Source organism: Micromonospora sp. CA-244673 (assembly GCF_050948395.1).
Taxonomy (GTDB): Bacteria; Actinomycetota; Actinomycetes; order Mycobacteriales; family Micromonosporaceae; genus Micromonospora.
In genome coordinates this window covers 5,044,156-5,157,982 of record NZ_CP192019.1, presented here as the reverse complement: position 1 = coordinate 5,157,982, position 113,827 = coordinate 5,044,156, and the positions used below count along the sequence as shown (strand labels likewise).

Sequence of the window (113,827 nt, the reverse complement as noted above, 5' to 3'; positions counted from 1 at the left end):
TGAGCGGCCCGGGGGAGCCCGCCGAGCATGAGTGGGTGGACGACCACGCGGGTCCGGTGGTGCGCCCGTACGCGGTGACGGGCGGCCGGGCACGCCCGGTGACCGGCACGTTCGACCTGATTTCCCTGGTCACGGCGACCCGGGCGGAGGTGGCGTCGGAATCCGGGCTCGGCCCGGAACACGTGGCGATCGTCGGTCTCTGCCAGCGGATCCAGTCCGTGGCCGAGATCGCCGCCCACCTCGACCTGCCGGTGGGCACCGTCCGGGTCCTCCTGGGTGACCTGGCGGCCCGCAGCCTGGTGCAGGTCCGTGAGCCGCGGGCGACCCCCGCCGGCCTTCCCGACGACAGTGTTTTCGAGGCGGTAATCAATGGACTACGGGCGCTCTGAGCGGCCGGCGGGAGCGGCGCCGCTGCCCACCGCGATCAAGATCCTGATCGCCGGCGGTTTCGGCGTCGGCAAGACCACCCTGGTCGGCACGGTCAGCGAGACCCGGCCGCTGCGGACGGAAGAGGTGCTGACCGAGACCGGGGTCGGCATCGACGACCTGTCCGGTGTGGAGGAGAAGACCACCACCACCGTGGCGATGGACTTCGGCCGGATCACCCTCAGCGACGACCTGGTGCTCTACCTGTTCGGCACCCCCGGGCAGGACCGGTTCTGGTTCGTCTGGGACGAGCTGGCGCTGGGTGCGATCGGGGCGGTGGTGCTCGCCGACACCCGGCGGCTGGCCGACTGCTTCCCGTCGATCGACTACTTCGAGGGGCGGGGCACGCCGTTCGTCGTGGCCGTGAACTGCTTCGAGGGCGCCAAGCAGTACCGGCTCGACGAGGTGCAGGGCGCGCTCGACCTGGACCCGGACGTGCCCGTGGTGCTCTGCGACGCGCGGGAGCGGGAGTCGGTCAAGGAGGTGCTGATCACGCTGCTGGAGTACGCCATGAAGCTGCGCGAGGAGCGCCGCCGCGCCGCCGCCGGCGACTGACTCCGGCGGCGGTCGCTGCCATGATGGGGCGATGTCCACCGAATCCCGGCACCTGAGCGTGCGCATCGACCGCCCGGTCGCCGAGGTCTACGCGTTCGCCTCCGACCCCGCCAACCTGCCCCGCTGGGCGCCCGGCCTGGGCGGCTCGGTGGTGCGCGAGGGCGGCCACTGGTACGTCGAGACGCCGGCGGGCCGGGCGCAGCTCACCTTCGCCCCGCGCAACGAGTACGGCGTGCTCGACCACGAGGTGGTGACGCCCTCCGGCGAGACGGTGTACGTGCCGCTGCGGGCCATCGCGGACGGCGACGGCTGCGAGGTGGTCTTCACGCTGCGCCGCTCGCCGGGCATGACCGACGCGGAGTTCGAGCGGGACGCCGGGCTCGTCAGCGCTGACCTCGCCCGGCTCAAGAAGGTGCTGGAAACGGCGTCGGCGTGAGGTGGCGTCGGTTCTGACGGGTCAGCACCAGATCACCGGGTTGCCGGTGGCCACCGACGCCGCGCAGAGCCGGCGAAGCGGCTCGACGATGTAGGCGAAGTCGCCGGCCGACCGACCCCGGGTCCGCACCGCGAGTCGCTCGGGCGGCGGCAAGCCGTGCTCGCCCACCGGCCTTATGGCCACGGTCGCCCGGGAGCCTTCGGCGACGAACTCCACCCGGCCGTCGGGCATCACCCGTTGGGTGAACCGGGTGGCCCGGAACAGGGTGACCGGTGGATCCACGTCGGCGCCGACGACGAAGAAACCGCCCGGGTCCACGCCGGCGTGCCAGCCCGGCCCGTACATGAACACCCCGCGATAGTCCTCGACGTGCTGCATCACCTCGCGGCCGGTCGCCTCGTCGACCAGCACGACCTCGTCAGCGATCCGGCTGTCCCGGAACGCGTCCAGCTCGGCCAGCGCCGCGGCCGCCTGCTCGGCCGGCAACGAGCCGCCGTTGTCGTCGGGCAGGCAGGTGGCCAGGATCGGGAACCGTGCCGTCCCGGCCGAGCGCAGCGCCTGCTGGAACAGTCGCACACCGGTCCAGTTCGCCACGGCCTCGCTCGACTGCTCCATGAGCGGATGCGGGCAGGCATCCCCGGACATCCAGGCGTCGAAGGTGTGGTGCGCCGCCGTGTTGCCCTCCCAGGGCTGCAGAAGGGCGAGGTGGCCGTCCTCGTCGAAACCCACCGGGCCGACCGGACACGGGGTGGCGAGGCCGTCCTGCCAGCAGCGGCAGTACACGAACGCGTCGAGGCCCACGCCGACACGCTACCGGCCGGTCAGACCAGCAGGCTCGGGCGGCACGGGCTCGCAGTACGACGAGCGTGTCGTCGCCAGTTGGCGAACGGCCATGACCGCGACGACGTCACATAAGATCTTGCGAACAAGCACCCCGGACAGGAGGAGCGGTGGTGATGTCGTCAACGGCGTTCCTGGGGGAACGTCTGCTCCGGGCCGGGATGCGGGATGTCGTCACGGTGGAGCCGGCGACGGGTGGGCTCGCGGCGCTCGCGGGCATCGCCACCCGACAGGACGCGCCGCCGGTGTTCGTCAAGGCCTTCACCGACGCGCCGGCCGACGACGTCTTCCTCGCGGAGGCCGAAGGGCTGGCCGCCCTGCGCGAGCTCGGCGGCGTGGCGACACCCGAGGTGATCCTGGCGGACCGGGAACTCATCGTGTTGTCGGTGCTGCGGCCCCGGCCGCGCAGCGAGGCCTTCTGCGAGCGGTTCGCGCACGCGCTCGCCCGCCTGCACACGACCACGACCCATTCCCGCTTCGGCTGGCACCGCGACAACTGGCTGGGCCGCCGCCGGCAGGTCAATGCCTGGGATGACGACGGCTTCGCCTTCTTCGCGCAGCACCGGCTGCTGCGGTGGCTCGGGGAGCCCCGCGTCGAGGCGGCACTCGACGCCGGGGACCGGGCGGCGCTGGAGCGGTTGTGCCACCGGCTGCCCGACCTGCTGCCGGACCGGCCGGCATGCCTGACGCACGGCGACCTGTGGGCGCAGAACGTCCTGGCCACCCCGGACGGGCTGCCCGCGCTGATCGACCCGGCCGTGTCCTACCTGTGGGCCGAGGTCGACCTCGCACACGTGTGGTCCACGTCGCCCCCGCCCGAGGCGCACCGGTTCTTCGAGGTCTACGCGGAGCTGACCGCCCTCGACGGCGACTGGCGGGCCCGCATGCCGATCGTCCAGTTGCGGCAACACCTCGCCGTGCTGGCCCAGTTCGACGACGACTGGGGCGCGGCCGACCAGATCCGCGCCACCCTCGCCCCGTTCCGGACGCGCACCTGACCGGTGGCCCGTCAGGCGGCGAAGTCGACGCCGGCGAGGGCGATTGTGCGGTAGGCGGCGAGGCGTTCGGCTTGGTCGACGATGCTGTCGCGCGTCGTGGCGGACAGTGTCCGCCACGGCTGTACGGCGACCTTCAGCGTCTTGCCGGCCTTGCGGGGACGCCAGGTGCCGACCAGTCGACCGTCGACCAGGACGGCACCGGGGCGGCCCAGCACCGGCCACAACTCCTTGGCGTGGGCCGCATCCGGCACCAGGGTCGCGCGGTCCTTGGCCTGGAGGAAGAGGTCGAACGGGCCCAGCAGGCGGGTGGCCGTGGTGTCGGCCGATTCCAGCGCCGGTTCGTCGGCGGCCAGGAGCGAGCGGGCCTCGCCGTCGACCAGCACCTCGATCACATCCTCGGGCCAGCGCGCCTTGACCTCCTTGACCGGGGCGTCGAGGTAGTCGGCCACGTGTCTGGGCGTGGCCGGGCCGAGCAGGCGAAGGTACGCGCGGATGAGGTCGAACCTGTCGCCCGCGGTGGCGGCCTTCCTGAACCCCGCGATGCGGTGCAGGACCGGCGGCGAGGTGTCGAGCCGCAACTCCAGCCCGGCCCGCACGGCGGCCAGCCGGAACGGCATCTCGTAGAGGTGGGTGGCGTCGCACGGCCGGCAGAACCGCAGATAGGGCTCCGGCATCACCTCGGCCAGGCGGCGGGAGGCCTCCCCCTTGACCGTCGGCCCGGTGACGATGGCGCGCAGCTGCGCGGCCACCTCGTCGAGGGCCGCCAGGTTGCCGATGCCGGCCGCCTTCAACGGCCTGGCGGCGTCGTAGATGCGCTTGCCCGCGTCAGCGTCGGAGAACGGCTCGACCGCGGCCGCCACCTTCCCCACGTCGGCACGGCGGTAGAGGTGGGGAGCACCTCGCACGGTCCACAGCAGGATCAGATCCTCCGCCGACAACGCGGGCACGTCGACACCGCGGACGGCCAGCGCCCACCGGCCCCCGTCCGTGCCGGTGTCCTGCACCCCGATATCCAGCACGGCGGTGTCGTCAAGCGTGCCCTCGGCCCGGTCGAGCTGCTGGGCCCGCACGCGGAAGCTCAGCACCTGGCGTTGATCAACCACCCCTGTACGCTACCCAGCGATCCTGACAAACGTCCCGTAGCAGCAGCCCATCCGTGCGGCGTCCGGCGCTGCCCCGGCCGGGTCATACCCGTTCAGCGGACCCGGGCGGCTCCGCGGCACACAGTGGCGGGCGAGGAACCGCCAATTGGCGAACGGCCATGACTGCGACGACGATCGAGACGGCGTACAGCACGAACAGAACCGCCACGAAGATCCCGGCCGACAGGCCCCACATGGCCACCAGCACGACACACGCGGCGGCGGTCACCGTGTTCACCGCGACGTAGAACCAGGCCAGCCACTGCCCCAGCCGGTACGCCCAGGCGCGGTCGCGGCGCAGTCCCACGCAGGCGACGCCCGTCGCGATGGCGAACAGGAACGACCCGACGGCGTCGCCAAGCCAGAATGCCGTGGCGGCGGTGTGTCCCGCTGTTTCGAGAACCAGCAGGTCGACGGACCCGAGGAGCGGCCCGACGCTGAAGAACGTGAGCAGCCACAGGATGCCCCGAAGGAGCACCGATCCGACCAGGCCGATCAGCAACCAGGTGCCGGCCCACGCGCTTTTGAACACGTTCAGAATTCTGCCCGATCCTCGCCCGGCCCGTCAGGCGCCGATCAGCCAGGATCGCGTCCGGATCGCGCTGTGCGCGTGGTCCTCACCGGAGACAGACCGAAGGCCCCCGGCGCGTCGCCGAGGGCCGTCAGAGGGGGTACGGGGTCAGCCGCGCTTGGTCATCGCCACGAAGCGCGTCCAGGCGGCCGGGTCGAAGGTGAGCACCGGGCCGGTCGGGTCCTTGGAGTCCCGCACACCGACGACGCCCGCCAGGTTGTCCGAGACCTCGACGCAGTCGCCGCCGTTGTTTCCGCTCTTCGTGCTCTTGCGCCACTGCGCGCCGGTCAAGTCCATGATGCCGCCGCTTCTCTGATGAGTTCCAAGGACTGCGCACGCGACAGGGCGAGGCCGCGAATGCGTTCCCATCGCCGATCCAGCGTAGCAACGTCGGCGGCCTGGTCGATGATCTGTGCCTGGGCCTGGCCGTCCACGTGGCCGACCCGCGCGCCCTCCGGCATCTCGGCGATCGTGAACGGTCCGCCCAGACCCGGATACATGCCCGCGTCGGCTGGCACGACGAAGAGGGAGACACTCGGCAGCGCGGCCTGCTCGGCAAGCCGCTCGCACTGCTCGCGCATCAGGTTCCGATCGCCATCCAGAGTGCGCCGCAGGACGTTCTCGTCGAGAACCGCCACGAGCAGCGGCGGGCGTTCCCGTAGCAGGATGGACTGCCGACTCAGTCGCGCCTCCGCGAGGCTGTCGGCCTCGGCCGCGGTCAACGCCTCACCGGCCAGCGTCGCGAGCGCGTAGGCCTTGGTCTGAAGTAGACCGGGTACCCACGCGAGCTGAAACGACCGCAGAGACAACGCCTCGCGCTCGATTTCCGCCCAGGGTCGGAACCATGCCGGCCCCCGGCGTTTCAGCGCGTCCGGCCAGAGCTCCTCAACGTTCCGGCCGAGGAGCTGAGCGACCCGTGCGCGATGGCGGGTCTGTGGTATCCGTCCCTTGCTGGCCCACTTCGCTGCCGTCTTCGGATCCACCCCTACCTGAGCTGCGAGGCTGTCCGCCGTGTAGCCGCTCTCCGCCATCGCCGACTGTACGGCTCGGTTCATCTCGGAGCCCTCTCAGAACGTTCCAGACGTCAGAGGGAAATACTTCTACGCGGTGTGATCGCTCCGCAACCCTCGGCAGGGTGCTGTGTAGACAGCGTCGAGGAGGGAGCGAACGATGCCCGAGGACAAGCCGAAGCCGGTTCCGAAGCCGAAGAGCGATCCGCCGCCGGCCCGGCCGATAGTGCCTGGCCCGATCGTGCCCGGCCCGATCGGGCCGCTCGTTCCTCCGTACCGTGGCCCGGGCCGGGTGATCAACGGCGTCCCCGAAACGCGCTGGCGGACCCGGGGCGGCCTGGCCGTCGCGCACACCGCCGCCGGCCCGTCCTGGCGGTGTGACGCCTGCGGCCGGGACTGGCCCTGCCCGGCACTGCGCGCGATCCCGACGGACGCCGCCCGGCGCGCGACCCTGATTCCCGAGTTCTCCCGGATCACCCGGCGCGCGATCCGCGACCTTCGCGGTCGCCCCGGCGGCCCTGACCCGGTCGCCATCGTGCGCCGCTTCCTCTGGTTCCTGCCCCTCACCGACGAGGAGGCGCGCGCCGTCGCGCTGAGGCTGCGATGAGCGGCGTTCGAGATCTTGGACAGTTTCCGTTCGAGAGGAACGGGAAGTCTCCAAGATCTGGCGGGGGAGCCACGCCATCCGCGAGTTGGCCCACGTCGTGCGTAAGGCGCGAGCACCGGGGCGGGAAACGCCGAAGGGCCGCTCCCCGCGAGTGCGGGAAGCGGCCCTTCTCAGCGTGACGACGTCAGCTGGCGATCATGCGACGCAGCACGTACTGGAGGATGCCGCCGTGCCGGTAGTAGTCGGCCTCACCGGGGGTGTCGATGCGGACCACGGCGTCGAACTCCACGCCGGTGTCCGTGGTGACCTTCACGGTGCGCGGGGTGTCGCCGTCGTTGAGGGCGGTGACGCCGCTGATCGAGAAGGTCTCCGTGCCGGTCAGGCCCAGCGACTCGGCGGTGGTGTCGACCGGGAACTGCAGCGGCAGGACGCCCATGCCGATGAGGTTCGAGCGGTGGATCCGCTCGTACGACTCGGCGATGACGGCCTTGACCCCGAGCAGCATGGTGCCCTTGGCCGCCCAGTCGCGGGACGAGCCGGAGCCGTACTCCTTGCCGGCCAGGATGACCAGCGGGACGCCCGCCTCCTGGTAGGCCATCGAGGCGTCGTAGATCGAGGTCTGCTCGCCGGTCAGGTGGTTGACCGTGAAGCCGCCCTCGACACCCGGCACGAGCTGGTTGCGCAGCCGGATGTTGGCGAAGGTGCCCCGGATCATCACCTCGTGGTTGCCGCGGCGAGAGCCGTACGAGTTGAACTCGTGCCGTGCCACACCGTGCTCGGCGAGGTACTTGCCGGCCGGGGAGTCCGCCTTGATCGAGCCGGCGGGGGAGATGTGGTCGGTGGTCACCGAGTCGCCCAGCTTGGCCAGCACCCGGGCCGCGCTGATGTCCTGCACCGGCTGCGGGTCCCGCTCCATGCCCTCGAAGTACGGGGGCTTGCGCACGTAGGTCGACTCGCCCGCCCAGGCGAAGGTGTCGCCGGTCGGGGTCGGCAGCGACTGCCAGCGCTCGTCACCGGCGAACACGTCCGCGTACGCGGAGCTGAAGCCGGTGGCGCCGATCGCCGAGGCGATGACGTCCTGGATCTCGGCGCTGTTCGGCCAGATCTCCCGCAGGAACACCGGGTTGCCCTGCGCGTCCTCGCCGATCGGCTCGTTCGCCAGGTCGATGTCCATGGTGCCGGCGAGCGCGTACGCGACCACCAGCGGCGGGGACGCCAGGTAGTTCATCTTGACGTCCGGGTTGATCCGGCCCTCGAAGTTCCGGTTGCCGGACAGCACCGAGACGACGGCCAGGTCGCCGTCGTTCACCGCGGCGGAGACCTCCTCCGGCAGCGGCCCGGAGTTGCCGATGCAGGTGGTGCAGCCGTAGCCGACCAGGTTGAAGCCGAGCTTCTCCAGGTAGGGCGTGAGGCCGGCGCGGTCGTAGTAGTCCATGACGACCTTGGAGCCCGGTGCCAGGGTGGTCTTCACCCACGGCTTGCGGGCCAGGCCCTTCTCCACGGCGTTCCGGGCCAGCAGCGCGGCGCCGATCATGACCTGCGGGTTCGACGTGTTGGTGCAGGAGGTGATGGCGGCGATCACCACGGCGCCGTGGTCCAACTCGTACTCGACGCCGTCCGCGCCGGTCACCCGGACCGGGTTGGTGGCGCGCCCACCGGCGCCGACCGCCGCGGTCTCCAGGTCCCGCGGGGCGTCGGCCGGGTCGTTGACGCCGTTGGCCGGGGAGTCGCTGGCCGGGAAGGACTCGGCGCTGGCCTCGTCGGCCGGGCCGTCGGTGCCGAACGGCTTCTCCAGCTGCGGCACGCCCGGCTTGCGGCCCGGGTCGCCCCCGGTCTCGTCGGCGGCCACGTAGTCGGCGAGCGCAGAGCGGAACAGCGTCTTGGCGGAGCCCAGCGGCACCCGGTCCTGCGGTCGCTTCGGGCCGGCCAGGGACGGCTCGATGGTGCCGAGGTCCAGCTCCAGCCGCTCGGAGTACTCCGGCTCGCGCTCCGGGTCGTGCCAGAGGCCCTGCTCCTTGGCGTACGCCTCGACCAGCGCGACCTGCTGCGGGTCGCGGCCGGTCAGCTCCAGGTAGCGGACGGTCTCGGCGTCGATCGGGAAGATCGCGACGGTGGAGCCGTACTCCGGGGACATGTTGCCGATGGTGGCCCGGTTGGCCAGCGGCACCGCGCTCACGCCCGGGCCGTAGAACTCGACGAACTTGCCGACCACGCCGTGCTTGCGCAGCATCTCGGTGATGGTGAGCACCAGGTCGGTGGCGGTGGTGCCGGCCGGCATCTCGCCGGAGAGCTTGAAGCCGACGACCCGCGGGATCAGCATGCTGACCGGCTGGCCGAGCATCGCGGCCTCGGCCTCGATGCCGCCGACGCCCCAGCCCAGCACGCCCAGGCCGTTGACCATGGTGGTGTGCGAGTCGGTGCCCACGACGGTGTCCGGGTACGCCTGGCCGTTGCGCTCCATGACCGTGCGGGCCAGGTACTCGATGTTCACCTGGTGCACGATGCCGGTGCCCGGCGGGACGACCTTGAACTCGTTGAAGGCGGTCTGGCCCCAGCGCAGGAACTGGTAGCGCTCCTTGTTGCGCTCGTACTCCAGCTCGACGTTGCGCTCGAAGGCGTCCTCGCGACCGAACAGGTCGGCGATGACCGAGTGGTCGATGACCAGCTCGGCGGGGGCGAGCGGGTTCACCTTGGTGGCGTCGCCGCCCAGGTCGCGCACGGCCTCGCGCATGGTGGCCAGGTCGACGACGCAGGGCACGCCGGTGAAGTCCTGCATCAGCACCCGGGCCGGGGTGAACTGGATCTCCACGCTCGGGTCGGCGGTGGGGTCCCACGCGCCGAGCTGCTGGATGTGGTCGGCGGTGATGTTCGCGCCGTCCTCGGTCCGCAGCAGGTTCTCCAGCAGGATCTTCAAGCTGTAGGGCAGCCGGTCGTGGCCCTCCACCTTGTCGATCCTGAAAATCTCGTAGCTCGCGTCTCCGACGCGTAGCTGGGTCTTCGCACCGAAGGTGTCGAGGCTCGCCACGTCGTACTCCTTCACACCAGCGACCGTGAGTAGTCCTGAGCAGTTTGTCGCACCGGCCGGGGTGCCGCCGTGCTTAGGCGACACTTACCTGCGCCGGTCTCAACAAAACCGTACGTCCGTCTTGCTATTCGCGCAACCTCGTGCCAGGGTTCGGGACGAGGAGGTGCCACCATGATCCATCACGTCCTGCTCGCCTGCCCACGCGGCTCCGAGGAAACCTCCCGGTCGTTCTACACCGGCCTGCTCGGCCTCGTCGAGAAGCCCAAACCGCCGGCCCTCGCCGCCCGCGGTGGCTGCTGGTTCACCGGGTACGGCGTGGAGCTGCACCTGGGCGTCGAGGACGACTTCCGTCCCGCCCGCAAGGCGCACCCGGCCCTGCTCCGCCCCGACCTGGACCGGCTCGCCGCCCGGCTCGACGCCGCCGGCCACCCCGTGACCTGGGGCGACGAGGAGATTCCCGGCATGCGGCGGTTCCACACGTACGACCCGCACGGCAACCGGCTGGAGTTCCTCGCACCCGCCGGCTGAGTTCGCGCGGGTAGGGTTCGGGGGTGGTCGACGTCCAGCACTGGCTCTCCGCGCTGCCCCCGGGCGTGCTCTACCTGATCGTCGCCGGGGTGATCGGCGTGGAGAGCATGGGCATCCCGCTGCCCGGCGAGATCGTGCTGGTCAGCTCCGCGCTGCTCGCCGCCGCCGGGGTGGTCGAGCCGGAGTGGGTGGCCACCGCCGCCGCGGCCGGCGCCATCGTGGGCGACTCGATCGGGTACGCCGTGGGCCGCCGCGGCGGGCGGCCGCTGCTCGCACGGCTGGGCCGGCGCTTCCCGAAACACCTCGGACCGGCGCAGCTCGCCCGCGCCGAGCAGAGCTTCGCCCGGCACGGTGTCTGGGCGGTCTTCTTCGGGCGGTTCGTCGCCCTGCTCCGCATCCTCGCCGGCCCCCTCGCTGGGGCACTGCACGTGCCGTACCGGCGGTTCCTGGTGGCCAACGCGGCCGGCGGCCTGGTCTGGGCGTTCGGCACCACGTACCTGCTCTTCTCCGTGGGCCGCGCGGCCGAGCACTGGCTCAAGGACATCTCCTGGGCCGGCCTGGTCCTCGCCGTGCTCGCCGGCCTGGCCAGCACCTGGTGGCTGCGCCGCCGCGCCCGGCACCTGGAGCAGGTGGAGGTGCCCGACGAGGCCGACGAGCCGGTGCACGCGGGAGACCGCTGACGAGACGCCAGAAAGGGCCCGACCCCTGGTGGGGTCGGGCCCTTTCTGGTTGGTGCTGGTGGATCAGGAGGCCGAGTAGCCGCGGGTGGCGATCCAGTCGGCGAGGTTGTCCACGCTCATGCGGTAGGAGGCCATGTTCGGGTCGGCCGAGTCCGCGATGGTCACGGTCTTCCCGCCGTCGCGGTAACCCACGACGCTGATGTAGTGGCCACCCTCGAAGGAGTGGGTGTTGCCGTCGATGTCGGTGGCGGTGCCGGCGATGTTGGCGACCACGGCGCGGCCGTCGTCGACGGTGCGCACGATGTCGGCGCGCAGGGTGTCGGTCTGCTTGTCGTCGGCCTTGCCGTCCTTGATCTCGACCGACCGGTAGCTCTTACCGGTCTCCTTGTTCAGCACGGGGGTGATGTCGTTGATGCTGTTGGTGCCGTTCTCGGTGGTGCCCATCTCCTTGGCCATGGCGTCGACGTCGATGTTCTTGCCGAGCACGCTGATGGCGTTACGGGTCGCGGCGGGGCCGCAGTAGTAGAAGTTCGGCTGCGCCTCGTAGCGGACGTCCAGCTCCCGCTCGCCGTGACCCTTACGGTCGGCGACGACCTGCGTCTTCTCAGCGGGGGCCGCATGGGCGGCGATGGCGGGGCCGGCGATCCCACCGGCGGTGGCGGCAAAGCCGGCAGCGGTCAGAACGGTGTTCCGCAGCATGGTGTTGGTACGCATGATGAGTCACGCCTTTCTGTCGGGGGTTCACAGCACACGCCGATAGGGGGTGCGGTGCTGCGTGGTGAAAGTCTGTGAAGGGGTGCCCAGCGATCAGGGGGGTGATCTGCTCGGGCGGCCGGGGGGTGTAACCATCGGCGGCGGGGAAGCGATTCCCACACACCTGATCCGATGTCCCGGGGGATGTAACGACCGGCGGCCGGGGGTCATTCCCTGGCTCTACCAGCTGTGTCCGGGGGATGTAACGACCGGGGCCAGCGGATGATTCCCTGACTCGACCGGCGCGGGCCGGTGGTGCGTGGCCCGGGGGATGTAACGACCGGGGGCGCGGGGTGATTCCCTGCGGCCGACCCGGTGTGGTGGACCGGTGGTGCGCGGCCCGCCATGTGTAACGACCGGCGGGGGCCGGTCATTCCGACCGGGCTGCCTCACCTCAAGGGGCGGGTGCTGCGCGGTCTGCCATGTACAACGACCCCGCCCCCGGCATGATTCCGCCCCGGCGGTGGCGCCGACCACCCCCACGACCCGCCGAAACCGGACACTACGGTCGCAATCAACGGCGCAAACCGGACAGGCGCCCCAGGGCGCGGCCGCCGGCGGCGCGGATCTTGGACAGTTGCTGTTCGCAGCGAACGACAACTGTCCAAGATCTCCAGGCACAGCGGGCGGGGCGAACCCGACGATGCCGCCGGTCCGGCCGCCAACCGGTCACCCGCGTTGATGCGAAGCGCGCACGGTGAACCCCGACGATGCCGCCGGTCCGGCCGCCAACCGGTCACCCGGGTTGATGCGAAGCGAGCACGGGTGAACCCGGCGAGCCGGCGGCCCGACCCGCCGACGACGGACGCACCGGCGTTGATCAGCGGGTCTGCGTCGCGTTCCAGCCGAATCCCGACGCAAGCCTTCTTGATCAACGTGGGCCGGGCTGAGCCCTCGCGCAGATCAAGGCGGGCGGGCCGAGGCCTCGCGCAGCGGACCCGACCAACCACTGGACGGCATAGCGGACATCTCGCCGGACCGCGTCCCGGCCGCCCGGATGTGGTCGCGGGGGTGCAACGGCTCGGAGGTCACGGGTGCGCGGATGCCGCCATGACGTTCCACTCGTGGCGAGGTCGACTCCGGGCGGCGTGACCTGCCGGGTTCCACAGTGGGCGTGCCACCATGTCGGGCATGGAGATCTGGAACAACCCGTCCTGCTCGAAGTGCGCCGCGGCCCGGGCGTCGCTCGACGAGGCACGGGTGCCCTACCGGCTGCGGGCGTACCTGACCGAGCCGCCGACCGCGGAGGAGGTGACCGAGGTGCTGCGCCGGCTGGACGCCCGGGCGTGGGACATCTGCCGCACCGGCGAGCCGGCCGCGACCGCGCTGGGCATGGCGGACTGGCCCCGCGACGACGCCGCGGAGCCGCGCTGGATCGCCGCGATGGTCGCCCACCCCGAACTGATCCAGCGCCCCATCCTGCTGCTGGACGACGGCAGCGCGCTGGTCGGACGTACCCCGGAGGCCCTGGACGAGGCGGTGCGCCGCAGCGACCGGTGAGCGCGCGGTGGGTCAGGAGGCCCGGTCGCCGGCCCTCGCGTGCCGCTCGCGCAGCCGATCCCGGATCTCCTCCGGGGTGTACGCCCGGCGCCGCCGTTCCGCCCGGGCCACGACCACACCGGTCGCCGCCACACCGGCGAGGCCGGCCAGGCCGAGCAGCTTCCACCACCGCATCCGTTGCCGCTTCGGCATAGGGTGATCCTCCATGAGCATCAGCCTGGACGAGGCGGTGGAGCTGACCCGCACCGGCGACCTGTGGGTCTTCCGCGGGCGCAGCGTGCCGGACCGCGCCATCCAGCTCACTACCAACAGCCCAGTCAACCACGTGGGCATGGCCGTGGTGCTGGACGACATGCCGCCGCTGATGTGGCACGCCGAGCTGGGCCGCTCGCTGCCGGACATGTGGACCGGCTCCCACCAGCGCGGCGTGCAGCTGCACGACCTGCGGGACGCGGTCTGCGTGTGGGCCAACCGGTACGGCCAGCGGGCCTGGCTGCGCCAGCTCGAACCGTCGGCGGACACCGCGATGGAGGAGGCGGTGCTGCGGACCGTGGCCCGCCTCGACGGCACGCCCTTCCCGTCCACCGCGCAGCTCGCCTGGCGCTGGGCCCGCGGCCGGGTGCCGAACCTGCGGCGCGGCCGACCCTCCATCGCCGACGGCGGCGGCGTGCCGGTCCGCGACCGGGCGCTGGAGACCGCGTACTGCGCGGAGGTGGTGGCCGTGACCTACGAGGCGATGGGTCTGCTGCCCGCCGGTCGCCGGCCCAACTGGTACGACCCGGGGCGGTTCTGGAGCGGCGACGACCTCGACCTCACGGGTGGCGCCCAGCTCGGTGCGGAGATCGAGGTACGCATCCCACCCCGCTGACCAGGTTTGCCGCACCCGCCGTCCGGCAATGGAGACGGGCGTGACGGCTTCCACGGACCTCGACACGCTCGCCGACTTCTTCGACCGGTACGGCGTGGCGCTGACCACCGCCGACGTGCCCGCCATCGCCGGCTGCTACGCGCTGCCGGGGCTGGTGGTCGCCGACACGTACAGCTTCTCGTTCACCTCGCCGGCCGCCGTGGCGCTCAGTTTCGTCGGCGCGGCCCCCGACTACCAGGAGCGGGAACTGGTCGCCGCCCACGCGCTCATCGAGGACGTGCAGCAGGTCTCCGCGCTGCTCACCGAGGTGGCGGTCCGCTGGGAGTTCCTGGACAGCCAGGGCCGGGCGGTGCCCGGCGAGCGCTACCGCTACCTGCTGCGGGCCACCGCCGACGGCCCGGCCATCTGCACCGTCATCCGCACCGCCTGACGGCGGCGGTCCCGCGGCCCGGTCGAGACGCGGACGGCTCAGCGCACCAGCTCCCGGCGGCGGGGCATCGTGTCGAGCCGCGCGCCACCGGCCGCCACGTCGGACACGAAGTCGTCGACGGCCTCGCGGGTGACGCCGGGCATGCAGACCAGGTGACTGCGGCCGGCGCTGCTCGCCAGCACCCACTTCGCCGTCACGGCCGGGGGAGGGGTGGGGAAGACGACCGTGAAGGCGTGCTCGTGCCGCCAGGCCGGCCAGCCCACCTCGTTGAGCCGCCGCACCGCGTACGCGGCCAGCTCGCGGGCCCGCTCGGCGCGCTCGCGCAGGCCGTCGTGGCCGAGGCTGCGGATCGCGTACCAGAGCAGCAGCGCCGCGTGGCCGCTGCGGGAACCGCTGATCGTGGTGTCCACCGTGCCGGTGTAGTTCGCGGAACGGGCGAGCTGCTGCTGGAGGGTGCGGCGGGTCAGCACCACCCCGCACGGCACCGGGGTGCCGAGGAACTTGTAGCCGGAGATGGCGATGCTGTCGACCGTCGCGTCCAGCCGCAGTGTGGCCCGCCCGTCGGCCAAGGCCAGCGGAACCCCGGCCAGCGCGCCGTCGACGTGCAGGTGGTGGCGGACGGGGGTGCGGGCGAGCAGCTGCCGGATCCGCGGCACGTCGTCGGCGGCCTCGGTCATCGTGGTGCCGCAGGTGGCCACCACGACGGCCGGCCGGTCGCGGTGCCGGTCGACCATCCGGGCCAGGTCGTCGTAGTCCATCTCGCCGCGCTCGTCGGAGCGCACCACCACCGAGTCCAGGCCGAGGATGTCGACGCACTTGGGCAGCGAGTAGTGGGCGTCGGCGGAGTGGTAGACCAGCGCCCTGGGCAGCCGCGCCCGGGCCAGGTAGAGGCCGTAGAGGTTGCCCTCGGTGCCGCCGGAGGTGAGGTAGCCCCAGCGGTCGTCGGCCGGGGCCTGGAACAGGTCGCCGAACCAGTCGAGCACCTCCCGCTCGTACCGCTTGGTGTGGTTCGTGCCGGCCGGGTCGGTCCACGGGTCGCCGATGTTGTTGAGCAACGAGCCGAACAGGGGCGCCAGCGGGCTGTAGTCGATGTCGGTGGCGACCGGGAAGCCGACGTGCGTCCGCCGCCCGGCGGTCGCGGCCGAGCGGACCGCGGTGAGCTCCGCGAGGAGCTCCTCGGGACGCGCGACGGAACCGTCACGGCCTGGGTCGGCTGGCAACACGGCGCTCCCTCGTCGTCCCGGTGGACAGCGCACAGAGTGGACCATGAGTCACGGAGAGCGGGCAAGCGTTACCAACTTGGCCACCAATTGTCCAAAATCGACGGGTGCGACCGCCGGTGACACCTCCGCTGACTGAGTGACCAGTCAGCGAGCGGGGCGCCGAAATGCTTGCGGACAGTTGATAACCCGTGCACTCAGTGAAATCATCGGCCGGGCGAATTCCCGCTATCCAGGAGCTGCCACGTGTCGCAGGATCACCGGTCCCCGCTGCCGCGCCCGTCTCATGAGGACAGCTGGAACGACGGCACGGCCGACCGGCCGGCGTACCCGCCGACACCGCCGGTCCGGCCGCCCGCACGGTGGGGCAGCCGCCGGCTCTCCGGTGGCGCGCCGGCGCCGGACTCGCCGGGCCATGGCCTGCCGACGACCCCTGCCCACGGTCGGCCCGCCTCGCCGCTGCGCGGCCACACCGCCCCCGACACCGGACACCCGTCGCCGGCGGGGCCGGGCCGATTCGGGCCGCCCCCGGCCCACAGCTACGGCGGCCCGACACCCGAGAGCTTCGGCGCCCCGACGCCCGAGAGCTTCGGCGCCCCGACACCCGAGAGCTTCGGCGGCCCAACGCCCGGGGGCTTCGGCGCTCCGCCCCCCGGGGGCCCCGGCGCCCCGACATCCGTGGGCTTCGGCGCTCCGCCGCCCGGGGGCTTCGGCGCTCCGCCGCCCGGGGGCCTCGGCGCTCCGGCGGCCGGTGGCCTCGGCGGCCCGGGGGGCGCCGGTCGGTTCGCTCCGCCGGAGGCCCCGGGTCGCGGCAGCGCGGCCCGGATCTCCGGGTTGGGCGCCACGGCGGCCCCGGTCCGTGGTGCCCCCGCACCGGCCTACCCGGCGACGTCGGGGGGCTACCGTGCGCCGGACACCGGGCGGTACGCCGCCGCCGGTCCGCCGCCGGCGAGCTGGTCGTCGGGCGCCACGGCCGAGCCGACCATCGACGGCCACGCGAACCAGGCGGTCCACCACCAGATCCGGCAGGCGGTGGTGCACCGCGTGCAGTACGCGAACGCCCTGCACGCCTCGCACTACTGGGACCTGCGCCGGACCAGCCCGGTCGGGCCGCACGCGCTCGTCTTCCTCTACGCCAGCCTGGATCCCCGGTTCGCCGACCCGCGGCGCCCCTACTACGAGATCAGGGCGGCCTCCCGCCTGTTCCGGGACGGCAGCGAGGTGCAGGACCTGCCGGCGCTGCTCGCCGAGCTGTGCGAGATCGCCGAGGGTTACCTGGCCGGGGGCGGTGTCTTCGACCCGGTGGCCCAGATGACCCAGGCCGGCGAGCCGATGCCCGCCGAGGCGCGCTACGTCGGGGTCTCGGTGTCGACCCTTCTTAGTAGCGGCAGCGGGGGCCCGGAGCTGCCGGGCGTCGGCGGGATGGGCATCCCCGGGCGGAACCTGGTGGTGATGTCCGACGACAACCTGCTGGTGGTGGAGCGCCCGGCGCGGGCGCACGAGCAGGTCGAGGTGAACTCCACCTGCCCGCACTTCAGCGGCGGGGGCGTGGAGGTCCGGAGCTGGCTCCCGCTCACCCCGGAGCAGCAGGTCGACCCGGCCTGGCGCGCGTTGCAGCACCTCAACCGGCTGGTGCTGGCCGGGCAGGAGCGCAAGGCCGCGACGGTCGCGTCCACGGGCGGCCGGCGCCGCCACTGAGCGGTCGTGCCCGGCGGCGGGCGTCACCGCTGAGACGCCGACGGCCCGCCCCCGGAGCTCGCGGGCGGGCCGTCGGCGCGTCCGGGTGTCCTACAGGGAACGGCCGACCAGATCCTGCTCGATCACCGCGAGCGGGCGGGGCTGGCCCTGCCCGACGTTCTCCAGCACCTCCGGGCGGGTGGCCTGGAGGACCGCCGCCCAGACCAGGCCCACCGCCACGGCGGCCGCCACCGCGCCGGGGACCAGCCACTTCGTGGTGGAGTCGGCGGGCGCCCCGAGCACGGCGGAGAGGTTGACCAGCGTGGTGAGCAGGGCCGCGCCGACCAGCGCGGCCCCGATGGCCGGCGCGACCGTACGCTGCCACGCGCTTTCGAGGCTGCCGCCGCCCCTGCGGAAGAAGGCGATCGTGGCGACCGAGGTGACCGCCATCATGAGCAGCACCGCGATGGCGGCGACGCCGGAGAGCCAGCTGAACATGATGGCGACCGGGTCGGCCCCGGTGAGCGCGAAGACCAGGACGGCCGGCAGGGCGATCGCCGACTGGAGCACCGACCCGGCGACCGGCGCGCCGCCCCGGCCGACCCGCTCGAACACCGCCGGCAGCACCCGCTCCCGGCCGAGGCTGAAGGCGTACCGGGCGATCGAGTTGTGGAAGCTCACCATCGCGGCGAACACGCTGGTCACCACCAGGATCGTCGCGACGCTGCCGAGCACGGGGCTGACGTGGGCCTCCAGGATGGAGAACGGCAGGCCGGAGCCCGGGTCACGGGACCGGTCGACGACCTGGTCCGGCCCGACGGCCACGGCCATGGCCCAGGCGGCGAGGGCGTAGAGGACGCCCAGCAGGATCAGCGCCGAGTAGGCCGCCCGGGACACCGCCTGCGGCGACCGGGCCTCCTCGGAGTAGACCGCGGCCGACTCGTAGCCCACGAACGAGGCCGCGCAGAAGGCGACGACACCGCCGATGCCGGGAACCAGCAGGTTGCCGGGGTCCAGCGGCGCGAGGCTCACCGACCCGCCGGCCGGGTGGGTGAACGAGGTGAGCACGAACAGCAGGATCACGGCGACCTCGACGGCCAGCACCGCGCCCAGCAGCCCGACGCTGATGCGCGCCTTCAGCACGCCGACCAGGGCGACCCCGGCCCAGGCAGCCAGGGCCCACGCCCACCAGGGGCCGCCGAGGCTGCCGCTGACGACGGCGCCGAGCAGCCCGTACAGGCAGATCTGGATGGCGTTGTAGCCGAGCAGCACGACGGGCGCGGCGACCACGCCCCAGAACCGTCCGAAGCCGGCGGCCAGGGCCGCGTAGAAGACGCCCGCGCTGGAGACGTAGCGGGCCATGGCCAGGTAGCCGACGGAGAAGAACAGCAACGCGGCGGCGATCACGAGGAAGCCGAGCGGTGTGCCGGTGACCCCGGTCGAGGCGTACGTGGCGACGATCGCGCCGGCGAGCACGGCCATCGGGGAGGAGGCGGTCGCGCTGAACACCAACAGGGCGCCGGTGCCGAGGGACTTGCGGATGAGCCCGGTTGGCGCGCTGGCAATCTGCATGGAGTTGCTCCGAGTGGGGGAGGAGGGGGTTGTCGGGGCGGGACGGAGCGGGCGGCGGCCGGGCGGCGGCCGGGGGTGGCGGGGCGGGGCGCCCGTCGAGTGGCGCTCCATGATGGACAGTGCGGGCGGATGTGCGCGACCTTGCCCGAATCTGCGCCGTTGCGGAGTCCCCGTCGCCGAGCCCGGACAGCGTAGCCGACGACGCGCTGCGACGCGCCGCATGCGGGCCGTGGCGGCGAGCCCGGCCGGCGGAGCCCGATCCGCCACAGGTGATCACCCGTTCCGGGCGTCGCGGGTGCCCGGACGGTCGGAACGCTCTGCGCGCGCTGCGCGTCCCGGCGCACCCTGGCTACGCTGGCGCGTCGGCGACCACGGAGAGGGGCATCGGATGAGCGGCGGGCCGGTCCGGCCGTCCGACGCACCGGCGGCGCCGCGGGTGCTCGCCACGGCGCCGTGGATCGTGGTGGTGCTCGGCGTCGGCCTGATCGCCGGCCTGCTGGTGGTCGTCCTGTTCTCCCTGCGCGGAGCCGAACGCGCGCCGATGCCGGCGCCCGCGCCGCCGATGTACCTGCCGACCCTCGGCGTGGAACGGACCTCCCCGACCGGCGGGGCCACCGTCGCGCCGACGGCGACGCCGTCGCCCACCGCGACCAGGTCGCCCACGACCACCTCGCCCGCGGCCGGCCCGTCCCGGTCGGCCACGCCCCGGCCCAGCGCCTCGGTCCGGGCGGTCGCTCCGGCCGCGGTCACCGCCCGCTACGAGGCCACCGGGAGCGACCGGGACGGGTTCGACGCCCGGCTGACCGTGGTCAACGGCTCGGGGGATGGCCGGGACTGGACGGTCGAGTTGTTCTTCACCGGGAACGTGAAGACCGTCCAGGCCTCGTCCACGTCGGGGCTGTCGGTCAGCACCCAGGGCAGCGGGGTGTTCGTGCTGCGCGGCACCGGGCCGCTGCCGGCCGGCGAGAGCGCCACGGTCCGCCTGAGCTTCGGGCGTACGGGCGCCGGTGACCGACCGGGCCGGTGCACGGTCAACGGCGCGGACTGCGCCATCGACTGAGGAGCGGCGGGCAGGGGTGGACCGGCCGCTTTCCGGTCGCCGTCCCCGATCGCTACGCTCCCGACGGGACCGACAGGGGAGGGGCCATGCCCGGCACGCGACGCGCACGCCCGTCACCCGGCGCCGCCGTGACCTCCTCGCCCTGGATCGTCGTCTCGATCGGCGTGGTCGTCATGGTGGTGCTGCTGGTCGTGGCGCTCGGCTCGGTGCGCGGGCGGCGGACGTTCGCCGAGCCCCCGCCGCCGGACCCGACGATGTCGCTGCCCCAGGTGCCGGTCACCACGCCCACCGCGCCGGGTGGGACGACCCGGCCGCCCGCGTCCGCCGCCGGGCCGGTGGTGCCCGGGCTGTCCCCCCGGTCCACCGTGCTTCCCGCCCGGCCGACGCCGCGCCCGTCGCCGAGCGCGGGCGGTCCCGGCAGCCGGCCGGCGGCCGCACCACCGCCCGCAGCACCGCCGGCGGTCACCGGCCGCTACGGCGTGGTGAGCAGCTTCGACGGTGGCTTCGTCGGTGAGGTGCGGCTGGTCAACACCACCGGCGCGGCGCGGGGTTGGACGGTGCGGCTGGCCGTCCCGCGGAGCCGTCTCGTGGCCGTCTGGGTGAGCGGCGCCGAGCAGGGCAGCGGGGGCTTCAACGACGGCGTGCTCACCTACCGCAGCGGGGTCGACCTGGCGCCCGGCGCGTCGGTGGCGCTGCAGTTCCACTTCGAGCAGAGGCGCGCCACGAGGCCGTCGAGCTGCACGGTCGACGGCGCGGCCTGCTCCGGTCTCTGATCCGCCCGCCGCGGTCGCCCGCTCGGCGACCCACGATCTGCCGTGTTTCGCAAGACTGCTGCTTTGTTGCGACTTGGTTTGCAAGGTATTGCAGAATGTTTCGGCGGGGGCTAGCGTGCGGGCGAATCAGCGACCAGAGAAAGGCCGTCGATGAAACCCCCGCCGATATCCCTCAAGGCACTGGCCGCCCTGGCCACCTCCCTCGTGCTCACCCTCGTCGGCGTGCCGGTGGCCCTCCACCAGCTGGGTGCCGACGGCAGCGGTCGACCCGCCACCCCCGACGTGCTGGGCGCCGCGGGCGCCCCGCAGTGGAGCCGGGAGCCGTCCGCCGAGACGCTGCTCAAGGCCGGCAGCAACGGCGCGAAGGCCGAGCAGTTCTACTTCGTCCTGCCGGACCGCTTCGCCAACGGCGACAAGCGCAACGACACCGGCGGGCTGACCGGCGACCGGCTCAGCACCGGCCTGGACCCGACGGACAAGGGCTTCTACCACGGCGGTGACCTCAAGGGGGTCATCGACCGGATGGACTACATCCAGGGCCTCGGCACCACGGCCATCTGGCTCGCCCCGATCTTCAAGAACCGGCCCGTGCAGGGCACCGGCGCGGACGCCTCCGCCGGCTACCACGGCTACTGGATCACCGACTTCACCCAGGTCGACCCGCACTTCGGGACCAACGCCGAGCTGACGAAGCTGGTCGGCCTCGCCCACCAGCGGGGGATCAAGGTCTACCTGGACATCATCGTCAACCACACCGCGGACGTCATCCGGTACGCGGAGGACAGGTACGGCTACGTCGACAAGAAGACGTCCCCCTACACCGACGCGCAGGGGCGGGCCTTCGAGGACCGCAACTACGCCGACGGCACCCGGGCGTTCCCGCGGGTCGACGGCACGTCGTTCCCGTACACCCCGACCTTCGCCACCCCGGCCGACGCCAAGGCCAAGGTGCCGGCCTGGCTGAACGACCCGACCATGTACCACAACCGGGGTGACTCCACATTCGCCGGTGAGAACAGCGAGTACGGCGACTTCTTCGGCCTCGACGACCTCTGGACCGAGCGTCCCGAGGTGGTGCGGGGCATGACCGACATCTACGCGCAGTGGATCGGCAGGGCGGGCGTCGACGGCTTCCGCCTCGACACGGTCAAGCACGCCAACCTCGACTTCTGGCCGCAGTTCACCCGAGGCATCGACGCCGCCGCCGCCAAGGCCGGCAAGCCGGACTTCTTCATGTTCGGCGAGGTCTACAGCGCCGACCAGGAGGTCGAGTCGACCTACGTGCGGCAGGGCGGCCTGCCGGCCACCCTCGACTTCTCCTTCCAGGAGGCCGCGCGGGGCTACGCCGCCGCGGACGGCTCCGCCAAGGCGCTGGCCGACGTGTACGCCAAGGACGACCTCTACGCCGCGCGGGACACCGACGCCAACCGGCTGACCACCTTCCTGGGCAACCACGACATGGGCCGGATCGGCTCGTTCGTCGCGGCCGGCGGCGGGGACGACGCCAGCCAGCTCCGCCGCGACCAGCTCGCCCACCAGCTGATGTTCCTCACCCGCGGCCAGCCGGTCGTCTACTCCGGCGACGAGCAGGGCTTCACCGGCCCCGGCGGGGACAAGGACGCCCGGCAGGACATGTTCGCCAGCAGGACGGCGGACTACCTCGACGACGACCTGATCGGCACCACCCGCACCCACGCCAGCGACCAGTACGACACCGCCCACCCGCTCTACCGGACCATCGCCGAGCTGGGCCGGCTGCGGCAGGCCCACCCCGCGCTGCGGGACGGCATCCAGGTCACCCGCTACGCGGCGGACGGCCCCGGCGTCTTCGCCTTCTCCCGCGTCCTCCCCAAGGACCGCACCGAGTACGTCGTGGCCGTGAACAACGCCCCGACGGCGCAGACTGTCACCGTGGACACCTGGTCGGCCGGCGCCACCTTCACGGGCGTCTACGGCGGCGCGGCCACCGCGACCGCCGGCGCCGACGGCAAGCTCGGCGTGACCGTGCCGGCCATGTCGGCCGTGGTGCTCAAGGCCGACCGGGCGATCCCCCGGGCCGGGGCGACCCCGACGATCACGCTCACCGAGCCGGGTGACGCCCCGGTCGCGACGAAGGCCACGGTCACCGCGCAGGTCACCGGCGACCCCCTCGCCACCGTCACCTTCGCGGCGCGGGTCCCCGGCGGCAAGTGGACGCTGCTGGGCAGCGCGCACCGGGCCCCGTACACCGTCCACCACGACCTGGCCGGCCTGGCCGGCGGGACGAAGGTCGAGTACAAGGCCGTGGTCCGCGACGGCAAGGGCCGCGTGGCCGCCGCGCGCACCACCGGCGTGGTCGGCACCCCGGCCCAGAGCGCATCCCGGGACTGGGCGGTCGTGCACTACCAGCGCCCCGCCGGAGGGTACGCCGACTGGGGCCTCTACGCCTGGGGCGACATCGACCCGGCGTACCAGACCGAGTGGCCCAAGGGGCAGCCGTTCGCGGGTGAGGACTCCTACGGCCGGTTCGCCTGGGTCAAGCTGAAGCCGGGCGCGAAATCCGTCGGGTTCCTCGTGGTCGACAAGGACGGGAACAAGGACGTCGCGAACGACCGCACCATCGACGTGACCCAGACCGGCGAGGTCTGGGTCAAGCAGGGCGACCCGGCCCTCTACCCGACGCGGCAGGCCGCCACCGGCGAGCCCGACCCACCGGTCGACCAGAACACCGCGGTCATCCACTGGCGCAAGGCCGACGGCAACTACGACGGCTGGGGCCTGCACCTCTGGGACGGCGCCGCCAACCCGACCGACTGGGGCGACCCGCTGAAGCCGGAAAAGATCGACGCGTACGGCGCGGTCTTCCGGGTGCCGCTCGCGGCGGGCGCCACCGGGCTGAACTACATCGTGCACTCCGGCGACGAGAAGGACCAGCCCGACGACCAGCGGCTGGACCTCACCACCACGGGGCACGAGATCTGGCTGCTGGCCGGGGTCAAGGGCCGGCTGCTGCCGCCCACCTCCTCCGGCGTGGCGAAGGATCTCGACATCACCAAGCAGAAGGCGCAGTGGATCGACCGGTCCACGGTGGCCTGGCAGACCGGGCCGACCGACGGCAAGCGGTACGCCCTGGTGGCCGCCCCGGCCGGCGGGCTCGCGGTCGCCGACGGCGAGCTGACCGGGACGTACACCACGCTGCCGCTGCGGGCGGCGCGCAACGGGCTGACCGAGGCCCAGCGGCAGGCGTACCCCCAGCTCTGGGCCTATCGCGCGTTCACGCTGGACCGCGCCGACCTGGCCAAGGTGCCCGCGGCGCTGCGCGGCCAGCTCGTGGTGACCGAGCGGGACGCGGAGGGCCACCTGCTCGGCGCCACCGGGGTGCAGATCCCGGGCGTCCTCGACGACGTCTACCGGGCCGCGACCGGCGCGAAGCTCGGCCCCACGTTCGCCGGCAAGGTGCCGACCCTGGCCGTCTGGGCACCGACCGCCCGGAAGGTCTCGCTCCAGCTCTTCGACTCGCCCACCGCCGAGCCGGCGACCGTGTCGATGCGCCGCGACGACACCACCGGCGTCTGGTCGGTGCGCGGCACGAAGGGCTGGACCGGGAAGTACTACCGGTACCAGGTCGAGGCGTGGCAGCCGGCCGCGCAGAAGATGGTCACCGCCGCGGTGACCGACCCGTACTCGCTGGCCCTCGCGCCGGACTCGACGCACAGCCAGATCGTCGACCTCGCCGACCCGGCCCTGGCCCCGAGCGGCTGGGCGAACCTGCGCAAGCCGGCGGCCGTGCCCTCGGCGAAGGCGCAGATCCAGGAGGTGTCGGTCCGCGACTTCTCCATCGCCGACAGCACCGTGCCGGCCGAGCGGCGGGGCACCTACCTCGCCTTCACCGACCCGGCCACGGCCGGGATGAAGCACCTGACGGCGCTCGGCGACGCCGGGGTCAACTACCTGCACCTGCTGCCGGCGTTCGACTTCGCCACCATTCCGGAGAAGCGGGCCGACCAGGCGCAGCCGGCCTGCGACCTGGCCGCGCTGCCACCGGACTCCGACGAACAGCAGAAGTGCGTCGCGGCGGTGGCCGACAAGGACGGCTACAACTGGGGGTACGACCCGCTGCACTACACCGTGCCGGAGGGCGGCTACGCCGTCGACCCGGCCGGGGCGAAGCGGACCACCGAGTTCCGGCAGATGGTCGCCGGGATCAACCAGGCGGGCCTGCGCGTGGTGATGGACGTCGTCTACAACCACACCTCGGCCGCCGGCACCGACCCGAAGTCGGTGCTCGACCAGGTGGTCCCGGGCTACTACCAGCGGCTGCTCGACGACGGCACGGTCGCCAACTCGACCTGCTGCGCCAACACCGCCCCGGAGCACGCCATGATGGGCAAGCTCGTGGTGGACTCGCTGGTCACCTGGGCGAAGGCCTACAAGGTGGACGGCTTCCGGTTCGACCTCATGGGCCACCACCCGAAGGCGAACATCCTGGCCGTCCGCGCCGCGCTGGACAAGCTGACCGTGGCCCGTGACGGCGTGGACGGGAAGAAGATCCTGCTCTACGGCGAGGGCTGGAACTTCGGCGAGGTCGCCGACGACGCCCGGTTCGTGCAGGCCACCCAGGCCAACATGGCCGGCACCGGCATCGGCACCTTCAACGACCGGCTCCGCGACGCGGTGCGCGGCGGCGGCCCGTTCGACGGCAACCCCCGGATCCAGGGCTTCGCGTCCGGGCTCCTCACCGACCCGAACGGGGACGACGTCAACGGCACGGCCGCCGAGCAGAAGGCGCGGCTGCTGCACCAGCAGGACCTCATCAAGGTGGGGCTGACCGGCAACCTGCGCGGCTACCGGTTCACCGACTCGTCCGGCCGGCCGGTCACCGGCGCGCAGGTGGACTACAACGGCTCGCCGGCCGGCTACACGGCCGCGCCGGGCGAGGCGGTCACCTACGTCGACGCGCACGACAACGAGATTCTCTACGACGCGCTGGCGTACAAGCTGCCGCAGGGGACCTCGGCGCAGGACCGGGCCCGGATGCAGGTGCTCGCCCTGAGCACCGTGGTGATGGGGCAGGGGAGCGGGTTCGTGACGGCCGGCTCGGAGCGGCTGCGCTCCAAGTCGCTGGACCGCAACTCCTTCAACTCCGGTGACTGGTTCAACCAGATCCGCTGGGACTGCGCCCAGGGCAACGGCTTCGGCGCCGGCCTGCCGCCCGAGCAGGACAACAAGGACAAGTGGCCGTACGCGAAGCCGCTGCTGGCCGACCCGAAGCTGGTGCCGGACTGCGCGGCCATCGACCTGGCCGACGCCCGGTACGCGGAACTGCTGACCATCCGGCGCTCCTCGCCGGTGTTCGGGCTGACCACCGCCGACCAGGTGCAGAAGCGGGTCGCCTTCCCGCTCTCCGGCGACCGGGAGACCCCCGGCGTCATCACCATGACCCTCGACGCCCGTGGGCTCGGCGGGAAGTGGAAGTCGGTCACCGTGGTGTTCAACGGCACCCCGGAGACGGCGACGCAGACCGTGACTGGCCTGCGCGGAGCGGACGTGGCGCTGCACCCCGTGCTGCGGAACTCCGCCGACCCGGTGCTCCGGACGGCGTCCTTCGACCGGGCCGGCGGCACGTTCACCGTGCCGGCGCGCAGCGTGGCGGTCTTCGTCCAGAACTGACACCCGACGACGGTCCGGCCCCCCGCCACGAAGTGGCGGGGGGCCGGACCCGTTGCGTCGATCCGTACGCCGACCGGTGCTCAGTTGAAGCAGTCTTCGACGGTGTTGGCGCAGTTGGTGGGGTCGTTGTTGGTGATGGTGGACTTGTCGTCGAGCTTGACCTTGCCCTCGTTGTTGAGGACGCCGCCGGCGACGCGGTGGAGCTTGGCGGTGTCGGTGGCGGTGTTCTTGGTGACGTGGGTCTTGGTCAGGGTGACCTTGCCCTTGTTGTTGAAGATGCCGCCGCCGTTGAGGGCGGTGTTCTTCTTGATTTCGGTGTCGCGCAGGGTGAGGGTGGCGTTGTCGTCCTTGTCCTTGCCGTTGCGCTCGGTGAAGCCGTCTTCGACCTTGACGAGCCATTCGCCGTTGAAGATGCCGCCGCCGAAGCGGTTGGCGGTGTTCTCGACGATGGTGCTGTCGGAGATGGTGGCGGTGGCGTCTTCCTTGTCGTTGGGGTAGCCCCAGTGCTTGCCGCCGGTGTTGACGATGCCGCCGCCGTTTCCGTCGGCGTGGTTCTTGGCGACGAGGACGTGGTCGAGCTTGAGGGCGGTGTTCTCGGCGTAGATGCCGCCGCCGTTCTCGCAGGCGGTGTTGCCGGTGATGGCGGTGAAGGTGATGGTGACGAAGCCGCCGGAGCTGAACAGGCCGCCGCCGTTCTTGCCGGCGCGGTTGTCCGACAGGGTGCTCTTGACGGCGTCCTTGCCGTGGTCGGAGCCGACGATTTCGACGGTGCCCTCGTCGTGCTTGTCCTTGTTCTTGTCGTAGCTGTTCTGCTCCATGCTGTTCGGGGCGTACGGGTCGTGCTTGGTGTTGTCGCCGTTGCCGTTGGCGATGCCGCCGCCGTTGCCGCCGGCGGTGTTGTCGTCGATGTGGGATTCGACGACCTTGAGTACGCCGCGGTTGAAGATGCCGCCGCCGTCTTCCTGGGCGTGGTTGTTGGTGACCTTGCTGTCTTCGAGGTGGACGCGGCCGAAGTTGGCGATGGCGCCGCCGTTCTTCTCGGCGTTGTTGTCGGTCAGCTTGACCTTGATCAGGTTGGCGCTGCCGCCACGCTCGACCAGCAGCGCGCCGCCGTCACCCTCGCCCTGCTTGTCCTTGTCCTTGTCCTTGTCCTTGTCCTTGTCGCTGTCCCACGACCCCGAACCCTGCTGACCGGAGTCCGACGACACCGGCGCGCCCTGGGCCAGCGGTGCACCCTGGGCCACCGGGGCGCCCTGGGCGACCGGCGCGGCCTGCACCGCGGTGGCGGTCTGGGCGCCCGCGACGGCCGGGGCGGCCGGGGCGGCCGGCGCCGTCTGGGCGGCGGGCGCCATCGGCGCGCCGTTGCCCGGAGCGCCACCCGGAGCGCCACCCGGGGCGCCACCTGGAGCGCCACCCGGAGCGCCGTTGCCCGAGGCGGAGGGGCCCTGCGGCCCGCCGGGGACCTGCGGTCCACCGCCGCCGCCGTACTTGAAGGCGGTGGCGTTGCCGCCCTTGACCGTGAGGTCCTTCAGGGTCAGGTCACCACCGTCGACGACCCGGAAGATCCGGAAGGTGTCCTCGGAGTCCCGCTTGATCGTCGAGCCGTTGCCCTTGATCGTGATGTCCTGCTTGATCTCCGGCAGGGCCGCGCCGAACTTGCGGTCCTTCTCGTTCAGCTCGTACGTGCAGTTCTCGGCCAGCTTCAGCGTGCCGCCGTGATCCCGGTTCGCCAGATCGAGCGCCTCGACCAGCTCGTCGTCGTCACACGGCACCTCCCGGACCTTGCCGTGATCCGCCCCGTCCGCGTCCCACTCACCACGGTTGCGGGCGTCCTCACCCTTGTCCTTGTCCTTGCCGTCCTTGCCGTCCTTGCCGTGCTCGTCGTCCCGGGCCTCCGAACCCTCGGCGTCGTCGCTGGTGAGCTGGGCGGTCGACCACTTCACGTCGGCGAGCCGGTGAGGGCCCGTGACTCCGGTGGTCGCGTAGGCCACGCCCGCGAGGCTGACCGCTCCCGTCAGGCCCACGACGCCGGTGGCGAGCCACAGCCGGCGGCGCCGGAGCGGGGAGGTCGTCTCACGGGAGGCGTCATCGTTATTGCGAAGGTAGTTGGACATCGGAGCTCTCTGCCCTCTCCTTGTACCCGACAAGGTCGCTTCGCCACAGCGAGGCGGCCTCCGCTACAAATCGGTTGTAGCTGCTGAAGACCAACGTATGAGAAGGTTCTTCACCTCGCGCCCATATACGAAAAATACCCGCAAACGGGGTGGGCCGGGCGGTGGGACGCAGAGGGCGCCACGGGGGCGGGAAGGCATCGCGTCGGCGAAGGGGGCTCGGCGGAGGTGTTAGGCCGCCGGACGCTACGGAGGGCCCGTAGCGGACCGGAGCACGACGAATCACCCGGTGGTGACGCGGGGGGGCAGGGAGTCCCTCCCCGCCGTGGCGCGGCGGAAAGGGACTCCCCGGGTTATGTGGTGGATCAGTTGAAGCAGTCCTTGACGGTGTTGGCGCAGTTGGTGGGGTCGTTGTTGGTGATGGTGGACTTGTCGTCGAGCTTGACCTTGCCCTCGTTGTTGAGGACGCCGCCGGCGACGCGGTGGAGCTTGGCGGTGTCGGTGGCGGTGTTCTTGGTGACGTGGGTCTTGGTCAGGGTGACCTTGCCCTTGTTGTTGAAGATGCCGCCGCCGTTGAGGGCGGTGTTCTTCTTGATTTCGGTGTCGCGCAGGGTGAGGGTGGCGTTGTCGTCCTCGCCGTCCTCGTGGTCGTCCTTGAAGCCGTCCTCGACCTTGACGTCGGTGTCGCCGTTGAAGATGCCGCCGCCGAAGCGGTTGGCGGTGTTCTCGACGATGGTGCTGTCGGAGACGGTGGCGGTGGCGTCCGACTCCTTGTTGTCGCGCTCCTTGTTGTCGCCGCCGTTGGAGGACCAGTCCTTCTTCTTGTCCTTGCCGCCGGTGTTGACGATGCCGCCGCCGTCCTTGTCGGCGTGGTTCTTGGCGACGAGGACCTTGTCGAGCTTGAGGTCGGTGTCGACCGCGTAGATGCCGCCGCCACTGTCGCAGGCGGTGTTGCTCTTGATCACGGTGAGGGTGATCGTGACGGTGCCGCCGGAGCTGAACAGACCACCGCCGTTCTTGCCGGCCTTGTTGTTCTCGATGGTGCTCTTGGTGCTGTCCTTGCCGTGGTCGGAGCCGGTGATCTCGACGGTGCCGGCCTCGTCGCGGTCCTTGCGGTCCTTGTCGTGGCCGTCCTTGTCGTAGCTGCTGTTGCCGTAGCTGCTGTTGCCGTAGCCGTTGTTCTCGTGGCCGTTCTTGTCGTGGTCGTCCTTCTTGCCCTTGCCGTTGGCGATGCCGCCGCCGTTGCCGCCAGCGGTGTTGTCGTCGACGTGGGAGTCCTTGATCTTGAGCACGCCCTCGTTGAAGATGCCGCCGCCGTCTTCGCGGGCGTGGTTGTTGGTGACCTTGCTGTCTTCGAGGCGGACGCGGCCGAAGTTGGCGATGGCGCCGCCGTTCTCCTCGGCGTTGTTGTCGGTCAGCTTCACCTTGATCAGGTTGGCGCTGCCGCCGCGCTCGACCAGCAGGGCGCCACCGTCACCCTCGCCCTGCTTGTCCTTGTCCTTGTCCTTGCCGTTGTCCCACGACCCCGAACCCTGCGAGCCCGAGTCCTGGCCGACCGGCGCACCCGGCGCGCCCATGACGACCGGCCCACCGGGGACCTGCGGTCCACCGCCGCCGCCGTACTTGAAGGCGGTGGCGTTGCCGCCCTTGACCGTGAGGTCCTTCAGGGTCAGCTCGCCACCGTCGGCGACCCGGAAGATCCGGAAGGTGTCCTCGGAGTCCCGCTTGATCGTCGAGCCGTTGCCCTTGATCGTGATGTCCTGCTTGATCTCCGGCAGGGCCGCGCCGAACTTGCGGTCCTTCTCGTTCAGCTCGTACGTGCAGTTCTCGGCCAGCTTCAGCGTGCCGCCGTGATCCCGGTTCGCCAGATCGAGCGCCTCGACCAGCTCGTCGTCGTCACACGGCACCTCCCGGACCTTGCCGTGATCCGCCCCGTCCGCGTCCCACTCACCACGGTTGCGGGCGTCCTCACCCTTGTCCTTGTCCTTGTCCTTGCCGTTCTCGTGGTCGCGCTTGTCGTCGCCGGCAGCGTTCTGCGGTGCGGCCACGCGGTTCTCGGCCACGCGCTCCGGGCTGCCGGACTTGTCGTTGTCCCGAGCCGCGAGGCCGCCGAGCGCCGCCAGCCCGACGACGCCGGTCAGGCCGGCCACGCCGGTGGCGACCAGGAGCGCCCGCCGCCTGCCTCCCGACGGGGTCATCGGGGCCCCGCCGTCGCTTTTCGTTACGTCGTTGGACATCAGAGCCTTCCGCCCTTTCGGTCTACCTAAAGGGGTCGCACCGCCCCAGGTCGAGCGACCAGCTACAAATCGGTTGCAGCCTCTGATCGCCACCGTATGAGAAGGATCCTCGCGACGCGGACGTATCCGAAGAAATCGCGCATTTGGCTCACGTTCGGCCCTGCGGCGTCAGCCGGGTCGTAGCGCGCACCGAGTGGCCGTGGGCAGCCATACGACGACGGGCCCGGCACCGGCGTCGTTACCGCGAGAAACCTCGCAGACGCCGGCGGCGGGCCCGCCGGGGGTGGTGCCGGTCGGTCAGCCGGGCAGGCGGGGGCCGGCCTCGCGCTGCTCGGCCAGCCAGGTCTCCACCTCGTCGGAGCGGCGCGGCAGGCCGGCCGAGAGGTTCACCGAACCGTCGGCGGTGACCAGGATGTCGTCCTCGATGCGGACGCCGATGCCGCGCAGCTCCTCGGGGACCAGCTCGTCCTCGGGCTGGAAGTAGAGCCCCGGCTCGACGGTGAGCACGTAGCCCTCGCCGAGCGGCCCGTCCCGGTAGGTCTCCTTGCGGGCGTTGGCGCAGTCGTGCACGTCGATGCCGAGCATGTGACTGGTGCCGTGCAGCGTCCAGCGGCGGTAGACCGTCGACGCCGGGTCCATCGCCTCGTCGACGCTCACCGGCAGCAGGCCGAGGTCCTTCAGCGCCTCGGCGAGCACCCGCATGGCGGTCAGGTGCACCTCGCGGAACGCCACGCCCGGCTTGATCACGTCGATGCCGGCCTGCTGGGCGGCGTAGACGGCGTCGTAGACCTGGCGCTGGAGCGGGGTGAACCGGCCGTCGACCGGGAGCACCCGGGTGACGTCGGCGGTGTAGAGGTTGCGGTTCTCCACGCCCATGTCCATGAGCAGCAGCTCGCCGGGGCGGGTCGCGCCGTGGTTGTGCACCCAGTGCAGGATCGTGGCGTGCTCGCCGGCGCCGACGATCGAGCCGTAGCCGACGTCGTTGCCGTCGTGCCGGGCGCGCAGCGCGAAGACGCCCTCCAGCAGCCGCTCGGAGACCGCCCGGTCGGCCGGGAGGGCCCGGGCCACGTCCTCGAAGCCGCGGACGGTGGCGTCGCACGCCTCCTGGAGCTGGGCGATCTCCCACTCGTCCTTGACCAGCTTCAGCTCCGAGATCGCGATGGCCAGCTCGCGGTCGCGGCCCGGCTGGCCCTCGGCCCGCGCCCCGTCGTAGGGCCGCACGGCGGCGTCCACCCGGGCGTCGAAGCCGCGCAGGACCCGGGTCCGGCCCGGCGCCAGCCCGGCCAGCGCCGCGTCCAGCTCGGTGAGGTCGGCGGTGGGCAGGCCCAGCTCGGTCGACTTCTCCTTCAGCGTCGGCCGCCGGCCCACCCACAGCTCGCCGTGGCGGCTGCGGAAGAACTCGTCGGTCGCGCGGGACGACCGGGGCCGCATGAACAGGGTGGCCTCGCCGCCCGGCCGGAGCACGAGCACGCTGTCCGGCTCCAGGTCGCCGGTCAGGTACGCGAAGTCGCTGCCCGGCCGGAACCGGTGGTCGGTGTCGTTGGCGCGTACCTTCTCGGTGCCGGTCGGGATGACCAGCGTCTCGCCCGGGAAGGCCTCGGCCAGCGCGGCCCGCCGCTTGGCGTGGTTGGGCACCTCCGGTCGGGGACCGACCGGCAGCTCCGTGTCCCGCCAGCCTTCCCGCATGAAGGACAGGAACGCCTCCGGGAAGTCCGGGTCGTGGGATTCGGTGCCGTCCGCCGGCTTGCCCTGCTGCTGTGCCCGCTCCTCGGCCATGCTGCCGCCTCCTTGCGCCTCGCCGCTGGTCCAGACGGTACCGCGCGGGCGGGAGCGGGGAGTGCCTGCGGTGCCGCGACGGCGGCTTCCGGCGCGTGGAAAGATGGCGACCATGTGCGGACTCCTGGCCTTTTTCAGCGCGCGCGGTGACGCCGCCGCTCACCGCGACCACATCGCCGGAGCACTGGAGTGCCTGCACCACCGCGGCCCGGACGAGACCGGGGTCGAGGTGGTCGGCGACGCCTCCGGCCGGTACGCGGACGGGGTGTTCGCGCACAAGCGGCTGGCGATCATCGACGTGGCGCTCAGCCACGAGCCGCTGCCCTACGCGAACGAGCGCTACCTGCTCACCTTCAACGGCGAGATCTACAACTACATCGAGCTGCGGGACGAGCTGATCCGCGACCACGGCGCCCAGTTCGCCACCAACGGCGACGGCGAGGTGATCGTCGCCGGCTACCACTACTGGGGTGAGCAGGTGCTCACCAAGCTGCGCGGCATGTTCGCCTTCGTGATCTGGGACCGGCAGGAGCGGCGGGCCTTCGGCGCGCGGGACTACTTCGGCATCAAGCCGCTGCACTACCTGGAGACCCAGGACGGGCTCTACCTCGCCTCCGAGAAGAAGGCGCTGCTGCCCTTCGCGCACTCGGCCTACCAGGGCGACGCGGGGATCGACGCCGCCAACCTGAGCCACTACCTGACCCTGCAGTACGTGCCGGAGCCGGGCACGTTGCACCGGGGGATCAGCCGGATCGGGTCGGGGGAGTACCTGACCTGGACGCCGGGCGGCCGGATCGAGGTGCGCCGCTGGTACCGGCCGGTGTTCCGGCCGGCCCCGGTCTCCGACGAGCAGAAGCTCTACCACGAGATCCGGGAGACGCTGCGGGAGAGCGTCCGGATGCACATGCGCTCGGACGTGCCGGTCGGCTCGTTCCTCTCCAGCGGCATCGATTCCACCGCGGTGGTGGCCCTGGCCCGGGAGTTCAACCCGAACATCCTCACCTTCACGGTCGGCTACGACGTGCCGGGCTACTCCGAGATCGACGTGGCGCAGGACTCGGCCCGGCACCTCGACGTGACCACGATCCCGACCAAGATCGGGCCGCAGGACATGATCGAGGCGCTGCCGAAGATCGTCTGGCACCTGGACGACCCGGTTGCCGACCCGGCCCTCGTGCCGCTCTACTTCGTGGCGAAGAAGGCCGCCGAGCACGTCACGGTGGTGCTCTCCGGCGAGGGTGCGGACGAGTTCTTCGGCGGCTACACGATCTACCGGGAGCCGCTCTCGCTCAACGCGGTGAACAACCTGCCGGGCGGGGTGCAGAAGGGCCTGCGGGCGGTCTCCAAGGCCATCCCGCAGGGCGTGAAGGGCAAGAGCTTCCTGGAGCGGGGCACCACCCCGATCGAGGAGCGCTACTACGGCAACGCCCGGATGTTCACCGAGGAGGAGAAGCAGCACCTGCTGCGCCGCTACGACCCCTCGGTCCGCTACACCGACGTCACGGCGCCCATCTACGCCGAGGCCACCGAGCTGGACGACGTCACCAAGATGCAGTACGTCGACCTCTACACCTGGCTGCGCGGCGACATCCTGGTCAAGGCCGACCGGATCTCGATGGCGCACTCGCTGGAGGTGCGGGTGCCCTTCCTCGACCGTGAGGTGTTCAACGTGGCGGCCGGCATCCCCGTCGACCTGAAGCTGCCGCCCCGCTCCGACGCCACCAAGTACGCGATGCGCCAGGCGTTGCAGGGCGTGGTGCCGCCGGCCATCGTCAACCGCAAGAAGCTGGGCTTCCCGACCCCGACCCGGGTCTGGCTGCGCGGTGAGATGTACGAGTGGGCCCGGCACGTGCTGGCGACCTCGGGCGCGGGCGACCTCATCGACCTGTCGTACGCCATGCGGCTGCTGGACGAGCACAAGCGGGAGGAGGCGGACCACTCCCGCAAGGTGTGGACCGTGCTGATCTTCTGCATCTGGCACGCCATCTTCGTGGCGAAGACGCTCGACCCGGGCATCCAGCGCAACCAGTCCGCCCTGCTCACCAAGCCGGTGGTCGGCAGCATGGTCCGCTGACGCGGGTGTGCGGCGGGGCCCCCGGGGACGTACCCCCGGGGGCCCCTTCTCACGTCGGGGTCACCGGCCCGTGCAGGTGACCGTGGGCAGTGTGTTCGTGCCGGAGAAGTTCGCGGTGAAGCCGAACGTGGTGGTGCCCTCCGGTGGGACGCTCCCGTTGTAGGCGGCGTTGGTGACCGTCACGGCGGCCCCGCTGGTGCTCACCGTGCCGTTCCAGAGCTGGGTGATGCTCTGGCCGCTGGGCCAGGTCCAGTTCGCCGTCCAGCCCGCGTAGGTCCGGGTGCTGTGGTTCATGATCATGATCTCGCCCTGGAAGCCGCCCTGCCAGGCGCTGACCACCTTGTACACCGCCATGCAGGCGCCCGACGGCATGGTCGGGGTCGGCGTCGGGCTCGGCGAGGTCGGGGTGGGCGTCGGGCTGGTCGGCGTCGGCGTCGGCGTGGTGGGGTTCGGCGACGGCGTGCCGCCGGAGCCGATCCCGGTCACCTCCCCGTTGCCGCCGTCGAAGGTCACGTCCGAGCAGCCGAAGAAGTTCTCCTGGCTGTCCGAGCGGACCCAGCGGGAGTAGATGATGTGCCGGCCGCTCTTGTTCGACGGCAGCGAACCGGTGAAGTAGTAGTGCCCGTCGTTGGTGCCCACCGAGCCGCGCTGCGGCGGGTTGGTCACCTGGAGGAACGGCTGCTCCTCCAGGTCGCTCCAGGCCAGCGGCCGGGTCGGGCTCCAGCTGTCCTTGGTCACGTAGAAGTAGAAGGTGCCCGGGTGGTGGGCCCAGTTGCTGTAGCGGAACTCCATCGACCGCCCGGCCGTCAGGTGGGTGACCGGCCAGTCGGTGCGGGCCAGGTCGTAGCCGCTGAAGTTCGCGTTGCCGCCGCTGCACAGCTTGCCGTCGGGGATGAACCCGACGGTCCGGCCGCCCGCGTCGGAGCGCAGCACGCTGAACCAGTTGTAGAGCGAGTTGGCGCCGCTCTGGGCGACCGCCGCCGAGCAGGCGGGGTTGTTCGGCCTGATCTCCCCGGTCGCGGTGAGACCGTCCTTCCAGCACAGGTAGGTCCGGGCGCCCGGCGTCATGGCCGCGCCATGCGCGGCGGCCGGGTCGGGGCCGGTGGCCAGGGCGAACGCGCCCAGGGCCAGGGTGGCGGCCGCGGTGAGCAGCGCGGCCGTACGGGATCGGTGCACGGGATCTCCTGACTCGCGGGGCGCGACCGCACCGGCCCGCCCCGCTGCGACGAGCGGATGCGACGATCGCGGTGCCACGCCCGGCGGTCGGAGTGCGGCCGGGGCCGTCGGGGGACGCGCACCGCCTGCGGTCCGTGCCACGGACCGGTGAGTGCCCTCGCGTCGGCTCGACCCGGCGGCCGGCGGCGCGGCAGCCCCCGCGCCCTCCCGGCACGCGCAATCCCATCACGTCCGGTCATCCCGCGCAATAGCCGCTTGTCGATGCGGGCGTCTCGTCGCGCCGGGCCCCCGCCATGCGCCAGGATCGGGGGTACGACGGCGGAGGGAGCCAGGATGGGTTACGCGGTGGTGCTCGGCGAGGCGCTGGTCGACCTGCTCGAGACCGAGCACGACGGGGAGCCCGTCTTCCGGCAGGCGATCGGCGGAGGGCCGCTGAACGTGGCCGTGGCGGTGGCCCGGCTCGGCGGCGACGTCCAGTTCGTCGGGTCGCTCGGCGACGACCCGCTCGCCACCCGGATCCGCGCCTTCCTGGGCGCCGCCGGCGTCGGCGTGGACGGTGCGGTCACCGTGCCGGCGCCGACCGCGCTGGCGGTGGCCACCTTCGCCGGCCCGGAACCGGACTTCCGCTTCTACGGCGAGCCCCGCTCATACGCGCTGCTCACCGCCAGCGACCTGGACGTGGCCCTGGTCGAGGGCGCGCAGGTGCTCTACTGCGGCTCGATCGTGCTGCTCGACCCGCCGGTGCTGGCCGCCGCCCGCCGGGCCTGGGCGATGGCCGGTGCGTTGCGGGTGTTCGACCCGAACGTGCGCCCGAGCCTGCTCACCGGCGCGGGCGCGCTGGACGACCTGCGCGCGGTGGTCGCCGAGTTCGCGGCGAGCGCCCACCTGGTCAAGCTGAGCGCCGCCGACGCGCGCCACCTCTACCCGCGCGAGCCGGTCGAGGGCGTCGCCGCGTACCTGCGGGAACTGGGCGCGGGGACCGTGGTGGTCACCCTTGGCGCGGACGGCGCGCTGGTCGCCGCCGCCGACGACGTGGTGCGCGTCCCCGCGCCGAAGGTCGACGCGGTGGACGCGACGGGAGCGGGCGACTCGGTGATGGGCGCGCTCATCGCCGACCTCCTGCACGCCGGTGAGCCGATGGACCCGATCGGCTGGCGGGACCGGGTGGCCTTCGCCCTGCGGGTGGCCGGCCTGGTCTGCGAGTCGCCCGGCGGGGCCACCGCCATGCCCACCCGGGAGGCGGTGGCCGACCGGTTCCGCTGACCCGCGCGGTCAGCGCGGTCGGGTGAGGGTGAGCACGGCGGTGAGGGAGAGCGCGGCGGCGGCGGCCAGCACGACGGCCATCGGCGTGGCGCTGCCCTCGCCGCCGAGACCGACCAGGGGCGCGGCGAGCGCGCCGACCACCGACTGGACCCCGCCCATCAGCGCGGCGGCGGTGCCCGCGTGCCGGGCGTGCGCGTCCAGCGCGAGCGCCGTGCTGTTCGGCATCACCATGCCCAGCGAGCCCACGAACGCGAACAGCGTCACCGCGACCACGGCGAGGCTGCCGGCGAGCGCGCCGGTGAGCACGCCGGCCGCCGCGACCACGCCCACCACGAGGGTGGTGACCAGCAGCCGGCGCGGGCTGAACCGGTCGAGCAGCCGCGCGTTCGCCTGCCCCATGGCCACCAGGGCGAGCGCGTTGAGCCCGAAGATCAGGCTGAACGCCGCCGCCGAGACGCCGAAGACGTCCTGGAACACGAACGACGACCCGGAGATGTACGCGAACAGCCCGGCGAAGGCGAAGCCCTGGGTCAGCGCGTACCCGAGGTAGACCCGGTCGGCGACCAGCGACCGCATGGTCCGGGCGGTGGCGGCCAGGCCGCCGGTGCTGCGGCGCTCGACCGGCAGCGTCTCCGGCAGGCGCAGGGCGACCGCCACGGAGAGCAGCAGCCCGATGGCGGCCAGGGTGAGGAAGACCGCCCGCCAGTCGCCGAACCGCAGCACCAGGCTGCCGACGCTCGGCGCGGCCACCGGCGCGACGCCGAAGACCAGGGTGAGCCGCGAGAAGTACTTCGCGGCCTCGCGGCCGGCGTAGAGGTCGCGGACCACCGCGCGGGCGACCACCACCCCCATGCCGCCGGCCAGGCCCTGGGCGAACCGCGCGGCGGCCAGCATGGGCGCGTTCGGCGCCACGGCGCAGACGAGCGCGAGCACGGTGTACGCGACGACGCCGATCAGCACCGGGCGGCGCCGCCCCCACCGGTCGCTGAGCGGGCCGGTGACGAACTGGCCGACCGCAAGGCCGATGAGGCAGGTGGTCAGCGAGAGTTGGATGCCGGCCTGGTCGGCGCCGAGTTCGCGGGTCATCGCCGGGAACGCCGGGAGGTACATGTCCAGCGAGAGCGGGCCGATCGCGGTGAGCGTGCCGAGCAGCACCAGCAGGGTCGCGCCGCCCCGTGCGGCTCGCGGGTCGATGGTCGGGCGCGCGGCGGTCCGCACGGTCTGGCTCACGAAGGTTCCCCCAGGAGGTCGACGAATCCGGGTAACCTTAGCTCTGTAGTCAGAACTGTTGCGATGTGAAGAAGGTGACTCCGTGCCGAGCGACGAGGCCACCGCGCGCTTCGGGGCCGTGCTGGGGGAGGTGCACCGGCTGCTCCGCCGCAAGGTCGTCGCCCGGGCCAATCGGGACGCCCTGCCCGAGGCGCAGGTGGAGGTGCTCCACCTGGTCCGGGCCGAGCCGGGGATCAGCGGCAAGGAGATCGCGCGGCGGCTGGGCACCGCGCCGAACACGGTCAGCACCCTGGTCCGCGACCTCACCGACGCCGGGCTGCTGGCGCGCGGCCGGGACCCGGAGGACCGCCGGGTGGTGCGGCTCGCCCTCACCGAGGCCGCCCGCGCCCGCATGGACGACTACGCGACCCACCGCAGCGCCCTGCTCACCGAGGCCCTGGCCACCCTCGACCCGCCGGCCCGCGACGCGATCCTCGCCGCCGCCCCGCACCTCGACGCCCTGCTCGGCGCCCTGCGCGCCCGCCCCTGACCCGCCGCGCGGTCAGGCGGCGCCGTCGAGCTCGGCGTAGCCGCGGCGGGCGGCGATGAGACCCGGGCGGGCGCCGAACGGCGACTCGGCGGCCACCCGCTCCGGCGGGGCGCTGCCCGTGTGGCCGGCCCGGATCAGCCAGGCCTGCTGGGCGAGCTGGGCGTGCTGGGCACGCACGAACTCCACGTCGACCGGCGCGCCGTGCCCCGGCACCACCACCGTGGCCGGCGTGGTCAGCCGGAGCAGCGCGGCCACCGCGTCCGGCCACTGCACCGGGTACGACTCCTCGAAGGCCGGCGGCCCGCTCTGCTCCACCAGGTCGCCGGCGACCAGCACGTCCGCGTCCGGCACGTGCACCACCAGGTCGGCGTCGGTGTGCCCGTGCCCGGGGTGGTGCAGCACCACCCGCCGGCCGCCCACGTCGAGCACCGCCTCGCCGTGCACCGGATGGGTCGGGGCCAGCAGCTCGGTGCGGGCCAGCTCCGCGGCGAGTTCCGGCTGCTCGGCGCGCATCTCCTCGGACGCGGCCCGGCGCAGCTCGTCCGGGTGGTCCCGGAGCACCGCGGTGGCCTGGGCGTGCGCGTAGACCGGGCGGGGCGGGTCGGCGGCCAGCGTGGCGTTGCCGAAGCAGTGGTCGAAGTGGTGGTGGGTGTTGACGATCGTCCACGGGTGCGGGGTGACCGCGCGGGCCGCCTCGGCCAGCTCCCGGGCCTGCCCGGCGGTGGAGAGGGTGTCCACCAGCAGCGCCGCGCCGTCGCCCACCACCAGCGTCACGTTGACGTGCAGCAGCGGGTCGCGCAGCACGTGCACGCGGTCGGCGACCTCGACGAACCGGGCGGTCATGACGCCCGCGCGGCGCGCTCGACGAAGCGCTGCCGGTCGACCAGGGCCCGCTCGACCCGCCCGGTGGCCACCACCTCGTTGCCGTCGGTGACGATCACCTCGAAGGCCAGCCGCCGGCCGTCGACCTTGACCAGCTCGGCCCGGGCGGCCACCGTCCGCCCGACCGGCGTGGCCGCGCGGTGTTCCAGCTCGACGCGGGTGCCGACCGTCGTCGAACCGGACGGCAGCCGGGTCGCGGTCGCCGCCACGGTGGCCGCCTCGGCCAGCGCCAGCACCCGGGGCGTGCCGAGCACCGGCACATCACCCGAGCCCACCGCCTGCGCGGTGTCCGTGTCGGTGACGGTCAGCTCGACCCAGGCGGTCAGGCCCGGGGCGAAGGGCGACTCCGGCTGCTCCTGCATGGGCCGAGCCTAGTGCAGCGGCCCCGGGCCCGGGCGGCGTCCGGACCCCCGCCCCCGGCCCCTCCCGACGGCCCGGACGGGGGCGACCGGCCCCGGCGGCGGGCGGTCGGCGTCGGCGCCCCCGTCGCACGCCGTTAACCTTGTCCGCGATGGCCGTGCTGACTGACTCCCCGCCCCCCGCCCCCGCCGGACCGACCGCGTCCCCCGACGGCGGGCGCCGTCGCGTGGTGGCGATGGCGATCTGGGGGATCGCCTTCGTGGCGGCCTGGTTCGCCATCGGCCTGCCGACCGACCCGGCGTACGCGTTCCTCTGGATCTGGGCGGGCACCATCGCGTGGCACTCGTCCCGCCCGTGGCGCAGCCACCTGCGCTTCGCCCGGGACTGGATCCCGGTGGTGCTGCTGCTGGCCGCGTACAACCTGTCCCGGGGGTTCGCCGACAACGGCGCGACGCCGCACGCCATGGAGCTGATCGTCGCCGACCGGTTCCTGACCGGGTGGGCCACCGGCGGGGAGGTGCCCACGATCTGGCTCCAGCAGCACCTCTACCGGCCCGACCAGGTGCACTGGTGGGACGTGGCGGTCAGCTGGATCTACTTCTCGCACTTCGTGGCGACGCTCGCCGCCGCCGCGGTGCTCTGGCTGCGCGACCGCGCGCGCTGGGGCGCGTACATGCGGCGGTGGGGCTTCCTCTGCGCGGCCGGGCTGGCCACCTACTTCCTCTACCCGGCCGCCCCGCCGTGGTGGGCGGCCCAGAACGGGCTGCTCTCCGACGTCGCGCGGATCTCCACCCGGGGGTGGAAGGAGATCGGCATGCACGGCGCGGGCAACCTGCTCAACGCCGGGCAGATCGCCTCCAACCCGGTGGCCGCCATGCCGTCGCTGCACACGGCGTTCGCCCTGTTCGTGGTCCTGTTCTTCCTGCGCGCGACCCGCAAGCGCTGGTGGCCGCTGCTGCTGGCGTACCCACTGGCCATGACCTTCACGCTGATCTACAGCGGCGAGCACTACCTGATCGACGTGCTGGTCGGCTGGGCGTACGTCGGCCTGACCTTCCTGGTGGTCGGGCTCGCCGAGCACTGGTGGGCGGCCCGCCGGGCCCGCCGCGCCGCGCTCGCCCTGGCCGGGGAGGCGACCGCAACCGCCGAGCCGACCCGGGCGGCCGACGTCACGCCCGCCGACGCGGCCACGCCCGCGGCGAACCCGGCCGGCCCCACGCCCACGGCCGATCCGGCCGGCCCCACGCCTGCCACCGACCCGGCCACCGTCCCGGCCGAGCGCTGACCGTCGGCCGGACGTCGGTACCGGCCGAGCGCTGACCGTCGGCCGGACGTCGGTACCGGCCGAGCGCTGACCGCCCGGTCGGCTCAGCCCGCGCGTCCCCGGTCGGTGCGGCGGGCGGCGTGCGCCCGTGCGGTCAGCTCCGCCGCCAGCTCCCACGCCTCGCCCAGGTCCCGGTCCAGCGCCGCCGCGCCCGAGCCACCGGCGGTGTCCGCGTGCACGGTGGCCAGCCGAAGCCGCCGCTGCGCCGGGCCCTGGGTCACCCGCACGCTCTGGATCCGGGCGTACGGCACCAGCGTCAACCGGCGGGTCAGCAGCCCGGACCGGGCCACGAAGACCTGCTCGTCGAGGCCGGCGCCGACCCTCGCCCGGCTCAGCGGGCGCAGCCAGCGGGCCCGCCGGGGCGGCAGCGTGGCGGGCAGCGCACCCAGCCGGACGCCGGGCAGCACCTCGGCGACCACCAGCTCGCCGGTGCGTGCGTCGCCGACCGGCAGCAGCCGGTCCGGGCGGTTGCGGTCGTCCGGCTCGGCGGCCGAGTAGCCGGCCACCTCCAGCCGCAGCCGCAGCCACCCCTTCATCCGCCAGAGCAGCGGCCAGGTCACCCCCACGGTCTGCACCCGGTGCAGCGGCACGGTCTGCACGCGGGTCTCCAGCAGCCCGTTGCGCACCCGCAGCGCGTCGCCGTCCCGGTCGAGCCGGAAGCGCCAGTCGTCGAGCACCCGGCGGACCGGTTGCAGCAACACGCCGGCCATCGCGGTCAGCGTGCTGGCCACCGCGATGAACGACCAGGACCCCTCGGAGACGAACTGCGCCGCCACGAACGCCAGGCCGAAGGGCAGCAGGAACGCCTGCGGGGTGAGCAGCTGGCTGACCAGCAGGTCCCGGTTGCGGACGTGGTGCAGGCGCCGCCCGGCCGGGGCGGGCGCGGGCGGCGCGCCGGCGGGGGCCTGCGGGGCGGCCTCGGGGGCGCGGCCGGCCACGGCGAGCAGCCGGTGCCGCAGCGCGGTCGCCTCGGCCACGCTCAGGTACGCCAGCGGCGCCTCGGTCTTGCCCCCGCCGACCACCTCCAGCCGCAGCTCGGCCAGCCCGGTGAGCTGCGCGAGCAGCGGCCGGACCACCTCCACCGCCTGCAGCCGCTCCAGCGGGATCGCCCGGGTACGCCGCCAGAGCAGCCCCTCGTGCACCCGCAGCTCGCGGCCCACCACGTGGTAGCCGGTGTTCCACCAGCTGATCACCGACAGCACGGTGGCCCCGAGGACGAAGATCGCGACCAGCAGGGCGAACCAGCCGAAGCCGACCCGGGACAGCGTCGACCAGGAGAGGCCGGCGATCACCACGACAAGTGACTTCGCGCCGTGCAGCGCCGGGCTCAGCGGGTGCAGCCGCTGCCGTGGCTCCTCACCGGCCGGCGGAGGCGCCCCCGGCCCCCACGGCCCGGCGCCAGGTGGCGCGGGCTGACCCGCCCCGGGCCAGGGCGGCACGGGCGGACCGTACCCCGGTTGCGGTGGCCACGGGTGGCCGTTGCGGGGCGGCTCGGCGGCGGCCGGCGGCGGTGCGGCGGGTGGCGGGTGCGGCGGCGGGGCGCCGGGCTCCGGCTCGGCCGGGCCGTCGCTCACAGCCCCTCCGCCCGGTCCTCGCCCAGCGCGGTGAGCCGGTCCCGCAGCCGGGACGCCTCCGCCGGACGCAGGCCCGGCACGCGGGCGTCGCTCGCCGCCGCGGCGGTGTGCAGCTGCACGGTGGCCAGGTCGAAGGCGCGCTCCAGCGGCCCCGCGCTCACGTCGACGAACTGCATCCGGGAGTACGGCACGATGGACAGCCGCCGCACCAGCAGGCCGTGCCGGACCAGCAGGTCGTCGGCCCGCTCGGCGTAGCCCCAGGCGCGCACCGCGCGGACGATGGTGACCGCCCGCCAGGCGGCCAGCAGCAGCGCCACGCCCAGGGCGGCGCCGAGCAGCCAGTGGCCGGCGACCGCCCAGGCCACGCCGAGCACCACCAGCGCCACGGCGAGACCGATGCCGAGCCGGATCAGCTCCACCCAGATCAGGTCGCGGGAGATCGGCTGCCACCGGACGGTGTCCGGCCAGGGCTCGAGGGGTCCGGTCGGGGCCGGCGGCCGGCCGGCGAGGTCGTCACCGTTCACCGGCTGATCCCGCTGCGCTCGCTCACGATTCGAGCGTAGGCGATCCGGGCACCGGTACGACCTCGCGCAGGAAGCCGCGCGCGTCGAGGAAGTCGCCCAGCGACCCGCGATGTGCGGGGCAGGCCAGCCAGGTCTTGCGCCGCTCGGGCGGGTGCAGGCGGGGATTGTTCCAGCGCAGCTCCCACACGGCGGGCGCGCGACATCCGCGCGCCGAGCAGACGAGCGCGTCGTCGGGGGGAGTGGGAGTGGTCACCGGGGCGAGTCTAGGGCCGCGCGCCGGGAGCTTTAGCGCCGGGCGGCCACGGGGGGAGCCGCCCGGCGACGGGGTGAATCGTACACACGCCGGACCCCTTGTTGTCCACCCGTGTTCAGGGTTTTCCGTGCCGGGGGACGGCACGGCGAAAATCGTCGCTCTCCCACCCTCGCCTCTCAGCAAGGCATGACAGTCTTGATACGCACCACGCCGACGACGACCATGCTGTGGAGGACCGGTGGCCCAGCCGACCACGCCCGACGCCCCGACACCGACCGAGGCCGCGCCGGACGCGCCGCCCCCGGCCGCAACCACCCCGGCGCAGGACGCCACGCTGCTGGAGCGGGCGCTGTTCGAGATCAAGCGGGTGATCGTCGGCCAGGACCGGATGGTCGAGCGGATGTTCGTGGCCCTGCTCGCCCGGGGCCACTGCCTGCTGGAGGGGGTGCCCGGCGTCGCCAAGACCCTCGCCGTGGAGACCCTGGCCAAGGTGGTCGGCGGGTCGTTCGCCCGGGTTCAGTTCACCCCCGACCTGGTGCCGGCCGACATCATGGGCACCCGGATCTACCGGCAGTCCAGCGAGAAGTTCGACGTCGAGCTGGGGCCGGTCTTCGTCAACTTCCTGCTCGCCGACGAGATCAACCGGGCTCCGGCCAAGGTGCAGTCGGCGCTGCTGGAGGTGATGAGCGAGCGGCAGGTGTCCATCGGTGGCGAGACCCACCGGGTGCCGGACCCGTTCCTGGTGATGGCCACCCAGAACCCGATCGAGCAGGAGGGCGTCTACCCGCTGCCGGAGGCACAGCGGGACCGGTTCCTCATGAAGATCGTGGTGGGCTACCCGACCGACGCCGAGGAACGGGAGATCGTCTACCGGATGGGCGTCGCGCCGCCCGAGCCGGCCCGGGTCTTCGACACCCCCGACCTGATCGCGCTCCAGCACAAGGCCGACCAGGTCTTCGTGCACAACGCGCTGGTCGACTACGCGGTCCGGCTGGTCCTCGCCACCCGGGCGCCCGCCGAGCACGGCATGCCCGACGTGGCCCAGCTCATCCAGTACGGCGCGAGCCCGCGCGCCTCGCTCGGCCTGGTCCGGGCCACCCGGGCGCTGGCCCTGCTGCGTGGCCGCGACTACGCCCTGCCGCAGGACGTGCAGGACATCGCCCCGGACATCCTGCGGCACCGGCTCGTGCTCAGCTACGACGCGCTCGCCGACGACGTGCCGGCCGACCACATCGTGCACCGGGTGATGTCCACCATCCCGCTGCCCGCGGTCGCGCCCCGCCAACAGGCCACGCCGCCCCCGCCGGCCGTCCCGCACGGCGGCTGGCCCGGGCAGCGGCCGTGACCCCACCCACCCGGCTGCCGGCCAGCGGCGAGCGCTCCGGCGCCGTCCTGGCCCGGCTGCAGCTCATGGTCACCCGCAAGCTCGACGGGCTGCTCCAGGGCGACTACGCCGGGCTGCTGCCCGGCCCGGGCAGCGAGGCCGGGGAGTCCCGCGAGTACCGCCCCGGCGACGACGTGCGCCGGATGGACTGGCCGGTCACGGCCCGCACCACCATGCCGCACGTCCGGCGTACGGTGGCCGACCGCGAGCTGGAGACCTGGCTGGCGGTCGACCTCTCGGCCAGCCTGGACTTCGGCACCGGGCAGTGGCTCAAGCGGGACGTCGTGGTCGCCGCGGCGGCCGCCCTGGCCCACCTGACCGTCCGGGGCGGCAACCGGATCGGCGCGGTGGTCGGCACGGGCGGGCCGGCGTCGGCGGGGCGCTGGCGGGGCGGCTCCCCGCCGGCCGGGCCGGGGGCGCTGCGGCGGCTGCCCGCCCGGGCCGGGCGCAAGGAGGCCCAGGGGCTGCTGCGGGCCATCGCCGACACGGAGATCCGGCCCGGCCGCAGTGACCTCGGTGTCCTCGTCGACATGCTCAACCGACCGCCGCGCCGGCGGGGCGTGGCGGTGGTGATCTCCGACTTCCTCGCGCCGCCGCAGCAGTGGGGCCGGCCGATCCGTAAGCTGCGGGTCCGGCACGACGTGCTGGCCGTCGAGGTGGTCGACCCGCGCGAGCTGGAACTGCCCGACGTGGGGGTGCTGCCGGTGGTCGACCCGGAGACGGGTGAGCTGCACGAGGTGCAGACCGCCGACCCGCGCCTGCGCCGCCGGTACGCCGAGTCGGCGGCCGCCCAGCGTGCGGCGATCGCCGCCGAGCTGCGCACCGCCGGCGCGGCCCACCTGCGACTGCGTACCGACCGAGACTGGCTGCTGGACATGGTGCGTTTCGTGGCCGCGCAGCGGCACGCCCGCACCCGAGGGACGACTCGATGATCCGTTTTCTGCAACCGTGGTGGCTGCTGGCGCTGCTGCCGGTGCTCGCCCTCGCCGCCGCGTACGTCTGGCGGCAGCTGCACCGCCGGCAGTACGCCATGCGGTTCACCAACGTGGACCTGCTGCGCACCCTGGCGCCGAAGGGGCTGGGCTGGCGGCGGCACGCGGCGGCCACCGCCTTCCTGCTCTGCCTGCTGGTGCTCGCCACCGGGCTGGCCCGGCCGGCGATCGACACCAAGGAGCCCCTCGAACGGGCGACGGTGATGCTCGCCATCGACGTGTCGCTGTCCATGCAGGCCGACGACGTGGCGCCGAACCGCCTCGAGGCGGCGCAGGAGGCGGCCAAGCAGTTCGTCGGCGAGCTGCCGGAGAGCTACAACCTCGGGCTGGTCTCGTTCGCCAAGTCGGCGAACGTGCTGGTGCCGCCCACGAAGGACCGGGGCGCGGTGACCACCGCCATCGACGGGCTGGTGCTGGCCGAGGCGACCGCCACGGGCGAGGCGGTCTTCACCTGCCTGGAGGCGATCCGCTCGGTGCCGGCGGACGGCGCGGCCGGCATCCCGCCGGCCCGGATCGTGCTGCTCTCCGACGGCTACCGCACCTCGGGTCGCTCGGTGGAGGAGGCGGCCGCGGCGGCCCAGGCGGCCAACGTGCCGGTCTCGACCATCGCGTTCGGCACCGACTCCGGGCAGGTGGACATCGGCGGCCAGCTCCAGCGGGTGCCGGTGGACCGGATGGCGCTGTCGCAGCTCGCGGAGACGACCCAGGGCTACTTCTACGAGGCCGCCTCGGTCAGCGAGCTGAAGCAGGTCTACCAGGACATGGGCAGCTCGATCGGTTTCCGGACCGAGCCGCGGGAGATCACCCAGTGGTACGCGGGTGTCGCGCTGCTCCTCGCGCTCTGCGCGGGAGGGCTGAGCCTGCTCTGGTCGTCCCGCCTGATCTGAGGCGGGACGGCCGGGGCCCGGCCGGTGGTGGTCAGTGACCGCCGCCGGCCAGGACGAAGAGGACGGCCACCCAGACGGCGGCGAGGGTGAAGCCCAGCGGGGCGACGTAACGGCTCATGGGACTGCTCCGTGGCGACGGACGGTCCGGCGGGACGGACCGCGGGGGTGGATCAGGGCGTACGCACACGAAGTCGTGACCGGGGTGCTTCCGCCGGGCCGCGCGGCACGGTCGCCCCGGCGGGCAGCCGGGGAGACGCGGGCGGTGCGGTGGGCGGGGGAGCGGGGTCAGCCGCGCCGACTGAGTCGTGGCTCAGCGGGGCTGACGGTCGGCCCGGCCACGACTGGGAGGATCGCTATCTCGCACAGCGATCACCTCCTGCGGTCGGCGGGGCTCGACGATGCGGGCGATCCACTGCCCGCAAACGTCGATCATCGTACACCCGGAGCGCCCGCGGCACGCACTCGGCCGACCGGTCCGCCGGGCCCGTCCGACCGGGTCGCCGGGCAGCCCGCCGACCTGGGACGGGTTAGCGCTTACCTACCGGTAACCCCTAGGCTCGCCACCGACCGAGAGATCAGCTGAGCAGAGGGGGAACCGTGGCCCGTACCGTGCTGGTGACCGGCGGAAACCGGGGGATCGGCCTGGCCATCGCGCAGGCCTTCGCCAAGCAGGGCGACCGGGTGGCGGTGACCTACCGCGGCGGCGAGGCGCCGGCGGGGCTGTTCGGCGTGAAGTGTGACGTGACCGACGCCGAGTCGGTGGACGCCGCGTTCACCGCGATCGAGGCCGAGTTGGGCCCGGTCGAGGTGCTCGTCGCCAACGCCGGCATCACCGACGACACCCTCATCATGCGGATGTCCGAGGAGCAGTTCACCCGGGTGCTCGACACCAACCTGACCGGCGCGTTCCGGGTCGCCAAGCGGGCCTCGACGAAGATGCTCCGCGCGAAGTGGGGCCGGATGGTCTTCATCTCCTCGGTGGTCGGCCTGGCCGGCGGCGCCGGCCAGGTCAACTACGCGGCCAGCAAGGCCGGCCTCGTCGGCGTGGCCCGCTCGATCACCCGTGAGCTGGGCAGCCGCAACATCACGGCCAACGTGGTGGCGCCCGGCTTCATCGACACCGACATGACCGCCGCGCTGTCCGAGGAGCGCCGGGCGGAGATCCGCAAGCAGATCCCGGCGGGCCGGATGGCCAGCCCGGAGGAGGTCGCCGCCGCGGTCACCTGGCTCGCCTCGGACGCGGCCGGCTACATCTCCGGCGCCGTCGTCCCGGTCGACGGCGGCCTGGGCATGGGCCACTGAGAAAAGTACGGAGGAGATTGCACAATGTCCGGACTCCTGGCCGGTAAGCGGCTGCTGGTCACCGGCGTCATCACCGACGCCTCGATCGCCTTCTCGGTGGCGAAGCTCGCCCAGGAGAACGGCGCGCAGGTCGTGCTCACCGGCTACGGCCGGCTCTCCCTGGTGGAGCGGATCGCCAAGCGGCTGCCCGAGCCGGCGCCGGTGATCGAGCTGGACGTCACCAACGCCGAGCACCTGGCCGGCCTGGCCGACAAGGTGCGCGAGCACGTCGACGGCCTCGACGGCGTGGTCCACTCGATCGGCTTCGCCCCGCAGAGCTGCCTCGGCGGCGGCTTCCTCGACGCGCCCTGGGAGGACGTGGCGACCGCGCTCCAGGTCTCCACCTACTCCTACAAGTCCCTGGCCATGGCGGCGCTGCCGCTCATGTCGGCGGGCGGCGCCGTGGTGGGCCTCACCTTCGACGCCACCAAGGCGTGGCCGGTCTACGACTGGATGGGCGTGGCCAAGGCCGGGCTGGAGTCCGCCTCCCGTTACCTGGCCCTGCACCTGGGCAAGCAGGGCATCCGCAGCAACCTGGTCGCCGCCGGGCCGCTGCGCACCATCGCCGCCAAGTCCATCCCCGGCTTCGACCAGTTCGAGGACGCCTGGACCGAGCGCGCCCCGCTGGGCTGGGACCTCACCGACCAGGAGCCGGCCGCCCGCGCCTGCCTGGCGCTGCTGTCCGACTGGTTCCCGGCCACCACCGGCGAGATCGTCCACGTCGACGGCGGCTACCACGCGATCGGCGCCTGAGACCCGGACCGCACGTCCCGGGGTAGCCGCCGGACCGTCCCGGCCGTCGGGGGAGAATGCCACCATGGCGTACGACGCGTTGGTGCTGGTCTCCTTCGGCGGCCCGGAGCGGCCCGAGGACGTGCTGCCCTTCCTGCAGAACGTGACCCGGGGGCGGGGCGTGCCGCCGGAGCGGCTCGCCGAGGTGGCCGAGCACTACCTGCACTTCGGCGGGGTGTCCCCGATCAACCAGCAGTGCCGCGACCTGCTCGCGGCGATCCGCGAGGACTTCGCCGCCAACGGCGTCGACCTGCCGGTCTACTGGGGCAACCGCAACTGGGACCCGATGCTCGCCGACACGGTGGCGCAGATGCGCGACGACGGCGTCCAGCGGGCCCTGGCCTTCGTCACGAGCGCCTACGGCGGCTACTCGTCCTGCCGGCAGTACCAGGAGGACATCGCCGCGGCCCGCGCCGCAGTCGGCCCGGACGCGCCGCTGATCGAGAAGCTGCGCCAGTTCTGGGACCACCCGGGTTTCGTCGAGCCGCACGCCGACGCCGTCCGGGCCGCGCTCGCGCAGCTCGACCCGGCCCGGCGGGACAGCACCCGGCTCGTGTTCACGGCGCACTCCGTCCCGGTGTCGGCGGCCGCCAGCGCCGGCCCGCACGGCGGCCGGTACACCGCCCAGCTCGCCGAGACCGCCCGGCTGGTGCACGCCGCCGCGGCGCCCGACCTGCCGTACGACCTGGTCTGGCAGAGCCGCTCCGGGCCGCCGCAGGTGCCGTGGCTGGAGCCGGACATCAACGACCACCTGGCCGCGCTCGCCGGCGAGGGCGTGACCGGAGTGGTGGTCAGCCCGATCGGGTTCGTCTCCGACCACCTCGAGGTGGTCTGGGACCTGGACACCGAGGCCCTCGACACGGCCAAGCAGCACGGCCTGGACTTCGTCCGCGCGGGCACGCCCGGCACCGACCCGCGGTTCGTGGCGATGGTCCGCGAGCTGGTGCTGGAACGGAACGCCCCGGACGGCGAGCGGTACTTCCGCCGCCTCGGCGAGCTGCCCACCTGGGACACCTGCCCGGCGCTGTGCTGCGTGCCCCCCTCCCGCCGGCCCTGAGCCCGGCCACCTCCGACACCCAGTGGGGACGACACATGCATGACCGCAAGCCGGTGCAGAGCTGGCTCACCGACATGGACGGCGTGCTGGTGCACGAGGGCCAGCCGGTGCCCGGCGCACCCGAGTTCGTCAAGAAGCTGCGCGCCTCCGGCAAGCCCTTCCTGGTGCTCACCAACAACTCGATCTACACGCCGCGGGACCTGCGGGCCCGGCTGGCCCGGATGGGGCTGGACGTGCCGGAGGAGGCGATCTGGTCGTCCGCGCTGGCCACCGCCCAGTTCCTGGCCGACCAGCGGCCGGGCGGCACCGCGTACGTGATCGGCGAGGCCGGTCTCACCACGGCGCTGCACGCGGTGGGCTACGTGCTCAGCGACTTCGCCCCCGACTACGTGGTGCTGGGGGAGACCCGCACCTACAGCTTCGAGGCGATCACCAAGGCGATCCGGCTGATCAACGACGGGGCCCGGTTCATCTGCACCAACCCCGACGCGACGGGCCCGTCGGTGGAGGGCGCGTTGCCGGCCGCCGGTTCGGTGGCCGCCATGATCTCCAAGGCGACCGGGGTGGAGCCGTACTTCGTTGGCAAGCCCAACCCGATGATGATGCGCTCGGCGTTGAACACCATCGACGCGCACTCCGAGTCGACCGCGATGATCGGCGACCGGATGGACACCGACATCCTCTGCGGCCTGGAGGCCGGGCTGGAAACGATCCTGGTGCTCACCGGGATCAGCAGCCGGGCCGAGACCGAGCGCTACCCCTACCGGCCGTCCCGGATCGTCAACTCCGTGGCCGACCTGATCGACGAGGTCTGAGCAGGGGCCCAGGACCTCAGGGGCGCAGCGGGGCGTTGCAGGCGGCCACCAGGGCCTGCCGGCAGGCGGTGGTCAACGGCCGCAACGCCGCGTCCCGCTGCTGCGCCTCGAAGGTGTTCACCGCCCCGCCCGGTGCGCTCTCCCCGGCAAGGGCGAGCACCCGGTCCAGCACGGCCGCGCGGGCGAACAGCCGGCGGGACCGCGGGTCGAAGCCGGGCGGCAGGTCGGTCCCGCCGTCCGGCCGGCGCAGCGCGGCGAGCGCGCCGGCCAGCTCCGGCCGCCACTGGGCCACGTCGAGCCGGGTCAGCGCGGCGGTCGTCTCGGCCAGCGCCGCGGCCAGCTCGGCCTCCGCCTCGGCGGCGCCGGGCGCGATCAGCGACGCCTTCGGCGCGTCGGCCGGCAGCGGGTAGACCCGCCAGAGCACGGTTTCCCAGGTCATTCCCGAGCCCGAGGTGTGCGTGCGCACCTCGGGCACGAACCCGAGCCCGCTGGCCACCACGGCCTCGCCGGCCAGCAGCGCCGCCCCCGCGAAGTCGCCGGGACCGGGCAGCCCGCGCGGGTCGCCCGGTGCGGGCAGCACCAGCCGGATCTCGTCCGGGGAGAGCTTGGCCAGGCTGGGCAGCGCGTCCCGCAGGGACACGTCGGTCCAGGTGCCGGGGGCGTCGGCGACCAGGTGCTCCTCGTCGCCGGCGATCTCGTCGGCGACCTCGTCGAAGGGCACCAGGCCGGCGCGCCAGGCGCGTACCCAGGCGACGAACCGGCTCGACCGGCGCGGAGCCAGCGTGGCCGCGCCCGTTGCGGGGGAGGACATGCCGAAAGGGTACGTGCTCGCCGCCGTCGCTGTCTCGGCTGCCGCTCCGGCGGCGTGACCTGCCCCCAACTACCCCCTTCGCCCCTTTCTGTGCCGGCGGTGGGGCACCTGGTCGGCGCGTCGTCGGGCGACGCGCCGGGCCGGTGGCTAGCGTGATCCACATGGCGGGGCGATACGACGGCGACGTGCTGGCGGGCGACTGGCGGCGGCGGAAGGTGATCCCGGAGGTCGACGCCGAACCGGACCTGGTGGTCGAGGACGCCGACTCCGGCTTCTGCGGCGCGGTGGTCGGGTTCGAGTCCGGCGCGGTGGTGCTGGAGGACCGGCACGGCAAACGGCGGAACTTCCCGCTGCTGCCCGCCGCGTTCCTGCTCGACGGCCAGCCGGTCACCCTGCGCCGCCCGGCCCGCGCCCCGGTGCCCGCCGCCCGGCGGCGCACCGCCTCCGGCTCGATCGCGGTCGACAACGTCCGGGCGCAGGTCGCCAAGGCCAGCCGGATCTGGGTCGAGGGTGTGCACGACGCGGCGCTGGTCGAGCGGATCTGGGGCGACGACCTGCGGATCGAGGGCGTGGTGGTGGAACCCCTCGACGGCATCGACGAACTCGCCGCCGAGGTGCGCGCCTTCGCCCCCGGCCCGGGCCGCCGGCTCGGCGTGCTGGTCGACCACCTGGTGCCCGGCTCGAAGGAGAGCCGGATCGTGGCACGGGTCACCTCGCCGCACGTGCTGGTCACCGGGCACCCGTACGTCGACGTGTGGCAGGCGGTGAAGCCCCGGGCGCTGGGCATCCCGGCCTGGCCCGTGGTGCCGCCGGGGCGGCCCTGGAAGGAAGGCGTCTGCGCGGCACTCGGGGTGGCCGAGCCGGCGGACATGTGGCGGCACATCCTGTCCCGGGTGGACAGTTTCGCCGACGTGGAGACGCCGTTGATCAACGCCATGGAGCGGTTGATCGATTTCGTGACTTCGCCTTGAGTCGTGGTTGCGGTTCAGGCCGGGGGCGACCGTGCCCGGCGCCGGGCGGTCAGGCTTGATCCCTCCGCCGGGCACGGTCGCCCCCGGCCCGTCGTGTGCCGGGTGCGCGGTGCGGCTCCGGCAGCGAGGGTGGGGATGACCTCGCGGCTGCTACGAACTTGATGACGCGGACGGATCGCCGGGTGAGTCCTCCGTGTCACCACGTTTGTAGCGACTGGAGCGGGTCCGGTCGTCCGCGCGGGCCGGTCAGGGTTCCTGTTCGGGGGTTCTCGTGAAGACGAACGTGGCGATGTCGAGGGCGACGGGGTGGCCCGCCTCGTCGCGGATGACGGTGAGGAGTTCGCCGTCCTGGGAGCCGGAGCGGCCGCGCCAGCGGTCGGGGGCCTCCGGGGTGAAGCGGAGCTGCGGGTTACCCACGAGGCCGCCCACCAGGTCGCCGGCCGGGTCGATGCGGAACTCGTACTCGTTGCCCATCCACCACCAGCGGCCGGTCAGCTCGGCCAGGTCGGCGGGCGGCGCCTCGGCCGGGCGCCACGGGGCGGGCGTGGCCGGCTCGGCGTCGAGCACCAGGGTCAGCACCTCGCGGGCCAGGCCGACGACGTGGTGGCCGCGCAGCCCGTACGAGTTGGCGTAGTCGACCACGGCGGTGCGGGTCGGGCGGTGCACGGCCAGGCCGGCGACGTAGCCGGGCATCGAGCCGCCGTGGCCCACGTACACGCGGTCGCCGACCCGGTAGAGCTCCACGCCGAGGCCGTGCCCGCCGGTCCAGGCGTCCAGGTCGCTGATCACCACGGGCGCGCACATCTCGGTGAGCGTCGCGGGGGCGAGCAGGTCCGGGGCCGGGTCGGCCAGGAAGGCCGCCCAGCGGGCCAGGTCCTCGACGGTCGACCAGAGCTGGCCGGCCGGGGCCATCGCCCCGGTGTCGGTGCGCGGCTCCTCCCGCAGGGTGTCGTGCCAGGGGTGCACCACGTAGCCGCGGGCGTACGGCTCGGTGGGGTGGTAGGTGGTGCGGCGCATGCCCAGCGGTTCGAGCAGCCGCTCGCGCAGCAGGTCGGCCCAGGGCGTGCCGGTGATCCGTTCCAGCACACCGCCGAGCAGCCCGTACGCCAGGTTCGAGTAGTGGTAGACGTGGTGCGGCGGGTGGGCGATCTTCGCCGGGGTGAGCCCGGCGAGCAGGGTCGCCAGGTCGGCGCCCGCGGCCCGCTCCCACCACTGCCCGTCCGGCTCCCGTTGCAGGCCGCTGGCGTGCCCGAGCAGCTGGCGCAGGGTGAGCGCGCCGACCGGGGTGCCGGGCAGGTGCTTGTCCAGCGGGTCGTCCAGGTCCAACCGGCCGGCGTCGCGCTGCTGCATCACCAGCACGGCGGTCATGGTCTTGCTGATCGAGCCGATCCGGTACTGGAGGTCCGCGTCGGGGCGGGGCTGCTCGCCGGCGAACGCGACGTGCGCCAGGCCGCCGTCCCGGACCACGCCGAGGGCGAGCGACGGGCCGCGTCCCTCCGCCTGGGCCCGGGCGACCAGCAGGTCCACCTGTCGGGCGGTCTCGGGCAGCAGGGCCATGGGGTCCTCCTCGGCGGTCGTCGGCGCGCTGCCGAGCTTAGGTGATCATTTCGGGTCGTCGCTGCGTGCGTCGGCGTGTCACGATCTAAGGGTGGACGCCGTGTTCTGGATCGTGCTGGGTGTGCTGCTGGCGGTCGCCGAGATCTTCACGACGACGCTCTTCCTGATCATGTTCGCGGCGGGGGCCTTCGCCGCCGCCGGGGCCGCCGCGCTGGGTGCCCCGGTCGCGCTCCAGGCGCTGGTCTTCGCGGTGGTCTCCGCGCTGTCGGTGGCCCTGGTCCGGCCGGTCATCAAGCGGCACGCCATGCCGGCGCTGCAGAGCGGCGACCAGCCGTTCGGGGTCGAGGCGATCGAGGGGTCCAGCGCGGTGGTGCTGGAGCCGGTCGACGCCGAGCGGGGCCTCGTCAAGATCGACGGTGAGCTGTGGACGGCCCGGTCGTACGACGCGACGCGCAGCTACGCGGCGGGCGAGCGGGTGCAGGTGATAAAGGTCCGGGGCGCGACCGCCCTGGTCTGGCAGGACGAGATTTCCACACCGGGCGGAATGCCCGAAGGAAAAAGGTGAAGATATGGAGTTTGCAGCGATCCTGTTGATCGCCGTCGCCGTGATCGTCGTGGTGACGCTGGTGAAGGCGGTGCGGATCGTGCCGCAGCAGCGCCAGGACGTGGTGGAGCGGCTGGGCAAGTACAAGCGGACCTTGAACCCGGGGCTGAACCTGCTGGTGCCGTACATCGACGCGGTGCGGACCAAGGTCGACATGCGCGAGCAGGTGGTCAGCTTCCCGCCGCAGCCGGTGATCACCTCGGACAACCTCGTCGTCTCGATCGACACGGTGCTGTACTTCAAGGTGGTCGACTCGGTCCGCGCCACCTACGAGATCTCCAACTTCCTCCAGGCCATCGAGCAGCTCACCGTCACCACGCTGCGCAACGTGATCGGCTCGCTGGACCTGGAGCGCGCGCTGACCAGCCGCGAGGAGATCAACCGGCACCTCTCCGGTGTGCTCGACGAGACCACCGGCCGGTGGGGCATCAAGGTGACCCGGGTCGAGATCAAGGCCATCGAGCCGCCGCCGAGCATCCGCGACTCGATGGAGAAGCAGATGCGCGCCGAGCGGGACCGCCGTGCCGCCATCCTCAACGCCGAGGGGCACAAGCAGTCGCAGATCCTCACGGCCGAGGGTGAGAAGCAGGCCGCCGTGCTGCGCGCCGACGGTGACCGGCAGGCCCGCATCCTCCAGGCGGAGGGCCAGGCCAAGGCGATCCGGACGGTCTTCGACGCGATCCACCAGGCCAACCCGAGCCAGAAGGTGCTCGCCTACCAGTACCTCCAGGCCCTGCCGCAGATCGCCAACGGCACCGCCAACAAGGTCTGGATCGTGCCGACCGAGCTGACCAAGGCCCTGGAGGGCATGGGTGGCGCGCTGGGCGGGCTGGCCAACATGGTCGGTGACGTCCCGTCGCCCGAGGCCACCAAGAGCGCCGGCGAGGTGGAGCGCGAGGCCGCCGAGGCCGCGCACGCCGCCGCCACCGCGGCCCAGGAGATCCACGACGAGGTACGCGTCGCCGAGGCCCAGGCCACCGGCGGCGACGCCCCGCAGGGGCTCCCGGCGCCCGAGCCGGTCTCCCCGCAGAGCCTGCTCAACGACCCGTCGGACCAGCGCGAACGGGGCTGATCGGAGCCCCGCCGGCAAATCCGAGAATCACTCATACGGCGCCCCGGCGCCTGCCACCATCGGTCTGAGGACGGGTGGTGACCAGGGCCGGGGCGCCGTTGCGCGTCCCCCCGCCGCCCGCGTGTGAGCGAGGTGACGCATGAAGGATCCGGCGAACCGGCTTTTCTCCAGGACTCCGGTCCCGGGCGCGCACGACCCGGCCGGGCCGCTCGGCACCCGGCGTACCGGCGGCGGGTTCGGGGTGCTCCCGTTCGTCTCCGAGCCCGGGCCGGCCGCCCCGGCCACCGACGCGAGCTGGGCCTGGTCGATCCGCCGGTTCGCCCGCGCGGCGGTCTGGCTGCTGCCCGCGTACGCGGTCCTCTACGGCCTGGTGGCGATGGCCAGCGACGGCGGGGTGGGCAACGACCCCTACCCGGCCGACGGCCAGCCGGTCTACCTCGTCGGCTGGGTGGCCTCGGTCTGGCTCGGGCTGCTCGCCCTGCTGGCGCTCGCCGGCCTGCTCGCCGCCACCCGGTGCCGGCGGATCGCCCTCGTCGGGCTGCTGGCCAGCATCGGTGGGATGGTGCTCATGCTGCCCTTCGCCGGGCTGGCCGAGCAGGCGCCGGTCTTCGGCACCACCGCGCGCAGCATCGTCCTGGTCGGCGCCACCTTCTACAGCCTGGGCTGGTTCCTCACCGGCTGGTCGGTCGCCCGGTCCGGGATGTTCTCCTACGGCGACGGGGTCATGCTGATGATCGCCGCCCCGCTGCTGGGCCTGGGTGGCGCGCTCATCGGCTCGCTGCAGACCTTCGGCGCGATCTTCGTGCTGGTCGCCGGCATCGGCATCGGCTACCGCTCCGGCCGCCTCGTCCCGGCGGTGATCGCCCAGGACGCCCTGGCCGCCAGCATGACGGCCACCCCCGCCCCACCCCCCACCGGCCCCCGCCCCACCTGACCCGCCCGCCCCGGCCTTGTCGCGTTGATCATGAAGTTGGCGGCAGTCACGGAGATCCACATCGCTGGCAACTTCATGATCGACGGGGTCGGGAGGGGCACCGCCGGAGCTGGGAGGTCGCCGTGAGGTTACTGACAGTTGCCTGACGGGGTGGCCGAATCGCCGTATTCGCGGTAATCCTGGGGTCCATGCCGTCTCCCCGGTCGCCGCTGTCGCGGCTCTTCACCGTGCTCCTCGCCGGCGTCCTCGCCGGGCTCGTCCTCGCGCTCGCCGCGCTCCCCAGCGGCCTGCTCGGCGGGCTCGCGGCCCAGGCCGGCCTCGGCGCGTACGCGGAGCTGCCCGACGCCCTGCGCACCCCCGCGCAGCCGCAGCGCTCGTACCTCTACGCGAACGACGGCAAGACCCTGATCACCACGTTCTACGACGTCAACCGCACCGACGTCCCCCTCGCCGAGATCGCCCCCGTGATGCGGCAGGCGATCATCGCGGCCGAGGACCGCCGCTTCTACTCGCACGGCGGCGCCGACCTGCGCGGCATCGCCCGCGCCCTGGTCGCCAACGTCAAGGGCGGCGGCACCGAGCAGGGCGGCTCCACGCTGACCATGCAGTACGTCCGGAACGTGCTCAAGACCGACCCGACCCGCACCGCCGAGGAGCGGCAGGCCGCCACCGAGCAGACCGTGGGGCGCAAGCTCCAGGAGATCCGGTACGCGAACGCGCTGGAGGAGACGCTCAGCAAGGACGAGATCCTCAACCGCTACCTGAACATCGCGTACTTCGGCTCCGGCGCGTACGGCGTCGCGGCGGCCAGCCAGCGCTACTTCGGCAAGGCCCCGGCCGACCTGACCCTGGGCGAGGCGGCGCTGCTCGCCGGCCTGGTCCAGTCGCCCGACGAGTACAGCCCGATCGACGGCGACAAGGACCAGGCGCTCGCCCGCCGGGGCTACGTGCTCGACTCGATGGCCGAGACCGGCGCGATCACCGCGCAGCAGGCCGCCGCGGCCCGGGCCGAGCCGCTCACCCTGCACCCGACCGCCCAGCCCAACGGCTGCACCGCGGTCGCCCAGGGCCACGACGACTGGGGCTTCTTCTGCGACTACCTGCGCCAGTGGTGGCTCGCCCAGCCGGCCTTCGGCAACACGGTGAAGGAGCGCGAGCAGGCGCTGCGCCGGGGCGGCTACAGCGTGGTCACCACGCTCGACCCGAAGATCCAGCAGACCGCCCAGAAGCAGGCCACCGCCGTCTACGGCTACGGCAACAAGCGCGCCCTGCCGATCGCCGCCGTCGAGCCGGGCACCGGCCGGGTGCTGGCCATGGCGGTCAACCGGCACTACAGCCTCGCCGACAACCCGGCCGGGCAGGCCAACCACCCGAACACCGTCAACCCGCTGATCTCCGGGGGCGCGAGCGTCGACGGCTACCAGGCCGGCTCGACGTTCAAGATGTTCACCATGCTCGCCGCGCTGGAGGCCGGCAAGCCCCTCGCCACCGGCTTCGACGCCCCGGCCAAGCTGCCCACCCGGTACGGCTCCGACGCCGAGGGCAACTGCGACGGCAAGTGGTGCCCGGCCAACGCCAACCCGGAGTGGATGGACGGCTACCGGATGATGTGGGACGGCTTCGGCCGCTCCGTGAACACCTACTTCGTCTGGCTTGCCGAGCAGGTCGGCGAGGACAAGGTGGTGGAGATGGCGCAGCGGCTCGGCATCAGGTTCCGGGCCGACTCCGACGCCGCCTTCGCGCGCGACGACGCGCAGAACTGGGGCGCGTTCACGCTCGGCGTCGCGGCCACCACCCCGCTCGACCTGGCCAACGCGTACGCCACCGTGGCCGCCGAGGGGACGTACTGCACGCCGCTGCCGGTGGTCTCGGTGACCGCGGCCAACGGCGAGAAGGTCGACGTCGGCCAGCCCTCCTGCAAGCGGGTGCTCGACGCCGACGTGGCCCGGGCGGCCACCGACGCGGCCCGCTGCCCCGTCGGCCAGCAGTCGGCGTACGGGCAGTGCAACGGCGGCACCGCCACCTCGGTGAACGGGATCGTCGACCGCCCGGTGGCCGGCAAGACCGGTAGCTCCGAGCAGAACGCCACCGAGACCTTCGTGGGGTTCACCCCGCAGGTGGCGGTGGCCGGCATCGCGGCCAACCCCGACGACTCGACCGACCTGGTCGGCTCGGCCGTGCAGGCCCGGGTGATCGACGCGGTCGCCCGGGTGATCAAGACGGCGGTGGACGGCAAGCCGGTGAAGGACTTCACGGCGCCCAGCCGCGAGCTGGCCGGCGACCCGCAGCGCCCGAAGCCGCGCCCCACCCCGCAGCCTCAGGAGGAGCGCCGGCAGGACCGGAACAACCTCCCCTCGGACCTGCTCCGCTGGCTCCAGGGCCGCGACCGCGGCTGACCGCCAATCCGCGGTGTCACCCGCCACCAGGGGGTGACACCGCGCGAGGGCGGCGGTCCGGAAAAAAATCCGCGCCGGCTGTCGGATCCGGTCGGCAGGCTCCGACCCACCGGTGAGCGCGCCCGCCGGGGGCGCCGCCGGAAGCGGAGGACACCATGCGCAAGCTCGTCTACTGGGTGCACCAGTCGGTCGACGGCTTCATCGAGGGGCCGAACGGGGAGTTCGACTGGGCGGCCATGGGGCCGGAGCTGTCCGAGTACTCCCTCGAGGCGACCGACCGGGCCGACGCCTTCCTCTACGGGCGCAAGGTGTGGGAGTTGATGTCCTGGTACTGGCCGCGGGCGGAGCAGATGTCCCAGGACCCGCACGACCTGCGCTTCGCCCCGGTCTGGGCCCGTACCCCGAAGATCGTCATCTCCCGCACGCTGGAGAGCGCCGAGTACGGCGCCCGGGTGATCGGCCGTGACCTGGCCGCGGAGGTCGCCGAGCTGAAGGCGCAGCCGGGTGGGGACCTGCTGCTCACCGGCGGCTCCGGCGCGGCGGCGGCGCTGGCCGAGCTGGGGCTGGTCGACGAGTACCAGGTGGTGGTGCACCCGGTCGTGCTGGGCGGCGGCACCCCGGTCTTCCCCGGCAAGGAGCGCCTCGACCTGCGGCTGACCGGGACGCGGGGCTTCGACGGCCGGTCGGTGCTGCTGCGCTACGAGCGGGCGTGACAGCTCACCGCCCCCGGCGGCGGGGACGGTAGGTGGCGAGCACCGAGGGCAGCCCCCGCCGGAGGATCTCCGTCCGGTCGCTGTCCCCGCGCAGCACCGCGGCTGCCGTCTTGCGGGCCTGCTCGGCGGTGAAGTGCGGGGGCAGCATCAGCTCCGCCGGGTCGACGACCGCGTTCACCACCACGGGCCGGTCGGCGCTCAGCGCCCGCTGCCACAGGTCGGGCACCTGGTCGGGGGAGTCGACCAGCACGCCGTCGAGCCCCAGCACCTCCGCCCACCTGTGGTACGCCACGTCCGGCAGGTCCTGGCTCGCCGGGAACATCGGCGTCCCCTCGCCGGAGCGCTGCTCCCAGCTCACGAAGGACAGGTCGCGGTTGTTGAGCACCAGCACCACGAACCGCGGGTCCGCCCACTGCCGCCAGTACTTGGCCACGGTGATCAGCTCGTTGACCCCGTTCATCTGCATCGCGCCGTCGCCGATCAGCGCGACCAGCGGGCGGTCCGGGTGTGCGAACTTCGCGGCGATGGCGTACGGCATGGCCCCGCCCATGGAGAGCAGGGTGCCGGAGAGGCTGGCCAGCATGCCGGGGCGGACCCGGATGTGGCGGGCGTACCAGGCGGTGGCCGTGCCACAGTCCACGGCCAGCATGGCGTCGTCCGGCAGGGCGTCGTCGAGGGTCGCGAAGAGCAGCTGCGGGTTCACCGGATTGGCCGGCTGCTCGGCCACCTCCCGCTGGGACTGCCGCCACTTCGCCGTCGCGCCGGCCAGGGTGGCCCGCCAGGCGGTCGGCACCGGCCCGGTGCCCAGCTCCCGCAGCAGCGCCCGCAGGGTCGGCGCGGCGTCCCCGGTCAGGTTCACCTCGGTCGGGTAGCGCAGCCCCATCCGGCTGCCGTCCAGGTCGATCTGCACGGCCCGGGCGGTGCCCTGCGGCGGATAGAACTCCGAGTACGGCATGTTGCTGCCCACGATCAGCAGCCGGTCGCACTCCTGCATGAGCTGCCAGCTCGGGCGGCTGCCCAGCAGGCCGATGGCGCCGGTCACCCAGGGCTCCCGGTGGTCGACGGCGGCGAAGCCGAGCAGGGCGGTCGCCACCCCGGCGCCGAGCCGGTCGGCGACCCGGCGGACCTCGTCCTCCGCGCCGAGGGCGCCCTGCCCGACCAGCATGGCGACCTTCTCGCCGCCGCGCAGCACCTCGGCCGCCCGGCGCACCTCCTCCTCCGGCGGCACGGTCGGCATGCTGCTCGGCACCGCGCTCGTGTGGTAGTAGCCGTGCGCGTGCGGCGGCTCCGGCACCGCCGGCTCGTCCTGCACGTCGGAGGGGAGCACCAGGGCGGTGACCGTGCGCCGGGCCAGGGCGGTCCGGCAGGCCCGGTCGACCAGGTGCCGCGCCTGCGACGGGTCGTCGAGCTGGGCCAGGAAGGCCGACGCCACGTCCTTGTAGAGGGCGAGCAGGTCGACCTCCTGGTAGTAGCCGCCGCCCTCGGCGGGCAGCGCCGTGTGCCCGAGCAGGGCCACCACCGGCTGGTGGTCGAGCTTGGCGTCGTAGAGGCCGTTGAGCACGTGGATCGCGCCGGGGCCGCTGGTCACCACCACACAGCCGAGCGGGCCGCCGCCGTACTTGACGTGGGCGCTGGCCGCGAAACCGGCCGTCTCCTCGTGCCGGACCTGGATGAACTCGGCCCGGCCGGCGGTGCGTTGCAGTGCCGACGTCATGCCGTTGATGCCGTCGCCGGGGTAGCCGTAGTAGCGGTGCACGCCCCACTCGGCCAGTCGGGCCACGATGTAGTCGGCGACCGTGGCATGCCGCGGCAGCTGGCCGTCGCCGGTGGGGTCCGCGCTCATCGTGGTGATCCCTTCGTCGCTGTCCGCTTTCCCCGGGCTCCGTTCCCCGCCCGGGGCGGCGGAAACCCGGGCCGCGCCGGACCGGCCGGGCGGACCAGGCAGAATCGTCCGGTGCCCGTCCACGAGATCACCGACCCCGACGACGACCGGATCGCCGACTACCGCGCGCTGACCGACGTGGAGCTGCGCACCCGCTGGGAGCCCCCGCACGGGCTGTTCATCGCCGAGGGGGAGCTGGTGCTGCGGCGGGCGCTGCGGGCCGGCTACCCGGCCCGGTCGTACCTGGTCGACGCCAAGCGGGTGGACCAGCTCGCCGACCTCGACACGGGGGAGACCCCCGTCTACGCGGCCACCCAGGCGGTGCTCCAGCGGGCCACCGGCTTCCACGTGCACCGGGGCGTGCTCGCCTCGTTCCGCCGCAAGCCGCTGCCGACCGCCGCCGAGGTGCTGGCCGGCGCCCGCCGGGTGGTGATCCTGGAGGACGTCAACAACCACACCAACCTGGGCGCGATCTTCCGGGCCGTGGCGGCGCTGGGGGTGGACGCCGTGCTGCTCTCGCCGACCTGCGCCGACCCGCTCTACCGGCGCAGCGTCCGGGTCAGCATGGGCGAGGTCTTCGCCATCCCGTACGCGAAACTGGAGCCCTGGCCGGACGCGCTCGGCCAGGTCCGGGCGGCGGGTTTCACGGTGCTGGCCATGACGCCCGCGCCGGACGCCGTGCCGATCCAGCGGCTGGGCGCCGGGCAGCGGGCCCGCGCGGCCCTGCTCATGGGGGCCGAGGGCGCCGGCCTGACCGGGGCCGCGATGGCCGCCAGCGACGTCCGGGTGGTGATCCCCATGCGGCGCGGGGTGGACTCGCTCAACGTCGCCGCCGCCACCGCGGTGGCCTGCTGGGAGCTGGGCCGCGACGACCCGCTGTGACGCCGGGGGCGGCGCGGCCCGCCCCCGGCGCCGCGCGGTCAGGCGAAGTACTTCGACCAGAGGTTGTGCGTCGGCCAGCTGGTCACCGCCCGGGAGGCGGTCCACAGCGCCGAGTCGATCGGGGCGTAGCTCAGCCCGGACTCGTCGTCGCGCTGGTTGAACACCGCCGCCCAGCTCATCCCCTGGTAGGTGCGCACCAGGATGCTGTACGTGCCGGCGAAGCTGCCGGTGTGCCAGGTGTTGCGGCCGGTGCCGCCGGTGACCGGGCGGACCGCCCAGCCGAGGCCGTAGTACCAGCCGTCGCCGTTGACCCCGGTCGGGCTGGGGACCGCGAAGACCCGGCCGGTCGAGGTGCTGTTCAGCACGGGGCTGCCGCTGTCGAACGCGGTCGCCCAGCGGACCAGGTCGACCGCCGAGGCCAGCCAGCCGCCGTTGGCGTCGTGGACGCGCATGCTGAACGTGCCGTACGGGGCGTCGACCACGGTGCCGGAGTTGTCCAGCACGGTCGGGCCCGTGTACTGCGAGCGGTAGCCGACCTCGCCGGGGTGCCGGCTGACCGTCTCGCCCAGCCCCATCCGGGTGATGCCGAGGGGTGCGAGCAGCTTCTGCTTCACGTACGTCTCGTAGGGCAGGCCGCTGACCTTCTCGACGATCCGGCCCGCGAGCAGGTAGCCGTAATTGCTGTAGGAGACCGTCGAGCCGGGGTCGTGCATCAGCGGCTGGCCGGACATGAAGCGGATGACGTCGGCGTGGGTCAGCTCCATCGGCACGCCCAACGCGTTGGCGATGATCCGGTCCTTGAACACCGGGTCGAACGCGGTGAGGTCCCGGTCCCAGCCGCCGGTGTGCTGGAGCAGCCGCCAGAGCGTCACCTTGGCGAGGCGGGGGTCGGCGCTCTGCCCGGCCGGCGGGGTCAGGTCGAGGAATTTGGTGATCGGGTCACCGAGGCTGAGCTTGCCGTCCTGGGCGAGCCGGACCATCGCCGCCGCGGTCAGCGACTTGGAGAGGCTGGCCACCCGGAACAGCGAGGTGGGCTGGATGAGCATCGGGGAGTTGTTGCCGTAGCCCCGGGCCAGCACCAGCCGGCCCTTGTAGGTGACCGCGAGCTGGCCGGCGTCGATGTGCCGGGCCTGCATGAAGCTCTTCATCGTGTCGTCGAACGCGCTCAGCGCGCTCACCGCCGTGCCGGTGGTCGTCCACGTTTGCGGCGCGGCCTGCGCCGGCGCCGCAGACACCGCGCCCGCGCCGAGCGCCCCCGCCCCCGCGGCGGTGACCAGCTTCGCGAACGCCCGCCGGCTGACCGTCGTCCCGTCCATGCCTCCCCTTCCGATTGATCACGATCACCGGCACGCTACTGGAGGTGATCGGCCGGCGGGGGGCCGCCCGGCACGCTCGGAATCGGCGGTGACGCAGGGTAGCGTGTCGCCCGTGTTCCCTACCGTCCGTGAGGTGCTCGCCCTGGTGCCGGTGCGCCACGGCGCGCCGCGCCTGGTCGCCGGGGACGCGGGCCTGGACCGGCCGGTGCGCTGGGTGCACGTGGCCGAGGTGCCGGACATCGCCACCCTGCTCGGCGGCGGCGAGCTGGTGCTCACCACCGGGATCGGGCTGCCCGCCGACGACGCCGGCCTGCGCGCGTTCATCGGCGACCTGGCCGACGTCGGGGTCTCCGGGCTGGTCGTGGAGCTGGGCCGGCGCTACGTGAGCGGGGTGCCCCGGGTGATGGCGGCCGCCGCCGAGCGGCGCGGGCTGCCCCTGGTCGAGCTGCGCCGGGCCACCCCGTTCGTGCGGATCACCGAGGCGGTGCACGCGCTGATCGTGGACGCCCAGCTCACCGAGCTGCGCGCCACCGAGGAGATCCACCAGCGGTTCACCGAACTGTCCGTGGAGGGCGCCGAGCCGGCCGAGGTGGTCCGGCAGGCCGCCGAGCTGGCCGGCTGCCCGGTGGTGCTGGAGAACCTGTCCCGGCAGGTGCTCGCGTACGACCCGGCGGGGGAGAGCGCCGAGTTGCTGCTGGACGGCTGGGAGCAGCACTCCCGGCGGATCCGGCCGGCCGGGCGGACCGCGTACGACCGGGACAGCGGATGGCTGGTCACCACCGTCGGCGCCCGGGGCCAGGACTGGGGGCGGCTGCTGCTGCGCTGGCCGGCCGGTGCCGAGCTGACCACGCGCGACCCCGAACGGACGCCGGCCTCCTTCGAGGACCGACCGCGGTCCGGCGAGGCGTGGCCGGCCAGCGCGACCGGAGAACCGGCCGGCGGACCCGACGCCGGGGCGGGGGGTGCCGACGGCGGGGCGGGGGGCGCCGACGGCGGGGCGGGGGGTGCCGACGGCGGCCGGCCGAGCACGAGCGCCGGGCCGGCCGACGCCGCGCCGGTCGAGGGCTGGACGCCACCGCACCCGCGCCGGGATGCCGGCGCCGGCGGGGGAGCCGCCGCCACCCCGCCCACCCGGCTCACCATCCTGATCGAGCGGGCCGCCTCCACCCTCGCCCTGGGCCGGCTGATCCGCCGTGACGCCGAGGGGCTGGAACGGCAGATCCACCGCACCCTGCTCACCGCCCTGATCGACCATTCCCGCCCGGTGGACGAGGTGGCGCTGCGGGCCAAGGCGCTCGGCGTGACCCTGGACCGTCGCCACCTGGTCGGCGTCGTGGTCCGCCACCGGGCCGACGACCCGGGCGAGGGCGGCGGGCCGGGCCCCGACGCCGGCCCCGAGGCCGGTCCGGCCCGGCTGCGCGACCTCGCCGAGGCGGTCGGCCAGGCCCTGCGCGAGGCCAAGCTCACGGCCCTGACCAGCGCCGTCGACGACCAGGCGGTGGGCGCGCTGCTGGCGCTGCCCGACCCGGCCACCGAGGAGAAGGCGCTCGCCGCGTTCGCCGCCGCGCTGCGCCGGGTACGCCTCGACGCCGACCCGGCCCGCCCGCCGGCGCCCCGGTCCGCCCGCCCCGCCGACCCGCCCGCCCGGACCGTGGCGGTCGGCGCCCTGCGCGCCGCGGATCCGGCGTCCCGCCCGCGCCCGGCCGGCCCGGCCGTGATCGTGGCGGCCGGTTCCGGGGTGGGCAGCCTGCGGGAGGCGCGCCGCTCGCTGGTGGAGGCCCGGCAGATCGCCGAGGCGGCCCGCCGGGACCGGCGCGACCTGCCCTACTTCCGGCTGCCGCACGTCGGGCTCGCCGGCCTGCTGCACCTGCTCCGCGACGAGCCGCGCCTGCAGACCTTCGTCGAGCGCGAGCTGGGTGGGCTGCTGGCGTACGACGCCCAGCACCCGAGGGAGCAACTGCTCGGCACCCTCCGGGCGTACCTGGAGCAGGGCCGCAACAAGTCCGCGGCGGCCGCCGCCGCCCACCTGTCCCGGCCCGCCTTCTACGAACGCCTGGCCCGCATCGGCCGCATCCTGGACGTCGACCTCGACTCGGTGGAGCAGTGCCTGTCGCTCCACGTGGCCCTGCTGGCCCTGGACGCCGTCCGCACCCCCTGACCCCGACCCTGGTCGTGACCCCGACCCTGGTCGATCATGAAGTTATCGCCCCGACACGCCGCTGTCAGGCGCAACAACTTCATGATCAACGTCGTGATGCGGGTCAGGTCAGGGCGGTGAGGGCCTTGGCGTAGGGGGCGGGGACGTAGGTCGGGCCGCCGGGGGTGAAGACGTCGGAGGTGGCGGCGGTCGACCAGGCCGTGGGGGGCACCGCGTCGACCAGGGCGCGGACCACCGGAGCGTCGCGCCACTGCTCCTGCTCGGCGAGCAGGCTCAGCGCGACCACCGACTCCTCCACCTCGCCGACGCACTCGAAGGGCTTGTGCCCGTCGACGCCGAGCAGTTCCCGGTAGCCGGGGATCTGCGACTCGTCGGCCAGCAGGTCGCCGCCGAAGATCGTGGTGATCCGTTCGCGGGACATGAACGGGGCCATGGCCAGGAAGACGAACCGGCACTTCGGGCAGTCGCGGCACCAGCGCTCGCTCGCGTCGCGCAGCTTGAACGCGGCGTTGCAGCTGGTCACCACCGCGTCGTACCGGTCGGTCTCGGCGAAGAGCCGCGCGATGTGCAGCTCGGACAGCGACCGCAGGAGGGAGAAGTACGGCTCGGTGAGGCCGGCGTGCTCGGCCAGGGCGGCACGGAGCAGCCCCTCCGCCTCGACGCCCTTGGACCACTGGTGGTTGATCTCGTGGCCGTGCCAGACCAGGTTCGGGTCGGACGCCGAACGCTCGTTGGACATGACCACCGGCCCGAGCCCGTGCAGCACGGCCGTGGCGACCGCGATCAGCGAGTTGATCGCGGTGACCGGGATGTGCCCGTTCAACGCGCCGGCCGCGTTGAGGTCGAACAGCACCGGGTCGATCCGCCGGCGCGCGGCCAGCGGCACCAGGTCGGACGCCTCGTTGACCGAGACGATGACGTGGTTCGGGTTGACCGAGAAGGGCACCGGGTCGAAGCCGGCCCGGCGCAGCGCCTCCAGCGTGACGATCGAGTCCTTGCCGCCGCCGACGGCCGACAGCGGCCGGCGGTCCGAGTCGTCGTACACCCGGGGCGGGGCGACCTCGCCGGCCGGCACCTCCGGGCGCAGCTCCAGCACGTGCGGCAGCTGGTTGCGGTACGCGTACTCGGCGAGGCCCTTCGCGTAGACGGCGGTGACGAGGTCGGCGGCGGCCGCGCCCAGCGGCGCCGGCAGCACCAGCCGGGACGGCGCGGCGGTCTTGTAGTAGCTGACCCCGGCGACGACGTGCAGCAGTTCGAGGACCCGGGCGAGGGTGGCCGCCGTCTCGTCGGACACCGCCTCCGCCGGCAGGGGAAGGGCGACCACCTCGGTGAACCGCTGCTCGCCGTCGGGGCCGGTCAGGGCGTAGTCGAACAACACCTCGCCGGTGGCGAAGTCGATCGAGTAGGACGGGAAGGTGAAGGCGTCCATCCGCCGCAGCTGCTCGTTGGGCACACGCCATACTAGGCCCTGGTCTGTCCTGCCGTGTCCGGCTGTGCCGGACCGCACCCGACGACCCGCCGACCCGACCTCCGAGGAGAGCCCGTGCGCCTGTCTGATCTGCGCGGACGTCATGTCGCCGTCTGGGGCGCCGGCCGGGAGGGCCGGGCCGCGGTGATCGCGATCGCCGCGCACGGCCCGGCCGACCTGGTGGCCGTGGACGACAGCGCGAACTTCCTCACCCTGCCCTGGGAGGGCCCGCTCGCCGCGGCCGCGCCGCTGGTCACCGGTGAGGACGGCTTCGCCCGGCTGGCCGCCGCCGACATCGTGGTGCGGTCGCCGGGGGTGCCGAACACCCACCCGTGGATGGTGGAGCTGCGCCGGCGGGCCGTCCCGGTGACCCAGGGCAGCGCGCTCTGGATGGCCGACCACGCGGACCGGACCGTCGGGGTGACCGGCAGCAAGGGCAAGAGCACCACCTCCAGCCTGATCAGCCACCTGCTCACCGCCATGGACCGGCCGAACGTGTTCGGCGGCAACATCGGGGTGCCGCTGCTCGATCTGCCCGAGGCGGAGCTGTACGTGCTGGAGCTCTCCAGCTACCAGTGCGCCGACCTGACCGACTCGCCCCGGGTCGCCGTGGTGACCGCGCTGTTCCCCGAGCACCTCGACGCGCACGGCGGCGAGCGGGAGTACTACCGGGACAAGCTCAACCTGCTGGCGCACGGCCCGCACACCGTGGTGGTCAACGGCGCCGACCCGCGCCTGGCGCTCGAACTGGGGGACCGGGCGGCGGTGCGGGCCGGCTCGCCGGACACCACCCACGTGGCCAGCGGCCCGGACGGCGCCCCCTGGTTCCACCTGCGGGACACCCCGCTCTTCCCGCGCGCCGTGCTGCCCCTGGTCGGCCGGCACAACGAGGGCAACCTCTGCGTCGCCCTCGCCGTGCTCGACGCGCTCGGAGTCGACGTCGTGGCGCGCAAGGACAGCCTCGCCATCGCGGTCGCCGAGTTCCAGGGCCTCGCCCACCGGCTCACCGAGATCCCCGACCCGTCCGGGCTCACCTTCGTCGACGACACCCTGGCCACCAGCCCGTACGCGGCCATGCACGCGATCGACGCGTACGAGGGGCGCCCGCTGACCGTCATCGTCGGCGGGACGGACCGGGGCCTGGACTACACGCCGCTGCGCGACCACCTGGCCGAGCGGGACATCACCGTGATCGGCATCCCGGACAGCGGCCCCCGGATCGTGGAGGCCCTGGCCGGGCTGCCCGCGGTGCGCACCGAGATCGCCGAGGACCTGGTGGCCGCGGTGGGGCTGGCCCGCAAGCTCACACCGGCCGGCGGGGTGGTGCTGCTCTCGCCGGCCGCGCCGAGCTACGGCCGGTTCCGCAACTTCGAGCACCGCTCCGAGGTGTTCGCGCAGGCGGTCGCCGACACCGCCCGCTGAGGCGGGGCCGCTCGGCAGTGGCCGGCGGCGGGTCCGCCGGACTACCGTCCTGATCGTGGCGGTGACGGTGGACGTGGACCCGGAGCGGCTGGTGGTCCGGCTCAGCGGGGCCGACCGGTTCTGGGCGCTGGCGCTGGGCGTCGAGGTGCCCACCGAGGCGGTCACCTCGGTCCGCCCGGTCTCCCGCGCCGAGGCGTACTCCCGGGGCTCCGGCTTCCGGTTGCCGGGCAGCTACTGGCCCGGGTTGATCATGGCGGGCAGCTACGTCTCCCGGTCCACCGGGCGGTCGTTCTGGTGTGTCCACCGCGCCGACGAGGTGCTGCTGGTGGAGCTGGAGGGGCAGCGGTACGACCGGCTCATCCTGGAGGTGGACGAGCCGGCGGAGGTCTCCCGGGCGATCGCCCGGGCCCGTTTCCGCTGACTCAGCGCCGATCGCCCGGCGCCGCCTCCGGCGTGCCCACCCGGGCCTCCGCCTGCGCCGGGCCGGTCTGTGCCGGGAGGCCCGCAACCGGGTCGGGCTCCGCGACCGCGCCCGCCGGCGTCTGCTCGTCACGCCGCGCTGGCGCCGAGCGGGCGCTCCGGGGCTGCTTGGCCGGTGTCCAGGCGAAGGCGAGCGCACCGCCGACCAGGGCCAGCAGCATCCCGACCAGGAAGCCGCCCAGGTTCGAGGTCAGCCAGGAGACCAGGCCGAGCATCAGGGTGAGCAGCGCGTAGAAGACCCGCTGCTGCGGGGTGGCGATCAGCAGCACGCCGCAGAGCACCAGGACGACCGGCACCAGGTACGCGGCCAGGCCCTGCGGCCCGATGTGCAGCAGCACGCCGAGCGGGGCCCGCAGCGTCACGAGCATCTCGGCGCCGCCGAGCGCGACCAGCACCCCGGCGGTGAACGGGCGACCCCGCCGCCAGCGACGCCAGCGGCGGACGGCCGGCGCCGCCTCCGCCGCCTCGTGTCGTCCGGCGGTCAGGTCAGCACCCGTCGGCGCTGAACGGCCGGCGGCCGCCGCCGCCTCGTGTCGTCCGGCGGTCATGTCAGCACCCGTCGGAGCTGAACGCCATGTGCAGGTTGGGCAGGGTGAAGACGGCTGCCGTGGTGGCGTAGTTGTTCTGCCGCAGGTTGGTGATGGTCACCGTGTCGGCCTGCTGGGCGAAGACGCCCGGGTTGCCGCGTACGCCGGGCACCTGGTCGACGGTGCTGGCGTCCTGCCCGACGTTGATGTTCTTGAACGACGCGTTGCCGGCGACCTCGTCGCCGTCGACGACAAGGGTCCGGGCGGTGACCGGCTTGCCGGCGCCGCCGGCGGTGATCCGCAGGTTGATGCCGCCCAGGCTGATGCTCTGGCAGAGGTTGGTCAGCTCGGCCTTGTCGATCGCCGAGACGATCACCACGACCTGTCCGCCGGTGTCGCCCTGGTTGGGGCTGTCGGGAATCATCTGGTCGAGCGTGGCGAACTGCTCGAACCCGGTGCCGGTGAGTTTGTCGGCGGTGACGGTGAACGGCATGCCCGAGATGGCGAACTGCGCGCCGAGCACGCCCTGCGCGGTCAGCACGACCATGCCGGCCGCGCCCGCCACGACGGTGCCCATCGTGACGGCGAACCGGCGCCAGCGCACGCCGCTGCGCGGCGGCTCGGGCTCGTGGGGTGCGGTCTGCTCCGACATGGCGGCTCCTTTTCGAGATCAATTCATCGACGACGATGCGGGATGAGATCTGAATTGGTTCGCAGGATTTCTCGCGCCGGGGGCGCAGGGCCGAAGTTACCGCTGGGTAAAGGGTGGGTCAACAGCGTGTAGCAGTTCGTTGGGCGGCATGTGCGAATTGCGGCCAAAGTGAAAAACCGCTGCGGTTTCCGACCGCGTACGCGCTCAGGTGTGGACGGTCGGCGCGCACGGGGCGGCCGCGCTGGGTCCGTCGTCCGGGCGTACCGGCCGGGTGGCCCGGGCCGCGCCGTCCGTGCCGAGGAACGGGGCGACGGCCGCGTAGGTGAGCACCGGCAGCAGCAGGGGAAGGTCCTCCGCGCGGCCCTGCGCGACCCGCGCGCGGATGGTCGCGTGGATGCCGCCGACCACCGTGGACACCAGCGCGTCCCGGTCCACGCCGGCGTCGACCGGCCCGGGGCCGGCGTCGGCGAAGAAGCGGCGGAAGCTGCCCAGCAGCGCGTCCCGCTCCCGGCGGGCGTCCGGGCCGGCCGCGTCCACCTCGACGAGCGCCATCCGGGCGAACGCCGGCACGCTGGCGAGCACCTCCAGCAGGGTGCGCAGCGCGGCGCGGGCGGCGTCCGGCCAGGCCGGTCCCGCCTCGCGGTAGGCGCTCTCCATCAGCTCCGACACCACCGCGATGCCGTGCCGGTAGGCGGCGAGGAACGCGTCCTCCTTGCCGGTGAACAGGGCGTAGAAGGCCGGCCGGGTCACCCCGGCGGCGTGGCAGATGTCGCTGACGCGGGCGTTGTCGTAGCCCCTCGTCGCCACCTCCTGCACCAACCCGTCGAAGAGGCGGTCGCGCTGGGTGGCCGCCACCACCTCGGCGGAGACCTGGCGTGGGCCGCGCTTGATGGCGCGCTCCGGATCGCGGCCGGGGCGCGCGCCGGGCAGCGGGACCGGCACCGGTTGCGGGCGGTGCTGCGTGGTCAATTTATCGACCTCCCTGGATGCATTGACTTTACGACCCTCCGGGGTTTACAACTATCTGCACCCTGAGTTGACGCACCCGTCACCGTTGGTGACCTCCCCGGGTGGTCACCCCGGCACGTCGAAGGAGGGCTCGATGGCTGCCATTATCACCGAGCGCGAGTGCCCTCCCAAGACCGGAAAGGCGCAGGTGACGCGGCTCCGCCGCAGTGCACCACGCCGGCCCCGCCGCTGACGTCGCGGCAGCTCCCCCCACCGCCCGGCGACCCTCGACGGGTCGCCCGGCGCAATCCACCCCGTCCGTCCAGCCCGGACGGCCGCGCCCACCGCCCGGCCCGCCACGCCGGGCGGGGACCGCCTGTGCGGTCCGACCCGTCCCCGTCCCACCGCCGGAAGGAAGAACCATGCCCAGGTACGGACGAATCGGCGCGGGCCTCGTCGCCCTGGCGCTGCTGACCGGAGTCGTCGGCGCCGCCCCCGCCGTCGCCGCCCCCACGTCGTCGCTCGCCAGCGCCGTGCTCACCTACCCGACCCCCGCCGGCACCGCCGTCGGCGTCAACGACGTCATCCAGGCCAGCCTGAAGACCGGCACGAACGCCACCTTCTACTCCTCGGCCACCGGCACCACCGGCGTGAAGTGCGCGGCGTCCAGCTTCAGCGCCAAGGTGCTGACCAACCCGACCGCCCCGGGCACCGCCACCGAGAGCCTCACGGCGCAGAGCTTCACGAGCTGCACCACCAACGTGTTCGGCACAACCGGGGTCCAGAGCGTGACCGTCAACAACCTGCCGTACGCCACCAAGGTCACCAGTGTCGGCGGCGTGGTCACCATCTCCGGCACGGCGACCGCGCCGATCCAGAGCACCGTCGTGCTGAACAGCCTGCTCGGCCCCATCACCTGCGTCTACCGGACCGGGGCCAACAGCCTCACCGGCACGGCGGCCAACGCCACCAACTCGATCACCTTCACCAACCAGATGCTGACCAAGTTCTCCGGACCGAGCCTCTGCTTCGGCACCGCGTACTTCTCCGCGACGTACTCGCCCGTGCGGGACACCAGCCGGACCGGCAGCCCCGGGGTCTACGTCAACTGACCACCGTCCACGGCCGGTGCGCGGCGATCCGCCGTGCGCCGGCCCCGCCGTGCGCCCGTCAGCCGGCCGCCAGCGCCGCGTGCAGGGCGCGCATCGACCGGATCGCCGAGCGGATCTCCTGGAGGTAGCGCCCCGGGGTGAGGGTGGGCTCCGGCACCGGGACCGGCGCGGCCAGCGCCGGGTCCACCCCGACCGTGTCGATCCCGCAGCCGAACGGCACGGCGAGGGTGCGCAGCGCGTCGCAGTGCTGGAACGGCACGTAGATCGGGGCGGTCACCACGAGCACCGGATCGCCGACGCGCAGCCGGACGTGCCCGGCCCAGAACCGCTGCGTGTCGGCGGTGTGCGCCCGGCGGCGGTCCGGCTCGCCGGAGGGGGCGGCGAGCACCCGGACCGGGGGCAGCCCGGCCGGCCGGTAGGTGCGCGAGGACCAGGCCCGGTGCGGGTGGTCCGCCGCCTCCCCGATCTCCTCGACCGGCGCGTCCACCCCGAACGCCAGGCGCACCCCCGCGTCCAGGGCGTCGACCTCGGTGGCGCAGCCGTGCACCCCCGCGTCGGCGAGCAGCCGCAACTCGACCGGGGAGAGGGGCCGGAAGCTGCCCAGCACCGCCACCTCGCCGGCCACCCCGGCACCCGACCGGGCCAGGTGCGCGGCGTACGCGGTGCGCCGCAGGCAGGCGTGCGCCAGGCCGCCGAGGACCAGCAGGTGCGCGTACCGGGGCAGGGTGGGTGGGACGGGCCGGACCAGGCCCAGCGCGGTCGCCGTGTCGTGCACCAGCCCGACCGTGGCCGGGTCGAACGCCGGCTCCCGGGCGTCGGGGCGTTCCCGCCCGTCGCGGAAGTCCCAGTGCCGGGCGGAGAAGTCGTCCAGCCCGGCCAGCACCGCGCTCAGCTCACCCGCCGGCCAGTCGCCGCCGAAGTGCCCGACCAGGGCCCGCATCGGGGGTGAGCCCACCCAGGCGCCGATCCCCGCCGCGAGTTCCGCCCGGGTCGTCCCCGCCGCGCCGGCCGGCAGCGCCACCTCCGTCGTCCGCACCCGGCGGATGCTACCGGCGGCGGGCGCGCGTCGACCCACCGTTGTGGATCGTGGCTACCCTGAGCGCACCGAGTGACCGGGGGTGGCCGATGGCGGGTGAGGCGGTGCGGCGACGGGCGCGCGGCGGGGCCGGCTCGGCGGAGAACCTGGTGCGGCTGGTCACGCACGCCGACCCGGTGGCCCTGGTCGGCATCGCACTCTCCATCCTGCTCTCCGTGACGCTCGACCTGACCAACGCGGCCACCGGGGTCGAGTCGCTGCTGGCCGGGCTCATGGGCATCACCATCTCGCTGGTGCTCGACTCGCTGGCGCGCGCCGAGCGCCGGTTCCACCTGCGGACGCTGCTGGACGGGCCGTCCTGGCTGGTCGGCGCCACCCCGCAGCTCGCCGGCGCGCTACGCGAGGCGGCCGAGCGGCACGCCGGGACGCGGGTGGCGGCCGAGGCGCAGCGCCGCTTCGAGGAGTTCCGCCGGGAGGCCGAGCAGCTCGCCGCGGGCCGGATCGTGCGGCCCGGCGACGACGCCGAGGACCTGCTCGGCGCCACCCGGGACTGCACCCGGGAACTGGTCGCGCTGACCAACGTGATGCCCCGGGTCAGCGGCGAGCTGAGCTGGTGGCGCGGGGACGTCGGCCGGCGCTACTGGGAGGCGAACCTGGCGGCCCTCGCCCGGGGCGTACGGATCACCCGGATCTTCACGTACGCTGCCCTCACCCCCGAGCTGTCCGAGCTGATCGAGACGCAACGGCGGGCCGGCGTGCGGGTGGGCCTGCTGCCGCTCGGCGGAGTCAGCCCCCACCTGCACGTCAACCTGGTCGTCTGGGACGGGTCGAGCTGCTGGCAGGGGAAGATGACCGCGCACGGCGAGATCAGCGAGCACGAGTTCTCCGTCCACCCGGCCGACGTGGAGCGGCTGACCCGGGTCTTCCGGCTCTGCGCCGACACCGCCGCCTTCCCGGGCTGACCGTCATGACGTGGGCCGCGGTGCTGCTGGTGACCGCTGTGGTCTGGGCGGTCAGCGTGATCCGCTCGGTGCGGATGCGGGCCTTCGTCTACAGCCTGCCGCTGCCGATGACCCTGGCCCTGGTAACGACCGGGCACCGGGTGGACGGGCCGCAGGTGCTCGGCGTGGTCGGCCTCAACCTCTTCTTCGTCACGGTGGCGGTCACCCACCGCCGGCTGCGCTGGCCGATCCTGCTGGCCGACCTGGCGGGCGTGGCGGTCTACGTGGCGCTCAGCGCCGGCGTCCTGGCGGTGCCGGTGCCGTTCGAGGCGGCGCTGGCCGGCACGGTGGCGCTCTGGGCGCTGACCATGCCGCTGCTGCGCCGCCGGGCCGCGGTCGCGCCGCCGCCCGAGCCGGCGGACGCCCGGCGCGACGGTCTCGCCGCGCCGGTCAAGCTGGTGGTGATCTTCGTGGGTGCGCTGCTCACCGGGCTGCTCGGCGAGCTGCTGCGGGGGATGGTGGTCACCTTCCCGTACTCCGGGGTGCTGGTCGCCGTCGAGGCCCGCCGCCAACTCGCCGAGTTCAGCCGGCACTTCGCCCGCAACAGCCTGGCCCTGGTCGGCTTCCTCACCGGTTACCACTACCTCCAGGACACCTCACCGGCCCTCGGTCTGGCCGCCGGCTGGGCCGCCTTCGCGCTCGTCGCCGCCGCGCTGCACCTGCCCCGCCCCGGTGCGCTGCTGCGGATCGAGTGGCCCAAGAGCCGTCTGGCCAGCGGAAGGGTGGGCACGGGCCGGATTTCGCTCCGGAAACCGCAGCGGGACGGTTGACGTGGTGTCAGGCGGGTGACCCCGCTGCGCTACACAGTGACAGTTGTCCCTGCCTCACCGGTGATGAGAGCGTGCGGGGACCAACCGCCGCTGAAGGGTGCGCCGATGACCTCCGACGACCTGCTGGCCCGGCACCGGGCCGTGCTCCCGTCCTGGATGCCGCTCTACTACGCCGACCCGCTGGAGCTGGTCTCCGGCTCCGGCCGCCGGGTGACCGACGCGGCCGGCCGCACCTACCTGGACTTCTTCGGCGGCGTGCTGACCAACATGATCGGCTACGACATCCCGGAGATCCGCGAGGCGGTCGAACGGCAGGTGCGCACCGGCATCGTGCACAGCTCGACGCTCTACCTGATCCGGCAGCAGGTCGAGCTGGCCGAGAAGATCGCCCGGGTCTCCGGCATCCCCGACGCCCGGGTCTTCTTCACCAACTCCGGCACCGAGGCCAACGAGGCGGCCCTGCTGGTCGCCACCAACCACCGCCGCTCGCACCAGATCCTCGCCGTGCGCAACAGCTACCACGGCCGGTCGTACGCGGCCATGGGCGTCACCGGCAACCGGGGCTGGTCGGCCAGCGCGCTCAACCCGCTCCAGGTGGCCTGGCTGCACTCCGGCGAGCGGCTGCGCGGCCTGCTGGCCCGGCTCGACGAGGGCGACCGGATCGACGCCGCCGTGGAGGACCTGCGCGAGGTGCTCGCCACGCAGACCGCCGGCGACGTGGCCTGCCTCATCGCCGAGCCCATCCAGGGCGTCGGCGGCTTCGTGCACGGCCCCGACGGGCTCTTCGCCGCCTGGAAGAAGGTGCTCGACGAGCACGGCATCCTGCTCGTCTCCGACGAGGTGCAGACCGGCTGGGGCCGCACCGGCGAGCACTTCTGGGGCTACCAGGCGCACGGAGTCACCCCGGACCTGCTCACCTTCGCCAAGGGCATCGGCAACGGCTTCGCCCTGGCCGGCGTGGTCGGCCGCGCCGACGTGCTGGAGTCGGTGCCGGCGATCAGCTTCTCCACCTTCGGCGGCAACCCGGTCTCCACGGCGGCCGGCAACGCGGTCCTGGACTACCTGCTCGACCACGACCTGCAGGCCAACGCGGCACGGGTCGGCGCGATCCTCAGCGACGGCCTGCGCGCCGCCACCGCCGGCCTCGACGCCGTCGCCGAGGTCCGCGGCAAGGGCCTCATGCTCGGCGTCGAGTTCGTCCGGCCGGGCACCACCGAGCCGGACCCGGCGGTCACCACCCGGGTCTTCGAGGCGTGCCGGGAGGGCGGGCTGCTCGTGGGCAAGGGCGGCCTGTACGGCAACGTGGTGCGGATGGGACCACCGCTGACCCTCACCGAGGACGAGGCCCGCGAGGGCCTGGCCATCCTGGTCGACGCCATCCGTTCCGCCGTCGCGGCGGAGGTTGCCGCATGACCACCATCGGGCACTTCGTCGACGGGAAGCGGGTCAGCGGGGACTCCGAGCGGCGCGGGGACGTCTTCGACCCGGCCACCGGGCGGCGTACCGGGCAGGTGGCGCTGGCCTCCGCCGCCGACGTGGCGGGCGCGGTCGAGGCCGCCGAGCGGGCCGCCCGGACCTGGCGGGACGCCTCGCTGGCCAAGCGGACGGCGGTCATGTTCGCCTTCCGCGAGCTGGTCAGCGCCCGGCGCGACCGGCTCGCCGAGGTGATCACCGCCGAGCACGGCAAGGTGCTCGCGGACGCCGCCGGCGAGGTGCAGCGCGGCCTCGAGGTGATCGAGTACGCCTGCGGCATCCCCTCGGCGCTGCGCGGCGGCTTCAGCGAGAACGTCTCCACCGAGGTCGACTCCTACAGCCTGCGGCAGCCGCTGGGCGTGGTGGCGGTGATCTCCCCGTTCAACTTCCCGGTGATGGTGCCGCTCTGGTTCGTCCCGGTCGCCGTCGCCTGCGGCAACGCCGTGGTGCTCAAGCCCAGCGAGAAGGACCCCAGCGCGGCGCTGCTGCTGGCCGAGTGGTTCACCGAGGCCGGCCTGCCGGACGGCGTGCTGAACGTCGTCAACGGCGACAAGGAGGCGGTCGACGCGCTGCTCGACCACCCCGGCGTCAAGGCCGTGTCGTTCGTCGGCTCCACCCCGGTGGCCCGGTACGTGCACCAGCGCGGCTCGCTGGCCGGCAAGCGGGTGCAGGCGCTCGGCGGGGCGAAGAACCACATGGTGGTGCTCCCCGACGCCGACCTGGACCTGGCCGCGGACGCGGCGGTCAACGCCGGCTTCGGCTCGGCGGGGGAGCGGTGCATGGCGATCTCCGCCCTGGTCGCGGTCGAGCCGGTGGCCGACGCCCTGGTCGCCCGCATCGCCGAGCGGATGAGCCGGCTGCGCACCGGGGACGGCCGGCGCGGCTGCGACATGGGCCCACTGGTCACCGCCGCGCACGCCGAGCGGGTCCGCTCCTACGTGGAGTCGGGCATCGCGGCCGGCGCCGTGCCGGTGGTGGACGGACGCGAGGTCACCCCGGACGGGGACGCCGACGGGTTCTGGCTGGGCCCGACCCTCTTCGACCACGTCACCCCGGAGATGTCGATCTACACCGACGAGATCTTCGGCCCCGTGCTCAGCGTGGTCCGGGTCGGCTCGTACGACGAGGCGGTCGAGCTGGTCAACGCCAACCCGTACGGCAACGGCACGGCGATCTTCACCAACGACGGCGGCGCCGCCCGGCGCTACCAGCACGAGGTGGAGGTGGGCATGATCGGCGTCAACGTGCCCATCCCGGTGCCGATGGCCTACTACTCCTTCGGCGGCTGGAAGGCGTCCCTCTTCGGTGACCTGCACGCGCACGGCGCCGACGGCGTCGCCTTCTTCACCCGGGGCAAGGTGGTCACCAGCCGCTGGCTCGACCCGCGCCACGGCGGGGTCAACCTCGGCTTCCCCACCCAGACCTGAGCAGCCGCAGCACCCCCGCCCCGGCCAGGTACGCCACCAGCGCCGGGGCGGGCAGCCCCAGCGGCTCCGGCGCGGTCTTGCGGGTGAGGCTGTTCAGCAGCAGCCCGGCGACGAGCCCGGCGTACCCGAGGACGGCCAGCGCGGTGCGGAGCCGGCGGGCGCCCTCGCGGGCCGGACCGGTGTCGGGCGGGCGGCGGGTACGGGCCTCGATCGGGCCGAACACGGCGACCAGCGCGGCCAGCACCACGCTGAGGGCGAGCAGCCAGGGGATCCGCCAGCCCCACCAGGCGGCCGAGCCGACCGGGGGAGTGGGCAGCGTGCCGAGCGCGTCGAGCAGCCCGACCAGCAGCACGGCCGCGGTCAGGTGCCAGAGGAAGACGGTGAGCACCACGGCGTTCACCGCGATCACCGCCTGCCAGGGGCGGGGCCGGCGCAGCCAGCGTCCGGCCGGCTCCCGCAGCAGCAGGATCAGCCCGAGTTGGGCGGTGGTCACGGCCAGCAGCGCGAGGCTCGGCGGCGCCGCGTTGTCCAGCCGCTCGCCCGGCACGTTCAACATCGCCACCGGGTACGGCCCGACCACCGTCAGCAGGACCAGTGCGACGAGCCCACCGGTGAGCAGGGCCGTCCCGGCGGTGCGGGAGAGCGGCAGCCGGCGGCGGCGCAGGCCACGTGGTTCGGCCGCCCCGCCGGCGGGGCGGCCCCGGGTACGGCTGTCGTACCAGGCGAAGCCGAGCTGGTGGACGGCCAGCCAGCCGAACACGTAGTTGCCCGTCGCCAGTCCCGGCGGACCCCAGATCCGGCCCAGGTCGCCGAGCGCCACCAGGCCGACCAGCACCACGGGCACGACGAGCCCGAAACGGCGGTGCAGCGCGTACATGGGCGGGGTCAGCGGCACCACCACCAGGTAGGCCACCAGGAACCACAACGGGATGGTGGCGAACCAGACGACGGTGCGGACCTGTGCCGGGTCGGCGCCGCGCAGCGTGGCCACGGCGGCGCCGGCCGCCAGCACCACGAGCAGCGCGGTGGTGGGCCGGGCCAGCCGGGCGCTGCGGTCGACCAGCCACCCCGTGGCCGTTCCTCCCCGGCTCCGGCGGGCGGCCAGCGAGGCGGCGTTGGCGTAGCCGCCGACCAGGAAGAACACCGGTATCACCTGGGCCACCCAGGTCAGCGGCCAGGCCCACGGAAGGTCACCGAGGGCGGAGTGGCCGGCGGGGCGGCCGGACCGGTCGTAGCCGATGACGGTCACGCCCCAGTGGCCGAGCACCACCATGGTGATGGCGAGCGCCCGGAGCAGGTCGACGTAGCGCTCCCGAGTGGCCGGCGTGCGCTCGGCGAGCTGCCGCAGGCGGCGCATGGGCCCAGGCTATGCCAGCCGCAACCGACGGGTACGGATAACGGTTCGGTCCAGAGGTCTTGTGGTCCGCGCCCCGCTGCCGTAGAAATTCTTCAGCAACATCAAGTTAAGTGAAGACAAGCGACAGCTGACACCCAGAGCCTCGACGTCGCGGCCGCCGTTCCCCCAGACTTCGGCGGGCCGCGCGCACCCGAACCGAGGAGATGCGATGAACAGGCGTGAGATCCTCCGGCGGAGCGCTGCCGCCGGCCTGCTGGCCACCCCCGCCGCCGGCCTGCTCGCCGGCTGCGCCACCTCCGGTGGCGACGACGACAAGGGCAACTCCGGCGCCTACAAGGGCACCAAGAGCGAGCAGAACCCGCTCGGCGTCAAGGAGGACGCCCCGCTCGAGGTGGTGATCTTCAACGGCGGCTTCGGCGAGGAGTACGCCAAGGCCCACGAGGCCATGTACAAGGAGAAGTACCCGAAGGCAAAGATCAACCACTCGGCCACCCAGGAGATCAACAAGACCCTCCAGCCGCGCTTCGTCGACGGCACCCCGCCGGACGTGGTGAACAACTCCGGCGCCGGTCAGATCGACTTCAACGGTCTGGTCAGCCAGAACGCCATCGCCGACCTGGGCGACCTGCTCGCCGCGCCCAGCCTGGACGTCCCCGGCAAGTCGGTGAAGGACACCCTGCTCCCCGGCGCCGTCGAGGTCGGCTCGTACGACGGGAAGTTCCTGGTCCTCAACTACACGTACACCGCCTACGGCATCTGGTACTCCACCAAGACCTTCACCGAGCGCAACTGGCAGTACGCGAAGACCTGGGACGAGCACATCGCGCTCTGCAAGCAGATCAAGGCCGCCGGGATCGCCCCCTGGACGTACGCGGGCAAGCACCCCCGCTACATGAGCTGGCCGCTGATCGCCACCGCGATCAAGTTCGGCGGGCCGTCGGTGGCGGTCGCGATCGACAACCTCGAGCCGAACGCCTGGAAGTCCGACGCCATGAAGGCGGCGGCCGACGCCTGGTACCAGATCGTCAAGGACAAGTACATCCTGGACGGTTCGCCGGGCCTGGACCACATCCAGTCGCAGACCGCCTGGTGCCAGGGCAAGGCCGCCTTCATCTCCTGCGGTTCCTGGCTGGAGAGCGAGCAGGCGAAGGTCACCCCGGCCGGCTTCAACATGACGATCGCGCCGACGCCGAGCCTGGGCAGCGGGGACAAGCTGCCGTTCGAGGCGATCCGGGGCACCGCGGGTGAGCCGTTCATGGTGCCGTCGAAGGCGAAGAACGTCGCCGGCGGCCTGGAGTACTTCCGGATGATGCTCTCCAAGAAGGGCGCGCAGGACTTCACGAAGAAGGTCTCCAGCCTCACCGTGGTGGCCGGCGCGACCGAAGGGATCGAGCTGCCGTTCGGCCTGAGCACCGTGGTCAAGGGGCTGGAGGCGTCCGGCAGCAACGGCTTCAACTGGGTCTACAACAACTACTACCGCAAGCTCGAGCGCGAACTGGTCGACGCCGCGTGCGGCGAGTTCTTCAGCGGCCGCAGCACCCCGGCCGAGTTCCTCGACCAGTGCCAGAAGGGCGCCGACTCGATCGCCCAGGACAGCTCGATCAAGAAGTACAAGCGGGCTGCGTAACATCCGGCCGGTGGGGGCGGCCCGTCCGCCCCCACCGTTCCGCCGCTGGGGGAGTAGGTCCATTTCGTGAGACACGGCAAGTACCCGCTGATCATCACCTTCCTGGTGCCACCGCTGCTGCTCTACGGCATCTTCGTGCTGTCGCCGTACCTGCAGGCGTTCCAGATCTCCACGACCAACTGGCTCGGCTACTCCGCGCACGCCGACTCGGTGGGGATGGCCAACTTCCGGACTCTGCTGCACGACGGCCAGGTGTGGAACGCGATCAAGAACAACGCGATCATGCTCGCCGTGGTGCCGGTGCTCACCATCGGGCTCGGACTGTTCTTCGCCACCATGCTCAACATGGGTGGCCGCAAGGGACGGGCCGGGGTCACCGGCGTGCGGGGCACCTCCGTCTACCGGATGGTCTACTTCTTCCCGCAGGTGCTCTCGGTGGTGATCATCGCCCTCCTCTGGAAGGAGGTCTACCACCCCAACAACGGCCTGCTCAACGGCGCGTTGCGGGCACTGGGCCTGCCGGCGCCGACCTGGCTGGGTGACCCGCGTACGGCGTTCTGGGCCGTGCTGGCGGTGATGGTCTGGAGCAACGTGGGGTTCTACGTGGTGCTCTTCGGCGCCGCCATGTCCGCCGTCCCGCGCGACATCTACGAGGCGGTGATGCTCGACGGGGCGTCACGGTGGACGACCCTGCGACGGATCACCGTGCCGCTGCTCTGGGACACCGTGCAGGTCGCCTGGATCTATCTGGCCATCGCGGCGCTGGACGGCTTCATCCTGGTCCAGCAGATGACCAACGGCGGCCCCAACTTCTCGTCCGACGTAATCGGCCTGCGGATGTACGAGACCGCGTTCGGCAGCGAGAGCAAGTTCGGGTACGCCTCCGCGATCGGCGTGGTGATGCTGTTCCTGACCCTGTCGGTCGCGGTGCTGGCGCTGCGTACCGCCCGTCGCGATCGGATCGAATACTCGTGACCACGCTGGATCGGCCCACCACGACGGAGGCCGAGAAGCCCGGAGCCGCCCGCGGCGAGGACCGGCGGCTGCGCCGGGAACTGGGCGTCGCCAACCTCTTCTCGCACGGTTTCCTGCTGCTCTGGGCGGCGCTGACCGCGCTGCCGCTGCTGTGGATGTTCGTCAGCTCGTTCAAGAGCGACGGCGAGATCCTCTCCGACCCGTGGGGGCTGCCGGGGGCGCTGCGCTTCGAGAACTGGTCCCGGGCCTGGACCGAGGCGCACATCGGCCGCTACTTCCTGAACAGCGGCATCGTGGTGGCCGGCTCGCTCACCCTCACCATGCTGCTCGGCGCCGCGGCGGCGTACGTCTTCGCCCGCTACGATTTCCGCGGCCGGCAGGTCGTCTACTACCTGTTCGTCGGCGGGATGATGTTCCCGGTGTTCCTCGCCCTCGTGCCGCTCTTCTTCGTGGTGCGCAACGCCGGCCTGTTCGGCAGCTGGACCGGCCTGATCCTGGTCTACGCCGCCTACTCGCTGCCCTTCACGGTCTTCTTCCTGACCGCTTTCTTCCGGACGCTTCCGACATCGATCGCCGAGGCGGCGCTCATCGACGGCTGCGGGCACTTCGGACTCTTCTTCCGGGTGATGCTGCCGATGGCGCGTCCAGGATTGATCAGCGTGGCCATCTTCAATTTCCTCAGCCACTGGAACCAGTTCATCCTGCCGCAGGTGCTCATGCAGGGCGACGACTCCAAGTGGGTGCTGGCGCAGGGCCTCACCGCGCTCGCCGTGAGCCAGGGCTACCAGGGTGACTTCAGCGGCCTGTTCGCGGGTCTGACCATCGCCACCCTGCCGGTGCTGGCGGTGTACGTCGCGTTCCAGCGGCAGATCCAGACCGGCCTCACCGCCGGGCAGCTCAAGTGAGGTCGTTGCCACAGGCAACGGGGCAGCGCGACCGCTGAGGGCTCCTCTATCGTGGGCCGGCACCTTCACCGATCGACAGGAATCACATGTTTGAACTTGTCTACGAGCTCCTGCTTATTCTCGGCGGCATCGCGATGGTCACGATCGGCATCGCCATCAAAGAGCAGAGCACGGGCTCTCGGATTCTGAATGTCGTCGTGGGCCTCGGCTTCTTCGGCTACGGCTTCTACCTGATGTTCCTCGCGCCCGTGGGCAGTAGGTACACGATCTTCTTCTACGCCTTCATCCTGCCGATCCTGCTGATCGTGCGGGCCGTGAAGGCCCGCAAGGAGGCCCGCGAGCAGGCCGCCGCGCACCAGTTCGCCGGCGCGCCCCAGCCCGGCCAGTTCGCCTCGTCGGCCCCGGGTCAGTTCGCCTCGTCGGCCCCGGCCCAGCCGGGCCAGGGTTGGCCGGCCCCGCAGGGTCAGCCCGCTCCCTACGGCCAGGCGCCGCAGGGACACCCCGGCCAGGCCCCGCACCAGCCCGGCCACCCGGCGCCGCAGGCGCCCTACGGCCAGCCGGCCCCGCAGGGTCAGTACGGCCAGCCCCAGGGCCAGCACGGCCAGCCCCAGGGCCAGCACGGCCAGCCCCAGGGCCAGTACGGCCAGCCGCAGGCGCAGCCTGGCTACCCGAACGCCTGAACCTCGCACCGCGGCAGCGGGCTGGTCGACGTGCTGTCGACCGGCCCGCTGTTTCGTTCCGGCTCCCGCCCACCGCGGCCAGGCAGCGTTCGCCGTCGAGGCCGTCGCCGTCGCGCAGTCCTGGGGCGCCGGGTCGGCGCGAGCCGGCGGTCCGGCTCGCGTGGCTGACCGATTTTGACCATCGATTCGCAGAGGTTCACGTCGCGGTCGCGGGCATTACGTTCCTTCATCGCGGCCAGGCGCCCCGCGCCTTCCTACCGGCCGCTGATTGCAGCGCCGCGCGCTGACGAGCTGAGTCGTTCGTGATGTCACCGCCGACAGCGCCCCCGCCGCCGCGACACAGGCCGCCGCGACACGGGCCGCCGCGACACGGGCCGGCGCGACACGGGCCGGGGCAACACGGGCCGGCGCGACACGGGCCGGCGGAGCGCCCGCCCGGCCGCCCACCAGATCTTGGCGACTTATCGTCGGCGGCGAACAGCAACTCGCCAAGATCCGGCGGACCTCGACGCCCGAGACGCGATTCGCGGGGCCCGAGGCGGGTCGGGGATAGCTCACGAGCCGCTAGGAACTTGATGACGTGGGTGACTCACCTGAACTGACGACGCGGGCGATTCACCGGGCTCGCCCAAGCGGCGCTGGGATGACTCACTTACGACATCAAGTTGCTAGGCGCTGAGCAGAAGGCGGCCGACCCGCAGGTGCCTCCCGAGCGCCGTTGAGCCGACATCGGCAACGACGCGGGTGCGCTGGCCGGGCGCGCCCGGCAGGACCCTCCTCGTGCCGGTTCATCGACGACACGAGCTCCGGCCGCCGCACTGGTCGACATCCAGGTCGCACTCCCGCGTCCACGGCGGGACGGTCGGGCGGTTCCCCCGCAGGCGCGTCGCTGCCGCGAAGTAGTGGCGCAGGCCGCCGAGTGCAGGTGCAGGACGCGCGGGGTGCGGTGTGGGCCCAGGGGGCAGGTCGCCGGCCAGCGGGGCAGGGCGGCGGGCCGAGGGGGGCAGGGCGGGGGACCAGGCGGTCAGGGCGGCGGGACCAGGGGTCAGGGCAGCGGGCGCAGGGGGTCAGGGCGGCGGGACGAGCAGGGCGTGCAGTGTGGCCGGGTCGGCGACCTCGGGCAGGTCGCGGGCGGCGAGCCAGGCGGCTGCCGCCGCTCCGTCGCCGGCGCTGTGCAAAGGGGCGGCCGGCCACCGGCGGGCGAGTTCCAGGCGGACCGCGGCGGCCAGCGGGGTGTCCCCGGTGAGCAGGCCGCCGCCGAGCACCACCGGGTCGGTCACGTCGGGTGGCCGGATGCGGGAGACGCTCTCGGCCAGCAGCGCGGCCGCCTCCGCGACCAGGGCCAGGCCGGTCGGCTCGCCGTCCCGGGCCGCGGCGACGACCAGCGGCGCGAGTCGCGCCAGCTCGACCGGTGGTCGCCGGGTCACCGCCTGCACCACCGTGTCGGCGGTCGCGCGGGGGCGGGCGGCGACCTCGGTGCTGCCGGTCAGGTCGGCGAGGACCTGGCGGGCCAGGTCGCCGGGCGGCTGGGCGCGGTCCAGGTCGGTGAGGAGCCTGCGGACCGCCTCGCGGCCCAGCCAGAATCCGGAGCCGGCGTCACCCAGCAGCCAGCCGTGGCCGTCGGCGGTGCGGTCTTGGCGCAGGTCGTGCACCTGGGCGGCGATGGCTCCGGTGCCGGCGATGAGCACGGTGCCGTCCGGGGCCGCCGTGCCGGAGGCGTACGCGACGAGGGCGTCGCCGTGGACCGTGTAGGGGCAGCGCAGGCCCGCGTCGGCCCAGGCGCGGTCGAAGGCGGCCCGGCCCTGCGGGTCGGCGAGGAGCCGGCCGGCCCCGGCCAGCCCGATGACGCCGCCGCGGACCCGGGTCGGGTCGACGTCGGTGAGCGCGGCGCGCAGGGCGGCGAGGAGTTCCGCGGCGGCCCGGTCGGCGCCGTGGCTGGTCGGGTTGCCCCCGCCGGCGCGGCCGACGCCGAGGCGTACCCCGTCGAGGGTGAGGGCGGCGGCGCGGGTGGACGTACCCCCGACGTCGAGGCCGACCACGACGGTGTCCGACATCCCTCCATGCTGGTCGGCCGGGCTCCGGGGCGCAAGATCCGGGCTGTGCGCCAGGTAACAGTTTGAAAACTTCGCCCACGGCCTTGACACGGAGGGGCCTTCAGTAAGAACTTTTACCACTAACAGTTAACACTCTTTTCGGAAAGGCCTCCCATGGTTGATCACGAGGTGGACACCCCCGCGGGGACCGCGGTGGTCGACGCCGACGCGGTCGACCGGCGGGGTGCCGTGGCCGTCTCCTCGGACGGTGTGCTGGCCAGGGTCCGGGCCGGGGCGGGGGAGCTGACGGGGGCGTTGCGCCGGGTCGCCGAGCACGTGCTCAGTGACCCGGAGGCGGCCGCCCGGGCCACCATCGTCGAGTTGGCCGAGCGTAGCGGCACCTCACCGGCCACCATCACCCGGTTCTGCCGGGCCATGGGCTTCGAGGGCTACGCCGACCTGCGGCTCGGCATCGCCGCGGAGACCGGCCGGGCCCGTTCGGCGGGCTGGACGGTCGACATCGGCCGGGAGATCCAGCCGAGCGACCCGCTGTCCCGGGTGCTCGACCAGATCATGGCCGCCGACACCCGGGCCATGCACGACACCGCCGCGCTGCTCGACCTCGCCGAGGTGGAGCGGGCGGCCGTGGCGATCGCCGGGGCCAGCCGGGTGAACATCTTCGGCGCCAGCGGCAGCGCCCTGGTCGGCGAGGAGATGCAGTTCAGCCTGCACCGCATCGGGGTGGCCGCCTGGGCCTGGAGCGACGTGCACGAGGGGCTGGCCAGTGCCGCGCTGCTCGGCGTGGGCGACGTCGCGCTCGGCATCTCGCACACCGGGCAGACCCGGGAGACCATCGAGATGCTCGCGGAGGCGGGCAGCCGGGGGGCGACCACGGTCGCGCTGACCGGCTTCCCCCGCTCGCCGCTGGCCGAGCTGGCCGACATCGTGCTGGTCACCGCCAGCCAGGCCACCACCTTCCGGCCCGACGCGCTCTCCGCGCGGCACCCCCAGCTCGTCGTGCTCGACCTGCTCTACATCGCGGTGGCGCAGCGCACCCACGACCGCGCCCACGCGGCCTTCCGGCGTACCGCCCAGGCCGTCGACGGGCACAAGGCCGAGAAGGGGGCCACTTCATGATCAGTGCCCAGCGGTACGCGGACGCCGTCCGCCCGGTGCTCGACCGGCTGGTCGACAGCCAGGCGGATGCGGTCGACCGGGCGGCCGACGTGATCGCCGGCGGCCTGCGTGCCGGCGGGGTGCTCCAGGCCTTCGGCGCCGGCCACTCGGAGGCGTTCGCCGCCGAGCTGGTGGCCCGGGCCGGCGGCCTGGTCCCGACCAACCGACTCTCCCTGCACGACCTCGTGCTGCACGGCGACGCGCCCCGCGACGTGCTCGCCGACCCCAAGCTGGAACGCGACCCGGCCGTGGCGCACCAGCTCTACGCCCTGGCGGCGCCGCAGCCGGAGGACGTGTTCGTGGTCGCCTCCCAGTCCGGCATCAACGGCTCGGTGGTCGAGCTGGCGACGCTGGTCCGGGAGCACGGCCACCCCTTGATCGCGGTCACCTCGGTCGAGCACACCGCACGGGTCGCCCCGCGGCACCCGAGCGGCCACCGGCTCGCCGACCTCGCCGACGTCGTGCTGGACAACGGCGCGCCGTACGGTGACGCACTGCTGCCGCTCGAGGGCGGCGGCGCGGTCTGTGCGGTCTCGTCGGTCACCGCGGCGCTGCTGGCGCAGCTGCTGACCGCCGAGGTCGTACGACGGTTCCACCAGGCCGGGGAGGTACCCCCTATCTACCTCTCCGCCAACGTCCCCGGTGGGGACGAGCACAACCTCGCCCTCGAGTCGCGGTACGCCGGGCGCCTCCGGCGGACCGCCTGACCCGACACCACAAGGAGAGACAAAGATGTCGGTTACCCCCGAGAACCTCGGTGACCTCAGTCGCCGGACCCTGCTCCAGCGGGCCGCCGCGGCCGGCCTCCTCGCCACGCCGGCGATGGGCCTGCTCAGCGCCTGTGCGGGCAGCGAGCCGGAGAAGAAGGACGCCGGCGGCGCGGCCAAGAGCAAGGACAACCCGTTCGGTGTGAAGGACGGCAGCGCCGTCAAGGTGGTCATCTTCAACGGCGGGCTGGGCGACCAGTGGGCCAAGGAAGACAAGGTCATCTTCAACGCCAAGCACGCGAACATCACGGTCAACATGTCTTCCACCCAGAAGATCAAGACCGAAGAGCAGCCGAAGATGGCGACGCAGCCGAGTGACCTGGTCATGAACTCGGGCGCCGACATGATGGACCGCAGCACGCTGATCAACGAGGGCGCCATCGAGCCGCTCGACGACCTGCTTACCGCGCCCGCCTGGGACAGCGAGGGCACCGTGGCGGACTCGCTGCTGCCGGGCACGGTCGGCGACGGCACCCAGAACGGCAAGTTCTACGTCGTGAACGTGGCGTACACGGTGTGGGGCAACTGGTACAACGCGGCGCTGTTCAAGAAGGAGGGTTGGCAGGCGCCGACCACCTGGGACGAGTTCTTCGCCCTGGCCCCGAAGATCAAGGCCAAGGGCATGGCGCCGTACGTGCACGACGCCGTGCACGGCTACTACCCGCGCTGGGCGCTCATGGCGAGCATCTGGAAGACCGCCGGCAAGCAGGTCGTCGTCGACATCGACAACCTGAAGGAGAACGCCTGGAAGGCCGACGGCGTGCTCAAGGCGCTGGCGCCGTGGGAGAAGCTGGTCAAGGACAAGCTGCTCCTCCCGGGCAAACTCGACCACACCCAGTCGCAGCAGGCCTGGCTCGACGGCAAGGCGGCGTTCATCCAGGTCGGCACGTGGCTCAAGAACGAGATGACCGCCACCATCCCGCCGGGCTTCGAGCTGACCCTGTCCGACTACTGGCACAACGCGGACGACAAGGCGCCCAAGGACGTGTTCGCCGCGTCCGGTGAGGGCTTCGTCGTGCCGAGCAAGGCCCCGAACAAGGAGGCCGCCAAGGAGTTCCTGCGGGCGATGCTGTCCAAGGCGGGCTCGGCCAAGTTCGCCGAGCTGACCAAGTCGCTGGCCTCGACCAAGGGCTCCGGCGACAACGTGCAGGACACGGCGCTGGCCAGCGCCAACACCCTGATGAAGAACGGCGGCAGCGAGCTCATCTCGGTCAAGTTCCAGGACTTCTACGCCGACCTGGACAAGGAGAGCCAGAACCTCTCCGAGGAGCTGATGGCCGGCCGGCTCACCGCGCAGCAGTTCGTCGACAAGATGCAGGCGGCCGCCGACAAGGTCGCCAAGGACTCGTCGATCAAGAAGCAGACCCGCACCGCCTGATCCGACGGAGAGAGTGAGTCCTATGCGGCACGGAGTCGCGCGTTTCGTCACGGGCTTCCTGGCCCTGCCCGTCGCGCTGTACCTGTTCTACGTGGTGTGGCCGTTCGTGCAGGCGGCGGGATATTCGCTGACCGACTGGGGTGGGTACTCGGACTCCCAGCGCTTCGTCGGGCTGGACAACTACGTCCGGCTGCTCTCCGACGAGCTGATCCGGAAGGCGTTCTGGCACAACGTTTTCTTCCTGGTCACCGTGCCGCTGTTCACCATCGCGCTGGCCCTGTTCCTCGCGTTCCTGCTCAACGTGGGCGGACGCGAGGACAGGGCCGGCATCCGCGGGGTGTTCGGCTCCGCCCTCTACAAGGTCATCTTCTTCTTCCCGCAGGTGCTGTCGCTGGTGGTCATCGCTGTCATGTGGCAGCAGATCTACCGGACCGACCAGCAGGGCCTCATCAACGGCCTGCTCATCAAGATCGGGCTGGTCGACGCCGACAACCCGATCGCCTTCACCGCCGACCCGGAGCCGTTCCTCGGCATTCCCGCGGTGCTGTGGTGGCTGCTGCTCATCGCGGTGTGGAGCGGCGCCGGCTTCTACATGGTGCTGTTCTCGGCGGCCATGCAGTCGATCCCGAAGGACATCTACGAGGCCGCGATCCTGGACGGGGCGGGCCGGTTCCACACGTTCTTCCGGGTCACCCTGCCGCTGCTGCGGGACACCATCTCGGTCGCCTGGGTCTACCTGGGCTTCATCGCCCTGGACATGTACGCCCTGGTCTTCGTCATGACGCCGAGCCAGGGCGGCCCGAACCACGCCAGCGAGATCTTCGCCTCGGTGATCCAGTTCAACGCGTTCCAGAAGGGCCAGTTCGGCTACGCCTGCGCGATCGCCGTGGCGCTGGCCATCTTCACCATCCTGCTGGCCGCCGTCCAGCTGAGGATCACCCGTCGTGAGCGGATCGAGTTCTGAGGAGGCCTGGACGATGAGCACGGTGACCCACACCTCCGACCAGAGGCGACCCGACGCGGCGCCGGCCGGCCCGGCAGCGGGCCGACGGGCGAAAGCCACCACCAGCATCGGCGGCCGGATTTTCAACGGCTTCTCACACCTTTTCCTGGTGGTGTGGGCCCTGATGGTGATCTACCCGCTGCTGTGGGTGGTGATGTCCTCACTCAAGACCGACTCGGAGGTGATCCGCGAGCCGCTGTCGCTGCTCCCCGAGTCGCTGCAGTGGGACAACTTCGCCCGGGCCTGGACGGCCGGCATCGACAGCTTCTTCCTGAACACGCTGCTCGTGCTCGTGTTCAGCGTGACCCTGACGATGCTGCTGGGCTCGATGGCGGCGTACGCGCTGGCCCGCTACGAGTTCCGCGGCAACCGGCTGATCTACTGGATGTTCCTGTCGGGGCTGACCCTGCCGATCTACCTCGCCGCGGTGCCGCTGTTCAAGGGCGTCTACAACATGAACGTGGTGTTCCCGCTGCTCGGCCCGAACAAGCACCTCACGCTGATTCTGGTCTACGTGGCCTGGTCGCTGTCGTTCACCGTCTTCTTCATGCACTCGTTCTTCCGGACGTTGCCCGACACGATCGCCGAGGCGGCCCAGGTCGACGGCGCCTCGCACACCCGGACCTTCTTCAGCGTCATGCTGCCGATGGCCCGGCCCGGCCTGATCAGCATCGGCATCTTCAACGTGCTCGGCCAGTGGAACCAGTGGTACCTGCCGACCCTGCTCATGCAGTCGGTGTCGGGTGAGCCGAAGCACCAGGTGATCGCCCAGGGGCTGATCGAGCTGTCGGTCAACCAGGGCTACAAGTCCGACTGGTCCGGCCTCTTCGCCGGGGTCACCATGGCGATGCTGCCGGTGCTGATCGTGTATATCGTGTTCCAGCGCCAGGTGCAGTCCGGCCTGACGGCCGGCGTCGGCAAGTAACCTTCGCGACCCGCTGCCCGGTCCCTCCGCCGTCTGTCGGAGGGGCCGGGCAGAATCGCGTCCGTGCTGGTGGCGGTGGTGGCGGACGAGCGGGGCGGCGGTGTGCTGCAACCGCTCGACGACGCCGGGCGCCCGACCGGTCCGGCCGAGCCGGTGGCTGACCTGGCCGCCGCGGTGGCCGCCCGGGAGGCCGCCGACCGGCCACGCTGGGTCTGGGCCTCCGGCGCGACCCTCTACCCGGCGCTGCTGCGCGCCGGCGTCCGGCTCGACCGGTGCCACGACGTCGAGCTGACCGAGGCGCTGCTGCTCGGCCACGCCGGCCGCTGGGGCGAGCCACGCTCGCTCGCCGCCGCCTGGGCCCGGCTCACCGGGGCGCCGGTCCCGCCCGACCCGGCACCCCGCCCGCCGGAGCCGCCCGGCCACGGCCAGGGCGCGCTCTTCGACGCGCCGTCCGGCCCGCCCGGTCCGGGCATCGAGGCGCTGACCAGGGTGTACGCGGACCAGCTCGCCCGGATCGCGCGGACCGGTCACCCCGGCCGGTTCCGGTTGCTGGTGGCCGCCGAGTCGGCGGGCGCGCTGATCGCCGCCGAGATGGGCGTGGCCGGCCTGCCCTGGCGCGCCGACGTGCACGACGCGATCCTGGCCGACCTGCTCGGTGAGGCGTCCCCGGTCGGCGGGCCACCCCGCCGGCTGGCCGAGCTGGCCGCGCGGATCGCCGAGGCGTTCGGCGTCCGCCAGCTGCACGCCGACTCCCCGGCCGAGCTGCTCAAGGCGTTCGCGCGCGCCGGCGTGGAGCTGCCCAACACGCGGGCCTGGTCGCTGCGCGGGGTGGAGCACCCGGCGGTGCCGCTGGTTCTGGAATACAAGGAGCTCTACCGGATCTGGACGGCGCACGGCTGGGCCTGGCGCGACGCCTGGGTCTCCGGCGGCCGCTTCCACGCGGAGTACGTGCCCGGCGGCGTGGTCTCCGGCCGCTGGGCCACCCGGGGCGGCGGGGCCTTGCAGATCCCGAAGGTGATCCGGCGCGCCGTCGTGGCCGACCCGGGCTGGATGTTCGTGGTGGCCGACGCGGGCCAGCTCGAACCGCGGGTGCTCGCCGCGGTCTCCGGCGACGAGCGGCTGGCGGCCGCCGGTGGCGCCGGTGACCTCTACGCGGCGCTGGCCCGGGACGCCTTCGCCGGTGACCGGGCCCGCGCCAAGGTGGCCCTGCTCGGCGCCATGTACGGGCAGACCGGCGGGGCCGCGGTGCCCGCCCTCGCGGTGTTGAAGAAGAACTATCCGACGGCGTTCGGCCACGTCGAGGCGGCGGCCCGCACCGGCGAGGCGGGCGGGCTGGTCCGGTCGTGGCTGGGGCGCACCTGCCCGCCGGGGTCGGTCGGCTTCGGTGACGGCGACGAGGCGGTGGTCGACGCCGGGGCGGATCCGCAGAGCCCGCGGGCCCGGGCGGCCCGCTCGCGGGGGCGGTTCACCCGCAACTTCGTCATCCAGGCCACGGCCGCCGAGTGGGCGTCCACGCTGCTTGCCACGCTCCGCACCGAGCTGGCCGGCACCCGGGCCGAGCTGGTCTTCTTCCAGCACGACGAGGTGATGGTGCACTGCCCGGCCGAGACGTCCGAGGCGGTGGTCGCGGCGGTGAGCGAGGCCGGGGCGCGGGCCACCCGGCTGCTCTTCGGCGAGACCCCGGTCCGCTTCCCGCTCGATCTCTCGGTCGTGGACTGCTACGCCGACGCGGCATAGTCACGCAATTTTCCGTTTTGCCCCGCTACCCGCCCCCCGGCGCGCTCGTTGGGCCCGGTGTGCGTACGACGGGACGGACCGGGCGCTGCTGCGTCCGGTCCGTCCCCCAGGTCGAGGGGGCACCGCTGAACCGGATCGCAGGAATGATCATCGCCGCTGGCGGGGGCCGCCGGATCGGCGGACCCGAGGCGCTGCTGCACCAGGGGGAGAAGCCCCTGGTCAGCCGGATGATCGACACGATGGCCGACGCGGGCTGTGCGGAGGTCGTCGTCGTGCTGGGCGCGGCGGCGGACCAGGTGCGGCAGGCCACCGACCTGACCGCCGCCACCGTGGTGGTCAACCGGGCCTGGGGGACCGGGGTCGGCTCCTCGATCCGCGCCGGGCTGGCCGCGCTGACCGACGAGACCATCGAGGCCGTGGTCGTGGTGCCGGTGGACATGCCGGGCCTCACCGCCGCGGCGGTCCGCCGGGTCGCCGCCCTGCCGTACCCGGACGTGCTGGTCTGCGCCACCTACGACGGGCTGCGCGGCTACCCGATGCTCTTCGGCCGCCGGCACTGGTCCGGCATCGCCACCCTGGCCAGCGCCGACGTGGGCGCCCGGCCCTACCTGCTGGCGCACAAGGACCAGATCGTCGACATCGCCTGCGACTCGGTGGCCGACGGCAGCCGGATCGACAGCCCGGAACTGATGGCCCTCTACGGCCTGAGCATCCCCGAACAGCGGGTCGCCTCCGAAGTGGGCTGAGTATCCGTACGGATGTGCCGGGTGGGCCGTCCGGCCAGACTCGGTGCCATGCGTCGACTCGCCACCGCCCTGCTGTGCCTGGCCACGCTCGTCGGCTGCGCCCAGCCCGGCGCCCTGCCGCCGGCCGACGGCCCCGCCATCGACACGGTCCCCGCCACGGACGAGGCGCCAACCACGGACGAGGCGCCAACCACGGACGAGGCGCCAACCACGGACGAGGCGCCAACCACGGACGAGGCGCCCGCCACGGACACCGGTTGGGTCACCTACCAGGCCGATGTCACGGCCGTCCGGGTCGGCCCCGACCCGCGCTCGCTCGCGCTGACCGTGGCGTTGCTCGGAGACGCCGACGGGTGCTCCCGCAACCCGCGGATCACCTACCTCACTGAGGAGAACAACCGCGTCTATGCCAACGTGGTGCAGGACTCGCGCCTGTCCGGCACGGTCGGGGCCTGCCCCACACACACCCCGGGCACGGTGACGCTGACGACGCCCGGACCGATCGGTGACCGGGTCGTCGTGCTCAACCAGGAACCGTGGAAACGCGACGGTGACGGGTACCAACGCTGCGACACGACGTTCGGCTGCGACCCGATGCCGACCGAACACTGTGACCCCGCCTGGATCAGCGTCGCGGTACGCGGCATGGACGTGTCGCGGCACTCCGTCGGCTCGCCCGAGGGCTGCGACGGCCGATGGCTGGTCATGACGGTGCCGTTCGACCCGGTGCCGTGCGGCGTCGAGGCCCGGGCGGGCTGCGACGCGTCAGTCACCGTACGCCGCTACTTCCTGCGCTGGGCCGGCGAGCGCGGCTGGGCCTCGATCGCCACCTCGACCGAGGCCGGTTGTGGACGTGTCCGCAGCGTGGAGCCCTCGTTCCCGAGAAAGCTGTGCGCCGACCTGCCCACGCCGTGACGGCGTCTTGTCGGCCCCGCGTGCCAGGATGCGGCTGTGGCGTATGACGAGGACCTCGCGGACCGGGTCCGCGAACTGGTCGAGCGGGAGCCCGGGTTCGCCGAGAAGCGCATGTTCGGCGGCCTGGCGATGATGGTGAGGGGCAACATGGCGGTGGTCGTCCGCGGCGCCGGTGGCCTCATGGTCCGCATCGACCCGACGGAGTCCGAGCGGCTGGAGGCGGAGCCGGGCGCGCAGGCGACGGTGATGCGGGGGCGGCTGATGCGGGGCTGGATCACGGTGGACCCCTCGGCCTGCGCGGGCGACGCCGATCTGGCCCGGTGGGTCGATCGCGGCGTCGGCTACACCGGGACGCTGCCCGCGAAGCACGGGGATTCCCGGTGACGCCGACTCGCCGCGACTCGTCTCAGAGCGACTGGCCGGGCGCCAGATACCGGTAGCCGTAGTCGGCTTCCTCCGCGAGCCAGCCGTTGACGCTGCCGAGCCCGCGATCGTTGATCTGGGCGTCGTGGATGGGGAACGCCCGCCGCGGTTTGATCGCCTTGACGAAGTCGATCGCCTCCGCCATCTTCAGCCAGGATCCTTGCGCCGGAACCAGCAGTGTTTCGATCGGCTGCTCGGGGACGTGCAGCGAGTCGCCGGGGTGGTAGACGGCCTCGTCGATGATGTAGCCGAGGTTCGCGCAGTCCGGCTGGCCGTCGTAGATGAACGCGTGACGGCCGCCGACGGCCCGTACGCGGAAGCCGGCGGCGGTGAACTCCTCGCCGGAGGACACGCCGGTAACCTTCAGCCGCGGAATGTTCGCTTCGGCGGGGGCGTAGACCGGCACTCCGAGCCCGGCCAGGCGAAGGACGTCGACATGGTCGGCGTGTTCATGGGTTACCAGAACCGCGTCCGCGCCGGCCAGGGCTCCCGGCTCGCTCCAGGTGCCAGGGTCGATGACGAGCACCCCGCCGCCGTGTTCGAGCCGTACGCAGGCATGGGTGAATTTCACAATCTGCACGGCGCTCAACGTACGCTGGCCGCATCGCCTGCTCAACGCGGCGGCATACAGCGGGCCGCTGGTGGCCGCGAGCATCGGCGGTCAACCCGATCCCCGGGCTAGGGCCGGCCGCCGGACGGCGACTCCAGGCCGAGCCGGTCAGCCAGCTCGCCCACCACGGCCGCCAGCGCGGCCGGCACCGGCCGCCGGGTGACCAGGAAGAGGGTGAAGCGGCCCGGCACCGGCGCCGCGGCGACCCGCTCGTCCGGTGCCGCGTACGCGAGCGCGAGCCCGTGCGGCAGCACGACCGGGCAGCCGAGCAGCCGGCCCATCCGCACCGCGGTCTCGCCGGTGGCCGCCGGCTTCGGCCGGGCACCCAGCGCGGAGAGCCGCCGGTGCAGTGCGTCGGCGGACGGGTCGTGGCTGTGCGCCACCACGTCGAGCCCGGCGAACGGCCGGCGGCCGCGCCCGAGGCGTACCCCGGGAGGGGTGAGCAGGGCCAGCCGGTCGGCGGCCACCGGTGTCGCGGTGGCCGTGGCCGGCAGCCGCATCTGGTTGGCGACCGTCACGAAGGCGGCGTCGAGCGACCCCTCGCCCACCCACTCGACCAGGCGGTCACCGTGGTCGGTGACCTGGTGCAGCGTCGCCTCCCGGAGCAGGTCGGCCAGCGCGGGAAACAGCCACGCGGCCAGGCTCGGAAAGGTGCCGACGCTCAGCACCTCGCCGCGCGCCGCCGCGCGGGTCCGGTCGAAGATCGCCTCCAGGTGGCCGAGCACGTGGACCGCCTCCGCGGCCAGGGCCCGCCCGGCCGGGGTCGGTCGCGCCCCCGTGGTGTCCCGGTCGAAGAGCCGCTCGCCGATCCGCCGCTCCAGCGCCGCCAGCCGGTTGCTCGCGGCGGGCTGGCTGATCCGCATCTCGCGCCCCGCCGCGCCGAGGGAGCCGTGCCGCGCCAGCGCCGCCACGAGCCGCAGATCCTCGACCGTGGGTAGGGAGCTCATAGGCCCAGGTTATGAGGCTAACGGTCGAACCGCCAGCTACCGGGCGAGCGGCCGGGACCAGAGGATCGAACCCGTGAACACCCGCCGGGACATCGCCGCCATGCTCACCACCACCTTCGTCAGCTGGCTGGGGCAGCGCACCACCGCCGTCGCGCTGCCCCTGGTCGCGCTCGCCGAGACCGGCTCGGCCTGGACCACCGGCCTGGTCGGCGGCGCGGTCGGGCTGCCCATGCTTACCTCCGCCTGGTGGGCGCGCGGCCTGCGGCAGCGGCTGACCACCGGACGGGCCCTCGCCGGGGTGCTCGCGATCCAGGTGCTCGGCCTGCTCGTCGTCCCGGTCGGCGCGGCGGTCGGCACCGTCGGTCCGCTGCACCTGGCCGCCGCCGGGCTGATCACCGGGGCCGCCACCGCGCTGGGCGGGCCGGGCCAGCGGGCCCTGCTCGCCGACCTCTGCGCCGACGCCGACGTGGCCGCCCGGATGCTGGCCTGGCAGGACCTCGCACACCGCAGCACCATGATCCTGGCGCCACCGCTGGCCGGCTGGGCAGTCGCCGTCGGCGGGCCGCTCCGGCTGCTCTGGGCGGAGGCGGCCGGCGTCGCCCTCGGCGCGGCCCTGCTGCTGGCCGTCCGGGGCACCGCCGCGCCCGCCGCCGAGGGCGCCACCGGCACGCCCGCCCTCCGGCACGTGTTGGCCCGGCACCCCGAGGTACGCCGTGCCGTGACCATGGCCGGCGTCGGCGGCCTCGTCTGGTTCGCCTTCACCCTCGGGCTCGCCATCCTCGGCGCGGAGACGGGCCGGCCCGGCCTGCTCATCTCGGCGGGCATGACCGGCTACGGCGCCGGGTCGCTCGCCGGGGCGCTGGTCGCGCCCGCGCTCGTACCCCGGCTGCCGCCGCTGGCCACTGTGGCGGCCGGCTGGACCGTGCTCGGCGGGACCTTCGCGGCGCTGCCGGCGGTCACCGCGTCGCTGCCACTCATCGCGATCGTCGCCGGGGCGGGCGGGCTCGCCATGCCGCTGGGCATCGGCGCGGTCAACCGCCTGATCACCACCCGGACCGAGGGCGCGGAACGGCGGGCCGCCTTCGCCGTCGAGAGCCTGGTGCACGACGGCGCCGTCTCGATCGGCCTGCTCGGCGGCGGAGCGGTGATCAGCCTGGCCGGCGCGGGCCCGACGCTCGTCGTGGCGGGAGCCGCCCAGGTCGCCGTCGGTCTCCTCGCAGGGCCCTGGCTGTTCCCGCCGCCGAAGCCGGCCCCGGTCCCGCCTCCCGGCCGGCCTGTTCGGGACCGGGTGGCCGCGTAACCGGCCGTCCTGCGTCCCGCCTCCCCGCCGGGTGGCGTGAGACCGGGTGGCCGCCTGACCGGCCGGCCGTCCCGCGGACCCCTGCGGCCCGTGCCTCGGCGATAGGCTCGCCCGGTGACCCGCCCTCCGGCCGACCTCGTTCCCGCCGGGGTGCCGGCTCAACCGCTGGCGCACAACCCGCTGAACGGCGTCACCGGCGGGATCTGGCGGACCCGTCGCGCCGGGCGGCCCGCGGTGCTCAAGCTGATCGCGCCGCCGGGTGCCGGCGCCGGGCCGGCCCACTGGGCCGCGAGTGACGATGCCGGGCACTGGAACTACTGGCGGCGGGAGGTGGAGGCGTACCGGAGCGGGCTGGCCACGACCTGCTACGCGGACGCTGGTCTCGTCGCTCCGGACCCGCTGGCGATCGACGACCGTCCGGACGGGACGGTCGCGCTCTGGTTGACCGAGGCGGTGGGCCGCCCGGGCACCGCCTGCACCGTGCCGGACCTCGCCGACCTGGCCCGGCGGCTCGGCTCGGCCCACGCCGCGTGGCTTGCCGGGCCCGGTGAGCCGGCCACCCCGCGATACGACTGGCTGGCCCGGGACTGGTTGCGTGACTACACGCTGAGCCGGCCGGTCACCGAGCCGGTGCCCTGGGACCACCCGGTCGCCGTGGCGACCTGGCCGGTGACGCTGCGGGACGACCTCCGCCGGCTCTGGGAGCAGCGGCAGGCCGTGCTGGCGGCCACCGACCGGCTGCCCCGTACCCTCTGCCACCACGACCTCTGGCCGACGAACCTGGTGTTCGCCGACGGCGGCCCGGTCCTGCTGGACTGGTCCTTCGTCGGCCCGGGGCCCATCGGTGAGGACGCGGCCAACCTGATCCTGGACACCTTCTTCGACGGTCTGGTGGACGTGGCGCTGCTGGCCGACGTGGCGGACGCCGTGCTGGACGGCTACGTCGACGGCCTGCGCGGGACCGTCGATCCGGCGCTGGTCGCCCGCGCGGTACGGCTCAGCGGCGCGGCCAAGTACTTCTGGCTCGCGCCCGTCATGCTCAACCGGGCCGGCGGCGCCACCGGCCAGACCTACGACCGGCGCGACGAGGCGGCGATGTTCGCCGGCCGTCGCCCGGTCCTGGAACTCCTCGCCCGCTGGGCGGCCACCTCGCTCGACTGAACCACGGCTCAGGCCAGGTCGAACAGGGTGGCCGCGCTGCCCCAGCAGACCGCCCGCAGCCAGTCGTCGCCCAGGTCGAGCCGGGTCAGGGCGTCGAGCTGCTCCGCGTACGGGTAGGGGATGTTCGGGAAGTCGCTGCCCAGCAGCACCTTCCCGGCCAGCCCCAGCTCGCGCAGCCGCGGCAGCTCCGCCGCCGGGAACGGCATGAACCGGTCGAAGAACGACGTGAACGCCATCGTCGTGTCCAGCCGCACGTGCCGGTACCGCTCGGCCAGGTCCAGGAATTCCGCGTAGTCGGGCGCGCCCAGGTGCGCCACGATCGCGGCCAGCGTGGGATGCCGGGCGAGCAGCGCGGCGAACGACGCCGGCCCGGTGTGCGCCGTGCCGACCGGTGCGTGCCCGGCGTGCACCACCACCGGCACGCCGGCCTCGGCCAGCAACCCCCACACGGCGTCCAGCGCCGGGTCGTCCGGTGCGAAACCGCCCACCTGGACGTGCACCTTGAACACCCGGGCGCCGGCCGCGAGGGCGTCCGCCACGTAACGCGCGGCCGCCGGCTCCGGGTAGAAGGTCGCCGAGGGCAGGCAACCCGGGGTACGCGCCGCGAAGTCCAGCGTCCACGCGTTCAGCGACTCGGCCATGCCGGGCCGGTGCGGGTACGCCAGCGCGCTGAACGCCCGCACGCCGAGCCGCCGCAGGTGCGCCACCCGCGCCTCGTCGTCCCACCGGTACCGGATCGGCCACTCGGTGCCGACCAGCGGTCCGGCCGCGTCGAAGTACGCCCACACCTTGCGCAGCATGCGCGGCGGCAGGAAGTGGGTGTGCACGTCGGCGAGACCGGGCAACCCGAGCCGGCGCCAGAACTCCGGCACGGCCGCGTCCCGCGCCGGCGGCCGGCTGTGGTCCGCCGGCCCCGCGTCGCCGTCAGGCAGGTCCGTCACACCTCTATGTTGAAGCGTTGCAGCACCGAGGGCGCGACCAGCCCCACCGCCGCCAGCACGGCGAGCACGGTTAGCGCCGCGCGCAGGACGATCGTCTCGGCCTTGCTCCCGGTGCGCAGGGCGATGCCGTTGGGCAGCCCGATCATCGTCCACATCCGCCGTTTGATCGGGATGGGCCAGAGAATCGGCACCCCCGCCTTGGTGATCATGTCGCCGAGGATGTGCACGAAGCAGCCCACCCCGACCGCCGTGCCGATGAGGGGATAGCCCCGGTCGCCGGGCAGGTTCGCGAAGGTGAACCAGGCCGCGGCCGCCGACAGCAGAGTGACGACCACCCACCCGGCCCGCTCGGCCCACTCGTCGAAGAGCCCGCGCAGCGCCAGCCCGATCATGAAGAAGAGGATGCTGACCACTGCCCACTTGCCGTACGCGGCGCAGAGCGCGGTGGTGCCCCAGCCGATCAGCAGGGTGAACGGGATGGTGTGGGTGAGCGTCCGGTGCCCGTTGTTGCGGCGCGGATCCTTGCTGAGCTTGGTCGCGTAGTAGACGCCCAGCGAGATCTTCTCCATCACCTCGGCGATGAAGAGGCTGAACACGCCGAAGGTCCGGGCCACGGTGGCGCCGCCCTGGTTGCGGGTCACCTTGCCGGACAGGTCGAGGTCGGGGAAGAGGGCCCCGCCCGCACAGACCGCGGTGCCGACCGCCAGCGCGAGCGGTGTCTGGTGGTAGTCGGCGAACTGGTCCAGCGCCCAGGAGCCGGTCAGCCACACCGCCGCGCCGGACAGCGCGTGGGATGGTCCCATCATCTCGGCTCGCCCTCCCCGGAGATCTTGATCGACAAAACTACGCCACTGTAGTTAGTCCTCGGGCCGCGGGGCATCACCCGGACGGTCCACTGGGGAGAGGGTCCCTGGACGGCCGGCGGGCGCCGCCGGATCATCAGGAAGTATGTCGGGCCGGCCGCGCCGGGCCGGGGCATCTGTCGGTGATGGGACGCCGGGGTTGTCAGCCGGCCGCGTGGGTGGAGCGACCCGGCCGGAAGCTGTCCCGGATGAGCGCCAACTGCGTGGCCGCGGCGGACCAGTCGGCGTCGGAGGTGGTCCAGCCCAGCGTCCACCCGCCGGCGTCGCCGGGCAGCACCCGCAGCGCGTGCATCCGCTCCCCGTACGGGGCGGTCCAGCGGCATTCCCACTCCGCGCCGCCGCCCACGGCGGCCAGCCGCACCTGCTGGTAGCCGGGCAGCCGGCCGTCGGTGGTCAGCTCCCGTTCGGCCGCCCGCAACTGGTTGAGCGGGTCACCGCCGGCCGGATAGGGCTCGACCCCGAGGATCCGCCGCGTGGTCGGGTCCTGGAAGCAGGTGGTGCTGCCGGATCGCAGGTGCAGCCAACCGGCCGGCACCGCGACCCGGAAGCCGGCGGAGTCGGCGTACCAGATCCAGCCGGCCGGGAGCGTGAGCGCCGCGTCGGCGGGCGGCGAGCCGGCCCGCACCGTGTTGCCCGCCGCGTCGGGCCGGACGCACGGGAACGGCGGCGGGGGTACGCCGGGCGGCGGTCCGCCGCCGGGCCGGCCGGGCGGGTGTCCCCACGGATCACCCTGCGCCTCGCCGTGCGGGTCGCCGCCCGGCGTCCCGTCGTGGTCGTGGGTGACCGCCAGCGCGGTGCCGATCCCCGCCGCCACGGCGAGCACGGCCGCGGCCGTCGCGAGCGCCCAGCGCCGCAGGGCCGCCCGGCGCCGCCGGCTCAGGCACTCTCCGGCCCCGCCCGGGGCCGGTGCGCCGTCCGGGTGGTCGGCGCCGGCCGTGCCGGCGGCCACGCTGGTGGCGGGGCCGGCGAGTGCCCCGCTGATGGTGGCGGAGGTGCCGGTCGCCCCGCTGATGGTGGCGGAGGTGCCGGTCGCCCCGCTGGTGGGCGCGGGCTCGCCGGGGCCGCCCCCGCCGGGCCGCCCGGGGCCTTCCGCGGCTCCGGGCCGTCCGGCGGCCAGCGGCAGGGTGGCGTCGCGGTTCCGTTCGGCCGGCGGCGCCCACTCGCTCCGGCGCGCGGCCCGGCTCCACTCACGGGCGGCGGCGGCCGGCGGCATCACGTCCGGATAGCTGCGCTCCGGAGGTGGCACCCCGGTCGCGTCGGCGCTGTCCCAGTCCGGCCAGCCGGGCACGTCGACGGTCGGCGCCGTGGCGGCCGCCAGCAGCCGGGCCGCGTCGTCGTGGCCGAACCGGTGGCGCGGGTCGCGGCGCAGCAGCCCGACCAGCACCGGCGCCAGCGGGCCGGCGTGCGGCGCCGGGTCCGGCGGCTGGCTGGCCAGCGCGGCCAGCGTGGCCATGGCGGTGCTGCGGGCGTACGGGGACCGGCCCTCCACGGCCGCGTGCAGGGTGGCGCCCAACGACCAGAGGTCGGCCTCGACGCTGGACACCCCCTCGGCGGCCCGCTCCGGGGCCACGTACTGGGGGGAGCCGAGGACCAGGCCGGGGCGGGTCATCATGCCGTCGCCGCCGTCGAAGACGGCCAACCCGAAGTCGGTGAGCAGCACCCGGCCGTCCCGGGCCAGCAGCACGTTGGCGGGCTTCACGTCCCGGTGCAGCACGCCCGCCTCGTGCGCGGCGCGCAGCGCGGCCAGCACCGCCAGCCCGATCCCCGCGGCCCGACGCGGGTCCACCGGCCCGTCCGACTCGATGATCTCCTGCAACGACCGGGACGGGACGTACTCCATCACGAGCCACGGGTCGCCGTCGACCCGGACCACGTCGTAGACCCGGACCACGTTGGGGTGGCTGAGCCGGGCGGACGCGCGCGCCTCGCGGAGCGTCCTGCCACGCAGCTCGTCGCGTTCGTGCGGGGCGAGCCAGCCCGGTGGCACCACCTGCTTCACCGCCACCTCGCGGTGCAGCATCTCGTCCCGGGCCCGCCAGACCCGGCCCATCCCGCCGCGGCCGACCAGGTCGAGCAGGCGGTACCGGCCGGCGATCATTACCTGCTGCACCGCACTCCTCACCGCTGGTCGATGTCCACAATAGCCAACGGATCGGACAACACCTATCGCCCGTGAGGGCGGCGCGTTCAGCTCGCGGCGCCGGCCAGCAGATTCCCCTCCGGAATGGCGACGGCGCTGCGGCCACCGGCCAGCAGCGCCGCCGCCCGGCGGGTCTGGAACGCGCCGTGCTCCCGGCGGGCGGTGGCGTAGCTGCCGGCCGTCCGGGCGGCGATGGCGGACCAGGCGTAGCGCCGGGCGACCACGGTGCGGGCCCGGCGGGCCACCCGGCGGGCGAAGACCTCGTCGCCGAGCAGCCGGTCGACCGCGCCGGCCAGCGCGTCCGGGTCGCCGTGCGGGAAGGTCACCCCGGTCACCCCGGGTTCGACGATCTCGGCCAGGCCGCCGGTGTCCGCCACCGCGAGGGGAGCGCCCGCGGCCGCCGCCTCCAGGGCGATCATGCCGAACGGCTCGTAGAGGCTGGGGACCACCGTCGCGTCGGTGGCGGCCAGGACGGCGGGGAGCTGGGTGGCGTCCAGGAAACCGGCGAACCGGACCGTGTCGGCGAGGTGCAGCCGGTGCGCCTGGTCGACCAGTTCGTCGCGGTACGGGCCGTCGCCGGCGATCACCACCCGCAGGCCGGGGTGCCGGTCGCGCAGGTACGGCACGGCGTGCACCAGGTGCTGCACGCCCTTCTCGTAGACCAGCCGGCCCGCGTAGCCGACCAGCGGGCCGTCGGCGGCGAACCGGGCGCGGGCGGCGGAGACCGCGCGGGGGCGGGCGTGCCAGGCCCGGTCGTCCACCCCGTTGGGGACCACGTCGATCCGCCCGGCCGGCACGTCGAACAGCCGCCCCACCTGGTCGCGCATGTAGCCGGAGCAGGCGATCACCCGGGTCGAGGCGTTGCTCAGCCAGTGTTCGACGCCGTGGATGGTGCGGTTCATCTCCTCGGGCAGCCAGCCCTGGTGCCGGCCGGCCTCGGTGGCGTGGATCGTGGTGATCAGCGGCAGGTCCAGGTGCTCGGCGAGGGTGACGGCGGTGTGCGCGACCAGCCAGTCGTGGGCGTGGATGACGTCGTACGCGCCGGACTCGGCGGCGCGCAGCGCCACCCGCGTGAGCGTGTGGTTGAACGCCATGGTCCAGGCCAGCAGCGAGTCGGTGGCGAGCGGGAACCGGACCGGGTCCTCGGCGGCCCGCAGGACGCGCACGCCCTCGGCGTACTCCTCCAGGGGGACGCCCTCGGCGTGCCGGGTGACGACGGTGACCTCGTGGCCGGCGGCGGCCAGGGCGACGGAGAGCGCGTGCACGTGGCGGCCGAGGCCACCGACGAGCACGGGTGGGTACTCCCAGGACAGGATCAGCACCCGCTGGCGCCGGGCGGGCTGGATGTCGATCACTTCGGCGTCAGCGGACATGCGGCCCCCTTGGAGTTGTGGTTCCCGCACCGCCAGACGGCACCGCGTCGGGCGCGTCGTGGGGTCGCAGCCCATCCTGCCCAGCGGTCGATAACCAGCGGCGACGCGCCGGTTGCCGGTCTGTAACGCGTTACCCCCGAAGGCGCCGGACGCGCAGCAGTTCGGCCACCGACCACGCCTGGAACGGGCAGCCGGTGGCGGCGTGCGGGGCGAGCCCGTCGGCGGTCTCGCTCACCGAGCCCAGGCCGTACTCGGTCAGGTGCCCTTCGAGGCCCACCAGCAGGTCGTCGGTGCGCAGGCCGGCCCGGCGGTACGCGTCGACGAACGGCCCGATCAGCCAGGGCCAGACGGTGCCCTGGTGGTAGCCGGAGTCCCGCTCGGCCGGGCCGCCCCGGTGCCGGCCCACGAAGCCGGGGGAGTCGGGGGAGAGGCTGCGCGGGCCGAGCGGGGTGAACAGCCCCTCGGTGACCCGGCGCAGGGTGGTCTCGTCCGGTGCGAGGGGCGCGTACGGCAGCGACCAGGCGAGCAGCTGGTTGGGGCGGAGCAGGTCGTCGTCGTGGTGCGGCGCCCCGCCGAGCGGGTACGCGGGCGCCGGCGCGTCCACCACGTCGTGCAGCCAGCCGGCCGGCGTGGGGAAGCGCTCCCGGAACGCGGCGGCGGCCCGCTGGTGCCGGCCCCAGAGCTCGGTGGCGTCCCGGCCGGCCAGCTCGGTCAGCTCGGCGAGCCCGGCGAGCCCGTTCACCCAGAGCGCGTTGACCTCGACCGGCTTGCCGGTGCGCGGGGTGACCGGCACCCCGTCGACCCGGGCGTCCATCCAGGTGAGCGCGACGTCCGGCGGCCCGCCCTGGGTGAGCAGGCCGTCGGCCGGGTCGACGCCGATGCCGTAGCGGGTGCCCGCCACGTGCGCGGCCACCACGCCCTCCAGCGCCGGCAGCAGCTCCACCCCGAGGTCGGTGTCCCCGGTGACGGTGACGTGCCGGTTCACCGCGTGCAGGAACCACAGCGTCGCGTCGACGGTGTTGTGCTCCACCCGCCCGGTGTCGGCGGTGTTGGCGAGCATCCCCTCCGACAGCGTGGCCGCGTACGCCCGCAGCAGCTCCCGCCCCTCGTCGCCCCGGCCGGTGCGGAGGAGGAGCCCCTCGTAGGAGGTCATGGTGTCCCGCGACCACGCCCCGAACCAGGGATAGCCGGCCACCACGTCCGGGCCGGTACGGGTGTGCACCACGAAGGCGTCGGCGGCCAGGGCGAGGGTCGCGTCGACGTCGTCGTCCGGCTTCGCCGCGGCCACCACCGCCCGGTGGCGCCGCCGGGCCGCCTCGACCAGCGCGGTGGCCGGCGGGGGCTCCTCGGCCAGGTCGTCCGCCCAGGCCAGCACGGACACCTCGGCGCCCGGCTCGTCCAGGGAGCCGGAGAACCGGCCCGCGTACCAGAGGTCCTCGTCGGGGTGCAGCCCGCGCGCCGCCTCCTCCCGGTGGCGCACGCCGAGCCACCACTGCCCCTCCGGGGTCCAGCCCGGCCCGGCCAGCCGGAACGCGCCCTCCACCACCGCGCCGCCGGCCACCTCCTCCAGCCGGGGGGACGGGCCGTCCGCCCGCCGCTCGCCGTGCGCGTCGCGCCAGGTGCAGGCCGCGGCCAGGTCCAGCCGGACCGGGCCGCCGGAGACCAGCCGGTGCACCACCGCCACGCAGGACCGGCCGTACGCCATGGCGATCTCCCGCTCGATCACCACGTCGCCGACCCGCCAGCGCCAGCGGGGCACCCCGTCGGTGAGGTCGAAGCGCTCCAGCAGCTCGAACCCGCGCGGGTCGACCACACCCGGGGACCACTCGTGCGCGCCGAGCCGGACCTGCCGCCCGGACGGCAGGGTCACCGCCGGGTCGAGGCTGACCAGGCCCACCTTGCGGGCGGCCGGCGTCTCCCCGGCCACCACGAGCAGCCCGTGATAGCGCCGGGTACGCAGCCCGGCGACCGTGCCCATGGCGTAGCCGCCCCGCCCGTCGGTGACCAGCCACTCCCGCGTCGACGAGGCGGACAGGTCCCCGCAGACCTGCGGACCGAAGCAAATGTCGATCAACTTTCCTCCACCACCGGCGGGGTGTCACCCGCCACGACGACAATGGCCCCTGTGGAGAAGTACCCCGGCGGCGTCGAAGATGTGCAGGTGATCACTGACGGCCCGACCTCCGCGACCCCCGACCCCGAGCGGCACCGGCTGGCCCAGGCCGACGCCGGGGAGCAGGACTGGCGCGCATGGGGTCCCTATCTGTCCGAGCGGGCGTGGGGGACGGTACGGGAGGACTACAGCGAACACGGCACGGCCTGGGACTACTTCCCACACGATCACGCGCGGTCCCGAGCCTACCGGTGGAACGAGGACGGCATGGCCGGCGTCTGCGACGACCGGCAGACGTTCTGCTTCGCCCTCGCCCTGTGGAACGGCCGGGACCCGATCCTCAAGGAGCGGATGTTCGGCCTCGGCGGTGACGGCGGCAACCACGGGGAGGACGTGAAGGACTACTGGTGGTACGAGGACTCCACGCCGACCCACTCCTGGATGCGCTGGCGCTACCACTACCCGCAGGCCGCCTTCCCCTACGACGAGCTGGTGGCCGTGAACGCGCTGCGCGGCCGGGACGACACCGAGTACGAGCTGGTCGACACGGGGATCTTCGACGACGACCGGTACTGGGCGGTCACCGTCGACTACGCCAAGGCGTCGCCGACCGACCTGTGCGTGCTGGTCACGGTGGCCAACCGGGGGGACACCGACGAGACCCTGCACGTGCTGCCCACCCTCTGGTTCCGCAACACCTGGGCGTGGGGGCTGCCCGGCGGCGACCGGGTGCCGAAGCTGACCGGGGCGGGGTCCCGGCTGGTCGGCGAGCACTGGGTGCTCGGCCAGCTCGTGCTGGAGGGCGACGGCACGCCCACGCCGCTGCTCTGTGACAACGACACCAACGCCGAGCGGCTGTGGGGGCTGCCCGGGCGGTCGGCGTACCCGAAGGACGGGATCAACGACCACGTGGTGGCCGGCGCGGCCACCGTCAACCCGGACCGGGAGGGGACCAAGGGCGCGCTGCACTACGTGCTGGACGTGCCGGCCGGCGGGCAGCGGCAGATCCGGCTGCGGCTCACCCGCACCGCACCGCCCCCGGCGAACGACCCGCCGCCCCCGGCCGACCTGGGCGACGGGTTCGACACGGTGCTCTGGGCTCGGCGCGCGGAGGCGAACCGGTTCTTCGACAGCGTCATCCCGGCCGCCGCGAGCGCCGACGAGGCGCTGGTGGCCCGGCAGGCCATCGCCGGGCTGATGTGGGGCAAGCAGTTCTACCACTTCGACGTGAAGCGGTGGCTGGAGGGCGACCTGGGCTCCACGCCGCCGGCCGGCCGCCGGCACGGGCGCAACAGCGCCTGGTGGCACATGAACAGCTTCGACGTGATCTCCATGCCGGACCCGTGGGAATACCCCTGGTACGCGGCCTGGGACCTGGCCTTCCACTGCGTGACCATCGCCCGGGTCGATCCCGGCTTCGCCAAGGAACAGCTGCTGCTCCTGCTCCGCGAGTGGTACCTGCACCCGAACGGGCAGATCCCGGCGTACGAGTGGGCGTTCGGTGACGTGAACCCGCCGGTGCACGCCTGGGCGGCGCTCAAGGTGTTCGAGATCGACGGCTCCTCCGACCACGAGTTCCTCGCCCGGGTGATGCACAAGCTGCTGCTCAACTTCACCTGGTGGGTCAACCGGAAGGACACCGGCGGCAACAACGTCTTCGAGGGCGGCTTCCTCGGGCTGGACAACGTCGGCCCGTTCGACCGCTCGGCCGCGCTGCCGGTGGCCGGGGTGCTGGAGCAGTCCGACGGCACCGGCTGGATGGCCATGTACGCGCTCAACCTGCTCGACATGGCCGTCGTGCTGGCCGAGCACGACCGGGCGTACGTGGACACCGCGACGAAGTTCTTCGAGCACTTCGCGTACATCGCGGCGGCCGCGTACGACCAGGGGCTCTGGGACGACGAGGACGCGTTCTTCTACGACGTGCTGCGGCAGGCCGACGGCACGAAGGTGCCGCTGAAGGTCCGCTCGGTGGTCGGGCTGCTGCCGCTGGCCGCGGTCACCCGGCTCACCGCGCGCACCCTGCGCCGGCTGCCCGAGCTGGGCGCCCGGCTGCGCTGGTTCCTCACCAACCGCCCCGAGTACGCCGAGGTGGTCGGCGCCCGCCGGCTCGGCCCGGACGGCCGGCAGCAGCGGCTGCTGTCGATGGTCGGCCCCGACCAGGTGGTGCGCCTGCTCGCCCGGATGCTCGACACCGACGAGTTCCTCTCGGAGTACGGGCTGCGTACGCTCTCCCGCGCCCACCTGGACAAGCCGTTCACGGTCACTCTCGGCGGCCAGGAGTTCAGCGTCGGCTACGAGCCGGCCGAGTCGACGAGCGGCCTGTTCGGCGGCAACTCCAACTGGCGCGGTCCGATCTGGATGCCGACCAACTTCCTGCTGATCAGCGCGCTGCGCGACTACGCCGCCTTCTTCGGCGACGACCTGCAGGTGGAATATCCGACCCGGTCCGGGGTGAAGCGCACCCTCGACGAGATCGCCGACGACCTGTCGGCCCGGCTGATCTCGCTGTTCACCCGGGACGGCTGGGGGCGGCGGCCGATCTACGGCGCGGCCCAGCTCTTCCAGACCCACCCGGACTGGCGGGATCTGATCTGCTTCCCGGAGTACTTCCACGGCGACAACGGCGCCGGCCTCGGCGCGTGGCACCAGACCGGGTGGACGGCCCTGGTCGCCGACCTGATCCTCACGCTGCGCCGCTGATCCGGGGCGCGGCGGCGATGCCGGTGCCGCGGTTCCTGGTCCGGGTGCCCTGAATTTGGCGCAGCACAGAAACTGTGGCCGGCGGCCCGCTCAATTGAACGGGCCGCCGGTAGATTCAACGCTCGAATTTCAACGGGTTTTGGCCAGCGTGCACATATTCCACGTCGGCGACCAGCCGGTGGCGACCTTCCACGTGGCGGCATCAGGCAGGCTGTAGTTCACCTTCGCCCAGGCCTGGGCATTTTGGCTGCACGTGCGTTGGAAAGTGGGTCCGAAACAGGCCGTCGTCTGGTGGGCGGTGAGGTAGCTGAAGTTGCAGGAAACGGTGGAGAGAGCCTGCCCGACGGAGTACAGGGTCAGCGTCGGCGCCTGGATCTGGATCGTGCTCGACCTCGTATTGGTCACCGTGACGACGGCCTGGGTCGCCGTGTTGTTCACGACCACGCAGACACTGACGGCAGCGATCGAAGTGTCCGAACTGGCCTGCGAGCAGTGCCATTTGGACGTGTAGGTGTAGGGCTGCCAGCCGGGGGCGGCTTGGGCCGATGCCGGAAAGGCAAGGATTGCGGCCAGCATCGAAGCCAGGGCAACAATGAGGCGAGAGAGGGTGGGTCGCATTAAGCGGCTCCTCAGTTAGTCCCCGTTAATTACGCACCCTTTTATATACCCGCGTTGCGACGATGGTCAATACCATCGTTGTCGGGCGTCGATGTTTCGGGGGGTCCGCAGTTTCCGACTGGACAAGCCGTCCGCGGTCATCCTGCTGAGGGTGGGGCGCGACGGAACCGCCGCGCCCCACCACCTCAGGGCAGCGGGAGGAACGCCACCCGGGCGTGGTACTCGCCGGCCACCGTGACGGTGTCGCTGCCGACCCAGAGGCCCCGGTCGGTGGCGTACAGCTCCTGGGTGCCGACGCCCCGGTCCTTGGTCGGGTTCCAGGGCAGGGCCTTGCCGGTGGTCGGGTGGATCGCTCCGATCCCCGGCCGGGACACCGCGCCCGGGCCGGCCGAGTCGCGCCCGAGCGGGTTGTCCAGCCAGCGCTGGTGGCCGCCCACGTAGACCGCCGCGCCGGTGATCGCCACCGAGAGCAGCGTGTCGCCGCCGGTGTAGTTCGCCCAGGTCGGCTGCTTGCCGCCGGTCTCGGCGCCGAACTCGAAGCGGGACGCCGTGTCGCACAGCGTGCCCGGGAACGCGGCGCCGGTGGTGACCGCCACGAACCAGGTGCCGTCCGCGGAGATGTCGACCCCGCGCAGGTAGGTGGGCATGGTCTTGGCGCACTGCGGCTGGTAGCGGTCGGTCGACCAGCCCGAGAGGGTGGCGCCGGTCGCGGTCAGGTTCGCCACGGCGAGCTGGTGGCGCGCCGCGCCGGAGACCGAGCTGAAGTTGCCCACGAAGACGAGCCGCCGGCCGTCCGCGGAGACGTCCAGCGCCTCGATCTTGACCGGCGAGGTGGCCCCGGAGGTGGTCTTCCGGGCGCCCTCGACCCGCAGGTTGATCGACGCGTCGGCGGCGCCGGTGGTCGCGTTCAACGCGGCCAGGGCCCGTCGCGTCACCCCGCCCACGGTCTGGAACGCGCCGCCGAGGATGAGCCGGTTGCCGACCAGCCGCATGTCGTTGACCTGGTTGTTGAGCGCGGCCGGGGCGAAACCGGCGACCCGGGCGCCGGTGGCCGCGTCGACCCGGGCCACCCGCGGTGCGGCCACGCCGTTGACCGTCGTGAACGCGCCGCCGAGGTAGAGCGAGCGGCCGTCCGGCGCGGCGGCGAGCGCCTTGACCGTGCCGTTGACCACGGGCCGGAACGTCGTGTCGACCCGGCCGGTGGTGGCGTCGAAGGCCACCAGTCGCGGCATCGCCAGCTGGGCGGTCTGCCCGGCGTCGCGCACCTTGGTGAACGAGCCGGCCACGTACACCCGGTTGCCGATCTGGAGCATCCGGTACACGGTCCCGTCGAGGGCGTGCGGCGTCCAGTCCACCGGGTTGGTACCGACCACGGTGGAGTGTGTGGCGTTGACCGCGAGGGCGGGGGACGGGGGGAGCGCGCCGCCGGCGGCGGCGAGCGCGGCCACGACGGCGGTGGCCGCCCTCCGGCGACGCCGGCGCCGGGCCGGGGTCGCGCGGGGATGATCGCGTGAGGTCGTCATCGCCGAAGCATGCCGCCCGGGGCGGGGTCGGCGCAGTCGGGTTCCCGCCGCTGGTCGCACGGCGTTCGGCCAGTCCGGACGGTCCGTCCGTCCGGTCCGGGATGATCTTGTCGGCCGATCCCGTCCGGCGCGCCGGAAACCCGGCTGCCGGGGCGGGGCGGAGGCAGTACCGTGTCCCGGTCCGGCACACGGGAGGAGTATGCGATGCCACAGCGCCGGGAGGCCGCCGTGCTGGTCTTCGACGCCGACGACACGCTCTGGGAGAACAACGTCCTCTTCGAGCGGGTCATCGACGACTTCCTCACCTGGCTGGACCATCCGACGCTGGACCGGACGGAGATCCGGACGGTGCTCGACGACATCGAGCGGGCCAACGCGGTCGCGCACGGCTACGGCAGCAAGGTCTTCCTGCGCAGCCTGGGGGAGTGCCTGGAGAAGCTGCGCGCGCGCCCCGCGACCGACCGGGAGCGCGCCGAGATCGACGACCTGGCGGCGGCGCTGGTCGGCCACCAGGTCGAGCTGATGCCCGGCGTGGCGGAGACCCTCGACGACCTGGCCACCCGGCACGAGTTGCTGCTGCTCACCAAGGGGGAGCGCGAGGAGCAGCAGCGCAAGCTCGACGCCTGCGGCCTGCTGCACCACTTCCGTGCCGCGCACATCGTCCCGGAGAAGGACGTCGACACCTACCGCTGGCTGGCCCGGGAACACGCCTTCGACCCGGCCACGGCCTGGATGGTCGGCAACTCCCCGCGCTCGGACATCCTGCCCGCCCGCGCCGCCGGCCTGAACGCGGTCTTCATCCCCAACGAGAACACCTGGGTGCTGGAACACGACGAGCTGGACCCGGCCGACCGCGGGGTGATCCGGCTGGCCGCCTTCCCCGACCTGGTCCGGCACTTCTGATCCGGCGGGTAACGTCCCAGGCGTGCCGCTGACCTTCCCCTCGCACCTGGCGCCGGTGCTGCCGTTGAAGCTCTGGCGGCCGCACTGGTTCGACGGGGTGGCGCTGGCCACCGGCGCCGTCGCGCCGGACGTGGGCTACCTGTTCACCGGCACCGGGCTCGCCCCCGGTCTGCGCACGCACACCCTCGGCGGGCTGCTCTGGTGGTGCCTGCCGGTCGCCCTCGGGTACGCCTGGATCGTCCGCCGGGTGATCGCCGGGATCGCCGTGCACCTGCCCGGCCAGCGGCTGTTCGGCTGGCCCGACCACGCGGCGCTGGCCGGCGTCCGGCATCCCTGGCAGGTCACCGTCTGCTCGGCGCTGATCGGCGCGTTCAGCCACATCGCCTGGGATCGCGTCACCCACACCGACCGGTGGCCGCGCCTGCTCGGCATCGCCGACTTCCACGCCCTGACCGGGCTCTACTGGTGGCAGGTGGCGGACGTGGTGGGCACCGTCGGCGGCGGGCTGCTGGTCGCCGTCCTGGCGGTGCGCGCCGCCCGGCGGGGGGAGATCGTCGCCGGCGCCCGGCCGCCGGCGCCGCCGACCCGGCCGGGAATGTTCTGGGGGGTGGCCCTTGCGGTCACCGGACTCGGGGCGCTGCTGCTGCCGGGCCTGCCGGCGGCCACCGTCGCGGCGCCGGCCGGGGTACGCCTGCTGCACCTCGCGGCGGTCGCGCTGATCGCCGGGGCGGCCGCGGCGGGGGCCCTGACCGGGCCCTCGCCCGATGCCGGGCACAGCCGTCGCCTCGAACACAAACAGCGCTGGTCCGGCTGACCCTGTTACGCCGACATGCCGTATTTCAACGTTGGCATCAATCACATTTCCCCGGGCCCGGCCAACCTTGTCCGACCTGCGAGAACCTGCTTAACCTGAGCCCGCGCCCACGCCTCTTCGGGGTGAGTCGGGGGCGCGCCGAAGTCCGGTAGTTGGGCACCGTGGAGCTGAGTGCATGCGGGCCGGCTCGCCGCGTTGAGCCCGGCGTTGGCGGCGTGCCACGCCCGCCGTGCTCGCCAACGGCGAAGACCGCTACCACGCCGGACGGCTGGGGTCAGGACCGGGGAGTTGCGGACCCGGTCCTGACCCGTCCGGCCACCTCCGCCATCCCACGAAGACCGACCGGACCGGGGACGCTGCCTGGCCCCGTCCCGTGCGAGGATCCTCCGCGTGAAGCCGACGAGTGCCGCCCGGCTGACCTCGCTGCCACCGCGTGCGCGGCAGGTCGTCATCGTCACGGGCGAGGGCTGGCGCACCACCCACGCCACCCTGGAGGCGTACGACCGCGTCGGTGACGACTGGCGGCCGGCCCTGCCCCCGCTGCCCGCCCGGATCGGCGCCGACGGGTTCAGCGACCGGCACGTCGAGGGCGTGCCCACCACCCCGACCGGCGTCTACGCCGTCGGCCCCACCATCTACGGCATCGCCGCCGACCCGG

General features: G+C 73.2%; 100 protein-coding genes and 1 pseudogene (3 of these 101 only partly in view). 61 read left to right on the top strand and 40 right to left on the bottom strand.

Going from position 1 to position 113,827, the window contains the following annotated elements:
- Positions 1-3: the end of a roadblock/LC7 domain-containing protein gene (locus ACQP12_RS23515; protein WP_357950242.1), read on the top strand. Its footprint begins 423 nt before the window's first position; the window shows 3 of its 426 coding nt (coding positions 424-426); its start codon lies beyond the left edge, outside the window; it ends in the stop codon at positions 1-3.
- Positions 1-389 carry the 3' portion of a DUF742 domain-containing protein gene (locus ACQP12_RS23510; RefSeq protein ID WP_433282076.1) on the top strand. The gene continues 1 nt to the left of window position 1, outside the view, so 389 of the gene's 390 nt are visible here — the last part of the coding sequence; its start codon straddles the left edge of the window (only 2 of its three bases are visible, at positions 1-2); the stop codon is at positions 387-389. Before ACQP12_RS23515 ends, ACQP12_RS23510 begins: the two co-directional genes overlap by 4 nt.
- A complete protein-coding gene (locus ACQP12_RS23505; protein ID WP_433282074.1) occupies positions 370-981 on the top strand; it encodes a GTP-binding protein in 612 nt (203 codons plus the stop codon). Before ACQP12_RS23510 ends, ACQP12_RS23505 begins: the two co-directional genes overlap by 20 nt.
- 31 nt (positions 982-1,012) lie before the next feature.
- A complete protein-coding gene (locus ACQP12_RS23500; protein ID WP_433282072.1) occupies positions 1,013-1,417 on the top strand; it encodes an SRPBCC family protein in 405 nt (134 codons plus the stop codon).
- Between the two features lie 21 nt (positions 1,418-1,438).
- Here the strand turns inward: ACQP12_RS23500 and ACQP12_RS23495 are convergent, their stop codons facing one another.
- The gene (locus tag ACQP12_RS23495) at positions 1,439-2,218 is read right to left on the bottom strand and encodes a hypothetical protein (RefSeq protein ID WP_433282070.1); all 780 of its coding nucleotides are present in this window, start codon (positions 2,216-2,218) and stop codon (positions 1,439-1,441) included.
- 155 nt (positions 2,219-2,373) lie between these two features.
- Here ACQP12_RS23495 and ACQP12_RS23490 point away from each other — a divergent pair, with 155 nt between their 5' ends.
- Entirely contained in the window at positions 2,374-3,255 is an 882-nt protein-coding gene (locus ACQP12_RS23490; protein ID WP_433282068.1) for a fructosamine kinase family protein, read from the top strand.
- An 11-nt stretch (positions 3,256-3,266) separates the two neighbouring features.
- Here the strand turns inward: ACQP12_RS23490 and ACQP12_RS23485 are convergent, their stop codons facing one another.
- The 4 genes from ACQP12_RS23485 to ACQP12_RS23470 form a co-directional block, all read right to left on the bottom strand.
- Positions 3,267-4,358 carry a winged helix DNA-binding domain-containing protein gene (locus ACQP12_RS23485; RefSeq protein ID WP_433282066.1) on the bottom strand — a complete coding sequence of 364 codons (1,092 nt, stop codon included), beginning with the start codon at positions 4,356-4,358 and terminating at the stop codon, positions 3,267-3,269.
- 82 nt (positions 4,359-4,440) lie between these two features.
- A complete protein-coding gene (locus ACQP12_RS23480; RefSeq protein ID WP_433282064.1) occupies positions 4,441-4,929 on the bottom strand; it encodes a hypothetical protein in 489 nt (162 codons plus the stop codon).
- A gap of 147 nt (positions 4,930-5,076) precedes the next feature.
- Entirely contained in the window at positions 5,077-5,265 is a 189-nt protein-coding gene (locus ACQP12_RS23475; protein ID WP_433282062.1) for a DUF397 domain-containing protein, read from the bottom strand.
- Positions 5,256-6,023 carry a Scr1 family TA system antitoxin-like transcriptional regulator gene (locus ACQP12_RS23470; RefSeq protein WP_433282060.1) on the bottom strand — a complete coding sequence of 256 codons (768 nt, stop codon included), beginning with the start codon at positions 6,021-6,023 and terminating at the stop codon, positions 5,256-5,258. Before ACQP12_RS23470 ends, ACQP12_RS23475 begins: the two co-directional genes overlap by 10 nt.
- A gap of 115 nt (positions 6,024-6,138) precedes the next feature.
- Here ACQP12_RS23470 and ACQP12_RS23465 point away from each other — a divergent pair, with 115 nt between their 5' ends.
- Complete coding sequence (locus ACQP12_RS23465) at positions 6,139-6,585, top strand: hypothetical protein (RefSeq protein WP_433282058.1); 447 nt, start codon at positions 6,139-6,141, stop codon at positions 6,583-6,585.
- 184 nt (positions 6,586-6,769) lie between these two features.
- On the opposite strand, the gene ACQP12_RS23460 is transcribed toward ACQP12_RS23465, so the two are convergent.
- The gene (locus tag ACQP12_RS23460; protein ID WP_433282056.1) at positions 6,770-9,625 is read right to left on the bottom strand and encodes an aconitate hydratase; all 2,856 of its coding nucleotides are present in this window, start codon (positions 9,623-9,625) and stop codon (positions 6,770-6,772) included.
- Between the two features lie 156 nt (positions 9,626-9,781).
- Here ACQP12_RS23460 and ACQP12_RS23455 point away from each other — a divergent pair, with 156 nt between their 5' ends.
- Together ACQP12_RS23455 and ACQP12_RS23450 are read left to right on the top strand one after the other, a co-directional pair.
- Entirely contained in the window at positions 9,782-10,138 is a 357-nt protein-coding gene (locus ACQP12_RS23455; RefSeq protein ID WP_357950272.1) for a VOC family protein, read from the top strand.
- Positions 10,139-10,161: 23 nt separating this feature from the next.
- Positions 10,162-10,818, top strand: coding sequence for a DedA family protein (locus ACQP12_RS23450; protein WP_357950275.1), 657 nt, complete (start codon positions 10,162-10,164; stop codon positions 10,816-10,818).
- Between the two features lie 63 nt (positions 10,819-10,881).
- Here ACQP12_RS23450 and ACQP12_RS23445 read toward each other — a convergent pair whose 3' ends face one another.
- Positions 10,882-11,532, bottom strand: a complete 651-nt coding sequence (locus ACQP12_RS23445; protein ID WP_433282054.1) for a C39 family peptidase — start codon at positions 11,530-11,532, stop codon at positions 10,882-10,884.
- Positions 11,533-12,702: 1,170 nt separating this feature from the next.
- Between ACQP12_RS23445 and ACQP12_RS23440 the strand changes: the two genes are divergently transcribed.
- Positions 12,703-13,071, top strand: coding sequence for an ArsC/Spx/MgsR family protein (locus ACQP12_RS23440; RefSeq protein ID WP_433282052.1), 369 nt, complete (start codon positions 12,703-12,705; stop codon positions 13,069-13,071).
- Between the two features lie 12 nt (positions 13,072-13,083).
- Here the strand turns inward: ACQP12_RS23440 and ACQP12_RS23435 are convergent, their stop codons facing one another.
- A complete protein-coding gene (locus tag ACQP12_RS23435; protein WP_433282050.1) occupies positions 13,084-13,263 on the bottom strand; it encodes a hypothetical protein in 180 nt (59 codons plus the stop codon).
- 13 nt (positions 13,264-13,276) lie between these two features.
- On the opposite strand from ACQP12_RS23435, the gene ACQP12_RS23430 reads away from it, so the two are divergent.
- Positions 13,277-13,939 carry a hypothetical protein gene (locus ACQP12_RS23430; protein ID WP_433282048.1) on the top strand — a complete coding sequence of 221 codons (663 nt, stop codon included), beginning with the start codon at positions 13,277-13,279 and terminating at the stop codon, positions 13,937-13,939.
- A 40-nt stretch (positions 13,940-13,979) separates the two neighbouring features.
- Positions 13,980-14,369, top strand: coding sequence for a hypothetical protein (locus ACQP12_RS23425; RefSeq protein ID WP_357951156.1), 390 nt, complete (start codon positions 13,980-13,982; stop codon positions 14,367-14,369).
- A 38-nt stretch (positions 14,370-14,407) separates the two neighbouring features.
- Here ACQP12_RS23425 and ACQP12_RS23420 read toward each other — a convergent pair whose 3' ends face one another.
- The gene (locus tag ACQP12_RS23420) at positions 14,408-15,589 is read right to left on the bottom strand and encodes a histidine decarboxylase (RefSeq protein ID WP_433282046.1); all 1,182 of its coding nucleotides are present in this window, start codon (positions 15,587-15,589) and stop codon (positions 14,408-14,410) included.
- Between the two features lie 834 nt (positions 15,590-16,423).
- Here ACQP12_RS23420 and ACQP12_RS23415 point away from each other — a divergent pair.
- Positions 16,424-17,287 carry a hypothetical protein gene (locus ACQP12_RS23415; protein ID WP_433282044.1) on the top strand — a complete coding sequence of 288 codons (864 nt, stop codon included), beginning with the start codon at positions 16,424-16,426 and terminating at the stop codon, positions 17,285-17,287.
- 90 nt (positions 17,288-17,377) lie between these two features.
- On the opposite strand, the gene ACQP12_RS23410 is transcribed toward ACQP12_RS23415, so the two are convergent.
- The gene (locus tag ACQP12_RS23410) at positions 17,378-18,838 is read right to left on the bottom strand and encodes an APC family permease (RefSeq protein WP_433282041.1); all 1,461 of its coding nucleotides are present in this window, start codon (positions 18,836-18,838) and stop codon (positions 17,378-17,380) included.
- A gap of 388 nt (positions 18,839-19,226) precedes the next feature.
- On the opposite strand from ACQP12_RS23410, the gene ACQP12_RS23405 reads away from it, so the two are divergent.
- The 3 genes from ACQP12_RS23405 (at position 19,227) to pulA (ending at position 26,320) form a co-directional block, all read left to right on the top strand.
- The gene (locus tag ACQP12_RS23405; protein WP_433282039.1) at positions 19,227-19,898 is read left to right on the top strand and encodes a cellulose binding domain-containing protein; all 672 of its coding nucleotides are present in this window, start codon (positions 19,227-19,229) and stop codon (positions 19,896-19,898) included.
- 86 nt (positions 19,899-19,984) lie between these two features.
- Positions 19,985-20,671 (top strand): cellulose binding domain-containing protein, encoded by a 687-nt coding sequence (locus ACQP12_RS23400; RefSeq protein ID WP_357951166.1) that lies wholly within the window; start codon positions 19,985-19,987, stop codon positions 20,669-20,671.
- Positions 20,672-20,821: 150 nt separating this feature from the next.
- The gene (gene pulA, locus ACQP12_RS23395; RefSeq protein WP_433282035.1) at positions 20,822-26,320 is read left to right on the top strand and encodes a pullulanase-type alpha-1,6-glucosidase; all 5,499 of its coding nucleotides are present in this window, start codon (positions 20,822-20,824) and stop codon (positions 26,318-26,320) included.
- Between the two features lie 80 nt (positions 26,321-26,400).
- On the opposite strand, the gene ACQP12_RS23390 is transcribed toward pulA, so the two are convergent.
- The 3 genes from ACQP12_RS23390 to ACQP12_RS23380 form a co-directional block, all read right to left on the bottom strand.
- Complete coding sequence (locus tag ACQP12_RS23390) at positions 26,401-28,434, bottom strand: hypothetical protein (RefSeq protein ID WP_433282033.1); 2,034 nt, start codon at positions 28,432-28,434, stop codon at positions 26,401-26,403.
- Between the two features lie 362 nt (positions 28,435-28,796).
- Positions 28,797-30,629 (bottom strand): hypothetical protein, encoded by a 1,833-nt coding sequence (locus ACQP12_RS23385; protein ID WP_433282031.1) that lies wholly within the window; start codon positions 30,627-30,629, stop codon positions 28,797-28,799.
- A gap of 336 nt (positions 30,630-30,965) precedes the next feature.
- Positions 30,966-32,444, bottom strand: a complete 1,479-nt coding sequence (locus tag ACQP12_RS23380; RefSeq protein ID WP_357950446.1) for an aminopeptidase P family protein — start codon at positions 32,442-32,444, stop codon at positions 30,966-30,968.
- Between the two features lie 112 nt (positions 32,445-32,556).
- On the opposite strand from ACQP12_RS23380, the gene asnB reads away from it, so the two are divergent.
- Positions 32,557-34,518, top strand: a complete 1,962-nt coding sequence (asnB, locus tag ACQP12_RS23375) for an asparagine synthase (glutamine-hydrolyzing) (protein ID WP_357950443.1) — start codon at positions 32,557-32,559, stop codon at positions 34,516-34,518.
- A 60-nt stretch (positions 34,519-34,578) separates the two neighbouring features.
- Here the strand turns inward: asnB and ACQP12_RS23370 are convergent, their stop codons facing one another.
- A complete protein-coding gene (locus ACQP12_RS23370; protein ID WP_433282029.1) occupies positions 34,579-35,694 on the bottom strand; it encodes a lytic polysaccharide monooxygenase auxiliary activity family 9 protein in 1,116 nt (371 codons plus the stop codon).
- A 333-nt stretch (positions 35,695-36,027) separates the two neighbouring features.
- Between ACQP12_RS23370 and ACQP12_RS23365 the strand changes: the two genes are divergently transcribed.
- Entirely contained in the window at positions 36,028-36,957 is a 930-nt protein-coding gene (locus ACQP12_RS23365) for a carbohydrate kinase family protein (protein ID WP_433282027.1), read from the top strand.
- 9 nt (positions 36,958-36,966) lie between these two features.
- Here the strand turns inward: ACQP12_RS23365 and ACQP12_RS23360 are convergent, their stop codons facing one another.
- Complete coding sequence (locus ACQP12_RS23360) at positions 36,967-38,187, bottom strand: multidrug effflux MFS transporter (protein WP_433282025.1); 1,221 nt, start codon at positions 38,185-38,187, stop codon at positions 36,967-36,969.
- 82 nt (positions 38,188-38,269) lie between these two features.
- On the opposite strand from ACQP12_RS23360, the gene ACQP12_RS23355 reads away from it, so the two are divergent.
- Positions 38,270-38,716 (top strand): MarR family winged helix-turn-helix transcriptional regulator, encoded by a 447-nt coding sequence (locus ACQP12_RS23355; RefSeq protein WP_433282023.1) that lies wholly within the window; start codon positions 38,270-38,272, stop codon positions 38,714-38,716.
- Positions 38,717-38,728: 12 nt separating this feature from the next.
- Here the strand turns inward: ACQP12_RS23355 and ACQP12_RS23350 are convergent, their stop codons facing one another.
- Positions 38,729-39,559 (bottom strand): MBL fold metallo-hydrolase, encoded by an 831-nt coding sequence (locus tag ACQP12_RS23350; protein ID WP_433282021.1) that lies wholly within the window; start codon positions 39,557-39,559, stop codon positions 38,729-38,731.
- The gene (locus ACQP12_RS23345) at positions 39,556-39,960 is read right to left on the bottom strand and encodes a thioesterase family protein (RefSeq protein WP_433282019.1); all 405 of its coding nucleotides are present in this window, start codon (positions 39,958-39,960) and stop codon (positions 39,556-39,558) included. The genes ACQP12_RS23350 and ACQP12_RS23345 overlap by 4 nt, the downstream gene beginning before the upstream one ends.
- Positions 39,961-40,109: 149 nt before the next feature.
- On the opposite strand from ACQP12_RS23345, the gene ACQP12_RS23340 reads away from it, so the two are divergent.
- Complete coding sequence (locus ACQP12_RS23340) at positions 40,110-41,243, top strand: phosphatase PAP2 family protein (protein ID WP_433282016.1); 1,134 nt, start codon at positions 40,110-40,112, stop codon at positions 41,241-41,243.
- A gap of 83 nt (positions 41,244-41,326) precedes the next feature.
- Here the strand turns inward: ACQP12_RS23340 and ACQP12_RS23335 are convergent, their stop codons facing one another.
- The 3 genes from ACQP12_RS23335 to ACQP12_RS23325 are packed head-to-tail and all read right to left on the bottom strand — an operon-like array spanning position 41,327 to position 43,633.
- Positions 41,327-42,856 (bottom strand): PH domain-containing protein, encoded by a 1,530-nt coding sequence (locus ACQP12_RS23335; protein ID WP_433282014.1) that lies wholly within the window; start codon positions 42,854-42,856, stop codon positions 41,327-41,329.
- Complete coding sequence (locus ACQP12_RS23330; RefSeq protein WP_091259679.1) at positions 42,853-43,380, bottom strand: PH domain-containing protein; 528 nt, start codon at positions 43,378-43,380, stop codon at positions 42,853-42,855. Before ACQP12_RS23330 ends, ACQP12_RS23335 begins: the two co-directional genes overlap by 4 nt.
- 22 nt (positions 43,381-43,402) lie before the next feature.
- Positions 43,403-43,633 (bottom strand): hypothetical protein, encoded by a 231-nt coding sequence (locus ACQP12_RS23325; RefSeq protein ID WP_357950418.1) that lies wholly within the window; start codon positions 43,631-43,633, stop codon positions 43,403-43,405.
- A gap of 238 nt (positions 43,634-43,871) precedes the next feature.
- On the opposite strand from ACQP12_RS23325, the gene ACQP12_RS23320 reads away from it, so the two are divergent.
- From ACQP12_RS23320 to ACQP12_RS23290, 7 genes are all read left to right on the top strand, one after another.
- Positions 43,872-44,978: an AAA family ATPase gene (locus ACQP12_RS23320; RefSeq protein WP_357950415.1), complete on the top strand. Its 1,107-nt coding sequence runs from the start codon at positions 43,872-43,874 to the stop codon at positions 44,976-44,978.
- Positions 44,957-45,949 (top strand): DUF58 domain-containing protein, encoded by a 993-nt coding sequence (locus tag ACQP12_RS23315; RefSeq protein ID WP_357950464.1) that lies wholly within the window; start codon positions 44,957-44,959, stop codon positions 45,947-45,949. The genes ACQP12_RS23320 and ACQP12_RS23315 overlap by 22 nt, the downstream gene beginning before the upstream one ends.
- Entirely contained in the window at positions 45,946-46,896 is a 951-nt protein-coding gene (locus ACQP12_RS23310; protein ID WP_357950412.1) for a VWA domain-containing protein, read from the top strand. The genes ACQP12_RS23315 and ACQP12_RS23310 overlap by 4 nt, the downstream gene beginning before the upstream one ends.
- Before the next feature lie 597 nt (positions 46,897-47,493).
- Positions 47,494-48,198, top strand: a complete 705-nt coding sequence (gene fabG, locus ACQP12_RS23305; protein WP_387118716.1) for a 3-oxoacyl-ACP reductase FabG — start codon at positions 47,494-47,496, stop codon at positions 48,196-48,198.
- Positions 48,199-48,222: 24 nt separating this feature from the next.
- Positions 48,223-48,990 carry an enoyl-ACP reductase FabI gene (fabI, locus tag ACQP12_RS23300; RefSeq protein WP_357950405.1) on the top strand — a complete coding sequence of 256 codons (768 nt, stop codon included), beginning with the start codon at positions 48,223-48,225 and terminating at the stop codon, positions 48,988-48,990.
- Positions 48,991-49,054: 64 nt separating this feature from the next.
- Positions 49,055-50,086 (top strand): ferrochelatase, encoded by a 1,032-nt coding sequence (locus tag ACQP12_RS23295; protein WP_433282010.1) that lies wholly within the window; start codon positions 49,055-49,057, stop codon positions 50,084-50,086.
- Positions 50,035-50,901 carry an HAD-IIA family hydrolase gene (locus ACQP12_RS23290; RefSeq protein ID WP_357950462.1) on the top strand — a complete coding sequence of 289 codons (867 nt, stop codon included), beginning with the start codon at positions 50,035-50,037 and terminating at the stop codon, positions 50,899-50,901. Before ACQP12_RS23295 ends, ACQP12_RS23290 begins: the two co-directional genes overlap by 52 nt.
- Before the next feature lie 16 nt (positions 50,902-50,917).
- Here ACQP12_RS23290 and ACQP12_RS23285 read toward each other — a convergent pair whose 3' ends face one another.
- Positions 50,918-51,712: a hypothetical protein gene (locus ACQP12_RS23285; RefSeq protein ID WP_357950398.1), complete on the bottom strand. Its 795-nt coding sequence runs from the start codon at positions 51,710-51,712 to the stop codon at positions 50,918-50,920.
- Positions 51,713-51,873: 161 nt separating this feature from the next.
- Between ACQP12_RS23285 and ACQP12_RS23280 the strand changes: the two genes are divergently transcribed.
- Complete coding sequence (locus ACQP12_RS23280; RefSeq protein WP_433282007.1) at positions 51,874-52,683, top strand: DUF3097 domain-containing protein; 810 nt, start codon at positions 51,874-51,876, stop codon at positions 52,681-52,683.
- Positions 52,684-52,929: 246 nt separating this feature from the next.
- On the opposite strand, the gene ACQP12_RS23275 is transcribed toward ACQP12_RS23280, so the two are convergent.
- Positions 52,930-54,240, bottom strand: coding sequence for a serine hydrolase domain-containing protein (locus tag ACQP12_RS23275; RefSeq protein WP_433282005.1), 1,311 nt, complete (start codon positions 54,238-54,240; stop codon positions 52,930-52,932).
- Between the two features lie 91 nt (positions 54,241-54,331).
- On the opposite strand from ACQP12_RS23275, the gene ACQP12_RS23270 reads away from it, so the two are divergent.
- From ACQP12_RS23270 to ACQP12_RS23250, 5 genes are all read left to right on the top strand, one after another.
- The gene (locus ACQP12_RS23270; RefSeq protein WP_357950389.1) at positions 54,332-54,805 is read left to right on the top strand and encodes an NfeD family protein; all 474 of its coding nucleotides are present in this window, start codon (positions 54,332-54,334) and stop codon (positions 54,803-54,805) included.
- 4 nt (positions 54,806-54,809) lie between these two features.
- Positions 54,810-55,916, top strand: a complete 1,107-nt coding sequence (locus tag ACQP12_RS23265) for an SPFH domain-containing protein (protein ID WP_433282003.1) — start codon at positions 54,810-54,812, stop codon at positions 55,914-55,916.
- Between the two features lie 139 nt (positions 55,917-56,055).
- Positions 56,056-56,850, top strand: coding sequence for a hypothetical protein (locus ACQP12_RS23260; RefSeq protein ID WP_357950383.1), 795 nt, complete (start codon positions 56,056-56,058; stop codon positions 56,848-56,850).
- A gap of 188 nt (positions 56,851-57,038) precedes the next feature.
- Entirely contained in the window at positions 57,039-59,246 is a 2,208-nt protein-coding gene (locus tag ACQP12_RS23255; RefSeq protein ID WP_433282001.1) for a transglycosylase domain-containing protein, read from the top strand.
- A 155-nt stretch (positions 59,247-59,401) separates the two neighbouring features.
- Positions 59,402-59,959: a dihydrofolate reductase family protein gene (locus ACQP12_RS23250; RefSeq protein WP_433281999.1), complete on the top strand. Its 558-nt coding sequence runs from the start codon at positions 59,402-59,404 to the stop codon at positions 59,957-59,959.
- Positions 59,960-59,963: 4 nt separating this feature from the next.
- On the opposite strand, the gene ACQP12_RS23245 is transcribed toward ACQP12_RS23250, so the two are convergent.
- Positions 59,964-61,802 carry a thiamine pyrophosphate-requiring protein gene (locus ACQP12_RS23245; protein ID WP_433281998.1) on the bottom strand — a complete coding sequence of 613 codons (1,839 nt, stop codon included), beginning with the start codon at positions 61,800-61,802 and terminating at the stop codon, positions 59,964-59,966.
- Between ACQP12_RS23245 and ACQP12_RS23240 the strand changes: the two genes are divergently transcribed.
- The gene (locus ACQP12_RS23240; protein WP_433289406.1) at positions 61,773-62,723 is read left to right on the top strand and encodes a TrmH family RNA methyltransferase; all 951 of its coding nucleotides are present in this window, start codon (positions 61,773-61,775) and stop codon (positions 62,721-62,723) included. The genes ACQP12_RS23245 and ACQP12_RS23240 overlap by 30 nt on opposite strands.
- A 38-nt stretch (positions 62,724-62,761) precedes the next feature.
- Here ACQP12_RS23240 and ACQP12_RS23235 read toward each other — a convergent pair whose 3' ends face one another.
- Positions 62,762-64,039 (bottom strand): serine hydrolase domain-containing protein, encoded by a 1,278-nt coding sequence (locus ACQP12_RS23235; RefSeq protein ID WP_433281996.1) that lies wholly within the window; start codon positions 64,037-64,039, stop codon positions 62,762-62,764.
- A 112-nt stretch (positions 64,040-64,151) separates the two neighbouring features.
- Here ACQP12_RS23235 and ACQP12_RS23230 point away from each other — a divergent pair.
- Together ACQP12_RS23230 and ACQP12_RS23225 are read left to right on the top strand one after the other, a co-directional pair.
- Positions 64,152-65,631: pseudogene (locus ACQP12_RS23230) on the top strand (PucR family transcriptional regulator ligand-binding domain-containing protein); the annotation flags it as partial.
- 59 nt (positions 65,632-65,690) lie between these two features.
- Positions 65,691-66,197 (top strand): PucR family transcriptional regulator, encoded by a 507-nt coding sequence (locus ACQP12_RS23225; protein ID WP_433289404.1) that lies wholly within the window; start codon positions 65,691-65,693, stop codon positions 66,195-66,197.
- A gap of 103 nt (positions 66,198-66,300) precedes the next feature.
- On the opposite strand, the gene ACQP12_RS23220 is transcribed toward ACQP12_RS23225, so the two are convergent.
- The gene (locus ACQP12_RS23220) at positions 66,301-67,650 is read right to left on the bottom strand and encodes a hypothetical protein (RefSeq protein ID WP_433281994.1); all 1,350 of its coding nucleotides are present in this window, start codon (positions 67,648-67,650) and stop codon (positions 66,301-66,303) included.
- 90 nt (positions 67,651-67,740) lie between these two features.
- Between ACQP12_RS23220 and murD the strand changes: the two genes are divergently transcribed.
- Entirely contained in the window at positions 67,741-69,087 is a 1,347-nt protein-coding gene (murD, locus tag ACQP12_RS23215) for a UDP-N-acetylmuramoyl-L-alanine--D-glutamate ligase (RefSeq protein WP_433281992.1), read from the top strand.
- Positions 69,088-69,142: 55 nt separating this feature from the next.
- Positions 69,143-69,508 carry a hypothetical protein gene (locus ACQP12_RS23210; protein ID WP_433281990.1) on the top strand — a complete coding sequence of 122 codons (366 nt, stop codon included), beginning with the start codon at positions 69,143-69,145 and terminating at the stop codon, positions 69,506-69,508.
- 1 nt (position 69,509) lies between these two features.
- Here ACQP12_RS23210 and ACQP12_RS23205 read toward each other — a convergent pair whose 3' ends face one another.
- The 3 genes from ACQP12_RS23205 to ACQP12_RS23195 all read right to left on the bottom strand — a co-directional run bounded on the left by ACQP12_RS23205 (position 69,510) and on the right by ACQP12_RS23195 (position 71,715).
- A complete protein-coding gene (locus ACQP12_RS23205; RefSeq protein WP_433281988.1) occupies positions 69,510-70,115 on the bottom strand; it encodes a DUF6114 domain-containing protein in 606 nt (201 codons plus the stop codon).
- A 1-nt stretch (position 70,116) separates the two neighbouring features.
- The gene (locus ACQP12_RS23200; protein ID WP_433281986.1) at positions 70,117-70,746 is read right to left on the bottom strand and encodes a DUF6230 family protein; all 630 of its coding nucleotides are present in this window, start codon (positions 70,744-70,746) and stop codon (positions 70,117-70,119) included.
- Between the two features lie 204 nt (positions 70,747-70,950).
- Complete coding sequence (locus ACQP12_RS23195; protein WP_357950347.1) at positions 70,951-71,715, bottom strand: TetR/AcrR family transcriptional regulator; 765 nt, start codon at positions 71,713-71,715, stop codon at positions 70,951-70,953.
- Between the two features lie 401 nt (positions 71,716-72,116).
- Between ACQP12_RS23195 and ACQP12_RS23190 the strand changes: the two genes are divergently transcribed.
- Positions 72,117-72,806, top strand: coding sequence for a Tat pathway signal sequence domain protein (locus ACQP12_RS23190; protein ID WP_433281985.1), 690 nt, complete (start codon positions 72,117-72,119; stop codon positions 72,804-72,806).
- A 58-nt stretch (positions 72,807-72,864) separates the two neighbouring features.
- Here ACQP12_RS23190 and ACQP12_RS23185 read toward each other — a convergent pair whose 3' ends face one another.
- Positions 72,865-73,842 (bottom strand): hypothetical protein, encoded by a 978-nt coding sequence (locus tag ACQP12_RS23185; RefSeq protein ID WP_433281983.1) that lies wholly within the window; start codon positions 73,840-73,842, stop codon positions 72,865-72,867.
- A gap of 50 nt (positions 73,843-73,892) precedes the next feature.
- Between ACQP12_RS23185 and ACQP12_RS23180 the strand changes: the two genes are divergently transcribed.
- The 4 genes from ACQP12_RS23180 (at position 73,893) to ACQP12_RS23165 (ending at position 78,513) form a co-directional block, all read left to right on the top strand.
- Positions 73,893-74,804 carry a hypothetical protein gene (locus tag ACQP12_RS23180; protein WP_433281981.1) on the top strand — a complete coding sequence of 304 codons (912 nt, stop codon included), beginning with the start codon at positions 73,893-73,895 and terminating at the stop codon, positions 74,802-74,804.
- 5 nt (positions 74,805-74,809) lie between these two features.
- The gene (locus tag ACQP12_RS23175; RefSeq protein ID WP_433281980.1) at positions 74,810-75,613 is read left to right on the top strand and encodes a hypothetical protein; all 804 of its coding nucleotides are present in this window, start codon (positions 74,810-74,812) and stop codon (positions 75,611-75,613) included.
- Positions 75,614-75,718: 105 nt separating this feature from the next.
- On the top strand, positions 75,719-77,026 hold the full coding sequence (locus tag ACQP12_RS23170; protein ID WP_433281978.1) for an aspartate aminotransferase family protein: 1,308 nt from the start codon (positions 75,719-75,721) through the stop codon (positions 77,024-77,026).
- Positions 77,023-78,513: a CoA-acylating methylmalonate-semialdehyde dehydrogenase gene (locus ACQP12_RS23165; protein ID WP_433281976.1), complete on the top strand. Its 1,491-nt coding sequence runs from the start codon at positions 77,023-77,025 to the stop codon at positions 78,511-78,513. Before ACQP12_RS23170 ends, ACQP12_RS23165 begins: the two co-directional genes overlap by 4 nt.
- Here ACQP12_RS23165 and ACQP12_RS23160 read toward each other — a convergent pair.
- Positions 78,485-79,870: an acyltransferase family protein gene (locus ACQP12_RS23160; RefSeq protein ID WP_433281974.1), complete on the bottom strand. Its 1,386-nt coding sequence runs from the start codon at positions 79,868-79,870 to the stop codon at positions 78,485-78,487. The two genes, ACQP12_RS23165 and ACQP12_RS23160, sit on opposite strands and share 29 nt — an antisense overlap.
- 208 nt (positions 79,871-80,078) lie before the next feature.
- On the opposite strand from ACQP12_RS23160, the gene ngcE (ACQP12_RS23155) reads away from it, so the two are divergent.
- From ngcE (ACQP12_RS23155) to ACQP12_RS23140, 4 genes are all read left to right on the top strand, one after another.
- Positions 80,079-81,497 (top strand): N-acetylglucosamine/diacetylchitobiose ABC transporter substrate-binding protein, encoded by a 1,419-nt coding sequence (gene ngcE, locus ACQP12_RS23155; RefSeq protein WP_433281972.1) that lies wholly within the window; start codon positions 80,079-80,081, stop codon positions 81,495-81,497.
- A 66-nt stretch (positions 81,498-81,563) separates the two neighbouring features.
- Positions 81,564-82,472: a carbohydrate ABC transporter permease gene (locus tag ACQP12_RS23150; RefSeq protein WP_357950320.1), complete on the top strand. Its 909-nt coding sequence runs from the start codon at positions 81,564-81,566 to the stop codon at positions 82,470-82,472.
- Positions 82,469-83,377 (top strand): carbohydrate ABC transporter permease, encoded by a 909-nt coding sequence (locus ACQP12_RS23145; RefSeq protein ID WP_433281970.1) that lies wholly within the window; start codon positions 82,469-82,471, stop codon positions 83,375-83,377. Before ACQP12_RS23150 ends, ACQP12_RS23145 begins: the two co-directional genes overlap by 4 nt.
- Positions 83,378-83,463: 86 nt before the next feature.
- Complete coding sequence (locus ACQP12_RS23140; RefSeq protein ID WP_433281968.1) at positions 83,464-84,057, top strand: hypothetical protein; 594 nt, start codon at positions 83,464-83,466, stop codon at positions 84,055-84,057.
- Positions 84,058-85,124: 1,067 nt separating this feature from the next.
- Here ACQP12_RS23140 and ACQP12_RS23135 read toward each other — a convergent pair.
- The gene (locus ACQP12_RS23135; protein WP_433281966.1) at positions 85,125-86,111 is read right to left on the bottom strand and encodes an N-acetylglucosamine kinase; all 987 of its coding nucleotides are present in this window, start codon (positions 86,109-86,111) and stop codon (positions 85,125-85,127) included.
- A 153-nt stretch (positions 86,112-86,264) separates the two neighbouring features.
- Here ACQP12_RS23135 and ACQP12_RS23130 point away from each other — a divergent pair, with 153 nt between their 5' ends.
- The 9 genes from ACQP12_RS23130 (at position 86,265) to ACQP12_RS23090 (ending at position 95,121) form a co-directional block, all read left to right on the top strand.
- Positions 86,265-87,227, top strand: a complete 963-nt coding sequence (locus ACQP12_RS23130; protein WP_313719470.1) for a MurR/RpiR family transcriptional regulator — start codon at positions 86,265-86,267, stop codon at positions 87,225-87,227.
- Positions 87,224-87,973: an SIS domain-containing protein gene (locus tag ACQP12_RS23125; protein WP_357950310.1), complete on the top strand. Its 750-nt coding sequence runs from the start codon at positions 87,224-87,226 to the stop codon at positions 87,971-87,973. The genes ACQP12_RS23130 and ACQP12_RS23125 overlap by 4 nt, the downstream gene beginning before the upstream one ends.
- A gap of 25 nt (positions 87,974-87,998) precedes the next feature.
- Positions 87,999-89,411: an N-acetylglucosamine/diacetylchitobiose ABC transporter substrate-binding protein gene (ngcE, locus tag ACQP12_RS23120; RefSeq protein WP_433281963.1), complete on the top strand. Its 1,413-nt coding sequence runs from the start codon at positions 87,999-88,001 to the stop codon at positions 89,409-89,411.
- A 22-nt stretch (positions 89,412-89,433) separates the two neighbouring features.
- On the top strand, positions 89,434-90,375 hold the full coding sequence (locus ACQP12_RS23115; protein ID WP_357950305.1) for a carbohydrate ABC transporter permease: 942 nt from the start codon (positions 89,434-89,436) through the stop codon (positions 90,373-90,375).
- Between the two features lie 163 nt (positions 90,376-90,538).
- The gene (locus tag ACQP12_RS23110) at positions 90,539-91,339 is read left to right on the top strand and encodes a carbohydrate ABC transporter permease (protein ID WP_433289402.1); all 801 of its coding nucleotides are present in this window, start codon (positions 90,539-90,541) and stop codon (positions 91,337-91,339) included.
- Between the two features lie 33 nt (positions 91,340-91,372).
- Positions 91,373-93,076: a bifunctional 3'-5' exonuclease/DNA polymerase gene (locus tag ACQP12_RS23105; RefSeq protein WP_433289400.1), complete on the top strand. Its 1,704-nt coding sequence runs from the start codon at positions 91,373-91,375 to the stop codon at positions 93,074-93,076.
- Between the two features lie 143 nt (positions 93,077-93,219).
- Positions 93,220-93,822 carry a nucleotidyltransferase family protein gene (locus ACQP12_RS23100; RefSeq protein ID WP_357950302.1) on the top strand — a complete coding sequence of 201 codons (603 nt, stop codon included), beginning with the start codon at positions 93,220-93,222 and terminating at the stop codon, positions 93,820-93,822.
- A 48-nt stretch (positions 93,823-93,870) separates the two neighbouring features.
- A complete protein-coding gene (locus tag ACQP12_RS23095) occupies positions 93,871-94,737 on the top strand; it encodes a hypothetical protein (protein ID WP_433281960.1) in 867 nt (288 codons plus the stop codon).
- 36 nt (positions 94,738-94,773) lie between these two features.
- Positions 94,774-95,121 carry a TfoX/Sxy family protein gene (locus ACQP12_RS23090; RefSeq protein WP_433281958.1) on the top strand — a complete coding sequence of 116 codons (348 nt, stop codon included), beginning with the start codon at positions 94,774-94,776 and terminating at the stop codon, positions 95,119-95,121.
- A gap of 22 nt (positions 95,122-95,143) precedes the next feature.
- Here the strand turns inward: ACQP12_RS23090 and ACQP12_RS23085 are convergent, their stop codons facing one another.
- Together ACQP12_RS23085 and ACQP12_RS23080 are read right to left on the bottom strand one after the other, a co-directional pair.
- Positions 95,144-95,740 (bottom strand): MBL fold metallo-hydrolase, encoded by a 597-nt coding sequence (locus tag ACQP12_RS23085; protein WP_433289398.1) that lies wholly within the window; start codon positions 95,738-95,740, stop codon positions 95,144-95,146.
- 98 nt (positions 95,741-95,838) lie between these two features.
- The gene (locus ACQP12_RS23080; protein WP_433281956.1) at positions 95,839-96,717 is read right to left on the bottom strand and encodes a LysR family transcriptional regulator; all 879 of its coding nucleotides are present in this window, start codon (positions 96,715-96,717) and stop codon (positions 95,839-95,841) included.
- Between the two features lie 73 nt (positions 96,718-96,790).
- Between ACQP12_RS23080 and ACQP12_RS23075 the strand changes: the two genes are divergently transcribed.
- Together ACQP12_RS23075 and ACQP12_RS23070 are read left to right on the top strand one after the other, a co-directional pair.
- Positions 96,791-98,017 carry an MFS transporter gene (locus tag ACQP12_RS23075; RefSeq protein ID WP_433281954.1) on the top strand — a complete coding sequence of 409 codons (1,227 nt, stop codon included), beginning with the start codon at positions 96,791-96,793 and terminating at the stop codon, positions 98,015-98,017.
- A gap of 114 nt (positions 98,018-98,131) precedes the next feature.
- A complete protein-coding gene (locus ACQP12_RS23070) occupies positions 98,132-99,178 on the top strand; it encodes a phosphotransferase family protein (protein WP_433281952.1) in 1,047 nt (348 codons plus the stop codon).
- 8 nt (positions 99,179-99,186) lie between these two features.
- Here the strand turns inward: ACQP12_RS23070 and ACQP12_RS23065 are convergent, their stop codons facing one another.
- The 5 genes from ACQP12_RS23065 to ACQP12_RS23045 form a co-directional block, all read right to left on the bottom strand.
- The gene (locus ACQP12_RS23065) at positions 99,187-100,110 is read right to left on the bottom strand and encodes an amidohydrolase family protein (RefSeq protein WP_433289396.1); all 924 of its coding nucleotides are present in this window, start codon (positions 100,108-100,110) and stop codon (positions 99,187-99,189) included.
- A gap of 5 nt (positions 100,111-100,115) precedes the next feature.
- On the bottom strand, positions 100,116-100,925 hold the full coding sequence (locus ACQP12_RS23060; RefSeq protein ID WP_357950287.1) for a metal-dependent hydrolase: 810 nt from the start codon (positions 100,923-100,925) through the stop codon (positions 100,116-100,118).
- A 199-nt stretch (positions 100,926-101,124) separates the two neighbouring features.
- Positions 101,125-103,092: a serine/threonine-protein kinase gene (locus ACQP12_RS23055; protein ID WP_433281950.1), complete on the bottom strand. Its 1,968-nt coding sequence runs from the start codon at positions 103,090-103,092 to the stop codon at positions 101,125-101,127.
- Between the two features lie 77 nt (positions 103,093-103,169).
- Entirely contained in the window at positions 103,170-104,495 is a 1,326-nt protein-coding gene (locus ACQP12_RS23050; protein ID WP_357948173.1) for a glycosyltransferase family 4 protein, read from the bottom strand.
- Positions 104,496-104,625: 130 nt separating this feature from the next.
- Positions 104,626-106,569 carry an amylo-alpha-1,6-glucosidase gene (locus ACQP12_RS23045; protein WP_433281948.1) on the bottom strand — a complete coding sequence of 648 codons (1,944 nt, stop codon included), beginning with the start codon at positions 106,567-106,569 and terminating at the stop codon, positions 104,626-104,628.
- Positions 106,570-106,611: 42 nt separating this feature from the next.
- Here ACQP12_RS23045 and ACQP12_RS23040 point away from each other — a divergent pair, with 42 nt between their 5' ends.
- Positions 106,612-109,311, top strand: a complete 2,700-nt coding sequence (locus ACQP12_RS23040; RefSeq protein ID WP_433281946.1) for an MGH1-like glycoside hydrolase domain-containing protein — start codon at positions 106,612-106,614, stop codon at positions 109,309-109,311.
- Positions 109,312-109,440: 129 nt separating this feature from the next.
- Here the strand turns inward: ACQP12_RS23040 and ACQP12_RS23035 are convergent, their stop codons facing one another.
- On the bottom strand, positions 109,441-109,929 hold the full coding sequence (locus tag ACQP12_RS23035) for a hypothetical protein (RefSeq protein WP_433281944.1): 489 nt from the start codon (positions 109,927-109,929) through the stop codon (positions 109,441-109,443).
- Between the two features lie 185 nt (positions 109,930-110,114).
- On the bottom strand, positions 110,115-111,452 hold the full coding sequence (locus ACQP12_RS23030) for a hypothetical protein (protein ID WP_433281942.1): 1,338 nt from the start codon (positions 111,450-111,452) through the stop codon (positions 110,115-110,117).
- Positions 111,453-111,656: 204 nt separating this feature from the next.
- On the opposite strand from ACQP12_RS23030, the gene ACQP12_RS23025 reads away from it, so the two are divergent.
- The 3 genes from ACQP12_RS23025 to ACQP12_RS23015 all read left to right on the top strand — a co-directional run.
- Complete coding sequence (locus ACQP12_RS23025; RefSeq protein WP_357948184.1) at positions 111,657-112,355, top strand: HAD family hydrolase; 699 nt, start codon at positions 111,657-111,659, stop codon at positions 112,353-112,355.
- A 22-nt stretch (positions 112,356-112,377) separates the two neighbouring features.
- Entirely contained in the window at positions 112,378-113,169 is a 792-nt protein-coding gene (locus ACQP12_RS23020; protein WP_433281939.1) for a DUF4184 family protein, read from the top strand.
- Positions 113,170-113,559: 390 nt separating this feature from the next.
- Positions 113,560-113,827: the beginning of a L,D-transpeptidase family protein gene (locus tag ACQP12_RS23015; RefSeq protein ID WP_433281937.1), read on the top strand. It continues 371 nt past the right edge of the window; 268 of the gene's 639 nt are visible here — the first part of the coding sequence; it begins with the start codon at positions 113,560-113,562; the stop codon falls past the right edge of the window.

Bases quoted from the DNA above. Each gene is read 5' to 3' on its own strand.
- ACQP12_RS23175 (WP_433281980.1), top strand. From the start codon at position 74,810: ATGACGTGGGCCGCGGTGCTGCTGGTGACCGCTGTGGTCTGGGCGGTC.
- ACQP12_RS23190 (WP_433281985.1), top strand. From the start codon at position 72,117: ATGCCCAGGTACGGACGAATCGGCGCGGGCCTCGTCGCCCTGGCGCTG.
- ACQP12_RS23475 (WP_433282062.1), bottom strand. From the start codon at position 5,265: ATGGACTTGACCGGCGCGCAGTGGCGCAAGAGCACGAAGAGCGGAAAC.
- ACQP12_RS23435 (WP_433282050.1), bottom strand. From the start codon at position 13,263: ATGCCGAAGCGGCAACGGATGCGGTGGTGGAAGCTGCTCGGCCTGGCC.
- ACQP12_RS23285 (WP_357950398.1), bottom strand. From the start codon at position 51,712: ATGTCCTCCCCCGCAACGGGCGCGGCCACGCTGGCTCCGCGCCGGTCG.
- ACQP12_RS23405 (WP_433282039.1), top strand. From the start codon at position 19,227: ATGAGCGGCGGGCCGGTCCGGCCGTCCGACGCACCGGCGGCGCCGCGG.
- ACQP12_RS23125 (WP_357950310.1), top strand. From the start codon at position 87,224: ATGATCAGTGCCCAGCGGTACGCGGACGCCGTCCGCCCGGTGCTCGAC.
- ACQP12_RS23280 (WP_433282007.1), top strand. From the start codon at position 51,874: ATGGCGGGGCGATACGACGGCGACGTGCTGGCGGGCGACTGGCGGCGG.
- ACQP12_RS23430 (WP_433282048.1), top strand. From the start codon at position 13,277: ATGAGCATCAGCCTGGACGAGGCGGTGGAGCTGACCCGCACCGGCGAC.
- ACQP12_RS23140 (WP_433281968.1), top strand. From the start codon at position 83,464: ATGTTTGAACTTGTCTACGAGCTCCTGCTTATTCTCGGCGGCATCGCG.
- ACQP12_RS23400 (WP_357951166.1), top strand. From the start codon at position 19,985: ATGCCCGGCACGCGACGCGCACGCCCGTCACCCGGCGCCGCCGTGACC.
- ACQP12_RS23025 (WP_357948184.1), top strand. From the start codon at position 111,657: ATGCCACAGCGCCGGGAGGCCGCCGTGCTGGTCTTCGACGCCGACGAC.
- ACQP12_RS23170 (WP_433281978.1), top strand. From the start codon at position 75,719: ATGACCTCCGACGACCTGCTGGCCCGGCACCGGGCCGTGCTCCCGTCC.
- ngcE (WP_433281972.1), top strand. From the start codon at position 80,079: ATGAACAGGCGTGAGATCCTCCGGCGGAGCGCTGCCGCCGGCCTGCTG.
- ACQP12_RS23030 (WP_433281942.1), bottom strand. From the start codon at position 111,452: ATGACGACCTCACGCGATCATCCCCGCGCGACCCCGGCCCGGCGCCGG.
- ACQP12_RS23265 (WP_433282003.1), top strand. From the start codon at position 54,810: ATGGAGTTTGCAGCGATCCTGTTGATCGCCGTCGCCGTGATCGTCGTG.
- fabI (WP_357950405.1), top strand. From the start codon at position 48,223: ATGTCCGGACTCCTGGCCGGTAAGCGGCTGCTGGTCACCGGCGTCATC.
- ACQP12_RS23490 (WP_433282068.1), top strand. From the start codon at position 2,374: ATGTCGTCAACGGCGTTCCTGGGGGAACGTCTGCTCCGGGCCGGGATG.
- ACQP12_RS23235 (WP_433281996.1), bottom strand. From the start codon at position 64,039: ATGGACGGGACGACGGTCAGCCGGCGGGCGTTCGCGAAGCTGGTCACC.
- ACQP12_RS23205 (WP_433281988.1), bottom strand. From the start codon at position 70,115: ATGACCGCCGGACGACACGAGGCGGCGGCGGCCGCCGGCCGTTCAGCG.
- ACQP12_RS23095 (WP_433281960.1), top strand. From the start codon at position 93,871: ATGCGTCGACTCGCCACCGCCCTGCTGTGCCTGGCCACGCTCGTCGGC.
- ACQP12_RS23465 (WP_433282058.1), top strand. From the start codon at position 6,139: ATGCCCGAGGACAAGCCGAAGCCGGTTCCGAAGCCGAAGAGCGATCCG.
- ACQP12_RS23345 (WP_433282019.1), bottom strand. From the start codon at position 39,960: ATGCAGGAGCAGCCGGAGTCGCCCTTCGCCCCGGGCCTGACCGCCTGG.
- ACQP12_RS23200 (WP_433281986.1), bottom strand. From the start codon at position 70,746: ATGTCGGAGCAGACCGCACCCCACGAGCCCGAGCCGCCGCGCAGCGGC.
- ACQP12_RS23500 (WP_433282072.1), top strand. From the start codon at position 1,013: ATGTCCACCGAATCCCGGCACCTGAGCGTGCGCATCGACCGCCCGGTC.
- ACQP12_RS23160 (WP_433281974.1), bottom strand. From the start codon at position 79,870: ATGCGCCGCCTGCGGCAGCTCGCCGAGCGCACGCCGGCCACTCGGGAG.
- ACQP12_RS23050 (WP_357948173.1), bottom strand. From the start codon at position 104,495: ATGTCCGCTGACGCCGAAGTGATCGACATCCAGCCCGCCCGGCGCCAG.
- ACQP12_RS23440 (WP_433282052.1), top strand. From the start codon at position 12,703: ATGGAGATCTGGAACAACCCGTCCTGCTCGAAGTGCGCCGCGGCCCGG.
- ACQP12_RS23165 (WP_433281976.1), top strand. From the start codon at position 77,023: ATGACCACCATCGGGCACTTCGTCGACGGGAAGCGGGTCAGCGGGGAC.
- ACQP12_RS23455 (WP_357950272.1), top strand. From the start codon at position 9,782: ATGATCCATCACGTCCTGCTCGCCTGCCCACGCGGCTCCGAGGAAACC.
- ACQP12_RS23260 (WP_357950383.1), top strand. From the start codon at position 56,056: ATGAAGGATCCGGCGAACCGGCTTTTCTCCAGGACTCCGGTCCCGGGC.
- ACQP12_RS23505 (WP_433282074.1), top strand. From the start codon at position 370: ATGGACTACGGGCGCTCTGAGCGGCCGGCGGGAGCGGCGCCGCTGCCC.
- ngcE (WP_433281963.1), top strand. From the start codon at position 87,999: ATGTCGGTTACCCCCGAGAACCTCGGTGACCTCAGTCGCCGGACCCTG.
- ACQP12_RS23350 (WP_433282021.1), bottom strand. From the start codon at position 39,559: ATGACCGCCCGGTTCGTCGAGGTCGCCGACCGCGTGCACGTGCTGCGC.
- asnB (WP_357950443.1), top strand. From the start codon at position 32,557: ATGTGCGGACTCCTGGCCTTTTTCAGCGCGCGCGGTGACGCCGCCGCT.
- ACQP12_RS23445 (WP_433282054.1), bottom strand. From the start codon at position 11,532: ATGCGTACCAACACCATGCTGCGGAACACCGTTCTGACCGCTGCCGGC.
- pulA (WP_433282035.1), top strand. From the start codon at position 20,822: ATGAAACCCCCGCCGATATCCCTCAAGGCACTGGCCGCCCTGGCCACC.
- ACQP12_RS23080 (WP_433281956.1), bottom strand. From the start codon at position 96,717: ATGAGCTCCCTACCCACGGTCGAGGATCTGCGGCTCGTGGCGGCGCTG.
- ACQP12_RS23390 (WP_433282033.1), bottom strand. From the start codon at position 28,434: ATGTCCAACTACCTTCGCAATAACGATGACGCCTCCCGTGAGACGACC.
- ACQP12_RS23135 (WP_433281966.1), bottom strand. From the start codon at position 86,111: ATGTCGGACACCGTCGTGGTCGGCCTCGACGTCGGGGGTACGTCCACC.
- ACQP12_RS23115 (WP_357950305.1), top strand. From the start codon at position 89,434: ATGCGGCACGGAGTCGCGCGTTTCGTCACGGGCTTCCTGGCCCTGCCC.
- ACQP12_RS23110 (WP_433289402.1), top strand. From the start codon at position 90,539: ATGGTGATCTACCCGCTGCTGTGGGTGGTGATGTCCTCACTCAAGACC.
- ACQP12_RS23365 (WP_433282027.1), top strand. From the start codon at position 36,028: ATGGGTTACGCGGTGGTGCTCGGCGAGGCGCTGGTCGACCTGCTCGAG.
- ACQP12_RS23275 (WP_433282005.1), bottom strand. From the start codon at position 54,240: ATGGCCCTGCTGCCCGAGACCGCCCGACAGGTGGACCTGCTGGTCGCC.
- ACQP12_RS23035 (WP_433281944.1), bottom strand. From the start codon at position 109,929: ATGCGACCCACCCTCTCTCGCCTCATTGTTGCCCTGGCTTCGATGCTG.
- ACQP12_RS23040 (WP_433281946.1), top strand. From the start codon at position 106,612: ATGGCCCCTGTGGAGAAGTACCCCGGCGGCGTCGAAGATGTGCAGGTG.
- ACQP12_RS23340 (WP_433282016.1), top strand. From the start codon at position 40,110: ATGGCCGTGCTGACTGACTCCCCGCCCCCCGCCCCCGCCGGACCGACC.
- ACQP12_RS23380 (WP_357950446.1), bottom strand. From the start codon at position 32,444: ATGGCCGAGGAGCGGGCACAGCAGCAGGGCAAGCCGGCGGACGGCACC.
- ACQP12_RS23060 (WP_357950287.1), bottom strand. From the start codon at position 100,925: ATGATGGGACCATCCCACGCGCTGTCCGGCGCGGCGGTGTGGCTGACC.
- ACQP12_RS23470 (WP_433282060.1), bottom strand. From the start codon at position 6,023: ATGAACCGAGCCGTACAGTCGGCGATGGCGGAGAGCGGCTACACGGCG.
- ACQP12_RS23310 (WP_357950412.1), top strand. From the start codon at position 45,946: ATGATCCGTTTTCTGCAACCGTGGTGGCTGCTGGCGCTGCTGCCGGTG.
- ACQP12_RS23410 (WP_433282041.1), bottom strand. From the start codon at position 18,838: ATGCAGATTGCCAGCGCGCCAACCGGGCTCATCCGCAAGTCCCTCGGC.
- ACQP12_RS23100 (WP_357950302.1), top strand. From the start codon at position 93,220: ATGATCATCGCCGCTGGCGGGGGCCGCCGGATCGGCGGACCCGAGGCG.
- ACQP12_RS23255 (WP_433282001.1), top strand. From the start codon at position 57,039: ATGCCGTCTCCCCGGTCGCCGCTGTCGCGGCTCTTCACCGTGCTCCTC.
- ACQP12_RS23385 (WP_433282031.1), bottom strand. From the start codon at position 30,629: ATGACCCCGTCGGGAGGCAGGCGGCGGGCGCTCCTGGTCGCCACCGGC.
- ACQP12_RS23130 (WP_313719470.1), top strand. From the start codon at position 86,265: ATGGTTGATCACGAGGTGGACACCCCCGCGGGGACCGCGGTGGTCGAC.
- ACQP12_RS23250 (WP_433281999.1), top strand. From the start codon at position 59,402: ATGCGCAAGCTCGTCTACTGGGTGCACCAGTCGGTCGACGGCTTCATC.
- ACQP12_RS23245 (WP_433281998.1), bottom strand. From the start codon at position 61,802: ATGAGCGCGGACCCCACCGGCGACGGCCAGCTGCCGCGGCATGCCACG.
- ACQP12_RS23295 (WP_433282010.1), top strand. From the start codon at position 49,055: ATGGCGTACGACGCGTTGGTGCTGGTCTCCTTCGGCGGCCCGGAGCGG.